66 protein-coding genes and 1 pseudogene are annotated in these 83,864 nt (G+C 71.8%); 46 read left to right on the forward strand and 21 right to left on the reverse strand.

All coding sequences use genetic code 11. The features are described from left to right. Positions 1-116 precede the first annotated feature (116 nt). A complete protein-coding gene (locus AB0411_RS07110; RefSeq protein ID WP_366416220.1) occupies positions 117-878 on the reverse strand; it encodes a class I SAM-dependent methyltransferase in 762 nt (253 codons plus the stop codon). Positions 879-1,069: 191 nt separating this feature from the next. Here AB0411_RS07110 and AB0411_RS07115 point away from each other — a divergent pair, with 191 nt between their 5' ends. After that, a complete protein-coding gene (locus AB0411_RS07115; RefSeq protein WP_366416221.1) occupies positions 1,070-1,570 on the forward strand; it encodes a hypothetical protein in 501 nt (166 codons plus the stop codon). 150 nt (positions 1,571-1,720) lie between these two features. Here AB0411_RS07115 and AB0411_RS07120 read toward each other — a convergent pair whose 3' ends face one another. Further along, entirely contained in the window at positions 1,721-2,080 is a 360-nt protein-coding gene (locus AB0411_RS07120) for a PRC-barrel domain containing protein (RefSeq protein WP_366416222.1), read from the reverse strand. A 570-nt stretch (positions 2,081-2,650) separates the two neighbouring features. Here AB0411_RS07120 and AB0411_RS07125 point away from each other — a divergent pair. Then, positions 2,651-3,049, forward strand: coding sequence for a DUF6303 family protein (locus AB0411_RS07125; protein ID WP_366416223.1), 399 nt, complete (start codon positions 2,651-2,653; stop codon positions 3,047-3,049). Positions 3,050-3,181: 132 nt separating this feature from the next. After that, positions 3,182-4,069 carry a DUF2268 domain-containing protein gene (locus AB0411_RS07130; RefSeq protein ID WP_366416224.1) on the forward strand — a complete coding sequence of 296 codons (888 nt, stop codon included), beginning with the start codon at positions 3,182-3,184 and terminating at the stop codon, positions 4,067-4,069. A gap of 1 nt (position 4,070) precedes the next feature. Here AB0411_RS07130 and AB0411_RS07135 read toward each other — a convergent pair whose 3' ends face one another. Both AB0411_RS07135 and AB0411_RS07140 read right to left on the reverse strand, forming a co-directional pair. Further along, positions 4,071-4,952, reverse strand: coding sequence for a hypothetical protein (locus AB0411_RS07135; RefSeq protein ID WP_366416225.1), 882 nt, complete (start codon positions 4,950-4,952; stop codon positions 4,071-4,073). Positions 4,953-5,128: 176 nt separating this feature from the next. Further along, positions 5,129-5,404, reverse strand: a complete 276-nt coding sequence (locus AB0411_RS07140) for an alpha/beta fold hydrolase (protein ID WP_403146704.1) — start codon at positions 5,402-5,404, stop codon at positions 5,129-5,131. 301 nt (positions 5,405-5,705) lie between these two features. Here AB0411_RS07140 and AB0411_RS07145 point away from each other — a divergent pair, with 301 nt between their 5' ends. The 12 genes from AB0411_RS07145 (at position 5,706) to AB0411_RS07200 (ending at position 18,068) form a co-directional block, all read left to right on the forward strand. Next, positions 5,706-6,905, forward strand: coding sequence for a CaiB/BaiF CoA transferase family protein (locus tag AB0411_RS07145; RefSeq protein ID WP_366416226.1), 1,200 nt, complete (start codon positions 5,706-5,708; stop codon positions 6,903-6,905). A 74-nt stretch (positions 6,906-6,979) separates the two neighbouring features. Further along, positions 6,980-8,146 (forward strand): acyl-CoA dehydrogenase family protein, encoded by a 1,167-nt coding sequence (locus AB0411_RS07150; protein ID WP_366416227.1) that lies wholly within the window; start codon positions 6,980-6,982, stop codon positions 8,144-8,146. Positions 8,147-8,370: 224 nt separating this feature from the next. After that, positions 8,371-10,002 (forward strand): amidase, encoded by a 1,632-nt coding sequence (locus AB0411_RS07155; RefSeq protein ID WP_366416228.1) that lies wholly within the window; start codon positions 8,371-8,373, stop codon positions 10,000-10,002. 163 nt (positions 10,003-10,165) lie between these two features. Next, positions 10,166-10,786, forward strand: a complete 621-nt coding sequence (locus AB0411_RS07160; RefSeq protein WP_366416229.1) for a LysE family translocator — start codon at positions 10,166-10,168, stop codon at positions 10,784-10,786. Between the two features lie 244 nt (positions 10,787-11,030). Next, on the forward strand, positions 11,031-11,240 hold the full coding sequence (locus AB0411_RS07165; RefSeq protein WP_366416230.1) for a hypothetical protein: 210 nt from the start codon (positions 11,031-11,033) through the stop codon (positions 11,238-11,240). 137 nt (positions 11,241-11,377) lie between these two features. Next, positions 11,378-11,914: a hypothetical protein gene (locus tag AB0411_RS07170; RefSeq protein WP_366416231.1), complete on the forward strand. Its 537-nt coding sequence runs from the start codon at positions 11,378-11,380 to the stop codon at positions 11,912-11,914. Positions 11,915-12,457: 543 nt separating this feature from the next. Continuing rightward, complete coding sequence (melC1, locus tag AB0411_RS07175) at positions 12,458-12,970, forward strand: apotyrosinase chaperone MelC1 (RefSeq protein ID WP_366416232.1); 513 nt, start codon at positions 12,458-12,460, stop codon at positions 12,968-12,970. A gap of 41 nt (positions 12,971-13,011) precedes the next feature. After that, on the forward strand, positions 13,012-13,830 hold the full coding sequence (gene melC2, locus AB0411_RS07180) for a tyrosinase MelC2 (protein WP_366416233.1): 819 nt from the start codon (positions 13,012-13,014) through the stop codon (positions 13,828-13,830). Between the two features lie 398 nt (positions 13,831-14,228). After that, complete coding sequence (locus AB0411_RS07185; RefSeq protein WP_366416234.1) at positions 14,229-15,227, forward strand: DUF1259 domain-containing protein; 999 nt, start codon at positions 14,229-14,231, stop codon at positions 15,225-15,227. A 319-nt stretch (positions 15,228-15,546) separates the two neighbouring features. After that, positions 15,547-16,005: an SRPBCC family protein gene (locus AB0411_RS07190; RefSeq protein ID WP_366416235.1), complete on the forward strand. Its 459-nt coding sequence runs from the start codon at positions 15,547-15,549 to the stop codon at positions 16,003-16,005. 189 nt (positions 16,006-16,194) lie between these two features. Then, positions 16,195-16,755 (forward strand): barstar family protein, encoded by a 561-nt coding sequence (locus tag AB0411_RS07195; RefSeq protein WP_366416236.1) that lies wholly within the window; start codon positions 16,195-16,197, stop codon positions 16,753-16,755. Between the two features lie 188 nt (positions 16,756-16,943). Further along, the gene (locus AB0411_RS07200; RefSeq protein WP_366416237.1) at positions 16,944-18,068 is read left to right on the forward strand and encodes a M20/M25/M40 family metallo-hydrolase; all 1,125 of its coding nucleotides are present in this window, start codon (positions 16,944-16,946) and stop codon (positions 18,066-18,068) included. A 181-nt stretch (positions 18,069-18,249) separates the two neighbouring features. Here AB0411_RS07200 and AB0411_RS07205 read toward each other — a convergent pair whose 3' ends face one another. Together AB0411_RS07205 and AB0411_RS07210 are read right to left on the reverse strand one after the other, a co-directional pair. After that, positions 18,250-18,522 carry a hypothetical protein gene (locus AB0411_RS07205; RefSeq protein ID WP_366416238.1) on the reverse strand — a complete coding sequence of 91 codons (273 nt, stop codon included), beginning with the start codon at positions 18,520-18,522 and terminating at the stop codon, positions 18,250-18,252. A 354-nt stretch (positions 18,523-18,876) separates the two neighbouring features. Continuing rightward, entirely contained in the window at positions 18,877-19,497 is a 621-nt protein-coding gene (locus AB0411_RS07210) for a TetR/AcrR family transcriptional regulator (RefSeq protein WP_366416239.1), read from the reverse strand. A gap of 36 nt (positions 19,498-19,533) precedes the next feature. Between AB0411_RS07210 and AB0411_RS07215 the strand changes: the two genes are divergently transcribed. Both AB0411_RS07215 and AB0411_RS07220 read left to right on the forward strand, forming a co-directional pair. Next, positions 19,534-20,334, forward strand: a complete 801-nt coding sequence (locus AB0411_RS07215) for an alpha/beta fold hydrolase (protein WP_366416240.1) — start codon at positions 19,534-19,536, stop codon at positions 20,332-20,334. Positions 20,335-20,595: 261 nt separating this feature from the next. Next, complete coding sequence (locus tag AB0411_RS07220; RefSeq protein WP_366416241.1) at positions 20,596-20,889, forward strand: DUF1330 domain-containing protein; 294 nt, start codon at positions 20,596-20,598, stop codon at positions 20,887-20,889. A gap of 288 nt (positions 20,890-21,177) precedes the next feature. On the opposite strand, the gene AB0411_RS07225 is transcribed toward AB0411_RS07220, so the two are convergent. Then, positions 21,178-21,921: a VC0807 family protein gene (locus AB0411_RS07225; protein ID WP_366416242.1), complete on the reverse strand. Its 744-nt coding sequence runs from the start codon at positions 21,919-21,921 to the stop codon at positions 21,178-21,180. A gap of 223 nt (positions 21,922-22,144) precedes the next feature. Between AB0411_RS07225 and AB0411_RS07230 the strand changes: the two genes are divergently transcribed. Further along, complete coding sequence (locus AB0411_RS07230) at positions 22,145-22,729, forward strand: TetR/AcrR family transcriptional regulator (RefSeq protein WP_366416243.1); 585 nt, start codon at positions 22,145-22,147, stop codon at positions 22,727-22,729. Next, a complete protein-coding gene (locus AB0411_RS07235; RefSeq protein WP_366416244.1) occupies positions 22,726-24,357 on the forward strand; it encodes an MFS transporter in 1,632 nt (543 codons plus the stop codon). Before AB0411_RS07230 ends, AB0411_RS07235 begins: the two co-directional genes overlap by 4 nt. A gap of 187 nt (positions 24,358-24,544) precedes the next feature. On the opposite strand, the gene AB0411_RS07240 is transcribed toward AB0411_RS07235, so the two are convergent. Further along, on the reverse strand, positions 24,545-25,285 hold the full coding sequence (locus AB0411_RS07240; protein ID WP_366416245.1) for an SDR family oxidoreductase: 741 nt from the start codon (positions 25,283-25,285) through the stop codon (positions 24,545-24,547). A 456-nt stretch (positions 25,286-25,741) separates the two neighbouring features. Here AB0411_RS07240 and AB0411_RS07245 point away from each other — a divergent pair, with 456 nt between their 5' ends. The 5 genes from AB0411_RS07245 to helR all read left to right on the forward strand — a co-directional run bounded on the left by AB0411_RS07245 (position 25,742) and on the right by helR (position 32,546). Then, entirely contained in the window at positions 25,742-26,341 is a 600-nt protein-coding gene (locus AB0411_RS07245; RefSeq protein WP_366416246.1) for a toxin, read from the forward strand. A 51-nt stretch (positions 26,342-26,392) separates the two neighbouring features. Further along, positions 26,393-27,592 (forward strand): MAB_1171c family putative transporter, encoded by a 1,200-nt coding sequence (locus tag AB0411_RS07250; RefSeq protein ID WP_366416247.1) that lies wholly within the window; start codon positions 26,393-26,395, stop codon positions 27,590-27,592. Continuing rightward, positions 27,589-28,590: an aldo/keto reductase gene (locus AB0411_RS07255; protein ID WP_366416248.1), complete on the forward strand. Its 1,002-nt coding sequence runs from the start codon at positions 27,589-27,591 to the stop codon at positions 28,588-28,590. The genes AB0411_RS07250 and AB0411_RS07255 overlap by 4 nt, the downstream gene beginning before the upstream one ends. A 362-nt stretch (positions 28,591-28,952) precedes the next feature. Beyond that, complete coding sequence (locus AB0411_RS07260) at positions 28,953-29,960, forward strand: trypsin-like serine peptidase (RefSeq protein ID WP_366416249.1); 1,008 nt, start codon at positions 28,953-28,955, stop codon at positions 29,958-29,960. A gap of 432 nt (positions 29,961-30,392) precedes the next feature. Continuing rightward, on the forward strand, positions 30,393-32,546 hold the full coding sequence (helR, locus tag AB0411_RS07265; protein ID WP_366416250.1) for an RNA polymerase recycling motor ATPase HelR: 2,154 nt from the start codon (positions 30,393-30,395) through the stop codon (positions 32,544-32,546). A gap of 122 nt (positions 32,547-32,668) precedes the next feature. Here the strand turns inward: helR and AB0411_RS07270 are convergent, their stop codons facing one another. Genes AB0411_RS07270 through AB0411_RS07280 form a run of 3 tightly spaced genes read right to left on the reverse strand, consistent with a single transcriptional unit; the run spans position 32,669 to position 36,515 of the window. Then, complete coding sequence (locus AB0411_RS07270; RefSeq protein ID WP_366416252.1) at positions 32,669-34,897, reverse strand: xanthine dehydrogenase family protein molybdopterin-binding subunit; 2,229 nt, start codon at positions 34,895-34,897, stop codon at positions 32,669-32,671. Between the two features lie 8 nt (positions 34,898-34,905). Further along, complete coding sequence (locus AB0411_RS07275) at positions 34,906-35,889, reverse strand: FAD binding domain-containing protein (protein WP_366416253.1); 984 nt, start codon at positions 35,887-35,889, stop codon at positions 34,906-34,908. Then, entirely contained in the window at positions 35,886-36,515 is a 630-nt protein-coding gene (locus AB0411_RS07280) for a 2Fe-2S iron-sulfur cluster-binding protein (RefSeq protein WP_366416254.1), read from the reverse strand. The genes AB0411_RS07275 and AB0411_RS07280 overlap by 4 nt, the downstream gene beginning before the upstream one ends. A 427-nt stretch (positions 36,516-36,942) precedes the next feature. Here AB0411_RS07280 and AB0411_RS07285 point away from each other — a divergent pair, with 427 nt between their 5' ends. The 6 genes and pseudogenes from AB0411_RS07285 to AB0411_RS07310 all read left to right on the forward strand — a co-directional run bounded on the left by AB0411_RS07285 (position 36,943) and on the right by AB0411_RS07310 (position 41,265). Continuing rightward, positions 36,943-37,722 carry a vWA domain-containing protein gene (locus AB0411_RS07285; protein ID WP_366416255.1) on the forward strand — a complete coding sequence of 260 codons (780 nt, stop codon included), beginning with the start codon at positions 36,943-36,945 and terminating at the stop codon, positions 37,720-37,722. A 405-nt stretch (positions 37,723-38,127) separates the two neighbouring features. Further along, complete coding sequence (locus tag AB0411_RS07290; RefSeq protein WP_366416256.1) at positions 38,128-38,523, forward strand: peptidase inhibitor family I36 protein; 396 nt, start codon at positions 38,128-38,130, stop codon at positions 38,521-38,523. 43 nt (positions 38,524-38,566) lie between these two features. Beyond that, a pseudogene (locus AB0411_RS07295) lies at positions 38,567-38,746 on the forward strand (VOC family protein); the annotation flags it as partial. Positions 38,747-38,942: 196 nt separating this feature from the next. Further along, positions 38,943-39,185, forward strand: coding sequence for a hypothetical protein (locus AB0411_RS07300; RefSeq protein WP_366416258.1), 243 nt, complete (start codon positions 38,943-38,945; stop codon positions 39,183-39,185). Between the two features lie 729 nt (positions 39,186-39,914). Then, entirely contained in the window at positions 39,915-40,088 is a 174-nt protein-coding gene (locus tag AB0411_RS07305) for a CsbD family protein (protein ID WP_366416259.1), read from the forward strand. Positions 40,089-40,458: 370 nt separating this feature from the next. Next, entirely contained in the window at positions 40,459-41,265 is an 807-nt protein-coding gene (locus AB0411_RS07310) for a glutamate racemase (RefSeq protein ID WP_366416324.1), read from the forward strand. A gap of 51 nt (positions 41,266-41,316) precedes the next feature. Here AB0411_RS07310 and AB0411_RS07315 read toward each other — a convergent pair whose 3' ends face one another. Beyond that, positions 41,317-41,841 carry a GNAT family N-acetyltransferase gene (locus AB0411_RS07315; protein ID WP_366416260.1) on the reverse strand — a complete coding sequence of 175 codons (525 nt, stop codon included), beginning with the start codon at positions 41,839-41,841 and terminating at the stop codon, positions 41,317-41,319. Positions 41,842-42,242: 401 nt separating this feature from the next. Here AB0411_RS07315 and AB0411_RS07320 point away from each other — a divergent pair, with 401 nt between their 5' ends. Further along, entirely contained in the window at positions 42,243-42,647 is a 405-nt protein-coding gene (locus tag AB0411_RS07320) for a hypothetical protein (RefSeq protein WP_366416261.1), read from the forward strand. 3 nt (positions 42,648-42,650) lie between these two features. Further along, positions 42,651-43,685, forward strand: a complete 1,035-nt coding sequence (locus AB0411_RS07325; RefSeq protein ID WP_366416262.1) for a hypothetical protein — start codon at positions 42,651-42,653, stop codon at positions 43,683-43,685. Between the two features lie 626 nt (positions 43,686-44,311). On the opposite strand, the gene AB0411_RS07330 is transcribed toward AB0411_RS07325, so the two are convergent. Continuing rightward, positions 44,312-45,445, reverse strand: coding sequence for a LuxR C-terminal-related transcriptional regulator (locus AB0411_RS07330; RefSeq protein ID WP_366416263.1), 1,134 nt, complete (start codon positions 45,443-45,445; stop codon positions 44,312-44,314). A 139-nt stretch (positions 45,446-45,584) separates the two neighbouring features. Between AB0411_RS07330 and AB0411_RS07335 the strand changes: the two genes are divergently transcribed. The 3 genes from AB0411_RS07335 (at position 45,585) to AB0411_RS07345 (ending at position 48,460) form a co-directional block, all read left to right on the forward strand. Further along, positions 45,585-45,977: a hypothetical protein gene (locus tag AB0411_RS07335; RefSeq protein WP_366416265.1), complete on the forward strand. Its 393-nt coding sequence runs from the start codon at positions 45,585-45,587 to the stop codon at positions 45,975-45,977. A gap of 114 nt (positions 45,978-46,091) precedes the next feature. Then, positions 46,092-46,289, forward strand: coding sequence for a hypothetical protein (locus AB0411_RS07340; protein WP_366416266.1), 198 nt, complete (start codon positions 46,092-46,094; stop codon positions 46,287-46,289). 110 nt (positions 46,290-46,399) lie between these two features. Further along, positions 46,400-48,460: a BTAD domain-containing putative transcriptional regulator gene (locus tag AB0411_RS07345; RefSeq protein ID WP_366416267.1), complete on the forward strand. Its 2,061-nt coding sequence runs from the start codon at positions 46,400-46,402 to the stop codon at positions 48,458-48,460. A 149-nt stretch (positions 48,461-48,609) separates the two neighbouring features. On the opposite strand, the gene AB0411_RS07350 is transcribed toward AB0411_RS07345, so the two are convergent. Both AB0411_RS07350 and AB0411_RS07355 read right to left on the reverse strand, forming a co-directional pair. Continuing rightward, on the reverse strand, positions 48,610-49,659 hold the full coding sequence (locus tag AB0411_RS07350; protein ID WP_366416268.1) for an LLM class F420-dependent oxidoreductase: 1,050 nt from the start codon (positions 49,657-49,659) through the stop codon (positions 48,610-48,612). Continuing rightward, entirely contained in the window at positions 49,656-51,311 is a 1,656-nt protein-coding gene (locus AB0411_RS07355) for a class I adenylate-forming enzyme family protein (protein ID WP_366416269.1), read from the reverse strand. The genes AB0411_RS07350 and AB0411_RS07355 overlap by 4 nt, the downstream gene beginning before the upstream one ends. A gap of 166 nt (positions 51,312-51,477) precedes the next feature. Between AB0411_RS07355 and AB0411_RS07360 the strand changes: the two genes are divergently transcribed. Further along, positions 51,478-52,623, forward strand: coding sequence for a CaiB/BaiF CoA transferase family protein (locus AB0411_RS07360; protein WP_366416270.1), 1,146 nt, complete (start codon positions 51,478-51,480; stop codon positions 52,621-52,623). Between the two features lie 72 nt (positions 52,624-52,695). Here AB0411_RS07360 and AB0411_RS07365 read toward each other — a convergent pair whose 3' ends face one another. The 5 genes from AB0411_RS07365 to AB0411_RS07385 form a co-directional block, all read right to left on the reverse strand. Beyond that, positions 52,696-53,718, reverse strand: a complete 1,023-nt coding sequence (locus tag AB0411_RS07365) for an ornithine cyclodeaminase (protein WP_366416271.1) — start codon at positions 53,716-53,718, stop codon at positions 52,696-52,698. Beyond that, entirely contained in the window at positions 53,715-54,764 is a 1,050-nt protein-coding gene (locus tag AB0411_RS07370) for a cysteine synthase family protein (RefSeq protein ID WP_366416272.1), read from the reverse strand. Before AB0411_RS07370 ends, AB0411_RS07365 begins: the two co-directional genes overlap by 4 nt. 7 nt (positions 54,765-54,771) lie before the next feature. Continuing rightward, a complete protein-coding gene (locus tag AB0411_RS07375) occupies positions 54,772-55,551 on the reverse strand; it encodes an oxygenase MpaB family protein (RefSeq protein WP_366416273.1) in 780 nt (259 codons plus the stop codon). Positions 55,552-55,716: 165 nt separating this feature from the next. Continuing rightward, positions 55,717-56,739, reverse strand: coding sequence for a terpene synthase family protein (locus tag AB0411_RS07380; protein ID WP_366416274.1), 1,023 nt, complete (start codon positions 56,737-56,739; stop codon positions 55,717-55,719). A 107-nt stretch (positions 56,740-56,846) separates the two neighbouring features. Beyond that, a complete protein-coding gene (locus tag AB0411_RS07385) occupies positions 56,847-58,271 on the reverse strand; it encodes an aldehyde dehydrogenase family protein (RefSeq protein WP_366416275.1) in 1,425 nt (474 codons plus the stop codon). Between the two features lie 209 nt (positions 58,272-58,480). Here AB0411_RS07385 and AB0411_RS07390 point away from each other — a divergent pair, with 209 nt between their 5' ends. Genes AB0411_RS07390 through AB0411_RS07425 form a run of 8 tightly spaced genes read left to right on the forward strand, consistent with a single transcriptional unit; the run spans position 58,481 to position 66,284 of the window. Beyond that, positions 58,481-59,257 carry a thioesterase II family protein gene (locus tag AB0411_RS07390; RefSeq protein WP_366416276.1) on the forward strand — a complete coding sequence of 259 codons (777 nt, stop codon included), beginning with the start codon at positions 58,481-58,483 and terminating at the stop codon, positions 59,255-59,257. After that, on the forward strand, positions 59,254-59,538 hold the full coding sequence (locus tag AB0411_RS07395; protein ID WP_366416277.1) for a phosphopantetheine-binding protein: 285 nt from the start codon (positions 59,254-59,256) through the stop codon (positions 59,536-59,538). The genes AB0411_RS07390 and AB0411_RS07395 overlap by 4 nt, the downstream gene beginning before the upstream one ends. Further along, positions 59,535-60,917 (forward strand): TrpB-like pyridoxal phosphate-dependent enzyme, encoded by a 1,383-nt coding sequence (locus AB0411_RS07400; protein ID WP_366416278.1) that lies wholly within the window; start codon positions 59,535-59,537, stop codon positions 60,915-60,917. Before AB0411_RS07395 ends, AB0411_RS07400 begins: the two co-directional genes overlap by 4 nt. Further along, the gene (locus AB0411_RS07405; protein ID WP_366416279.1) at positions 60,914-62,122 is read left to right on the forward strand and encodes an acyl-CoA dehydrogenase family protein; all 1,209 of its coding nucleotides are present in this window, start codon (positions 60,914-60,916) and stop codon (positions 62,120-62,122) included. Before AB0411_RS07400 ends, AB0411_RS07405 begins: the two co-directional genes overlap by 4 nt. Continuing rightward, the gene (locus AB0411_RS07410; RefSeq protein WP_366416280.1) at positions 62,106-63,701 is read left to right on the forward strand and encodes an amino acid adenylation domain-containing protein; all 1,596 of its coding nucleotides are present in this window, start codon (positions 62,106-62,108) and stop codon (positions 63,699-63,701) included. Before AB0411_RS07405 ends, AB0411_RS07410 begins: the two co-directional genes overlap by 17 nt. Next, on the forward strand, positions 63,683-64,480 hold the full coding sequence (locus tag AB0411_RS07415; RefSeq protein ID WP_366416281.1) for an alpha/beta hydrolase: 798 nt from the start codon (positions 63,683-63,685) through the stop codon (positions 64,478-64,480). The genes AB0411_RS07410 and AB0411_RS07415 overlap by 19 nt, the downstream gene beginning before the upstream one ends. A gap of 17 nt (positions 64,481-64,497) precedes the next feature. Next, the gene (locus AB0411_RS07420; protein WP_366416282.1) at positions 64,498-65,352 is read left to right on the forward strand and encodes an enoyl-CoA hydratase/isomerase family protein; all 855 of its coding nucleotides are present in this window, start codon (positions 64,498-64,500) and stop codon (positions 65,350-65,352) included. Further along, positions 65,349-66,284 carry a TauD/TfdA family dioxygenase gene (locus AB0411_RS07425; RefSeq protein ID WP_366416283.1) on the forward strand — a complete coding sequence of 312 codons (936 nt, stop codon included), beginning with the start codon at positions 65,349-65,351 and terminating at the stop codon, positions 66,282-66,284. The genes AB0411_RS07420 and AB0411_RS07425 overlap by 4 nt, the downstream gene beginning before the upstream one ends. Positions 66,285-66,405: 121 nt before the next feature. Here the strand turns inward: AB0411_RS07425 and AB0411_RS07430 are convergent, their stop codons facing one another. Then, on the reverse strand, positions 66,406-67,470 hold the full coding sequence (locus AB0411_RS07430; RefSeq protein ID WP_366416284.1) for a polyprenyl synthetase family protein: 1,065 nt from the start codon (positions 67,468-67,470) through the stop codon (positions 66,406-66,408). 310 nt (positions 67,471-67,780) lie between these two features. On the opposite strand from AB0411_RS07430, the gene AB0411_RS07435 reads away from it, so the two are divergent. Both AB0411_RS07435 and AB0411_RS07440 read left to right on the forward strand, forming a co-directional pair. Next, entirely contained in the window at positions 67,781-81,958 is a 14,178-nt protein-coding gene (locus tag AB0411_RS07435; RefSeq protein ID WP_366416285.1) for an amino acid adenylation domain-containing protein, read from the forward strand. 19 nt (positions 81,959-81,977) lie between these two features. Then, positions 81,978-83,864: condensation domain-containing protein (locus AB0411_RS07440; protein WP_366416286.1), on the forward strand; the 1,887-nt coding region annotated here is incomplete at its 3' end.

Below are 83,864 nucleotides of genomic sequence, written 5' to 3' on the forward strand. Positions count from 1 at the left end.
GGGGCGTCGCTTCCCCCCCCCCCCGGGCGCGCCCCCCCCCCCCCCCCCCGGGGCCGGGGGGGGGGGGGCCCCCCCCCCCCGCCCCCCCCGGGCCGGTGATCCCCGTCCGGTGGCCCCTATGGAGACGCGGCGCTGTCCGCGCGGCTGTCCGCGCGCTCGTAAACGCTGATGTGGCGCCAGCTTGCGGCGGTGTACGGCTCGCCGTTCCACCCGCCCCAGCGCTCCCGGAGCCGGAGCCCCGCGAGGCGGGCCATCAGGTCGAACTCGGGAGGGTGGGCCAGACGCAGTCTGATGGGGGAGAGCCTGATGCCCCCGCTGCTGATGCGGATGTGGTTCAGGTCGAGGACCTGGGTCAGCGGGTCGTAGCGGCCGGCGTCGAGGTCGACGTGATCGAGACCGACGTGCTCGGTGTCCAGGTACTGGTGCCCGGGGCGTGAGGGCGCGGTGGGGATACGGCACTCGACGACGAACACGCCGTCCGCGGTCAGATGGCCGGCGGCGTTCCGGAAGCATCGGACCTGATCGTCTTGGGTGAGCAGGTTACCGATCGTGTTGAAGACCAGGTAGGCGAGCCCGTAGGTACGGCCGGTGCCGACGCGGGACATGTCGCCCATGGTCACGTCGATGCGATCGCCACCCGGCTTCGCACGCATCCGGTCGACCATGTCCTGCGACAACTCGATGCCGCCCACCCGCACCCCCGCCCGCATGAGGGGCAATGCGATCCGGCCGGTACCCACCGCGAACTCCAGAGCATCCTGTTGCCCTGCGAGCCCGGCCAGAAACGCGACGGTCTCCGCCTCGTCACCGCGCGGCTCGTCGTCGTACCGCTGAGCCACCTCGTACCCGAAACTGGTCCTGGGATCGAACCCCTCCACGGAACGCTCCTCTCACGATCAGCCACCTCGGCCGAGCCCGACGAGGCTCGCGCGCCGGCGGGGGCGGACCCTATCGCCGAAGTCGCCTGCATCGCCACGTATGTGACGGCCGTTTCCGACCCGAAAGTTGAATCCGTAACGGATTGGTCACTCCGGTCCGCCTGTGCGTGGTCTGCTGGGATGCTCCGGCAATGACCGACATCTCCCGTCTTCCTGCCCTCTGTGTCCTTGCCGGCGCACTGTTGCTGACCGGCTGCGGCAAAGAGCCAACGCCCGCGTCCAAGCCGACCCCATCGCCCACCGCTTCGGCATCCGCGACGTTGAGCCCCGCGGAAGAGTTCAAGGAGTGGGCCGACGCCGGTGGCTCCGAGATCGTCGACACGGTGGGCAAAGACCTTGGCGCCGTCGACAAGGATTCGCACCCTGCGGATCTGGAGGCGCTCAAGGAAAGCTGTGCCCAGCTCACAGCGGATCTTGAGGTCGCCCAGGGTGGGGACACGATGCCGGACACGGCCATGGCCGGCCGATGGGCGTTGGCGCTGCAGCACTTGAAGGCGTCGGCGGCAGCCTGTACAGAAGGTGCGAACGCCGAGGACCAGGCGTCGTTCGACAGGATGGCTGCGGAGATGTCGATCGGTACGAAGCACTTGACCGCGGTGGTGAAGCGCTTGGGTGAGGTCACCGGCAGCTAGCGGCCGACGGTTTGGTCGGCAGGGCGGGAGCTGCGTGTGTCAGCGGTCGGTGTGCCACGACAAGGGCCGGGTGCTGTGCACACGGGGTTCACCGTGTGCACAGCACCCGGCCCGGGGTGTCTCAGGGCCTGGTGGCGCCGGCCGTGGGCCTCACAGGGCGGCGGGCTGGCCGAGCCCGGCGTAGTACGTGTCGACCTCGGTGAGGTAGGCGGCTTCGGTGGTCTGGCTGTCGAAGCTGAAGCGGGGTGCGGCCTTGATCTCGTCCCTGGTATGGGTGACCGTGACCGTCCTGGAGGCCGTGTCGATGGCGCGCACGATGCCGGCGGGGACCAGGAGGCTCTTGCCGAAGACCCACACGCTGGTGTCGACGATGAGGTGCTGCCGGCCCGGCTCGTTCATCTGACGTTCCACTTGCCCCAACGTCCCGTCGGGGGTCTCCACGGTGAACCCCGTCAACGGCTCGTGCCCCTGGTAGCCCACGTCTGCCGGGTACGTCCAGATGTTCTTCATGACGGTCGGTTCCTTTCTCTCAGCACTATCGGGCCGGGGCGGCTCCGCGAGGTTGACCGCCGCCGCGACGCCACCCCGGCTCGTTACCGTGCCCTACCCAGGTAACAGAACGTCACACGCGTCAGCACCTAGAGAGAGGCCGAATCAGGGACGGAAACGGCTTGGTCTCCCTGCGGCGGCCGAACCTGTTCCAGGGCTGCCACCTGCACTTTCGTGTGTGTTCGCAGGCGGTCGGAGGTGGGGACCGCGCGGAACCGTCGGGGTGAATCCCTTTCGTGTCCGATGCGCTGGGTAAGCGCAGGGAGGAAGGCGACGCAGACAACAACGCACGAGGCCACGGCCACACGGAGGGGGTGAAGCCCATGCCGCAGCGGGACGCGATCGGGGAGTGAGAAATGGGGGAGCGGAACGCGGCCCGATCGGGTGGTTCGGGGATTCGGAGCTCGCGCGGCGGGCACGCTTCCCGGCCACAACACCGGTGCGCGGGCCGGGGCCGCTCGGGTGGCCGGCGCTGCCCGTCGTGACCGATGTTGGCCGTCGTGACTGTGCCATCTGAAGTGAGGAGAGCTCGTGACCGCCGAATTTCCCGTACCTCAGACCGATCCTCTTGGCCCGGAGACCGAGGTCACCGAACCACAGGCCGAACTTCCCGGCCCGCAACCGGATCCCACGGCTCACGGTCACCTCACCCGTGCACAACTGACCTGGTTGGCCGACGACGGACGCTGGGAGGTCGCCGTGGTCCTCTACGGCGTCCCCGCCGACGAGTGGCCCGCCACGCAACTGCCCGGACCACAGGTGCCGACTCTCACCGCACGCGGCAAGGCGCTCGCACGCTTGGGCTACGTCCAGAACGGCCCTCGTTCCCATTACTGGGAGTGGGCCGAATGCCAGGACGGCGATCATGCGCCCGTACAGCTGATGGCGCACACCGAAGTTCACCCCACCAGCCCGGCGGGGACCCAGTGAGGGGAAGGCAGGAGAAGGGACCGTGGCTGAGGAGAGGGAACGGCCGCCGTCGGCCTCGTACTCCATACTCCTGGCCCGGCCCCGCCAACGCGGTTGACTCTTACGCCACGTAAAGACCTACGGTCCCGAGTCATGAAGATCGTTGTTCACGACACGGCGTCCGCCATGCTCGATCTCCTGCGGCGACCGCGGGGAGAACGGCCCGACGCCCTGCGAGAGATATTCCGCCCGCTCCAGAGCGTGATGTCCGTGGCGGGTGATCTGGATCTGGTCCGGATGCACCAGTCGGGCTGCGGTTTCGCCGTCGACCGCGAGGACCCGCGGTACGTGCCCGCGCTGCGCCGGATGCAGGACGCGGGGGTGTGGACTCGGATCGAGGCTGCTCTCGCCGCGGCGTGGGAGCGACTCCACGGTGCCGTGCCCGGCATCCGGCACGCCGGGACCGTGCATGTCGTGCTGGTGCTCGGCGATCCCGACGACGAACAGCTCGTCGGCCGCAGTGCCGGCTATCTCGGCATGGGGGGTATCCCCGGTGCGATCCACCTGACGATGTGGCCCACGGACACCAGCCTCCAGAAGATCGGCCATGCCGCGGCGCACGAGCTTCACCACAATGTGCGGTATGCGAACGTGGCCTGGAACCCGGCCACCGTCACGGTGGGGGAACAGGTGGTCGCCGAGGGATTGGCGGAGGCCTTCGTACGGGAGCTGGCCGGCGAGGAGGCCATGGGGCCGTGGTCGAAGGGCCTGACCGGCAACGCCCTGGACTGCGCCTACGAGAAGATCACGTCCGCGATCGACGTGGCCGGGATGCGGAACCTGCCCGCGTACGTCTTCGGCGACGCCACCGCGCGACAGATGGGTCAACGGCCCGTGGGATTGCCGGACTTCGCCGGGTACGGGGTCGGACTGCGCATCGTGGACGCCCACTTGGCCGCTTCGGGCATGACCGCCGCGCAGAGCACCGCACTGCCCCTGCGCGAGATCCTCGTCAACGCCGGTGTGCCGACCCGTGTGTGAGTCAGGCGAACGTGACCTCCGCCGTGGCGTGCCGGGGTTCCCGGTGTGTGGCGATGTGCAGCTCGGTGTGCCCGTCGGAGGGCTTGCCGCAAGCCACCAGGTGTTCGCCGGCGAACAAGGGGCGTCGCAGCCGGTAGCGCAACGTGCATACCTGCCGTGCGGGGGCGTTGCGGCGGACGAGTTCGAGCATGAGCAGGGCCAGCAGGGGGCCGTGAACGACGAGGCCCGGGTAACCCTCCTCGTTCCGGGCGTACGGCGCGTCGTAGTGGATGCGGTGGGCGTTCGCGGTGAGTGCGCTGAAACGGAACAGCAGGGTCGGATCCGGGTGCAGCGGGAGCTGCCATGGGCCATCGGGTTCCGGCATGGTGGAGCCGTCCACGGCAGCGGTGACGGCTTCTCGCTGTCCGAGGGTGGGCGGTGCTGAGCGGTAGACGATGTCCTGTTCCTCGACGAGACAGGTGCGGCCGCGCTGCCGGAACGCGCGGCGCTCCGTGACGAACAGCAGCTCACCGGTGCTGCCGTGCTTGGCCGTCACACTGCTCAGACTGGTGAGGCGCTCGGCCGGCTCGCCGAGGCGGAGCGGCTCGGTGATGTCGCAGCGGCCGCCGGCGATCATTCGCCGACGGTGGGGAAGGGGCGGCAGGAAGTGCCCCTGTTGCGGATGTCCGTCGGCTCCCAAGTCCCGTTGGGCCGGCCAGTGCAGGAAGTAGAGCCAGTGCCACAGCGGCGGCAGCCGATCGCCGGTCGTCGCGGCGGCTTGTGGCAGGTCCAGGAGCGTCGACATGGCGGCGACCGGACCGGCGGGCAAGGAGTCCTCGTCCGTGACCGGCTGCGGATCCCATGACTCCAGGTGTGAGGTGAGCGGGGGCGGGGTGGAGTGCATCGTGAGCTGTCCTTGTGTGCGGCGCGGCGGGGGAGTGTCGTGGCCCGGTGGCCCGGATCGAAATCATCGTGCGCGCAGTGAGGGATGAGGCGGAAGGAGAGAAACGTGGCGAGCTACTCGCCCTCGCCGAGGAACGACGCCACCAGCGGACCGGCCTCTTGGCGGCACTCTTCGAACTAGGCGTGCCGGGCGCCGGGGAAGAGGTGTGACCTGGTGTGCGGGAGACGAGCCGTGAGCAGTGGGACGTTGTCCGGTGGCGTGAGTCGGTCCTGGTCGCCGTGCAGGATCAGCGTGGGCGCACTGACCCCGGGGAGCGCTTCCCGGGCGTCGTGCTCGTTGCTGGCCACCAGGTGTCCGCGGCGGGCGTGCGGCGGCATGCCGGGGTCGCCGAGGGTCCGGTACGGGCCGGGGTGCTCCTGGCGCCAGTCCGCCCATGGAGGTGCCGTAGACATCGGCGCGCGCCACCCCCCAGGTGGTCGAGGACCGCGATCATCCTCTGCATCAGGCATGGCGCCCTCACCATGGGGCATCAGCAGGTGCTATTTCGCTCACGCGGCCATGCGCTTTCATGATGCTACTGCCGTACATGCGCGCCACGTACGGCCCAAGAACCCGGCCCGACCGGGACACTGCAGAGGAGCCGAACCGCGCAGTGCACCGAAGCCGAAGCCGAAGCCGAAGCCGAAGCCTGAAGCCCCGAAGCCTGAAGCCGACGCCGCCCCCGCCCCGCCCTTCCAGCCTGGAGGTCACCGCATGAGCGGACCCACCGAAGAACTGCCGCTTTCCGGCATCACCGTCGTCAGTGTCGAGCAGGCGGTGGCGGCCCCGTTCGCCACGCGCCAGTTGGCCGATCTCGGCGCGCGGGTCATCAAGGTGGAGCGTCCCGGGGAGGGTGACTTCGCCCGGCGGTACGACACCACGGTGAAGGGCGAGTCGAGCTACTTCGTGTGGCTCAACCGGTCGAAGGAGTCCCTCACGCTCGACCTCAAGTCGGACCGGGGGCGGGACGTCCTGGAACGCCTGCTCGCCCAGGCGGACGTCTTCGTGCAGAACCTGGCGCCGGGCGCGGCCGCCAGGATGGGCCTGGACGCCGAGGCCCTGGCGGAGCGCTTCCCGACGTTGATCCCCTGCTCGATCTCCGGCTACGGATCCACCGGGCCCTGGGCCGACCGCAAGGCGTACGACCTGCTCGTGCAGTGCCAGACGGGCCTGGTGTCGCTGACCGGGAGCGCGCAGGAGCCGGCCCGGGTGGGTGTGTCGGTGGCCGACATCGCCGCCGGTATGTACGCCTACTCGGGCATCCTCACCGCGCTGTTCACGCGTGCGACCAGGGGTGTGGCGCGCGCCGTGGAGGTCTCGCTGTTCGAGGCGCTGGCCGAGTGGATGAGCCAGCCCGCCTACTACACCTCGTACGGCGGAACCCAGCCCCCGCGGATCGGCACCCAGCACGCCACCATCGCTCCGTACGGCGCCTACACCGCGGCCGACGGCAAGGACGTCCTGTTCTCCATCCAGAACGAGCGCGAATGGGCCGCACTGTGCGAGCAGTTCCTGGAGCGCCCCGACCTCGTCGCGGACCCCCGCTTCGCCACCGGCTCCGACCGCGTGGCCCACCGCGACGAGCTGAACGCGATCGTGGCCGAGCGGTTCCGGAGGTCGGACAGCAAGGAGGCGATGACGCTGCTGGACCGGGCGCGCATCGCCAACGCCGGGGTCAACGACGTCGGGGAGTTCCTGGCGCACCCGGTGCTCAGCGGCCGGGACCGCTGGCGGGACGTACGGCTGCCGGCCGGAGACATGGTGTCGGCGCTGCTGCCGCCGGCGGATCTCGCCGGTACCACGTCGCGCATGGGCGCCGTCCCCGCAGTCGGCGAGCACACCGAGGAGATCCTCACCGAACTGGGCTACCGCACCACCGAGATCGACGGCATGCGGGCCGACCACGTCGTGTGAGGGCCCGCCCCCGCGGCATCGGACGCGGGGAGGGAGCCCCCAACCCCTGCCGGCCCCCAGCAAGGAGCTACAGCATGAGCACTCTCGACATCCTCTCCGAGGACGAGCAGTTCATCGTGAGTACGGTGCACGACTTCGTCGACCAGGACGTCAAACCGGTCGTCCGGAAGCTCGAACACGCCGACACCTATCCCGAGGCCCAGATCGAGAGGATGAAGCAGCTCGGCGTCTTCGGGCTCGCCGTTCCGGAGGAGTACGGCGGCACCCCGGTCTCCACTCCCTGCTACGTCCTGATCACCGAGGAACTCGCCCGCGGCTGGATGAGTCTGGCCGGAGCGATGGGCGGGCACACCGTGGTCGCCAAGCTGTTGCTGCACTACGGCACCGACGAGCAGAAGCGCCGCTACCTCCCGCGGATGGCCACCGGTGAGATCCGGGCGACCATGGCCCTCACCGAGCCGGGCGGCGGGTCCGACCTCCAGGCCATGCGCACCGTCGCACGCCGGGACGGGGACGGCTACATGGTCGACGGCGCGAAGACCTGGATCACGAACTCCCGGCGCTCCCAGCTGATCGCCCTGCTGTGCAAGACGGACCCGCACGCCACGCCCGCGCACCAGGGCATGTCGGTCCTCCTCGTCGAGCACGGCCCCGGACTCACGGTCTCCCGTGACCTGCCGAAGCTCGGCTACAAGGGCGTCGAGAGCTGCGAGCTGTCCTTCGAGGGCTACCGGGCTCCCGCCGATGCCGTACTGGGCGGCGTCGTGGGCAAGGGATTCGCGCAGATGATGAAGGGCCTGGAGACCGGGCGGCTCCAGGTCGCCGCCCGTGCGCTCGGGGTGGGCCGTGCGGCCCTGGAGGATTCCTTGGCGTACGCACAGGAGCGGGAGTCGTTCGGCAAGCCCATCTGGCAGCACCAGTCCGTCGGCAACTACCTGGCGGACATGGCCACGTCGCTCTCCGCGGCACGGCACCTCACCCTGCACGCCGCGCGCGAGGCCGACGCCGGCCGCCGGGTCGACATGGAAGCGGGCATGGCCAAGCTCTTCGCCTCGGAGACCGCCATGCAGATCGCCCTCAACGCCGTCCGAATCCACGGCGGTTACGGATACTCCACCGAGTTCGACGTCGAACGGTACTTCCGCGACGCCCCGCTGATGATCGTCGGCGAGGGCACCAACGAGATCCAGCGGAATGTGATCGCGAGCCAGCTCGTGAAGCGCGGGGGGCTCGACGGCTGACGGTGGGCGGGGTGCACGGGGCTACGGGTTTACCGGTCTACGGGCCTACGGGGTGACGCCACGCGATGGCGCGCACCGTGGCACGGCCCGCATACCGCCGCCTGACACCCCCGGCCCGCCACTTGACACCCCCGGCCCGCCTGCGGGACACCCGGCACCGTCCGCGTGCCGGGTGTCCGGGTGGCGCTCTTGTGCCGGGTGCCGGTATGTAGTCGGCTACCCCCATGGGGAAGAAGAGCATGGCCACACTGATCGCCGCGCTGGCGGCGGGGTCCCTTTTCACCGGCACGAGCACGAGCACGGGCGCACCGAACCCGCAGGCGGGAGCGGCCGGTCCCGGCGCCCGTGGTCCATCGCCGTCGGCCGGCGCGTCCCCGCTGCCGGGAGTCGACCTCGACACGGTGACGATCCCGGAACTCCAGGCCCGTATGGCCGACGGTTCGCTGACCCCGTCGGCCCTGACCCACGCCTATCTGCGGCGGATCACGGACATCAACCCCAAGATCCACGCGGTGCTGCGCACCGATCCGACAGCGCTGCGCCAGGCGGCCGCCAGCGACGCCAGGCACCGGCACGGAGCCACCCGGGGCCCGCTCGACGGCATCCCCGTCCTGCTCAAGGACAACGTCAACACCCACGACATGCCGACGACGGCCGGGTCGCTGGCGCTCGCCGGGGCCCCGCCGGACACCGATGCCGTCCTGGTCACCCGCCTGCGGGACGCGGGGGCGGTGATCCTCGGCAAGACCAACCTGTCGGAGTGGGCGAACTTCCGTGCGGAGAAGCCGACCTCAGGATGGTCGGCAGTGGGCGGACAGACCTCCAACCCCTATGTCCTGGACCGGAACCCGTGCGGGTCCTCCGCCGGTTCGGGTGCCGCGCTCGCCGCGTCGTTGTCACAGGTGGCGATCGGGACCGAGACGGACGGCTCCATCGTCTGCCCGGCCGGGATGAACGGTGTGGTCGGCCACAAGCCCAGCCTCGGACTGGTCAGCCGAGCCGGGGTGGTGCCCATCTCCGCCGAGCAGGACACCGCGGGGCCGATGGCCCGCAACGTGACCGATGCCGCGCTCACCCTTTCCGTGCTCGCGGGCGGCGACGCCTCGCGCGCGGGCGGATCCCCGGGCTCCCTGAACGGGCTGACGCACCCCGGCAGTCTGCGCGGCAAGCGGATCGGCCTGTGGCGGCTGCCCTCCCTCGGGCCGGAGGTGGACGCCGTGATGACCCGTACGGCGGAGAAACTCCGTGCTGCGGGAGCCGAGGTCGTCGAGGTCACGCCCCCGCATCAGGCACGGCTCGCGGAACTCGAATTCCCGGCGCTGCTCAGCGAGTTCCGCCGGGACCTCGACGCCTACCTCGCCACGCGCCACGGGCCGCGGAACCTCACCGAACTGATCGAGTTCAACCGCACCCACCCGGCGGAGCGCACCTGCTTCGCCGGCCAGGAGCTCTTCGAAAAGGCACTCGCCGCGCCTCCCACCACCGACCCCGCCTACCGGGCGATGCGCGCCGAGCTGCGGCGCCTCTCCCGGAGCTCCATCGACGAGACCCTGCGCACCCACCACCTGGACGCCATCGCCTCGCCGACGAACCCTCCCGCCTGGACCACCGACTGCGCCCGCGGCGACAACGACGTGATCCCGTCCTCGACCCCCGCGGCCGTGGCCGGCTACCCGTCGCTGTCGGTACCCGCCGGCTTCGTGGACCAGCTCCCCGTCGGCCTGCTCCTGATGGCCGGCGACCACCACGACGCCGAGCTGCTGTCGCTGGGCGCCTCGGTGGAACACCGACTGGACGCCTGGCGGGCACCGGGCTACCTGCCGTCCGTGGGGCCCGACGGCTCCCGGTCCCGCTGAGAGGGGTACGGATGCGGCCCCTGGTCCGGCCGCAGAGCCGGAGCAGGGGGCCGTGCGGCAGGGGAGCCCTTGAGACCTGGAGCGGCGGAGCCGGTGAACGAGGAGCGGTGGATCCGGGGTACCACCGCCGCAGGCGGCAGTTCACGGATGCGACACTGCACCCATGCTCCTCCAGTTCCTCGCCGCCGCGGGTGTGCTCGCCGTGCTGACCATGGTGCCCGGCCCGGACATGGCCGTGACCACCAAGCAGGCCCTCACCTCCGGCTGGCAGGACGGCCTGCGGACCGTCGGCGGCATCACGGCAGGGCTGCTGCTGTGGGGCGTACTCACGGTGGTGGGCCTGGCCGCCGTCCTGGCCGCGTCCGCCACGGCCTACACCCTCGTCAAGCTGGCCGGAGCGGTCTACCTGGCCTTCCTCGGCGTCCAGGCACTGTGGCACAGCCGTCGCGGCCGCTCGGGCGCCCCGGCACCCGACGCGCCGGCCCCGGCAGGCAACCCGTGGCGGACCGGTCTGGTGAGCAACGTCTTCAACCCGAAGATCGCCGTCTTCTACACCGGACTCCTGCCCACCCTCGCCCCGTCCGGCCTCTCCTCGCAGACCGGGATGGCTCTGCTGGTCCTCCTGCACGCGCTCCTCACCCTCGTCTGGCTCAGCGGCTATGTGATGCTGCTGGCCAGGGCCCGCGCGTTCTTCGACAGGCCCGCCGTCCGCAGGGCCATGGACCGGGTCACCGGAATCGTCCTGATCGGTTTCGGCATCAAGGTCGCCACCACCCAGCCCTGACCCCATCGGACGGCGCCCGGCCACCGGCGGGCCACGATCCACCGCCCCCCCGACGAGCCACCGATCCACCGGCAGGCGGCCGTCGGACGCGGTGCCCGCCGCCCTCGTCCCAGACGACCTCGCACGCAACACGACGAAAGCGCGCGACCGGCCTGGGTTCCGCGCCGATGCGCATTACCGATCGCCCTGGCCGGGCATCACTCCCCAACAGATACGTCTGACAGGAGCGGACCAGGGGGCGTGCATGATCGCGTGGCTGGTGCTCGGAGTGTTCTTCTGCGTCGTCATCGCGCTGATCGTCCGGATGACCGTGAAGCCGCCCAACCTCCATCCCCGCCGGACAGGGCGCAGGAGGTCCGGTGCGGGCTTCACGGGGCAGGCCTGGACGGCCGGTGAGGACAACGACACCGGTACCGGGGGCGGAGCCTCTTGCGGGGGCGGCGCGGGATTCTGACAGCGCGGTCGAGACGGGGCTCGGCCGGGTCGTCGCCGTGAGCGAAATCCGCCCTCATGACGCGCGCGCCGGACTTCTCGGGGCGGGCGGGAACGCCCTCAGAATTCGCCGCCGAGTCCGCGGGATACCGTGCGGCCATGTCCGGATTCCTGCAGCAACTCCCCGCGCTGATAGGCGTACTCGTCGGTGCCCTCGGATCGTATCTGGCGACCACGCGCGGCGATCAGGCGCGCTTCCGCCGCGAACAGGCGGCCCGCTGGGACGAGCGGCGACTGGCGGCCTACACGGACTTCGCACGATCGCTGAAGAAGTCCGTCACCCTCACGTACCGCATCGCCTCCCACCTCGGCAACGACCCTCATCCGCACCCCCTGTCACCCGAAGAGGCAGCGCCGCACGTGGCCGAAGCCAGCGACGCCAGGGATCCGGCCGGCGAGGCGCTGCTGATGCTCGGTGCCCCGGATGTCGTGGCCATGGCCCGCGAATGGGTCGTCACGGTCATGGACATGGAGCAGTTCCTGCGTGACCGGACACAAAGCCCGGAGACCTGGTCGACCCTCCTGGAGAAGCAGCGCACCGCACGCGAGCGCTACTACGCGGCCGTCCGGCGCGACCTGGCCCTGCCACCCGGCCATTCGGGAAACTGGCAGCTCCCACCTCCCCAGTCCCCGTGATGCCGACTTTCGCGGCAGCCTGAAGGCCGGGTGCCGGGTGCGTGCCGGGTGCAGGGGGCGGGCCGGCGCGGATCACCGACTCGCCCCCGCCCGCGCCGCACCCATTCCGCGCCCGATCAGGGGCTTCTCTCAGGCACTCCGCGCGCCACGATGTGGAAGCCCGGTCCCAGCCTCATCTCCGGCCTCAGGTCCAAACACCGCCCACCTCGAGCCCCCTGTATTCGCGCCGAGTTCCGGCCGTGGGGCGTCTCATGGTTTGGGCTCTCGGGGAGAAGGAACTGCGGCCGAGAGCGCTCCACATCGCGGAATATCCGGTTCCGTGCGCGGGGGCGGCGGGGCACAAGCACGATCCCCGCCGTTGAACTCTGCACCTTCGCCCAGGTGTTGTCTCGTTCGTTGCTTGCTGTGCCGGGCCAACTTGATGATCCGTTCGTCCCTGCCAGCATGTGGCGGCGCGGGCCGACCGTCGGCCCGTCGGCGTGAAGAACCCCTTGTCCGCGTTCCGTCGCGGAGGGGTAGCCGAGACGAACACAGGAGTGGATCATGTCGCGTCCCACCCGACGCCAGGTGCTGCACGGTAGCGCCGCGGCCCTGGCCGGAGCGGCGCTCGCCGCACCGGTCGCCCTTGCCGACACCGCCACCGCTCGCCCCACCGCCGGCCACGGGCACTCGGAAGGCCACCAGGCCCCCGCGGGCCACGAGATGCCGGAGCCCTTCGACGAGATGTACCAGGGCCGCCACATCGAGGGCTGGCCGGCGGACGAGGGCTCACCGGAGCACGGAAACCACGCACGCCATGGGAGCCGCTCAAGCCACGGAAGCGGCGCCGGCCACGCAGGCCGAGCGCACTCCCGCAGCGGCCAGGCCGGTCCGCACGACGGCATGGACTTCGTCGTGCGCATCGACAACGACGACCTCCATGTGATGCGCAACGCGGACGGCACCTGGATCAGTCTGGTGAACCACTACGAGACGTTCACCACGCCACAGGCCCTGGCGCGCGCCGCGGTCCGTGAACTCCAGGGCGCCGATCTGGTGCCCGTCGTCACCGGCTGAGGCCTGCCCCCTGACCGTCCCCCCACCGAGGAGTCCTCGACATGGCAGTCCGGAAGAATCAGGCGGACCTCACCGCCACCGAGAAGCGGAACTTCGTCGATGCGGTGCTGGAGCTCAAGCGCAGCGGCCGTTGCGACGAGTTCATCAGCACCCACAACGCCTTCATCATCGGTGACACCGACGAGGGGGAGCGGACCGGTCACCGGTCCCCGTCGTTCCTCCCGTGGCACCGCAGGTTCCTGCTGCAGTTCGAAGCAGCCCTGCAGAGTGTCACCCCGTCGGTCACCCTGCCCTACTGGGACTGGACCGTCGACCGTTCCCCCCGCAGCTCCCTGTGGGCCGACGACTTCCTCGGCGGCGACGGGCGCAGCGGTGACGGCCGCGTGCCCTCGGGGCCGTTCGCCTTCAGCAACGGCAAGTGGCCGATGAACATACGCGTCGACGGCCGGACCTTCCTGCGCCGCTCGCTCGGCGCCGGCGTCCGTGAACTGCCGACCCGGGCCGAGGTCGACCGGGTGCTCGCCCTGACCGTCTACGACGCCGCCCCGTGGAACAGCTCCTCCGACGGCTTCCGCAACAACATCGAGGGCTGGCGCGGCCCGAATCTGCACAACCGGGTACATGTCTGGGTCGGCGGGCAGATGACCACCGGCGCCTCGCCCAACGACCCCGTCTTCTGGCTGCACCACTGTTTCATCGACAAGCTCTGGGCCGACTGGCAGCGCCTGCACCCCAAGTCGGGGTACCTCCCGACCGGCAACACTCCCAATGTCGTCGACCTCAACGACACGATGAAGCCGTGGAACGACGTCACGCCGGCGGACATGCTGGACCACACCAAGTTCTACACGTATGGATGACAGGTGCATGACATTCCACCTTTCTCCATGGCTGGTCCCGCACCGCCTCGGTGACGGAACTGCGCGTGCCTGAAGGGGAGTTCGCGGCGCCGGGACGGATCCTCGCCCGACGCCGCGGGCTTTCCTGAACATGCCGAGGGGCGGCGCGGGCGTGGAGCTGAGCGTCCCCGTGCCCGTAGTGCGCGGGGACGCCGCGTCCGGCATCCAGCCACCGCCAGGATGCCGGGCGGGCGCCCACGACACCCTCGTACGGGCCGCGGACGGCGGCACCGAGCTCCCGTACCCGGACGACTCACCTGCCGCGGCGACTGCTTAGGCCAGCTGGCCGCAACCGACGACAGGGTTCACGGAGTCACGAGTCCGCCGTGCTTCCATCGCGTCATGGAGGTACTCACGTGATGGCTGGAGACCGACAGCAGGACACCCACCCGCATGCGGGAGCGCCCCGGCGACGTGTGCTGGCCGCGGCCGCCCTGGCGCCGATGCTGGCGGGGGCGCCGACTCCCGCTCGTGCCCTGTCCGACGGGGGGACGGAGCCGGGAAAGAACGGGCTGCTCAAGCCGGTGAACACCGCACTGCCGGACTGGACTAGCGTGTCCGAGAAGCTCGGCGGAACCGGCGACATGAAGCGAAAGGTGATGTTCCATACGGGACTGCCGCGCCGGGACCTCCGGGTGCGCTCCCGGAAGATCGACGTCCATCCGGCACTCGCGCTGGGCTCGCACGTGTCCTTCGTCCGCTACGGCGACGGCAGCACACTGGCGATGGGCGACGTGGTGGTCACCGAGGACGAACTGCAGCAGTTCATCGATGTCCTGCACAAGCACCGGATCGAGCAGACCGCGATCCACAAGCATCTGCTCTCCCAGGCCCCCGATCTCTGGTGGGTCCACGTCCACGCACACGGCCACGACCCGGGAGCCATTGCCCACGGCCTGCGCGCGGCGTTCGACCGCACCGGCACCCCGCGGCCTCGACCGACCGCCGCACCGGGGCGCGTCGACCTCGACACCGCCGGCATCGATGCCGCCCTGGGCGCCAAGGGTTCCGTCGACGACGGCATCTACAAGTGCATCTTCGTGCGCCGCGAGACCATCACCGACGGGCGCCTGGTGCTGCCGCCCGGACTGGGGTCGACCAGCGCGTTCAACTTCCAGCCGCTGGGCCGCGGCCGGGCCGCCATCAGCGGCGACTGCGCCATGATCGCCGGGGAGGTCCAGGACGTCCTGGTGGCCCTGCGGCGTGCCGGAGCCGAGCTCGTCGAGCTGCACAACCACGGCTTGCGGGACGAACCCCGCCTGTTCTTCACCCACTTCTGGGCCGTCGGCGACGGCGTCAGACTCGCCCGGGCCCTGCGCCCGGCGGTGGAGGCCACCAACGTCGTACCGGCCGGCTGACCAGCGGGGCGGGCAGCGTGCCCGCCCCGCCAACCGGTGCGCCTGACCCGCCTCGTCTGCTGTCTGCTCCGCCTCGCGCCGCGCGGGGATCCACTGCCGCGGAGCGGGCGAACAGGCCGGCCAACCTCCCCCACGCTCGACCGGAGCCGGAGCCCGGACCAGCCGGAACCAGAGCCGGTACTGGGACCGGATCCGACCGTCGTCGGAAAAAGTCGTGGGGGTGCTGACTGATCGGCCTCCCATCGGGCACGCGCTGAACCACGCGAGATGCGCGTGCGGGTTCCGAGCCCGCGGAAGTCACCACTGAGGAGGCGTAGTCATGAGCACGGTGAAGGAGACGGTGGACGTCGAGGTCCCGGTCCACACCGCCTACAACCAGTGGACGCAGTTCGAGGAGTTCCCGAAGTTCATGGAGGGCGTCGAGCGGATCACCCAGCTCGATGACCGGCGCAACCGCTGGACGACCAAGATCGGCGGCGTACGGCGCGAGTTCGACACCGAAATCGTCGACCAGCTTCCGGACGGCCGGATCGCCTGGCGTACCACCAGCGGCGACACCCATCAGAAGGGTCTGGTCAGCTTCCAACGGCTGGACGAGACGCACACCCGGGTCGAGCTCGTGATGGATGTCGACCCCAGCGGCCCGGCGGAGAAGACCGCCGACATGACGGGAACCATCTCCCGACGCGTCAAGGGCGACATGCGGCGCTTCAAGGACTACATCGAGCACCGCGGCGCCGAAACCGGAGCCTGGCGCGGCCGCATCACACCCGGCTGACCCGCCGACTGCCCGTCCGGGCGGCTGCCACGAACACCGGCAGCCGCCCAGCGGTCTGCACGGCCAACGGCCGTTTCAGCAGGAGCCGTTGTGCCGGCGACTCAGCGCTCCGTCTCTGCCGATGCCCACTGACGTCCCGCACCGGCCCCGTACCGTGAGCACGAGATCGTTTGCGTGTACGGGGGAGAGATGCGGGTCGCGGATCAGGCCGCCTGGGACCGGGACTTCCCGGTCAGACACCTGCTGGTCCGGGAGGACGAGGACGGCGAGACGGAGTGCTGGGGGCGGTGCGCAGGCGTCGAGGGCCTGTTCCTGGACAAGGTGCCGCCGCCGCGCGAGGTGCTGACGCTGCACGGGTGCACTCCCACAGATGCGTTGCGCGACGCCCTGTCCCCTGCCGGGGAGAGAACGGGCCTGCTCGGCGACGTCTGTGTCGAGGTGTGGGACGAGCAGCAGCCGCTCCAGTGGTGGACGCTGATCGACACCGTCGTCCTCGCCTGCCGGCCGAACCGCGGCGATCCGGCCCTGGTGGGACCCGGCGGCTACTTCGGCCGGGAGTGGAACGCGTTCAAGGACTGCCTGGGCGGTGGTTTCGGAGTGGCCCCGCCCTTCACCGTGATCTGGCACGACGCCGAGGTGGCGCGCCGGGCCCTGGCCGGCACCCTCTCGGACCCCGACGGGAAGCTCAGTTGTTTCGAGGACATCGTCCGACTGCTGGAACGATGTGGCGTCACGGCCGTTCTGCAGTAGCGAGTAGCGAGTAGCGAGTAGCGAGTAGCGAGTAGCGAAGTCGTGCTGCGGCGCCGAAGGCGCACGGGCGGACCGACGAGGAGAGTCCCTCTGTCGTGCCGGACCAGGCTGCCTGGTCGGCGGCCATGGTGGGCGGGCCCTGTGTCATGAGTTGTGACGCCATGGCCTCGGGCGTCTACCGTTCTCGCATGACGATGCACAGGACCGTCCCGGTGAGTGTCGACGCGATGATCGAGGATCTCAGGACACTCGTCGAGATCGAGTCTCCCTCGCGTGATCTCGCTGCCTTGACGGAGTCGGCCAAGGTGGTCGCGGAGGTGATCGAGAGCCGTCTCGGTGGACAGGCGGTCCTCGTGGAGAGCGAAGCCGGGCCGCACGTCCACTGGTCGGGTGGCGGCGAACCCGCAGTACTGATCCTCGGTCACCATGACACGGTGTTTCCGCTCGGCACCCTGCAACGCCGCCCGTTCATGGTCCACGACGGGCACGCCACCGGTCCCGGCGTCTTCGACATGCTGGGCGGTCTCGTACAGGCCATCCACGGTCTGGCGACGCTCGACGACCGGTCGGGCGTCGAGCTCCTGGTGACCGCCGACGAAGAGGTGGGCTCCCGCTCCTCCCGCGCTCTCATCGAGGCACGGGCACTGGCGTGCGGCGCCGTGCTCGTGGTCGAAGGTGCCGCGGAGGGCGGAGCCCTGAAGACCGGCCGCAAGGGCTGCGGCACGTTCCAGGTCTCGGTCACGGGCCGGGCGTCGCACGCGGGCCTTGAGCCCGCCGCCGGGGTCAACGCCCTGATCGAGGCCTCGCACCAGGTACTGGACATCGCGGCGCTCGGCCGACCCGACAGCGGCACGACGGTCACCCCGACCGTCGCGTCCGCAGGAACCCTGGACAACGTCGTACCGGCGGCGGCGACCGTCGTCGTCGACGTCCGGGTCGAGTCGGCCGACGAGAAGGAACGCATCGAATCCGCCTTTGCCGGGCTGGCTCCGCATCTCGACGAAGCTCGGATCGAGGTCACGGGAGCCGTCAGCCGGCCCCCGATGCCCGAGTCGGCGTCGGCCGAGCTCTTCGCGGTGGCCGAGAAGCTGCTCCCTGGCATCGCCGGCACGGCCGTCGGGGGCGGGAGCGACGGCAACTTCACGGCCGCACTGGGGGTGCCCACCCTCGACGGCCTGGGGGCGGTCGGTGGCGGCGCCCACGCCGACCACGAGTACCTGGTGGTCGACGCCATGGCCGAGCGGGCGGACCTCGTTGCGGGCCTGGTGAGGGCGCGGCAGGGCGGTCGGCGAAACGCGAACGAGAAGGAGTGAGAGGTGTGGGGCAGACGCTGCGGCCTGCGACGGTCCGCCACGGCAGCACAGAACTCGCTGTGTCGCCCCTGCCACTGAACGTGCCGCCGCTGGTGGCGACACTCCTGGCGGCATGAGGGATGCCCGGGACGGGGATCCCGGGCATCCATCAGCAGGCTTGAGCCGTCATGGGGTGACGGGCTCAGTAGTAGCCGGGGAAGCCGCCCAAGCCGTAGTAGCCGCCGTAGCCGCCCACGGGCACGAGGACGACGAGGCCGTAGTAGTCGCCGTACCCACGGTCATGGTCGTGGTGGCCCCAGCCGTAGCCGCCGTCGTCGTGAGCGGAGTAGCTGGTCGGTGCGTGAGTCGGCTCGGCGGCGGTCGCCGTGCCGGCCGTGGCGACGGCGGCACCACCGGCCAGCAGGAGTCCTCCTGCGGTCAGAGCGATGGCTCGTGTCAAGCGATTGGTGGACATAGGTCCACACCTTCTTCGTCCTAGGGATCTGGCGGCTCGCCACCCGATGCGGAGTCCCCTGACGAGACCCCGCAGTGGGCGGGGACGGGAGACTCGGGTGCTGCCCCGGGGTGAACCGCCTCCTGGTGGTCGCCTCACAGGCAGACAGGTCGGATATGCCGCATATGTTCCTCTTATTTGGAGCTTACACCCGCGCCGATCCCGCCTTGAATGGCGCATAAGCGGCAGTCACATCATTTTGCGAGAAATTGCAGAAAGCGCCGCTCGTCGCACCAAACCGTGCCGCCTCCGGTCGGCGGCCGTCCGAGCCCCCGGCCGGTGAGGCCCTCGGTCGGGGCGTCGTGGCGTCGTGGGTCAGGGCGTTGGAGGCGTGAGCTGTCGGCAGATCAGCTCGTGGGCGAGCTGTGCCGTCGCCAGCAGATCCTCGTGCGCCGTACCGAGGTTGGCTTGCACGGACAGTCCGTGTACGACGGATTGGACGAGTCCGGTGAGGGTTGCCGCGTCGGTCCCGGTGACGAGTTCCCCGTCCCGGACCGCGCGCTCGATGCGTGCGAGGAGGGCCCGCTCGTTCCATGCGTGCAGTTCGGCGTAGTGGGCGCTGGTGTCGAGCGTGCTGGTGCTGTCGGTCATCGCGGCGCTGCTGAGAAGGCAGCCTGGATGGGCGTCACTTGGCCGGGTGAACTCGTGGACCGAGCCGACGAGGATCCGGTCGATGACGGTCCGGAGGTCCTTTTCGGTGACGGCCTGCCGGTAGATCTCCCGGTAGGGCTCGGCGTAGGTCCGCACCGCTTCCTCGAACAGCCCGGCCTTGCTGCCGAAGGCGGCGTAGAGGCTGGAGGTCGAGAGTCCGAGGGCCGCGGTGAGGTCGCGGGTCGACGTCCCGGAGTAGCCGCGGCGCCAGAAGAGGCGGGCGGCATCGAGGATCGCTCGGTCGCGGTCGAAGGCTCGTGGTCGTCCACGGGTGGGTCGGGGCACTCTTGAATTGTAGAGCGTTTGCTTCATAATGAATTTATGGAGCAAACGATTCAGAAAAGACTGACGGTCGGCGGAGGCAGTTGGGTCACGGTCGATGTGTACGGGGAGCCGGATGCTCCGGGTCTCGTCGTCGTCCCGGGCGCGATGAGCGACGCTCGCGGGTGGCGTCACGTCGCGACCGCCCTCGATGCCTGGCCGTCGGTGACGGTCGTCAACCGCCGGGGCCGTACTCCCTCGGGGCCGTTGACCAGCACCTACTCGCTGCAGGTGGAGGTCGAGGACCTCGGCGTGGTCCTCGACGAGTGCAAAGGTGCGCGGGCGCTCTTCGGCTGGAGCTACGGCGGCTTGATCGCGTTGCTGGCCGCCAACGAGCGTCCACTGCGCCAGGTGATGGCCTACGAGCCGGTGATGCGGCCGTTCGGCCGTCATGTGCTGACGGATCTGCGGGCCGCTGAAGAGACGGCGGACTGGGACGCCACCGTCGAGATCGTGAACCGGCGGATCGCCGGCCTCGACACGTCGCATGTCGAGGCGCTACGGGCCGACCGGCAAGGGTGGGCGGCCTTGCGGGACTTGAGCAGGCCGGCGCACGCCGAGCTCGCCGCGCTCAACTCGGCGCCGTCGGAAGAGGAGTTGGCACGACGGGCGGCCCGTGTCGACCTGATCGTCGGCCAGCGCAACCACGGAACGGGCCCCTACGGAACGTCGTTCGACGACGTCCGGCAGCGCGTCACCCGTGCCGACGTCCACGTGCTCCCCGGTCAGGGGCACATGGCCCACATCGAGGCGCCGGCAGAGCTCGGTCACCTGATCAACGGCCTGGCCGTTGTCCGATGACCAACCACGTCTCAACAGGATCCCCCGGTGCTGCCCGAGCACGTCGAAGTCGCCCGATGGAAGCTCGAACGACAGCAGCCCCAGCGCTGAACCGATCGGCGCTCAGGATGCCGACCGCAAGTTCGTCAGCGGCGACCGCCGGGCCCGAACCGGGGCTGACCGGCGCGTGCCCTGCATCACCCCGGTGACCAGTCGTTGGGTACGATCAATCTGAATTGTGAATTCGACGTCAGATGTGCTCTTCCGAAGACTGGAGATTCCGTGGCCAAGGGCTACTGGGTCAGTGTCTACCGCACCATTTCAGACCCTGAGAAGCTGGCTGCCTACAACAAGCTGGCCGGTCCGGCCGTCCGGGCCGGGGGCGGGCGGCTCCTCGCCCGTGACGGTCGGGTCGTCGCACACGACGCTGGAATCGCCGAGCGCACCGTCCTGATCGAGTTCGACAGCTTTGAACAGGCCCTCGCGGCACGCGAGAGTGAGGCCTACCAGGAGGCGCTGGTCGCTCTCTCCGACGGCGTCGAGCGCGACTTCCGCATCATCGAAGGCATCGACTGACCCGGGGGCCCAGTCGGTGACCTGCCCGGCGTCCAGCAGGAACGACGGCCGCTGCGCGCCCGTGACCCGTGCCTGGCGCTCGATCTCCCGGTGCTGCAGAAGACGGCGTGCCGGACTCCTGATGCGACCGGGAGTGCGCCGTCGGCCGTAGTCCGCGGCGCTGGGGCTTCTCCGGTGTCCGTGTCTGCGAGGTCGGTGGCTCTGGGGTGGGTGTCTCCAGGGCCGGGGCCGGTGTCGCCGGGACCTGCGGTGTTGGTGCCCGTCACCGGCGCCGCGGCGCACCGCTGGTCAGGCCGCTGCGGCTGCCGCGGCGCGCGCTTCGCCCTTGCGTCGCGCCCGCTTTCCGTACGTGGCCGTCCACACGGCGAGGGCACCGAGGACGGCGTAGACCAGGACCGGGCTCAGGACCACCATGGTGTCCGTGCTCAGGGCGGACGTCAGCGCGACCCGGGCCAGGGCCTCCAGGCAGTAGGCCGCGCCCCAGACCGCCGTCATGGTGCGCAGCGTGGTGCGGAATCCCTCGAACTGCCACAGACCGTTCCACCAGGCGGTGCTCTCCGCGGTGCCGTCGGTCGCGAACTTGCGGCCGAAGTAGAACATCAGCGGGCGCGGCGCCAGCAGCGTCGCCAGGCACAGCAGCCCGAACAGCCCGGTGACGGCCGAGTCCTTGAGCAGCAGAGCGCGGGCCGAGTGCGCGCCCACGAGCGACACCACGGCCGTGAGCACCAGGAACGCCAGGGTGACCACGGCGAATTCGTCGATCCGGCGGCGCCACACGAGGTGGACGACGCTCTCCAGTACGGGCCAGGCGCTGCCCCCCAGAAGCGCGGCGGACTCGCTCCAGCCGTGATCGCGGAGCACGTTGTAGGTGATGATCGGCGCAACGATGTTGAGGCCGATGGTGAGCAGCCAGCCGAGGGCGGCCGCGCCCTTGGACCGGGCCGGTGGCGCCGGGCGGTCGAGGGCCGGAGCTGTGTGCGTCTCCGGGGTGGCCGGAGCGTTCTGCAGGTGTGTGGTGTTCCGAGCGGGCACGGTTCCCCCTGAAGTGCCTGGTGAAGTGCGGTAAGGCGAACGTAGAGCAGGCCCGGGGCGGGAAACAGGGGCCGCACGCCAAATGATCACCAAATCTGGCCGGAGCGATTGATTCCGATGATTTCGAGTGTGGTGCGCGTGGCGGAGGGCGGCTGCTGTCTGGGGACATCGAGATGACAGGCACGCCGTAGACACTGTCTACTCTCTCTGGTAGACAGTGTCTATGCATGATCAAGATGCGGGCCTGCGGGAGCGATTGGTCCAGGTAGGTGTTGATCTGGTGGCCCAGGAAGGGACCCAGGCGCTGTCGCTGCGGGAGATCGCCCGCCGGGCCGGGGTCTCGCACGGGGCTCCGCGGCGCTACTTCCCGACCCATCTGGCGTTGCTGTCCGCCATCGCGGGGGAGGGGTTCGCCGACCTGGCGCGCAAGATCGCCGAGGAGGCCGGCGACCACCGGGCCGGCCCTCGTGACCGGCTGATGGTGCTCGGCCGCAGCTACCTCGACTTCGCGCGGAACCACCGCGGCATGTTCGAGCTGATGTTCCGTCACGACCTGTTGGAGAGCAACCAGCTCGGGCTGCGGGAGACCAGCCTGCCGCTCTTCCGCTTTCTCGTCGATCTTGTTGCCAGGGCGCTGCCCGAGCCCGGCGCCGAGCCGGCGGTCGTCGCGGGCGCCCTGTGGGCGAATCTGCACGGCATCGCCCAGTTGTGGGGCTGGGGCAGCCTCCAACTCGCCACCGGGGTCGACGATGTCGAGCCACTGCTCCGGGCCGCGCTGGCCGCCCACCTCGGGCCGGTGGACCGGTGAGCGTACGACTCCGCCGGCTCCTCACCCTCGCCGGCAGCATCACCGGGGCCGTCCTTGTCGCCCTGGACGGCACCGTGCTGACCGTGGCTCAGCCCACCCTCCAACGGGATCTGCACGCCTCGTTCGTCCAGGTCCAATGGACCAGCACCGGCTACCTCATCGCCGTGGCCGGCCTGCTCGTCTTCGCCGGCCGCCTCGGCGACCGGTACGGCCACCAACGGCTCTTCGCCCTCGGCATCCTGGGCTTCGCCCTCACCTCGGCGGGGATCGGCCTGGCGCCCGGCATCGGCTGGGCCATCGGCCTGCGGGTGGCCCAGGGTGTCTGCGGCGCGCTCCTGCAACCGGCCACCTTGGGGATGCTGCGCGCCACCTATCCCCGCGACCAACTCGGCATGCCGATCGCCCTGCGCACCAGCGCCATCGGACTGTCGGCCGCCGCCGGCCCCGTCATCGGCGGGGCGCTGGTCGCCCACCTGGGCTGGCGAGCCGTCTTCTTCCTCACGGTGCTGCCCGCGTTCGTGACCGGCGTAGTGGCGCTGGCCGTACGGGTGCCGGTGGGTACTTCGGACGCCATGGGCGCCCCGGATGCCCGGGACGGCTCGGACGGCCCGGGCGCCTCGGATTCCTCCGACTCCTCGGGTGTCCCGGGCTCCTCGGTGACCCCGGCGCCCCCGCGGTCCCTCCCGGCCGGTACGACGGGCACCTCCCTCGCCGCCCGCCTCGACCTCCCCGGCGCCGGGCTGCTCGCGGTGACGCTGCTGAGTCTGGTGCACACCCTCGTCACCTTGCCGGATACGGGTTGGACCGTGGTCACGGTGACGGGCGCCGTCATCGCCGCGGCCGCCTGCGCCGCGTTCCTCCGGCAGGAACGCCGTACCGCGCATCCCCTGGTGCCGCTCGGTTTCCTGGGCTCGCCGCCCGTTGCCGCGGCCCTGGCCGTCCTGCTCTCCGCGTCGGCCGCCATGTTCGGCGCACTGTTCGTCGGCACCTACTTCCTGCAGGACGTCCTCGCGTTGGATCCGCTGCAGAGCGCTCTTCGGGCCCTGCCGCTGGCCGTGATGATGGTGCTGGGCGCGCCGGTCGCTGCGGTGCTCCAGCGCCGGCACGGTGCCCGCCGGACGACCATGGTGGCCATGACCCTCGTCGTCGTGGGCATCCTGGTGCTGTCCTCACTCGACCGGGCGGCTTCGGCACCGGTCATCTGCGGTGGATTCCTCCTGCTCGGCGCCGGGTTCGGCACCGTGATGGTCACCGCGACGGCCGTCATCGTGCGTCAGGCGCCGGTGGAACACGCGGGGGTGGCCGGCGGCCTCCAGCAGACCGCGATGAACATCGGTCCGATGCTGGGTGTCGCCCTGGCAACCATGCTGATGACCCTCACGGCGCCGGCCTCGACCGGCACGGAGCCGGCCGTGGGCGGACCGCACCGGACCCCCGAGGCCTTCACCTCGGCCATGGGCACCACCCTGCCGGCCCTCGCGTCCCTCGCCGTGCTCGGAGCCCTGGCCGCCGCCGCACTGCCGCGCCGTTCGCGGCGTGCCGGTGCATCCCCGCCATCGACGCGCACGGCCCGGGACGGCCGGGAACGGACCGGCACAACCACCCGGACGGCGGGTGCGGGTGAGTGAAGGTCGCTGCCGTGCCGGGGCACAACCCGCCGGGCTCGCGCGCCCGGTGGCGGCAGGACCCCGGCGGTCAACCAACGGGGGCCCGGAAACCCGGCCACCCCCGCGACCCGGCCACCCGGTCCTCAGCCACCCGGCCACCCCGGCTTCGACCACTCGGGCACCAGGCCACCCGGTCCTCGACCACCCGTCATCCAGCCTTCTGAACCCAGTCCTGGTAGTGCGTGGATGCCAGGTGTGCGTGCGGTCCCGGGAGGAGTGCGTCGCCGGTGATGGCCCCGAACAAGCCGGCCTGTGCGTCGGTGACGACGGTCCGGGCGTCCTTCTGCGCCGCCAGGGTGACCCTCCCGAGTTCGTCGAGAGGGAAGACGTCCGGGCCGGCCACCTCGTGGATGCCCTGGAGCGGAGCGCCGGTCGCGACCTCGACGACCGCGTCGACCACATCCGCGGAGGCGATCGGCTGGATGGGGGTGGCGGGCAGACGGACCGTGTCGTCGTCGGAGGTCCACGACAACACGGCGTCCATGAACTCGAAGAACTGGGTGGCGCGCACGATGGAGTACGGCGTGGGCCCCTGCCGGAGCAGGTCCTCCTGCAGGGTCTTGGCCCGGTAGTAGTCCAGTTGGGGCACCTGGTCCACGCCGACGATCGAGAGGATGACCTGATGCCGGACGCCGGCGCGCTGGCCGGCGGCGAGCAGGTTGTGCATGGAGGCGCGGAAGAACTCCAGGGACGCCTCGTCGAAGGTCGGCGAGTTGGCCAGATTGATCACGCCCTCGGCGCCGTCCAGGGCCTGCTCCAGGCCCTCGCCCGTGATGAGGTCGACGCCGGTGGACGGCGCCGCGGGGGCGGCCTGATGGCCGGCCGTGGTCAGCTTCTGGACCACCTGCGAGCCGATCAGCCCGGTACCGCCGATCACTGTGAACTTCATGGCGGAAACCTTTCTCGGCGTGCACGGGGCAGGCCAGGGGGTCATGGAGGAGACGTGCCCTCCGCTCGGAGACGTATTGTCCGAGGGGGCCCGCTTGGTCCGGTACGCGACACCCCGAGGGGCGGCCCGGCCACCAGGAGCGGTCAGCGTGACCGTGAGAGGGCGACGAACCCCGTCGTCCGTGCCGGTCTGAGCCATCATCAGCTCACGCGGAGCAGCGCCGTCCGCGCTGCTCCGCCGACCTCGCCCGACCGGAATGGCACCGGCGGCGTACCGTGGGGAAGGGGCGTCGGCGGCAGCAGCCGGGGAGGCGGGCGGCTAGCATCGGCAGGTCGGCGCGCAAGGGAACAGCGGCGTCAAGGGGAGGGGCATGTCGCAGAGTTCACCGCTCCCGCGGGAGCGGATCTGCCCGGGCGGGACGACCCGTCCGGGGTGGGGGAGGGGCAGGCGTCGGCCGTGGGTCTGACCTCCAGGGCTCACGAGCGGCCCCGCGCGGCCGGGCCTCACCGGCAGCCACGCAAGAAGGACCTCAAGCACCTGCGACGGGTGTCGGATGCGGCACTGGCCCGTCTGGACCTGCCCGACGGATGCGGTATCGCCACGCTGATGGAGCACCTCAGCGCGGACCGGGGCCGCCCGATCCGACTCGTACCGCTGTCCCTGGGAGTGAAAACGCCCTGCGGTATGTGGCTGGCGACGGACACCTTCGACGTCATCATCGTCGAGGCCGAGACCAGCCGACTGCACCAGGACCACATCATCGCCCATGAACTCGCGCACATGCTGTGCCGCCACCGCGACTCCGCGGGGTTCGACACGGCGACGATGCGCGAGCTGATGCCACATCTGGACCCGGGCCGAGTACGGGAGATGATGGGGCGCACCAGCTACTCCACCACGGAGGAGCAGGAGGCGGAGATCGTCGCCTCCCTGATTCTCGAACGGGTCACCCGGCCACCGGTGGAGTCGGTGTGGCGCGTTCCGTCCGCCGACGCCGAGACGGTCGCGCGCATCGAGAACTCGCTCAACCCGAACGCGGGGCCCCATGCCCAGTAGCTGCTCAGCGGACCGTCGCCCCACGGGCCGACGGGCGGCCTCCACGCCGACGTGAAGTCCGTCGTCTTCCCCGCCTGCGCCGTGCTCTGCGCACTCGCGCTGCTCTACCGACTGCGCGACCTGCGCCGGCAGAGGAACGACCCCACGGTGCGCGCGCTGCTCCTCGCGTTCTTCTGCAAGGGGATCTCCTTCACGCTCTCCACGCCGTCCGTCTCCGAGGCCGTGGACGCGCGCCTGGGGGTGGCCGATCTCGGGGCGCTCGGCATCCATCTCCTGGGCGGCGTCGCGTCCAGTGCCGCCTTCCTCGCGGCGATCGTCTACTGGGTGTATCCGCCCGAGACCGCCCGCCGGCACGCCGCCGTCCGGCTGCTGGTCGCCGCCGTCTGTGCGGTCGCCATGCTCACTCTGTGGGCGGCGGCGGGTACCGGCGCACAACAGCGCAGCGCGCACTATCTGCTGCAGAACGCGCACCGCCCGCTGGTCGCCGCCTATCTGCTGCTCTACGTCGGCGCATTCGGCGCCGGGATGATCGAGATCATCCGGCTGTGCCGGCGCTATGGGCGGGTGGCCGGCCGGCAGTGGCTGCGAAGGGGCCTGTACTGCACGGCGATCGGCGCGAGCGCGTGCCTCGTCTACTGCCTCAACCGACTGCTCTCGCTGGTCGCGGTGCAGTGCGGACTGGACCCGCTGGAATGGGAACTGCTGACACCGGTGGCCAACGGGACCGGCATTCTCTTCCTGGTCGCCGGGCTCACCATGCCCTCCTGGGGACCGACCGTCTCCGAGTGGCGGCGCCTGGTCCGCAACTACGTCACCTACCAGCGACTGCACCCCCTGTGGCGCGACCTGTACGCGGCCGTACCGGACATCGCGCTCAACCCGCACCACGCCGGTCGCCTCGCCCGCTTCCTGCCCGGCGACATCAGCTACCGCCTCTACCGCAGGGTCATCGAGATCCAAGACGGTCTGCTCGCACTCCGCCGGTACACGGACCCAGCGGTGGCTGCCGACACCCGGCAGCCGGCCGAGGAGGCATCGCCGTCGGGCGACCGGCCGTACGCCATGGCGCAGGCCAGATCGCTGGCCTCGGCGCTGCGCGCGAAGCGGGACGACCGTCCACCGGTGCCGACCCCGGCGGCGCTCGGCCCGGAGGCCGCCAAGGGCGGGGGCTATACCGAAGAAGTCGCGTGGCTGGTGCACCTCGCCCGCGCCTACACCGCTGTCCGGTCCACTGAGAGGGAGACTCGATGAAGTACCGCAAGCTGGGCGACAACGGCCCCGAGGTGTCCGCGATCGGCCTGGGCTGCATGGGCATGTCGATCGCCTACGGCGTCCCGGACGAGGAGGAGTCCCAGCACACGCTGGATCGCGCCCACGAGATGGGCCTCACCTTCCTGGACACCGCCGACGCCTACGGGCAGGGCGCCAACGAGGAGTTGCTCGGCCGCTGGCTGCACCGGCACGCCCGCGAGCGGGACCGGATGGTCGTGGCGACCAAGTTCGGGCTCCGCCACGACGCGTCGACGGGCCGGGTCGGCGACGTCGACACCTCCGCCGACTACGTTCCCCTCGCCTGCCGGGCGTCCCTGCGCCGCTTGGGAGTTGAGCACATCGACCTCTACTACGCACATCGCAGAGACCCCGCCACGCCCGTCGAGGAGACGGTCGGCGCCATGTCCCGGTTGGTGGAGGCCGGACTGGTACGCCACATCGGACTGAGCGAGGTCAGCGCCGCGACACTGCGCAAGGCCCATGCCGTCCACCCGATCAGCGCGGTCCAGGTGGAGTACTCCCTCTTCACCCGCAGCGTGGTGGAGGGCGAACTCCTCGCCACCTGCCGCGACTTGGGCATCGCCGTCGTCGCCTACTCCCCGCTCGGGCGCGGGATGCTCACCGGGGCCGTCTCCTCCCGCGGCGACCTGGGCCCGGAGGACAACCGGCGGCGCTGGCCCCGGTTCGCCGACGAGAACATCCAGCGCAACCTGGCGCTCGTCCAGGCGGTACGGGAGGTCGCCGAACGGATCGGCTGCTCGCCCGCCCAGGCCGCGCTGGCCTGGCTGCTGGCCCAGGGCGACGACATCGTCCCCATCCCCGGTACCAAGCGCCGCCGTTACCTGGAGGAGAACGCCGCCGCCGTGGCACTGCTCCTCACCGAGGCCGACCGCGACCTGCTGCGCGGAGCGGTACCCGAGGAGGCGGTGGCCGGCGAGCGCTACCCGGAGACGGCCCTGAAGCGGCTGGGGCACTGAGGGGGCGGAATGCCCTGGCTCGCGGGCGCAGGCTCGTGGGCGGCGGTCCGTGGGGGGCGGTCCGTGAGCGGCGGTCCGTGGGGGCGGTCCGTGAGCGATCGGTTCCCGAGCGGTCGGTTCGTGAGCGGTCGGTGGGCGCGGAGAGCCTGGGCGTGACGGTGGGCCGAATCGAGCTGGGGCCGGGGTTGGACTGGGGGTTGGACCGGGGCGAGGGGAGCGGTGCGGGCGGGGCGGAGCGTGGGGCCGGCGCCGGACATCCGGTACGTGTCAGGTGAAACCCGGCGGGGTGAAAGGCCGTCATGCCCTGTGTACGGACAGTGTCCACCGGCCGGCCAGCGCCCACCGCCTCTCAGGAGCCCCGCATGCCCACCACCGCGACCGCACCCGCCACCGCGACCACCCGCGCCACCGCCCGCTCCTCCAACACCCGGGCCTCCGCAGGGATATCCACCCCGACCGCCCGCTCCACGCCCTCGTCCGTGATGCCCCGCCGCCGCCATCGGATCACCGTGGCCGCCGCCGGCACCCTGCTCGCGGCCGTCACCCCGATCCCCGCGACGGCCGCGCCCAAAGCCCCGGCCGACAAGGTGTCCACCGTCACCTACACCGCCGCCGAGCGTCGAGAGGCCCTCGCCTACTGGACGCCCGCCCGCATCAAGGCCGTGGGAAAATCCGTGGACCTCGGCCCGACCGGCCCGAAGTCCCAGCCGTGGCGGGGCGCCACCATGAAGACCGTCGGCCGGCTCTTCTTCGTCAACGCCGACGGTGCCGACAGCTGGTGCACGGCCACCGCCGTGCGGAGCGCCAACCGTTCCGTGGTGATGACCGCCGGACACTGCGTACGCCGCCCGGCCTCGCCCTTCAACACCCATGTCGACCTCGTCTTCGTCCCCGGCTACCACAAGGGCGCTCAGCCGTACGGCGCCTTCCCGGTGCGCGCCGCGCTGGCCCCGCGCACCTGGGCGGAGGACGGCGTCAATGATGTGGCCGCGTTGGCGGTCGACGCCGACGCCAAGGGCCGCAGGCTCACCGACGTGGTCGGCGGCCAGGCCGTCGCCTTCCGCCGCCCCGTCGGCGGGCGGACCGTGGCCTTCGGGTACCCCGCCACCCGCCCGCAGCGCGGCGAGGAGCTGCTGCAGTGCACCGGTACGACCGTGCGGGCCCCCGGCGACGAGCAGTCCGTGCCGTGCGACCTGGGTGGCGGCGCCAGCGGCGGCCCCTGGCTGACCGACCTCGACGCCGCGACCGGCCAGGGCGTGCTGGTCTCCGTCAACAGCCACGGCAACGGGCTGTCGGACAGCACGCACATGTACGGCCCGATGCTCGGGGACGTCGCCGAGCAGGTCTACAAGCGCGCGGAGCGCGGCTGACCGGCGGGCCGGAGGCGTAGGCGGGGCGGGCCGCCGGGGTCGGGGCCGGGGTGTGTTCTCCGGCCCTGCGGCCGAGCCGCGGACGGGCCGAGCCGCGAAGGAGCCGACTCAAGCGCGCGAAGGAGCATCCCCGCACCAGCAACGACAAAGGCAAGGAGCGCTACCCACTCCTTGCCACTCTCAACGTATAGCGCACTGGGGGGCTTGCGGCAAGGCCCCGGTCCTGGGGCAGAATCGCGGGCCGACGTCAGTACCTGCGGAAATGGGGGATTCACGAAGTGCGTATGCGTTTGTCGAGTCATGGGGTATGCGGTGCCGGCGTGTGCGAGCCGGAGGCGGGGCCCGCGCCGCGTGCGCACGGACTCGGCGCCGGGGCGCTGGGGTGCGCGCCGACGGCCGTAGCGGCGGCGACCCCGGACCGGAGCTGATGCCATGAACCCCCTGACCACCAGTGCGTTCGACCTCCCCGACCGCCTCGCCGCCAAGGCCGACCCGGCACTGATCGGCGGCGACGAGAAACACTTCGCGGCCATCTCGGAGAGCCTCGACCAGTCGATCGCCGAACTGGCCGACCGCCTCGACGCCGAACGCAAGGCACCCGGCGGCATCGGCCGGGGAGCGATGGACCGGGACGCGGAGATCCACCGGCTGACCGGCCGCCTGCGCGCCCTGCGCCGCTTCGGCCTGGACCTCTGCCTGGGGCACTTCGTCCGCACGGACCACCCCGAGCCCGTCTACATCGGACGTCTCGGCCTCACCGACAGCGTGGGGCGCCGGCTGCTGTACGACTGGCGCTCCGCCGTTGCCGAGCCGTTCTTCGCGGCGACCCATGCCGACCCGATGGGTCTGGTGAGCCGCCGCAGGTACCGCTGGACCCGCGGCCGGATCAGCGACTACTGGGACGAAGTGTTCACCGCCGACGGGCTCGAGGGGCACGCCGCGCTCGACGACCATTCCGCGTTCATCGCCAGCCTGGGCGGGAACCGGTCGGCTCGGATGCGCGATGTGCTCTCCACCATCCAGGCCGACCAGGACGCCGTCATCCGGGCGGGATCCCGCGGGGCGCTGGTCGTCGACGGCGGTCCGGGGACGGGCAAGACCGTCGTCGCGCTGCACCGTGCCGCCCACCTCCTCTACTCCGACCCGCGCCTGGGCAACCGTCGCGGCGGTGTGCTGTTCGTCGGTCCGCACCAGCCCTACCTGGCCTATGTCGCCGATGTCCTGCCCAGCCTCGGCGAGGAGGGCGTCCGGACCTGCACCCTGCGCGACCTGGTCGTGCAGGGAGCCGGAGCGACGGTCGAGACCGATCCGGGGGTGGCCCTGCTGAAGTCGTCCGCGGAGCTGGTGAAGGCGATCGAACCGGCCGTCGCGCTCTACGAGGAGGCGCCCACCGAGGGGATGACGGTCTCGACCCACTGGTCCGACCTCTGGCTGAGCGCCGACGACTGGGCGGCGGCCTTCGCCGCAGTCGAACCGGGCACTCCGCACAACGAGGCACGCGATCAGATCCAGGAGGAGCTGCTCACGATCCTCATCGACAAGGACGACAGCGATGCCCCGCCCGACCTGCTCCGGAGGTCGCTGCTGCAGGACCGGGAGCTGATCCGGACCCTCCACCGGGCCTGGCCGATGCTCGAGGCGAGCGACCTCGTCGGAGACCTGTGGTCGGTGCCCGCCTACCTGCGCAGGTGCGCTCCCTGGCTCGGCCCCGACGACGTGCGCGCGCTGCAGCGCACGGACGCGCAGGCCTGGACGGTGTCCGACCTGCCGCTCCTGGACGCGGCACGGCAGCGGCTCGGCGACCCGGAGGCGTCCGTTCGCAGGCGTCGGCACGAGGCCTCCGTCGCCGCCGAACGCGCGCGCCGGGCCGACGTCATCGACAGCCTGCTGCAGAACGTCGTCATCGACGAGAGCGAAGGCGCGATGGGGATGCTGCACGGACGGGACCTGCAGGACAGCCTGCTTGACGAGGGCGCACTGCCCGGCACCGACCCGGAACCCCTCACCGGCCCGTTCGCCCACATCATCGTGGACGAGGCCCAGGAACTGACCGACGCCGAGTGGCAGATGCTGCTGCACCGCTGCCCGTCCCGGAGCTTCACCATCGTCGGTGACCGAGCCCAGGCCAGGCACGGTTTCACGGAGTCGTGGCAGGAACGGCTGGCGCGGGTCGGGCTCGACCGGATCACGGTGGCCTCACTGGGCATCAACTACCGGACGCCGGAAGAGGTCATGGCGGAGGCCGAGACGGTCATCCGCGAGGCGCTCCCGGAAGCCAATGTGCCGACGTCCATCCGCAGCAGCGGCATCCCCGTCACCCATGGATCCGTTGCGGACCTGGGCCCGGTCCTCGACACCTGGCTCGCCGCACATGACGACGGAATCGCCTGCGTCATCGGCGATCCCACGTTCCGGGCGAAGCCCCGCGTCCGGTCGCTGACGCCGGAACTGTCGAAGGGGCTGGAGTTCGATCTGGTCGTCCTCATCGACCCGGAGACCTTCGGCGAGGGCATCGAAGGAGCCGTCGACCGCTATGTCGCCATGACCCGCGCGACCCGGCAGCTCGTCATCCTCACCAGCACCTGACGACGGTCGTGCGCAGCCGGCGCACGACCGTCGTCAGACGTGACATGACAGGTTCAGGCGTCCACCGGGTGCGGGCGTCCACCGGCTTGAGATGTCCGCCGGGCTCAGAGATGCCCGCCGGTTCAGGCGTCCATCAACGGCAGACCGGGCAGCACCTTCTCGATCGTGATGGGGAAGTCGCGTACGCGCACCCCGGTGGCGTTGAACACGGCGTTCGCGACGGACGCGCCGGACCCGCAGATGCCCAACTCGCCGACGCCCTTCGCGCCGAGGTCGTTGGCCTTGTCGTCGTATCCGTCGAGGACGACGACCTCGACGGCGGGGATGTCGGCATGGACCGGGACCAGGTACTGCGCGAGGTCGTGGTTGACGAAGGCGCCGGACCGGGGGTCGACGACGGCCTCTTCTTCGAGGGCCGCGCCGGCCCCCCAGATCATGCCGCCCATCAGCTGTGAGCGGGCCGTCTTCGCATTGAGCACGCGGCCCACCGAGAACACGCCCAGCATCCGGCGCAGACGGATCTCGGCCGTGTCCACGTCGACCCCCACTTCGGCGAAGTGGGCACCGTAGGTGTGGATGGAGTAGGCCGAGTAGTTCGGGTCATCGCCCATGAAGAGCGTCCGGCCCTCCGCCTCCCGGCCCTCCGCGGGGAGGCGGGCGGTGATCTCGCTCAGCGCCTCGGAGGCGTCACCGATGCGCACGCTGCCGTCGGCGAACACGGCATCCGCCGGGTTGCGGCCGTGCAGCGGGGAACGGGCGTCGCCGCTCGCCGCGGCCAGCAGCTTCTCGCGCAGGGTCATGCACGCCCGGTGCGCCGCGGTGGTCGAGTTGGCGGCGCCCCACGAGCCGCCGGACCCCCAGCTGGTGGGAAAGTCGGAACGCCCGAGTTCGATCCGCACCCGGTTGGCCGGCAGTCCGAGCCCGTCGGCCGCCACCTGGGTCAGGACGGTGTAGGTGCCCGTGCCGATGTCGGTCATGTCCGTCTGGACGACGGCGGTGCCGTCCGCCGTCAACCGCACCCGCACCGCCGCCGGCCCCTGGAAATGCCCGCGGATGGCGGCGGACATGCCGTAGCCGACCCACCACCGTCCCTCGCGCCGGCTCGCCGGGGCGACGGAGCGGCGGTCCCAGCCGAACCGCCGTGCGCCTTCGCGCAGGCAGTCGACCAGGTGCCGGTCGCTGTACGGCACGTCCCGCTCGGGATCGACGGTGGGCTCGTTGAGGATCCGCAGTTCGACCGGGTCCATTTCCAGCGCATGGGCCAGCTCGTCCATCGCCGACTCCACCGCGAGCATGCCCGGCGCCTCGCCCGGCGCGCGGACGTCCGTCCCGGGCGGCAGATCGAGCGGGGTGAGCCGGTGGCTGGTCAACCGGTGGGGCGCGGCGTAGAGGCTGCGGGTCGTGGCGGCGGTCTGCTCGGCGTACTCCAGGTCGGGGTTGGTGTGCATGGTGACGTCATGGGCGAGTGCCGTCAGCCGCCCGTCGCGCGCGGCTCCCAGCCGGACCCGCTGGCGCGAGGTGGGACGCATGCCGATGAGCTGGAAGATCTGCTGCCGGGTCATGGCGACCTTGACCGGCCGGCGCAGGTCGCGGGCGGCGAGCGCGGCCAGGATCGTTTCGGAGTGGATGCCCAGCTTGGAGCCGAAGCCTCCGCCGACGAAGGGGGTGACGACATGTACCTGCGACGGGTCGATCCGTAGCGTGCCGGCGATCGAGGCCTGTGCCGCGTCGACGATCTGGCAGCTGACATAGACGATCAGGTCGTCGCCGCGCGGCTCCACCAGGCACGCGTGCGGCTCCATCGGCATCGAGAACTCGTACGGCGTCGTGTAGCGCTCATCGACCCGCACGGAGGCGCTGCCGAACCCGGCGTCAAAATCGCCCACCGCGGTGTCGGTGGGGAGGCCGGCATTGGTCTCCTTCGGCGCGTACGCCTCGCCCTCGTGCTCGTCGAAGTCGAAACGCCCGCGCCCGAGGCGGTACTCCACCTCGACGAGATCGGCCGCGGCGCGGGCCTGTTCGAAGGTAGCGGCGACGACGAGGGCCACCGGCTCGCCATAGTGGTGGATGTCCGGGCCGGTCAGCACCGGCTGGGCGCGCCAGTATTCGAGGGGGATGGACTCGTCGCGCGGACCCTGCTCGGGTGCATTGTGATGGGTCATCACCATCAGTACGCCCGGGGCGCGTTCGGCGCTCTCGGTGTCGATGCCGATGATGCGGCCCTTGCCGATGGTCGCGCCGACGATGGAACCGTAGAGCGGTTGGCCGGCCTCCCAGTACTCGTAGGCGTAGGTGGCCCGGCCGGTGACCTTCAACGGGCCGTCCACGCGGTTCACAGCTTGGCCGATCATCTCGCTCCTCAACTCGACCGGGCCGCCTGTGCCAGCGTGCGGCACAGCGTGCGCTTGGCCAGCTCGATCTTGAAGTCGTTGCCGCCCTGTCCCACGGCGTCGCGCAGCGCGGCCTCGGCGGCGTCGCGATAGGTGGCCATCGTGGCGGGACGGCCTGTCAATGCGGCCTCCGCCTCCGGGGACCGCCACGGCTTGTGCGCCACACCGCCGAACGCCACCCGGGCCGCATCGATCGTCCCCTGGCCGACCGAGACCACGGCCGCCACGGATACCAGGGCGAATTCGTAGGAGGCCCGGTCGCGCACCTTGCGGTAGAGCTGCCGGCCGGGCGGCGGCGGGGGCAGGAGCACGGCCGTGATCATCTCGCCGGGCCGCAGCACGGTCTCGAGGTGCGGTGTGTCGCCGGGCAGCCGGTAGAAGTCCGTGATGCCGACCCGGCGTACCGATTCATCGACGTCGAGCAGCTCGATCTCCGCTTCCAGCGCGGTCATCGCGACGGCCATGTCCGAGGGGTGGGTGGCGATGCAGGAGCTGCTGGCGCCGAGGATCGCGTGGATCCGGTTGAACCCGCCGATGGCGGAGCAGCCGGATCCGGGGTCCCTCTTGTTGCAGCCCGCGGCGGTGTCGTAGAAGTACGGGCAGCGCGTGCGCTGCAGCAGATTTCCGCCGGTGGACGCCTTGTTGCGCAACTGGCCCGAGGCACCGGACACCAGCGCCTCCGACAGTACCGGGTAGCGCGTACGGACCCGGGTGTCGGCGGCCACGTCGGAGTTCGCCGCCTGGGCGCCGATGCGCAGCCCGCCGTCCGGGAGCTCTTCGATCTCCCGCAACGGAAGTCGGCTGATGTCGACCAGATGGCTGGGCTTCTCGATGTCGAGCTTCATCAGGTCGAGCAGATTGGTACCGCCGCTGATGAACTTCGCACCGGCTCTGGACACCGCGGCGACGGCGCTCCCCGCGTCCGCCGCCCGCTCGTAGGTGAAGGACCTCATTCCGTGCCTCCCTCCGCGATGCCGCGGATGGCGGCGACGATGTTCGGATAGGCGGCGCACCGGCAGATGTTGCCGCTCATCCGCTCGCGGATCTCCTCATCGGTCAACACGACCTGCGGCGCCGCGACATCGGCCGTGGCGTGACTGGGCCAGCCCGCCTCCGCCTCGGCGAGCATGCCGACCGCCGAGCAGATCTGGCCGGGAGTGCAGTAGCCGCACTGGAAGCCGTCGCAGTCGACGAACGCGCGTTGCATGGGGTGCAGGTCGTCGGGGTCGCCCAGGCCCTCGATCGTCACGATCTCGTCGCCCTCGTGCATCACGGCCAGCGACAGACAGGAGTTGACGCGCCGGCCGTTGACCAGCACCGTGCAGGCGCCGCACTGCCCGTGATCGCACCCCTTCTTCGTCCCGCTCAGCCGCAGATGTTCGCGCAGCGCGTCGAGCAGCGAGGTCCGGGGATCCAGGTCGAGCTGCCGTGCCTGACCGTTGACGTTCAAGGTGACAGAGAGAAGTCCGGCCGTCTCGTCCTGGTCCGGCCGGCCCTGGTTCGTCTGGTGCTGATTCCGCTCGTCCTGGCTCCGCTCGCTCTGGCTCCGCACCGCGGCGCCGGCATCTGCTCTGCTCATCGCAGCCCGCCTTCCTCCCTGGGCGCGGGTGTCACCCTTGAAACATGCGCCCCGGGGGACACCCTGGACCTGCGCCGCCCTCGGCAGGCGCGCTCCTGCGTGTCCCGTCACCGCTGGCGGGCGCGCTCCTGCGTGCCCCGTCACCACCGGCGGCACGCTCCCTCCCAGGGTCTCGCACATGCCTGACCGCCGCACTGCGAGGGGCACTGCCGCAGTATGCGCGCGGGAACGGGACGGGGCGGTGGTGCGTCCGTGCGGGGGGCATGGACCCACGTCTCGTACTCGCTCAAGAAGAGACCGCGGGAGAGGGCTCCATGAGAGTCGGCTCGATGAGAGTCGGTGCCAAGAGAGACGGCTTTCGCCATCGAAGCGCAATTCTTGGCAAAACGGAGACGTGCACTGGTCGGCTCGGCGACAATCCGTGCGCATGGCCATCGATTATCGCAAGCGCCCCAGAATCGACTACCGCAAGCCGGCCAAGATACCGGCCCCGGCCCTCAGCCTGGAGAAGGTTTCCGGCCGTGCACCCGGGCTGGTCGGTCTTTACAAGAGCGCTGCGGTCTCGTTGGCCAAGAATCATGTCGGCGGGCAGCGTGCCGCCGTGTATCTGGTTCTGGACCGTTCCGGGAGTATGCGGCGCTACTACCGCGACGGATCGGTGCAGCACTTGGCGGAGCAGGTACTCGCCCTGGCGGCCAACCTCGACGATGACGGGGTGGTGCCGGTCTTCTTCTTCTCCACGGAGATCGACGGCACAGCCGAGATCAACCTGGACGCCTACCAGGGCAGGATCAATTGGCTGCACGATTCCATGGGCCATATGGGTCGTACCCATTACCACGTCGCGATGCAGGCCGTCATCGATCACTACCAGTCCAGCGGAGCCCGAGATCCGGCCTTCGTCGTCTTTCAGACCGACGGTTCTCCCACCTCCAGGGCCGCCGCGGAACACGTCCTGTGCACGGCCGCGAAGCTTCCGATCTTCTGGCAGTTCATCGGCTTCGGCGACGACGAATTTCGCTTCCTGCACAAGCTCGACGACCTGCCCGTACCGGACCGGCGCGTCGTCGACAACGCAGGGTTCTTTGCCGCCGGACCGGCACCGAAGACACACCCTGACGCCGTCCTCTACGACCAACTGCTGCAGGAGTTCCCGCTGTGGCTGACCGCGGCTCGCGCGGGCGGCATCGTCAAGGGAGCGGAGTGAGCCGTTGCTGTGGAGTGAGCCGTTGTGTGGCGACCGCGCAGGAGCGAAAGCGTCGTGAGATCGGCGCAGCCGGCGCACGCGATCCGGCGCCGCTTCACCACCCGATGCCGCCATGCATGAGACGGAGCGGCCCCGTGGTACCACTGTGCCGCGATATGCCGTCGCCTCCATGACTCCTTCGAACCGGCCAGATTTTCCTGGCAAAGAGTCGCCTCAAGGTTCCGGCGAAGCCGCCCTCATTCGGTAAATTGAGCATCTCCACGCCTGACCTGGTGAATGCTGCACTCTCGGCGGATGCGGAGCAGGGGAGTGGCCTTTCCCGACTCGGAACAGCAGCCGCCGACCGGCTCGCATGCCCTGTTCGCGCAGAGCCCCTTTCCTCACCCAAGGATTCGGAGTAGGCCCATGTCCCGACAGCGTGAAAGATCCCTGACCAGCATCGCCCTCGCACTTGTTCTCGGCGCCCTCGGATTCACCGCCCCCGCACAGGCGGCACCGAGCTGCCCCGCAGAAAGCCTCTGTTCGTACAGCGGGTCCGCCCTGTCGGGTCGCCTCACCGTTGTTCCCGCCTCAAGCATCGAGCGGGCCGGAACCCGTGGTGTCCAGCTGCCTGCTTCGGCACGGTCGTTCTTCAACGGGACGCATTTCACCGTTCGTTACGGCCCCGCCCGGCAGGCGACCTGTGTCCGCTTCCCCTGCTATCAGTACGCCACGCTCGGAAAAGTCACCCCCGGAGCCCAGCTTCGCTCCCTCCCCTATGCCGCGAGCGCCGTCACCGTCGGACGGGACTACGGCAACTGATCAAGGCCGGCCACGACGGGGCCCGGCAGTGACCTCGTTACGCTGGCCCGATCACGCCGCGCCGCAACACATCCACCTCGACTTCGCATTCGACGACCTGGACGAGGCCGAGGCGCTGCTGCTGGGCCTGGGCGCGGTCAAACCGGACCACCAACCGGGCGGCGACCGATGGCGGGTCTTCCTCGACCCGGCCGGGCACCCGTTCTGCCTGACCAGGGGCTGACGCCGACACCACCCCCGTCCCCGCCGGCGCGCCGGAACCGTGCGCTCTCACGTCTTTCCGCAAGGTGACAAGCCGAGAACACCACGCCACACACAAGGCCGGGTGGTGTGTCTCTCAGTCCGTGCCGAGCATGGCGCAGGGCCGCCCGGGTACCGGGTCAGGACACCACATACCGACCGAGGAGGTATCCCGACTGATGTCCCGTCGTGACACGTCCAGCGATGACAGCACCCCGGTGCCCCACGACCTTCCGAGTCACCAGGCCGATGTCACCAGTCCGGTCCCTGATCCATGGGACCCCGAACTGTCGGAACACGAAAGCGAGGGGCCGGACGAGACGGTCCCCGACACCGACCAGGCCGGCACCGGGCGCAGCGGCGTACCCAAGGCGCCGGGGGTGCGTTCCGACCAGCCCGTCCCGCACGAGCCGGTCGACTGACGCCGCCGCCCGGGCCCGCTCCAGACGAACTCCACCTGCACCTGCAACGACAGCCAGGTGCCGCCCGGCCCCGGCGCCCGGTGGCGAGGCGGCCCCGACGCGTCGAGCCGGGCCTCTGTCCGCCTAACGCCCCTCGGGAACATCGGAGGGGGGACGACCCGAAGAAGCGAGGAAGGACTCTTCATCGTCCTGCTCGGAGCCCCCGTACGGCTCGCCACCGGAGTATGCGGGCTCCACGAACACCTTCGTGTAGTCGGGCTTGGCCGGGCGGGGGAAGGACGAGTTCATGTGGTCTCCGGGCTCGTGGCTGTGATCAGCCGATGCTTGGGGTGATGGCACGCCACATCCGTTGCCGTAGAACTCAGCTGTGATCTGAGGCGTACGGGCGCGGGAGCGGCGTTGTGGAGTAGGGAACGTGGTGACGAATCCGGCTTCGACATGAACAGCGGCTGGTTGCCACGGCGTCGGGCAACGGCGCTGACGTGGGAAAACCGTCCGACGTCACGACCTACGGGGAAAGTATCCCCCACGCGCAGGACTTCGTCTTCCGCATTCTCGTGGCCGCGCTGTGACATGAGTTCCGCTCTCGCCCGGCGGCTCCGTGCCCTCGGTATCCGCAGGCGTCCGTGGCCGGCGGCCGATCACTCCGATGCGGGTGTTTGTGCGGCGTCGGCAAGGGCAGGCGATCTTGTGTCAAGGAAACACACCAACGCAAGGAGGAGTGCGACCATGACCGCCACCGACAAGATGACGGCCAAGACCAAGCAGGCCAAGGGCGCCGCCAAGGAGACCCTCGGCCGGGCCGTCGGCAATGAGCGGATGACCGCCGAAGGCCGCGCCGAGCGGGCCACGAGCGATCTGCGCCAGGCCGCGGCAAAGGCCGACGAGGCGCTTCGCCGGTGACGACCCCCCACCGTCCCACGGACAGAGGTGGCCCTCCCTTCAGAGACCCAGGCGGTGGCCCGCAGGCTTTCCTGCGGGCCACCGCCTTGTGTTGACGCTCGGTCTGCAGCCTCTGGAATGGACTGCGTTCACCCCGGCCAAGGCGGCCGCGCGGTGTGCCGGTGATGCGTAGGCCATACCACTCTCCGCGGATTGGTCATGCCTTCGAGGGGCACGGCAGGTGCAAGCTCTCGGCCAGTGGCACTCAGGAACCGGCACACGAGAGGCAACCGGCGTGGACGAGAAGACCAGGGATCGTGACGGGCGCGAGCGGCACGGGCGCCAGGAGAAGGACACGGCAGCCGTACCGGCACCGCCTCGCGGGCGCCGGCTGAAGATCGCGCTCATGGATGTGGGCATCGGGCTGCTGGCGGCGGCCGCCGCGCTACGGCGCCTGCGGCCCGACGCCGATCTCGTGCTCTCCTCGGACCCCGATGGGATGCCCTGGGGACCCCGCACCCCGCAGGACGTCACTGCTCGCGCTCTCACCGTCGCCGAAGCCGCCGCCGCTCAGCACCCCGACGCGCTGATCGTCGCCTGCAACACCGCGTCCGTGCACGCCCTGACCGCCCTGCGTGCCCGTCTCGGGCCGGACCTGCCCGTCATCGGTACCGTTCCTGCGATCAAACCGGCCGCGGCGTGCGGCGGACCGATCGCCGTGTGGGCCACTCCCGCGACCACCGGCAGCCCCTATCAACGCGGTCTCATCGAGGAGTTCGCAGGGGGCGTGAGCGTCACCGAGGTGCCGTGCCCGGGGCTCTCCGACGCCGTCGAGTACGCGGACGATGCCGCCATCGGACGAGCGGTCGCCGCCGCGGCGGCGCGTACCCCGGAGGACGTGCGGGCCGTCGTGCTGGGCTGCACCCACTACGAACTCGTCGGCCCGCGCATCCGTGCGGCCCTGCAGCGCCCAGGCCGGCCACCACTCGCTCTCTACGGTTCGGCCGATGCGGTCGCCGCGCAGGCCCTGCGCCGGACCGGTGAGCGGCCCGCCCCCGAGGGGCCTGCGGAAGGCAGCCTGACGGTGCTCCTCAGCGGAAGGCAGGCGGTGCTCCCGGCGGCGGCGCTGATGTACGACGAGGGGCGTCAGCTGCGGGCGGTTGGCCCCGTGCGTCGCGAAGCCGTCCACGAGAGGTGATACCGCGTCCTCCGGGGGCAGTTGGCGTGCTCGGCCGAAGCCCGGGTGACGTCAGTGCCCGATGCTCCGGCACCAACGGACCTCTCCGTCGTGCCAGTCGTCCGTGGGTGTGAGCCCGCAGGCGGCGGCGACGGCGGCGGAGGCCAGGTGAGCGGGGTGGATGTGGGCGTGGGCGGTGTGGACGTGCTGCCCGCCGAGCCAGGTGACGAGCGCCTGAGCGGCCTCGGTGGCGATGCCGCGTCCTTGCCACGCGGTGCCCACCACCCAGGCGATCTCGGCGATGGTCTCGTGGCCCGAAGTGCTGATGGTCGCCTGGACCGTGCCCGTCGGACATGCTCCGTCGCGAAGCCGGATCACCCAGTTGCGCCAGGCGACGGCGGGGTCGGGCGAGTCGGCGACGAGGCGTCGGTAGCGCGCCCGCAGTTCCTGCGCGGTGTCCGGAGCGCCGCCGGTGAAGGTGTGCAGGGCCGGGTCGGACAGCACCGTGGCCATCCCTTCTGCGTGTTCGACGCGCAGCGGCAGGAGATCGAGCCGACGGGTCCGAATGGTTTCGGTGGGGAAGGGGAGGGAGGTCATATCGGCACCGCCTCGGGGTCTGGTGTGCACCGGCGGGGGACGGCGCCCCACCCGCCGTGGGGTGCGCGTGCCGCTTCGGGCGGCTGTGCCATGCAGTGTCCCAGGTACTCGCCTTCGCGGCCGCGCGGTATCAGGGCGGCTTCGTCCCCCAGTGGGCACGTGAACAACCCAGTGGCGACGGTGGACACATCGGGCTCCCGGTTCGGTGGCGGTACCGACACCCTGGAACTGCCGGCGCTGGAGGGGTGTGGCGGGTTTGGCCCCGTTGGTTCGGTTGCACAACAGCTGCAGGAACGGTGGTCGGCCCCGTCGGGGTACGGAGGGGACTCATGGCATCGAAGGACAGGCGTGGGGACAGGGACAGGCGCGGGGAGGACGAGTCGGAGGTCCGGATCGGGGAGGTGAGCCACGGAGCATTCGCCATCGGCGGTCACCACGCCGTGGTGTCGTCGGTGTCCGGAGCCTCCCTGGACGAGGAGACGCATGCGCTCGTCACGGTCGTCCAAGCGCTCCGTGCCGATCTGGCGAGCATCCGATCGACGGACGAAGTGGCCTCCCTCGCGATGGAGTTGGCTGTCGTCCAATTTGAGATCGAGGGAACCGGCTCGGTCACGCCCCGACGGCTCGCCCGGCTGCGCGAGGCGGTCGCGGAGGCGCATGCGGTGCTCGGGCTCCTCGCGTCCGGTGCCGCACTCGTGCACGTCATGGAGCGGCTCGGTGCGTTGACCCAGCGGCCGCCCACAGGGCACACGCCCCCCGGTCCCAGCACCAGTTCGGACGACGACGAGTGGCCGGAGCCGGAGTAATCCATGGGCGATATCGCCAAAGGCGCTCTCGGCGGAGCCTGGACGCTGCTCGTGGGCTGGATCCTGCCCACTGCACTGAACCTGGCGCTGTTCTTCCTCACCGTCGCGCCCAGCCTCCAGGGCCTGGCACCGCTGAACCGCCTGCGACCGGCGACCGGCGGCGGTACCGCGCTGCTGTTCCTGACCGGCTCGTTGCTGCTCGGGCTCGTCGCCAACGCCGGTCAGAATCCGCTGTACCGCCTGCTGGAGGGCTACCTCCTGTGGCCCGCTGTCGCCTACGAGGCGGGATGCCGGCGCAGTCGCCGGGCGAAGGCCGCGCTGGCCGACCGGCTGTCCCTGCTGCGGCTCGAACGCCGGGAGCGGGAGGCGGGAGAACTCTCGCCTCAGGACATTGAACGGCTGGCCCGTCTCCGCGGGCAGCCCCGCACCGAACGTGCCGCGCGCAGGGACCGGCGGCGCACCGCCGCACAACGTGCCCTGGTGCACGAGCGGCTCGCCCGGTACCCCATCGCGGACGACCAGATCGCCCCCACCAGGCTCGGCAACGCCATCCGGCGCTTCGAGGAGTACGGCTACGACCGGTACCGCCTCGACACCCAGGTCCTCTGGAACGAGCTGACCGGGTGCGTGCCCGACCAGGTACGCCGGCAGGTCGAGATCGCCCGTACCAGCGTCGACTTCTTCGTCGCGCTGCTCTACGGACATGCCGTGGTCTGCTTCCTGGCCGTCCTGACGCTGGCCACGGCGCGCCCGGACACCTCGGTGCTGTGGGGCACGATCGTCGTGCTGGCCCTCCTCATTCCGGTCTGGTACCGGTCCGCGGTCACCAGCACCGACGAGTGGGCCGCGGCGGTACGGGCCATGGTCAACATCGGCCGCAAGCCGCTCGCCGACGCGATGGGGCTGGTGCTGCCGGACCACCTGGAGGGCGAGCGGGAGATGTGGACGATGGTGTCCCGGCTGTCCCGGATTCCGTACCACGAGCGGGCGTCGGCCCTGGACCGCTATCGCGCCACGGGGGAGAGCGGGTCGTCGTGACGATGGCCCGCGGTGGGGCCCCGGTAGGTGCGGTGGTGTCGTGGCTCGGATTTCTTCTCACCCGGGCGGGATGGTGGGGCCTGCGTTGCAGCCGGAGGCCGGTTTCGTCCAGAGGCCGGTTCCGCCAGGGGCCGGAATTCCCGCAGGCCGGTTCCGGCAGCTACCGGCTCGGCGGTGAAGGGTTCGCTCTCCGTTCGCCGGCAAGTTCTCTCCCCCTCCGACCCCCGTCGGGTTCGCCGCATTTCCCCGAACCGGTTCGAATAGGCACGAGGCTCTGGAGCGAAGGATCAAATTGCGTCACGCGAGAAATCGCTAGTCACAGAGGGGTGGCGCACGCAAGGATGGGGCTGCCAAGGTCGCGCAAGGGGTGTGAGGGGAGTTCTCCGAGGGGTCCGGGGTGTGAAAGGGATCCTGTTTCGGCCAGTCCTGACGGTTCGCTTGTCATTGAGGAGTTTTGTCTTCGACAATGTTGTAGAAGATGACAGAGTGACGTCTCGTGGGAAGTGGCGCCCGGCTCGCTCCGGCGAGGGGCGGGGAACCGGAAAAGGGGGCTGCCCTATGGGCCGGCGAGGGCAGGGACAACCGCGCCGGGCCGGGTGGTTGCCCGGGCCCGGTGCGATCGGTGGTCACGAAGAGCAGCGGCACTCAGTGGGTGCGTCGGACGGCGAGACGGTGTGTGGTGTGTGGTGAGTGCGTGTGCCGGAGCTCGACTGCGATCCGCCCCCCGCGTGGGGACCGCAGTCACGGCGTCGGCGCCGGGCCGGTTCGGCCTGCGTCGGAAGCCATTGGCGCTGTACGGCCATGGCGCCGGCCTGGAATCGGCTGCGCGAACCCAGCCGGTCCATCAGGTTGTTGGCGACCCGGCGGGCGGTACGGGCCGAGACGCCCAGCCGCTTCGCTATGGCCTCGTCGGTCAGACCCCGGTAGAGGAGATCCAGCACCTCCCGCTCCTGGGTGGTGAGCCCGTTGGGGTCCTGCGCCGGGGCCGCGCCCAGTACGGTGGCCGACGACCAGACGCTCTCGAACAGCGCGCACAGCGCGGCGAGCGTGCCCTGGCCGCGCAGGACGACCGCCCCGTCCTTGGTGCTCTCCGACTTGGTGGGGATGACGGCGCATTCCTCGTCCATGATGATCATCCGCACCGGCAGCGACGGCGCGGTCCGCACCTCACCGCCTTCGCTCGCGAGCCACTCGGCGTACGCCGTGGTGTGCGGGCTGTTGCGCACGCTGTCCAGATAGACGGTCCGCAACTGGACGCCGCGCGCGAGCAATTGCTGGTCGAGGGGCTTGGCGGCCAGCAGGCTCTCCGGTGAGTGCCCGCCGTTCGGTGCGAAGCACATCACGCTGCGGCGCACCGTGCGGCTCAGCACGGCGAGCTTCTCCCGGATCGCGTCGATGCCGACGAGGTAGGTGCCGCTCGGCTCGGCCGTCGAGGGGTGGAGTTCGGCGTACTGGGCAATGAGCTTCGCGGCGGCGGCGCGCGAGGCTTGCACTCTCGATTGCTGAACCGCCAATTCCGCTTGTTGTCTGGCAAGGAGAAATTCCAGGCCCAACTCCGGTGACACGGCTCTGAAGTGCGTTCCGCTTTCTTCCGGGGCGTGCACCAGGGCCAGCCCGCTGAGAGAATCGAGGGTCTCACACACCTCTTGTTCCAATAGGCCGGTCGCCTCGGCGATCGCAGATATCCCGGAGCCGGGACGGGCGAGCATGCACCTATATACCGCCTCCGCACGGCTGTCCAGACCCAGCAATTCCAGCATTGTGTGCCTCCTGAACTGTGGACTCGGGAAGATCATGGCATAAGGCCCGAACAGCGGGTCGAACAATTATCGGCTGGCCGGAACCGGCCATGGGGGGCGGGCTTGTCGGCACACCTGTCCACTCGGGAGGCTTGACGGTATGCATCTGATCCATGCTCATTGGCGCGCGCAGCCCGAGCAGCAAACCCCCGACAGCCTGAAGGCCTGGATGAAGGCCTCGGCTGTGCCCGCCGACGCCCTTGAGCACGTGAGCGTGCACCCGACCGGTCCCGGTCGGCTCACCCTCGGGCTGTTCCACGCCCTGCCACGGCTGCACGACGCCGAACGGGCCGCGCTGCGCCTCTCCCGGCGGGCGTGTGACGACGGACCCCTGCAGGCCTACACGCTGGTCTCGTGCGGCTCCGTCATGGTGCCCTGCTTCCACAACCTGCTCCTCGCGGAGACCCCCGAGCCGGGCGAGGACGGAACGGGACAGGACCGATTCCGGCCAGGGGCGAACGCTTGGGATCCCTCAGGTCCGCAGCAAGACTGACCCCACACCACACCGCTGGTGAAGAACCTTTGCACCGATGCGCCTTCCGGACGACCAACCGGACCGCCGTGACGGCGGAGTGCATCGGCATCTGTGAGCTTCAGGGGGAGAACTATGTGCCGTCGTACCTACCGCGCCGCATGCACCGCCGCGGCCACCGCCGCCGTCGCGCTGTCCTTCGTGTGCGCCCAGAGCGCCGCTGAGCCGGCCCGGTCCCACGTCCGGGTCACCGCCTCGGTCCCGGCACCCGGATCCGTCGTGTGGGACGCGCCCTCCGCCGGCGGCCCCGACAAGTCCCTGGTGTGGGACTGACCCGGACCGCATCCCAGCCGATCGGGCGTCGGCGGCCGGACTCCGACCGGTCGCCGGCCGCCCCCTGCCGCCTTGTCCGCCGAGAGGATCCACACGTGCTTGGTTCGCAGATGAAGCCGGTTGCGAACAGAGAAGGACACAGAGACATCGGGACGCTCATCCGGGGCGCCCGGGCCCGCACCGGCGTGAGCCAGCGGGTGATCGCCGAACGCTCGGGCATCAGCCTGCGCACCCTGCGGGAGATCGAGCAGGGCCGTGTCAGATCCCCACGGGCCAGTTCGCTCAAGAGGCTCGCCGAAGCCCTCAGCGAACCCGAACTGTTCACCCATGTGCCGGGTACCGCGCCGCAGGGCGAGGCCGGCTACACCGACGACGACCCGCTGGCCCTCCGCGTCCTGGGCCGGCTCGCGGTCTCCAGGGGCCCGGTCGAGCTGACCGCGGGGACACCGAAGCAGCAGAGCCTGCTCGGCCTGCTGGCCCTGCGCGTCCACCAGGTGGTCGACCGGGACGAGATCATCGACGTCCTGTGGGGCGACGACATCCCGGACTCCTTCGGCCAGTTGATCCACACCTACGTCTACCGCATACGCCAGCTGCTGGAGACGCACGCCGGCCCCGATGGCGCACAGCCCCGGCTCGTCCGCCGCGCCACCGGCTACGAACTGCAGATGCCCGATGACGAGCGGCTCGACATGCTGCGGTTCCGCCGGCTCGTCCGCGAGAGCGGCCGGGCGCGAGCGGTGCACGACCCCGAGGCCGAAGTGCGGCTGCTCGATGCGGCGTTGTCGCTGTGGTGGGGGCCGGTGCTGGAAGGCATGGGCGAGAGCCTGCGGGACCATCCGGTCGCCGTCGAGTCCGCGCAGCAGCGGGTGGCGTCGGCGCTGCGGCTGGCCGACCTCGTACTGCCGCGGGGGCAGTACGAGTCGGTCCTGGACCACCTCGGCCCGATCGCCCGCAGCCACCCCCTGCACGAGGGGGTGCACGCCCGGCTCGGCACCGCGCTGGCCGGTTCCGGCCAGCGGGCCGCCGCACTGGAGATGTTCGCTGCCGTCGACCGGCGCCTGCGGCAGGTCAGCGGCATCGGCGCGGGTGAGGAACTGCGCACCGCGCAGCTCGCCATTCTTCGGACGGACGAGGAGCGCGTCCCGGTCCGTGCGGTGCTCCGTGCGCCCGGGGGCGAGCCGGTCCGCCCGTTCCAGCTGCCGCCGGGCATCCGCGACTATGTGGACCGGCCCGAACAGCAGCGGATCCTGCACCACCTGACCGGGCGGGGACCGCAGGTGTCGTTCGGCGCGGCACCGATCGCCGCCCTGTACGGCCCGGCCGGGGTCGGGAAGTCCATCCTCACCGCGCGGGTGGCGACCGCCTCCCGGCCCGCCTTCCGTGACGGCATCCTCCACGGCGAGCTGCGCACCGGTTCCCCGGACGAGGTCCGTGCCCTGCTGGGGCGGTTCCTGATGGCGCTCGGGGTGCCGGCCGAGTCGGTGCCCGACGGCCTGCCGGGGCGCAGCGCCCTGTACCGCGGGCTGCTCACCAAACGTCAGGTGCTGGTCGTCATCGACGACGCGGCGGACGAGCAGGCCGTACGGCCGCTGGTGCCGGGCGGAGTGACCAGCGCCCTGCTCATCAACAGCCGGGTGCCGCTGTCCGGCCTCGAAGGAGCACGGCACTTCCGGGTCTCCCCGTTCGGCGACGATCAGGCCCTCGCGCTGCTCGCACACCTTGCGGGGCAGGCGCGGGTGCGCGGGGAGCGCGGCGCCGCCGTCCGGATCGCCCGGCTGTGCGGACGGCTGCCGCTGGCGGTACGGGTCGCCGGCATGCGGCTGGCGGCCCGGCCGCACTGGACGCTCGCCCGGCTGGCCGACCGTCTCGAGGACGCGGCGCACCGGCTGGACGAGCTGGCGATGGGGGACCTCGACGTACGCGACCGGCTCGGGCGCGGCCGGCCGGTCCTCGAACCGAGGCTCCGCGAGGCGCTGCGCACGCTCGCGGACGCCGAGGAAACCTTCACCATCGCCTCGGCCGCCGAGCTGCTGGGGCACCCGGTCAGGGAGGCCGAGGACGTCCTGGAGGCTCTGGTCGACCAGCAGTTGCTCGAAGGCCCGGCCCGGTCCGGAGGCGAGTACGCCTTCCTTCCCCTCACCCGCATCCACGCCAGGGAGCCGGCCTGACCGGCGCCCGCCGGACACGGACCGGCCGGCCCGGTGCCCGCCCGCGAGGGCCGCACCGGGCCGGCCGTCGTCCTCCCGGCGGCGGGACGCCGGGCCGTGTCCCCGCGCCGCGGTGGCGGGGGACCGGTCCCGGCGGGCGGTGGGCGCGGTCAGCCGCACAGTTCCTTCAGCCGGGCGAGCAGGGCCGCTTCCGTTCCGCCCTCCTCAGGCACCGGCGCGACCTGGAGGTGGGTGACGCCGGCCTCCCGGTAGGCGGCGAGCCGGTCCTTCACATAGCTCTCCGGGCCGCAGATCGTGGTGGCCTCCAGCAGCCCGGCGGGCACCGCCGCCGCGGCTCCCTTCCGGTCGCCCGACCGGAAGAGCCGCTGGATCGCCTCGGCGTCGCGGGCAAAGCCGTAACGGCACACCAGGTCGTAGTAGTAGTTGTGGCCCGGTGCGCCCATCCCCCCGATGAACAGGGCGAGCTGACCACGGGCGCGCTCGCGGTGGCGGGCGGCGTCCGGGCCGATGGCGAGCAGCCCGCCGGCCGAGATGCCCAGCGGTCCGCGACGGGTGTCGCGGGCGGCGGCACCGGCGCGCAGACTCGGTCCCCAGACCTGGTCGCACCACTCGGGGACGAAGAACATCGGCAGCCAACCGTCGGCGGTCTCGGCGGCCATCCGCACGTTCTTCGGGCCCAGGGCCGCCACCCACACCGGCACCTCGGGCCGCACCGGCGCGGTCAGCAGGCGCATGGGGGTCCCGAGTCCGCTGCCGCCGGCGTCGCCCGCGGGCAGCGGAAGCCGCACGGTACGGCCGTCGTACGTCACCGGCGCGTCCCGCCGCCAGAAGCTCCGCATCACCTCGATGGTCTCGCGGGTACGGGCCACGGGGGCGCAGTACGGCACCCCGTGCATCCCTTCGACGACCTGCGGCCCCGAGGTGCCGATGCCCAGATGGGCGCGTCCTCCTGACAGGGCGTCGATCCCGGCCGCGGTCATCGCGAGCAGCGCGGGCGTCCTGGTGAAGACCGACAGGATGCCGGAGCCGATCTCCACCCGGCTGGTGCGGGCGGCGAGGTACCCCATGAAGCTGGGCGCGTCAAAACCGTACGCCTCCGGTACCCAGACGAGGTCGAGCCCGGCGTCTTCGAGGGTGCTCACCTGCCGGGCGGCGGCGACGATGTCGCCGTCGTAGCGCAGCTGCATCGAGATCTTCATATCGCTCCCGGCGAGGAGGTCCGGACGGCGGCGGGCGGTTCGGTGCCGAGCGGGCGGTAGCCGCCCTCGGCGACCGTCTCCCGCACCCGGAACTTCTGGATCTTCCCCGAGGCGGTGAGCGGGAACTGCTCCGCCAGGAACCACCGGGCAGGGATCTTGTGGGGGGACATCCGCTCGCGGCACAGCGCGACCAGCTCCGTGAGGTCGATCCGGGCGCCGGGCGCGGGCCGGAGCACGGCGGCGACGACCTCGCCCCACCGCTCGTCGGGAACGCCGACCACCACCGCCTCCGCGACCGTCCCGGCCGTGCAGAGCACCTCTTCGACGGCGACGGGCGAGATGTTCTCCCCGCCCCGGATGATGATCTCGTTCAGCCGCCCGTCGATGCGCAGGGTGCCGGTCGCGTCCATCGAACCGAGGTCGCCGGTGTGCAGCCAGCCGTCGGCGTCGACCTTGCGGGCGGTGGCCTCCGGGTCACCGTGGTAGGCGAGCATCTGCTGGTAGCCGCGGGCGCAGATCTCGCCCTGGACGCCCAGCGGTTGGACCGCTCCGGAGCGCGGATCGACGATCTTGACCTCGGCGTGCGGCAGTGGCCGGCCCACGGTGCTGGTCTTGGACCGCGCGGAGTCGTCGGGGCGGGTGAGGGTGAGCACCGAGGCGAGCTCGGTCTGCCCGTACAGGTTGAAGACGGTGGTCGAGAAGAGCTCCTCGGTCTCGCCGATGAGCCGCGCACGGACCGGGGCGGCGCCGGTGAGGACCGCGGAGAGCACCGGCCGGTCGGTGTCCTCCCCGGCCACCTCGTTCAGGGCGGCGAGCACCGTGGGCACGCTGGTCAGGACGCTGCCGGGGGTCTCCCGCAGCGTGTCGAGCAGCAGCTTGGGGCTGAACCGCTCCAGCAGGGTGAACGTCCCGCCGCTCCACAGCGGCCCGAGGCAGGAGATGACACAGCCCGCGGTGTGGAACATGGGCAGCGGCGAGACGACGTTCGATCCCTCCCGGACCCCGAGCCCCGCGAAGGTGAAACGGGAGACGTTGACCACGGCGCGGTGCGACAGCAGCACGGCCTTGGGCGCCCCGGTCGTGCCCGAGGTGAACTGCATCTGGGCGGGCACACCGGCCGCGGTGATCTCCTCGTCGGACGGCAGGGGAGCCGTCCCCTTGAGGCTCTCCCACGCACCGAGCGACACCACGTGGCGCAGCTCCGGCAGCGCGGCCGTGACCTCGCGCACCACCGCGGCCATGTCGTAGTCCCGGCTGCGGTCGGCGTGCACCAGCATTTCCGGAGCGGAAACGCGCAGGGCATGCGTGAGTTCCTCGGCGCGGAGCGTCGGATTCAGCGTCACCAGGGTCACCCCGGCCAGTGCCGCGGCGTATTCGAATATCGGCCACTCGGGAATGTTGGGTGCCCAGAGGGCAACCCGGCTTCCCAGTGGGACACGGTCGCGAATTCCGGCCGCCACGCGCTCGGCCTCGGCCAGGAGCGCGGTATAGGTCCACAGGCGCCGGGGGCCGCCGTCCTCCGGGACGCCGGCCAGTGCGAGCGCCTCGCCGTGTGCCGCGACGGTGGCTCGCAGCAGGGCGCCGACCGTGAGGTCGCAGAGCGGGACCGAGCGGTCCGGTGGACGCCACGAGGTGCCGGGTCCGGTGGGCATGCGGGCTCCTTGCGATCAGTGAAATCGGGTTCCGGACGATATTTTGCGGGCGCATCATTCCGGTGCGGGCTATTGCCGGAAAGCGGCAGTAATTAATTCAGTTCCTTGCCAGATCCCCCGTCCGGGGCGCCATTAAGGTGTACCCATTGATTCCTGGGGAGTGCTTATGACGGAGATTCCGGCGGACAGCTGGCCGGGCCTGCGGGACATTCGGGTGCTGGACCTGTCGCGGCTGCTGCCCGGTGGGTTCGCCACGGTCCTGATGGCCGACCTCGGCGCCGATGTCATCAAGGTCGAGAGTCCGGGCGACGGCGACTACGGCAGGCTCGTCGACCCCGAGGCCTTCGCCGCGCTGAACCGCAACAAGCGCTCGCTGGTGCTCGATCTGCGCGAGGACGAGGGGCGCCGGACACTGCTGCGCCTCGTCGAACGCAGCGACGTGGTGGTGGAGAGCTACCGGCCGGGAGTGCTGGCGGGCATGGGCCTGGGCTACGAGCAGCTGCGTGCCGCCAATCCCCGGATCGTGCTCTGCTCCATCAGCGGCTTCGGCCAGACCGGTCCGTACGCCTCCCGCCCCGGGCACGATCTCAACTTCCTGGCGCTGTCCGGTTTCTTCGCGGTGCCGCACCGCACGGAGGGCAGCGTCGACCGGGTGGGGGTGCGGGTCGCGGACCTGGCCGGCGCCATGTACGCCGCGTACACCACGGTCGTCGCCGTCTCCGCGGCGCGCGCGACCGGAACGGGCCGGCACCTCGACGTGTCCCTGCACGAGGCCGCAGCGGCCTGGTGCGGCCCGCTCGCCCTGCCGTTGCTGCAGCGCGCGGACCCCGTCGACAGCCCGCTGGTCACCGGGGACAACGACGTGTTCACCACCGCGGACGGCGGCCGGATCGCGCTGGCCACGTTCGAGGACAAGTTCTGGCGCACGTTCCGTACCGCCCTGTGCGAGGAGTTCCCGGCACTCGCCGACGACGCCTACGACCGCAGGGCCGAGCGCACCCGCGCCAAGAAGAAGATCGGGGCACTGCTCACGGAGGTGTTCGCCCAGCGCGACCTGGCGTGGTGGACGGCCACCCTGTCCGCCCTCGACCTGCCGTGGGCGCCCGTCTACGAGTCGGCCGGGGAGCTGCTGACGGACGCCCACATCCGTGCCCGGGGGCTGGTGGGCACCCTGCCCGGCTCGGCGGCCGAGCGGCCCCGCCGGCAGGTGCGCTTCCCGGTGCTGTGCGGCGACGATGTCGACTCGCTGCGTCGCCCGGCCCCCGCACACGGCGAGCACACCGCCGAGATCCTGGCCGCACTGGACGGCTGACAGACCATTTCCCTCCCCCGAAACCGTAAGGCCCCGTCCAGGACGGGGCCTTACGGCGTTGCGGGCGGCGGGTCAGCGCGGGAGCGCCAGGCCGATGCCCCGTTCCACGGCCGCGGCGTGCACCGCCGCGGCCACCGCGATGTCGTGCACCCCCATGCCGAACGGGTTGATCACCACGCGCTCCTGCGCGCCCACCGGACGGGCCGTCGGATCGGCGAGCAGCGCCGGCAGCTCGGCATCCACCGCACGGCCCTTCTCCGGAGCCTCGCCACCGGGGCCGGTCACCCGGCCCGCGCGGGCCAGCACCCCCAGCAGCCGGTGGTCGTCCGCCGCCACCAGGTCCCAGTTGTCGACGAACAGCCGGTCGCAGCCGAGCAGCAGGCTCTCCGCGGCGTCGTCGAGCGAGACATTGACGAAGGTCGCGCCGGCCGGTACCCAGTCCAGCTCGACATAGGGCTCGGTGGTCGTCGTCACCGCGACCGTGAGCTGGGCTCCCTCGACGGCGTCGCGGGCGTGGCCGGCGACCCGGAACGTCATCTCCGGGTGGGCGCCGCGCCACGACGCGGCACGCTCCTCGGCCCGTTCGCCGTCCCGGTCGTACAGCGTCACCTCGGTCAGGGCGGGACACACCTCGGCCAGCAGTTCCAGGTGGACCTCCGCCTGCCGGCCGCAGCCGAGGAAGGCCGCCCGGGTCAGGCCGCCCGGCGCGCGGAGGGCCCGTACCGCGGCGACCGAGACACCCGCGGTGCGCAGCGCGCTGATCCGGGCGCCCTCCATGAGGCACATCGGACGCGCCGTCTCCGGGTCGTTCAGCACGATCAGGCCGGCGGCACGCGGCAGACCGGAACGGTGGTTGCCCAGCGACGCATTGATGATCTTGCAGCCGTAGCTGCCCGCCGCCCACCCGGGCAGGATGAGGCTGCGCGCGCTGTCACCGCTCGCCGTGGTCCAGCGCAGGGCGGCTTCCGGCGTCAGCCCGGCCTCCTCACGGGCGAACGCCAGCAGGGTGTCGTGGACGATGTCGACGACGGGCAGATCCGCGCAGATCCGCGCCACGTCGGCACTGTCGAGATAGGTGATCGGGGTGGCGGTCATGTGCCTGTACTTCCTCCGGGAGATGAGCTGCCGGGGCGGGAGCGGCCCAGCAGGTCCAGAGCCACGACGGTCTCGTCGTCCGCTCCGTGGGCGAGGGGTGAGCCCGCGTCGAGCCGGGGGTACTTCTCGCCGCTGTCCGGGCAGACGACGGCGATCTCCGTCAGGCCCGGATCGTGCAGGGCCCGCACCAGTGAGGCGAGGACGGCCGCCCCGGCGCTGCCGCCGATCGAGAGACCGGTGCGCGCCTCGACGAGCGCGCAGGCCGCCGCGGCGTCCTGGTCGCGGAGGCGCACGAGGTGGTCCCAGTGGTGCGGTGCGAGGAATCCGGACACCCGTCCGGAGCCGAACCCGGCCAGCTTGAAGGGGCGTTCGGCGACCGGGCCGCCCAGAGCTGCCGAACCGACCGCGTCCACCGCGATGATCCGGGCCGCCGGCAGCGCCTTGCGGAAGTACCGGGCGATGCCGGCGAGGGTCCCGCCGGTGGAGACCGCCACGGCCACCGCGTCGTACGAGCCGCCCGGCGCCGCCGCCACCAGCTCCACCGCGGTCTGCGTCTCGTGGACGCGCGGGTTGGCGGGGCTGCTGTACTGATCCGTCCACACGGCGGTGGGGTCTCGGCGCAGGATCTCCTGCACCGCCGTCAGCCTGGCGTCGAGTGTCCTGCCGCCCGGCACCTCGTCGACCACCACGACGTCCGCGCCGTGGGCGGTCATCCGCTCGACACTGCTGTGCGGGGTGCTGGGCTCCACGACCAGGGTGCAGGCGTAGCCGCGCGCCGCACAGAGGCCGGCCAGTGCCGTTCCCAGGTTGCCCGAGCTGGACTCGACGACCCGGCAGCCGGGTCGCAGCGCGCCGGTCGCCTCCAGGGCGGACAGCAGCGCCTCGGCGGTGCGTGCCTTGATGGAGCCGAACGGGTTGCCGGCCTCCAGCTTCAGCCAGAGCCGCACGGTGCGCTCACCGAGCGGCACGAGGACGGGCTCCAGGGGAGTGCCGCCGGTGCGGACGGCAGCGGCCGCGGGGAGGGGCGGCGAGGCGAAGTGCGTCATTGGTGGGTCACTCCGTGAGGCTCTCGGCGGGGGCACCCTTCGCGTCCGCGTCCGGCCGGGTCGTATGGCGGGGCCCGATGTCGCTGATCCGGTAGCCGTGCGGATAGCCCGGATACGTCCGGGCGGTCGGCCGGGTCATCAGCCGGGCCATCAGCGCCGGTGCGAGACGCTCGGCCCGTGCATGACCGCGCAGTCCGAGGGTGTTGAGGGCGCGTGCCCAGGGCGCGGGCGCGGACATCGCCAGGGCGTGGCGGGCCGGATCGTCGAGCCGGCAGGGCAGCGTGGCCCGCACCACGGCACCGACCGGGCGCGGGTACCAGGACGAGTAGAGGTCCATGATCTGGGTGCCGACACGGTGGTTGCTCGGCACCCGGCGGAACGCCGACCGCTCGAAGTCGCGGTTGAACCGCTCGAACTCGTCGTAGTCGGACGGCAGGTCCCGGATGTTCATCCGGCGTCCCACCTCGACGAAGAAGTAGAAGGCCGCCAGACGTTCCGTCTCGGTGGTCCTGCGCCAGGCCCAGCGGTCGATCCACCGGATCGGTTCGTAGACGAACGTCGACAGCACATAGCGCATGTCGTCGTTGTCGATGGTGAAGCGGCGGTGTGCCTGGTTGATCTGGCGCAGGGCCTGGCGGCCGCGCTCGGAGTCGTATCCGCCGCGGACCATCTCGCCCAGCAGGATCCGGGTGTCGTCGTACCGCTTCTGTGCGTGCCGGGCGAACTCCCCGCTGCCGTCCAGCACCGAGGAGATGCTGGGCACACAGCAGGTACGCCAGATGGCCACTTCTAGGCCTCTGCCGTAGTCCCACGGGAATTCGCGGTCGGAGGATATGCGGTGGATCTGCTCGTGATCCGCTTTCGGATCGAGTGAACGCAGGTGTCTCAGGGTGGCGTACCGGTCTCGCATTCCGTACCTCGATCGCAAGGGGGAGGGGCGCGACGGGCCCCGTCAGAGGGGGGTGGATCCGGTGGCGTTCGAGCCCTCCAGCCGCGACGGATCGAAGCGGTGGGTCTCGAATCGCCACTGCAGCTGGCCGCTGAGCCAGCTGCGCAGGCCCTCGACATGCCGGCGCAGCATGGCGAGTTCGGCGGGGGAGAGCTCCGCTTCCAGGGCCGGGCCCGGGAACGAGCCGCTGAGCTCGGTGAAGCGGTCGAAGCGCTCCTGGACCATCGCGCCGACCGCGTTCGCGGCGGTCTGCAGATCGGTCCCGTGCTCGTGCCGGTGAACCAGGACGAGGTTGTGCGGATCGCTGAGCAGCGCTTCCTTCTCACAGGAGAAGAGGTCGTTGGTCCACAGGTCGGCGTCGGACAGCGCCTGGTTCATCTCGGTGAACTCGGGCAGCCGGTAGACCTCCTCGGGGATCTCGGCGTGCGTAGTCACCTCGATGAGGTCGAGGTAGGGCATCAGCGCACGGCCGCGGTGCTCGATGTACTCCGCCAGACCGGGCACCCGCCCGGTGCGGCGGTTCTCCGCCTCCCAGACGCAGGTGTCGAAGAAGGCGCCGATGTGCCCCGCGAGTCGTGCCCGCCAGGTGTCGGAGGTGTACGGGGCCGTGCGCCGCCACAGGTCGGCGTAGGCCGGACGGAACGCACGGGTGATCGAGGCGTCGACGGACGCGGTGGGACGCTCGTCGACGGTGCCGTCGGCCGGGAGCCAGCCGAGCACCTCGTCGCACACCGCCCGCAACCGCTCGGGCTCCTGGCCGAGCCGGGTCTCGTCGAACTGGTCGTCCAGGACCAGCATGCAGCTGATCCAGTCCGTCACCAGCGCGAGTTCGACCGGGCCGGAGTGCGGATACGCCCGGGACATCAGCGTGCCGAGCAGGGAGCGTTCGTGGTGGCGCCGGGCGGCCTCGTCGGGCACCAGCCCGAAGCGGCGGACGAAGGCCCGGGTGCTCTCCTCCACCTGCGCGGTGAAGGGGCTGATCCGGGGCGGGAACTGGGCGTGCAGCTGGGGTATGTCAAGGGACACGGTGTCACCCGTCGTAGAGGCGTGGGAGTGCGGTCTGCGGTCTGCGAAGTGCGGGGGAGTGCGCATGGGGCGGGGCGGGCGGCGAACGGCGCGGCCCCGGCGCCGGGTCAGGAGGGCAGCTGGAGCGACTTGAGCTCCTGGAACTCCTGGATTCCGTGGCGCCCGAGTTCGCGCCCGACCCCCGACTGCCGGTAGCCGCCGAAAGGCGCGGCGGGGTTGAACGCGGCGTCGTTGATGTCGACCTGCCCGGCCCGCAGCCGGCGGGCCACGGCGGTCGCCCGCGCGGTGTCGGCCGACCACACGGTCGCCGCGAGGCCGTACCGCGTCGCGTTGGCCTGCGCCACGGCGTCGGCGTCGTCGTCGAAGGGGAGGACGGTCAGCACCGGCCCGAAGATCTCCTCCTGGGCCAGCGGGGAATCGGGCGGCACCTGCGTCCACACGCTCGGCGTCACATAGTGGCCGCGGGCCGGCACCCGGTCCCACGGCGGCCCGGCCACCTGCCGCGCGCCGGACCTTCTCGCCGCGTCGAGGTACCCGAGGACGCGGTCCCGCTGGGCGCGGGAGACCAGCGGGCCCAGCCGGCAGGCGGGATCCATCGGGTCTCCGGGCACATACGCGGCGAGCACCGAGCGGACCAGCTCCAGAGCTTCGTCGAGCCGCGCCCGCGGGACGAGCAGCCGGCTGCGGGCCGAACAGGTCTGCCCCGCGTTGTGCAGCGCGCCGTGGGTCGCGTCGGTGACGGCGGTCTCCAGGTCGGCGTCGGGGAGCACCACCGTCGCCGATTTACCGCCCAGTTCCAGGCAGACCTTCTTGACGCCGAGGGCCGCGGCGGAGCCGACCTCCCGGCCGGCCGCGAGCGAGCCGGTGAACGACACCACGTCCACGCCCGGATCGGCGGCGAGGGCCCGTCCGGCATCCGTCCCCCGGCCCGGGACCAGGTTGAACACCCCGGGCGGCAGGCCCAGCGCGTCGATCAGCGTGGTGAGGAAACAGGCGGACAGCGGGGCGAGTTCACTGGGCTTGAGGACGATCGTGCAGCCCGCGGCCAGGGCCGCGCCGACCTTCGCCACCGCCTGGTGCAGCGGATAGTTCCACGGGGTGATCGCGGCGACCACCCCGGCCGCCTCCCTGACCACGAGGGAGTGGCCGATGCGCTCCTCCCCGCTCGCGGCCGCCTCGGCGGCGTAGGCCTCCAGCACCTTGACCGGCAGCCCCACCTGCACCCGCCGGGAGAACGACAGGGGAGAGCCCATCTCACGGGTGATCAGGCCGGCCATCTCCGCCTGGTTCTCGACCAGCAGGTCCCGCAGCGCCGACAGATGTCCGGCACGCACCGGGGCCTCGGTGGCGGACCAGGCGGGGAGGGCGGTCCGAGCGGCGTCGACGGCGCGCCGGACGTCCCGTGCGTCACCGGCGGCGATCCGCCCCACGATCTCCTCCGTGGCGGGATTCTCCACGGCGACGGTCTCGGCCGCGGCGGGTCGGGTCCACCGGCCATCGACGTAAAGGGAGTCAAGCGGCAGGGATTCCATGGCCTGGGTAATTCTCCTCGAGGAGCGAATACAGCGCTTTCGATGTCGGGCAGGCCAAACGATTACGCACGGACGGCTCGGGCGACTGGAGACAACCTGAATGAGGAACTGCCCCTGCACGGCGCCGAAGACCACACACCGGCAATTGCGGTTACCGTACCGATTCGGCATTGGCCGGTCGTGTTTGCTTTTCGATGGAGAGGCCATCCGTGTCCCCAGCTCTCATACGTCCCCCACGATTCGACGGCACCTGGCTCAAGCGGTACCGGCCGGTGACCGCCCCGCGGCTGCGGCTGTTCTGCCTGCCCTACGCCGGCGGCACCGCCGGTGCCTTCCACGGCTGGGCACACGCGCTGCCCGGCGACGTGGAACTGGTCGCGGTGCAGTACCCCGGACGGCAGGACCGCTTCGACGAGCCGTGCGTGGCGGAGATGGCCCTGCTCGCCGACCGCATCACCGAGGCGCTGGCGCCGCTCCTCGACCGGCCGTTCGCCCTCTTCGGGCACAGCATGGGAGCGGCGGTCGCCTATGAGGTCGCGCTGCGCCTGGAGAGCCGCCACCACGCCCGCCCCCGGCACCTGTTCGTGTCCGGCCACTCCTCGCCGCTCCGGCCGCGCCGCCACACCGACGTCCACCTGAAGGACGAGGACGCGATGCTGGAGTGGTTCGGCGCACTCGGCGCGATGGACCCGGCGGTCCTCGCCGACCCCGAACTGCGCCCGCTGGTGGTTCCCTCGCTGCGCGCCGACCTGCGCCTCATCGAGACCTACCGCCCCGCGGCCGCCCGGCCGGTGAACGCCCCGCTGACCGCCTACGTCGGCGACGCCGACCCGGGGGTGCCGCCGGACGACGCCGCCGCATGGAAAGAACTCACCTCGGGGGAGTTCTCCTTCCGTGTTTTCCCCGGAGGGCATTTCTACCTGTCGGACCAGGAAACGGAACTTCTGGCCGACCTCACCGAACGGCTGGGAGGAGCCCCCGTATGAACGGCCACGACGACATGGCAGACCGGGCCCGCAAAATCATGGTGGACGTCCTGGATCTGCGGCTGAGTCCCGAAGAAATCGATGACAGTGCCTCGCTCTACTCGCCGATGATTCAGCTCGATTCCCTCAATCTGCTGCAGCTCCTCCTCGCGGTGGAGGAGGAGTTCGGCGGCCACATCGAGGACGAGGACGTCATGGACGCCGATCTGGAGACCGTCGGCGACCTCATCGGGCTCATCCGGCAGCACGCGCAGGCGACCGAGGCGGCGAGGGCGGTATGAAGGCGACCCGAAACCAGTACCTGCTGGACGAGGACGACGTACCCACGCACTGGTACAACATCCTCGCCGACCTCGAGGTGCCCGACGACGTACGGCGCGCCCGCCCCGCCACGGACGAGGCCCGGCCGGGGAAGTTGGCGCCCAACATCCCGCTGTCCCTCTACCGCGGCAGCGTCGGACGGCAGCGCTTCATCGAGATCCCCGCCGAAGTGCGCGAGCAGTACCGGACCTGGCGCCCCACCCCCCTGATCCGCGCGCACCGGCTGGAACAGGCCCTGGACACGCCCGCCCACCTCTACTACAAGTACGAGGGCGCCAACGCCTCGGGCAGCCACAAGCTCAACTCCGCGCTGGCACAGGCGTATTACTACAAGAAGGCCGGTGTCGAGCACCTGACGACCGGCACCGGCGCCGGGCAGTGGGGCAGCGCCCTGTCCATGGCCTGCCATGCCCTCGGCCTTGACTGCACCGTCTTCATGGTCCGCGTCAGCCACGCCCAGAAGCCCTACCGGCGGGTGCTGATGGAGCTCAACGGCGCCCGGGTCATCCCCAGCCCCAGCGGCACCACCGAGGCCGGCCGGGAACTGCTCGCGAAGTCCCCGGACAGCGCCGGCAGCGTGTCGATCGCCAACGCCGAGGCCCTGGAGCACGCCCAGTCCGTCTCCCGCGGCAGGTTCTGCGTCGGCAGCGGGGAGAACCATGTGCTGCTGCACCAGACCGTCATCGGCGAAGAGGCGCTGGTGCAGATGAAGGCGGCCGGCGAGTTCCCCGATGTCGTCATCGCCTCGATGGGCGCGGGCAGCAACTTCGCCGGACTGGCCTTCCCCTTCCACCGGGAGAAGCTTCGCTCCCGGGCGGCCACCCGGCTGGTCGCTGTCGAACCCGAAGCGTGCCCCAAGCTCACCAAGGGCCGCTACGCCTGGGACTACAACGACATCTCGGGCACCACCCCGATGACGAAGATGTACACCCTGGGGCACACCTTCGTCGCCCCCGGCGTCCACGCCGGCGGCCTGCGCTACCACGGGGCCGCACCGCTGGTGAGCGCCCTGTACGACCAGGGCCTGATGGAAGCGGTGGCCTACCGGCAGAAGCCGGTGTTCGAGGCCGGGGCCTTCTTCGCCCGCACGGAGAACGTCGTGCCCGCCCCGGAGTCGGCACACGCCGTCAAGGCCGCCATCGACGAGGCCGTCAAGGCCCGCGAGGAGCGCACGCCCAAGGTGATCCTCTTCAACGTCAGCGGCCACGGACTGCTGGACCTGTCCGCCTACGACCAGTACCTCGCCGGCGACCTGGAGGACCACGCGGTCTCCGACGAGCACATCGCCGCTTCGCTGGCGGCCCTGCCGGACCCCGGCCCCGTCGGCGTGACGTCATGAACCTGAGCCCCACCGGCGAACAGCGCGCGCTCGCCGAGAAGTTGTGCGCCCTGGGCGCGACCGACCTGGGCGCGGACCTGGCGGAGCGCGAGAAGACCCAGCGGCTCCAGCCCGGCGACTGGCAGCGCTGCGCCGACGCCGGAGTGTTCGCGCTCACGGTGCCCGAGGAGTACGGCGGGCTCGGCCTGGACCCGCTCAGCTGTGCCCTGGCACTGGAGGGACTCGGCCGCGGCTGCCGGGACAACGGTCTGCTGATCTCCGTCGGCGCCCACATCTGGGCCATGCAACTGCCGCTCCTCGCGTTCGGCACCGAGGAGCAGAAGCGCCACTACCTGCCCGCCCTGACCGACGGCCGGGCGGTCGGCGCCCATGCGATCACCGAGGGCGAGGCGGGATCCGACGCCCTGTCGCTGACCACCCGCGCCCGGCGCGACGGCGACCACTACGTGCTCGACGGCACCAAGAGGTTCATCACCAACGCCCCCCTCGCCGACGTCTTCCTCGTCTACGCCACACTCAACCCGGACCTGGGCTTCACCGGCGTCACCGCCTTCCTGGTCGACCGCGACCTGGACGGCGTCACCGTCGAGACCCGCTTCGAGAAGACCGGGCTGCGCACCGCCCCCTGGGGGGAGATCACCCTCACCGGCTGCCGGGTCCCCGCATCCCGCCGCCTGGGCGCCGAGAAGCAGGGCTCCAAGATCCTGTCGACCGCGATGGCCTGGGAGCGCTCACTGATCCTGGCCCCGCTGCTGGGCACCATGCAGCGCCAGATCGACCAGTGCGCCCAATACGCCCGGAGCCGGGAGCAGTTCGGCACGAACATCGGCCGCTTCCAGTCGGTGTCCCACCGCATCGTCGACATGCAGGTCCGGCTGGAGGCGGCCAAGCTGCTCACCTACCGCGCCGCCTGGAGCCTGACCCGGGACGCCGCCTCCTCGGTGTTCCCGGAAGCGGCGCAGCTGAGTACCAGCGAGTCGGCCGTGCAGACCTTCCTCGACGCCCTGCAGGTGTTCGGCGGCCTCGGCTACACCACGGACACCGATGTCGAACGCAACCTCAGGGACGCGCTCGGCACCCGGATCTCCTCGGGCACCTCGGACATGCAGCGCAAGGTCATGGCGGACAAGATGGGCCTCACCGTCAGGGCCCGCCGCCGGTCCCCGGACGGAACAGGAGGCGGCCGCCGTGACGACGCTCGTTGACCCCCTGCTCGACAACGCCGCCCGCCGGCCCGACGCCGAAGCGGTCCGCCACCGCGGCCACGCCCTCACCCACGCGGAGCTGGACCGGGCCAGCAGCGCCCTCGCCGCCACCCTGCAGGAGGCCGGCGTGGTGCCCGGCGACCGGGTCGGCCTGTGGCTCGGCAAGTCCGTCGAGGCGGTGGTGGCCCTGCACGCGGTGCTCAAGTGCGGCGCCGCCTACGTCCCCGTCGACCCCGCGGCCCCGACGGCCCGGGCGGCCTACATCCTCGGCGACTGCGCGGTCAGCGCCCTGGTCACCGACGACAGCCGCCTGGCCCTGCTGGACGAGCGCGGCGACACCGCACGGATCCGCCCCCGCCTCGTCGTGGTGGCCGGTGAGCCGGAGCACCCGCCCGCCCCCGGCCGGACCGGCTGGCAGGCGGCCACCGGGCGGGCGGTGCCCGACGGCTTCGCCCCGGTGGCGGCGGACCCGGACGACCTTGCCTATGTGCTCTACACCTCCGGCTCCACCGGGACGCCCAAGGGCGTCATGCTCTCCCACCGCAACGCCCTGGCCTTCGTCGACTGGGCCGTCACCGCCTTCGGCCTGACCGCCGACGACCGGATGGCCTCCCACGCGCCGTTCCACTTCGACCTGTCGGTCTTCGACCTCTTCGCCGCGGCCCGTGCCGGCGCCTGCCTGGTACTCGTCCCCGAGAACCAGAAGGCCCTCGGCCCCGCCCTCAACCGGCTGGTCGCCGAGGAACGGATCACCGTCTGGTACTCGGTGCCCGGCGCGCTGATCCGGATGCTCGACGCCAAAAACCGGGACCTGCTGGAATCCTCCCGGCTACGGACCGTGCTCTTCGCCGGTGAGCCCTTCGTCCTCAAGCACCTGCGGCGGCTGCGCGCCGCACTTCCCGCGGCGGCCCTGTTCAACCTCTACGGGCCCACCGAGACCAACGTCTGCACCTTCCACCGGGTCACCGACGCCGACCTGGCACCCGGCAACACCGCCCCGCCCCCCATCGGACGCCCCTGCCCGTACGCCGGTGCCCACCTCCTCGACGCGGAGGGCCGCCGTATTGACGACGCACCGGGCGCCGAGGGCGAACTGTGCATCACCGGCGACTCGGTGATGCTCGGCTACTGGGGCGCACTGGCCGGCCGGGAGCCGGGCACCGCGCCCGTCCACCGCACCGGAGACCTCGTCCGGTCCGACGGCCGGCAGGGCTATACCTTCCTCGGCCGCCGCGACCACATGGTCAAGGTGCGCGGCTACCGCATCGAACCGGAGGAGATCGAGGCCCGGCTGCTGGAATGCCCCGAGGTGCACGAGACCGCCTGCATCGCCGTCCCCGACGACCTGGACGGCGCCAGGCTGGAGGCCTACCTGACCCCGGCGGCCGGCAGCGCCCCCGACCCCGCCGCGCTGCGCCGGCACTGCCTGGAGGGGCTGCCCCGCTACATGGTCCCCGCGGCGTTCCACGTCATCGGCGCCTTCCCGCGCACCTCGACGGGCAAGGTCGACCGCCGCGCCCTGGCATCGGGCCGCACGGACGCACCGGACGGGGGAGTTCCGTGCCCGCCCGCGTCCTGACCCCGCGCTGGCCCAGCACGGCACTGGGCCGGGACAAACGCGTCAACGTCCTCCTCCCGGGGCGGTACGAGGAACACGGCCCCGGCCATCCCGTGCTGTACCTGCTGCACGGCTACGGCGGCGGCAAGGACACCTGGCTCGCACACACCGGCCTGACGGCGGCCCTGGAGGACAGCCGGCTGATCGTCGTCCTTCCGGAGAGCGGCCGGCGCTGGTTCGTCAACGACCACGCGGGACTGCGCTACGAGGACTACCTGATCCAGGACCTCCTCCCGGCCGTCGACGCCCGGTACAACACCCTCGCCGGCCGCTCGGGCCGGGCGATCGGCGGATTCTCCATGGGCGGCGCGACCGCGCTGTTCCTGGCGCTGCGCCACCGCCACCTGTTCGCCGCGGTGGCCTCCCATGCGGGCGCCTTCGAGGCCCCCCGCCGGATCGGCGACCCCTACGCCGAGCACCGCTCCGAGCCCGGCTTCGTCATGCCGACCGTCGAGGCCCACGAACGGGTCTGGGGTCCGCCGGGCAGCGCGACCCGGCGCCGCTACGACCCGTACCGGCTGATCGGGGCCGACAGCCCGCTGCCGCCCCCCGCCCTCCACCTGGACATCGGCACCGGCGACCACGACCGCATGATCCGGATGAACCGCAGGGTGCGCGACGCCCTGCACGGGCGTGGCTGGCCGGTGGCGTACCACGAGCGGGAGGGCGGCCACGACTGGGAATTCGTGAACCGTGCCCTGCCCTCGTCGCTGGAATTCGTGAGCCGCCGGCTCGCATGAGGAACCCCGATCGGAGTGTGAACCGCCCCATGCCGTACGCGGCGAGCGAACCCGTCGTCCTGGTGACCCGCCCGCGCCCCGGCGTCGTGCAGGCCGCCCTGAACCGCCCGCACCGAAAGAACGCCCTGACCGAGGAGGTCTTCCGCGCCCTCGGCGACCTGTGCGCCGAACTCCGCGAGGACCGCTCGGCCCGGGTCCTCGTGCTGACGGGAGCGGGGGAGACCTTCTCCTCCGGATACGACATCGACGAGGTGGGCCGGGTCGCCTCGCTGGAGCCGCAGGACCTGATGGCACTGCTGGACCGGCAGGGGCGGGTGGTCTCGGCGCTGTGCGACCTGCCGCAGACGGTCGTCGCCGCGGTGGACGGCGTGGCGGCCGGCGCGGGCCTCTCGCTCGCCCTGGCCGCGGACCTGCGGGTGCTCTCGGCACGGGCCCGGCTGCGCGCCGCGTTCGTCCGCATGGGCCTGTCCGGCGGCGACATGGGTGCCTCCTGGTTGCTGCCCCGGATCGCCGGGCTCGGATTCGCCTCCGACATGCTGCTCACCGGCCGGTTCGTGGACGCCGACGAGGCGCTCCGGCGGGGTGTCGCGAACCGCGTGACCACGGGCGGCGACCTGATGGCGACCGCACTGGATGCCGCGGAGCAGATCGCGGACAACAGCCCCGTGTCGCTGCGGTTGACCAAGCACATCCTGCAGGCCAACACCGACGCCCCCTCGCTGGAGGTCGCCCTGCGGGCGGAGGCGTCGGTCCAGGTGGCCGCCGCCAAGTCCCCGGACGTACAGGAGGCGGTGGCCGCCTTCCGCGAACGCCGCGCCCCCCGCTTCGGCGCCGCGCCGAACGAGACCGACTCCACGGAGGAACAACCATGAACACGGAACCGAGCTGGCGGCCCGCCGTGGTCGAACCCGGCACCGCCGGCGCAGCGGCGGGCCCGCGCGGCCTGCGGGAGTATCTGGACGGCACGGACCTCGGCGCCCTCCTCGTCCGTGAGAAGGCGGTGCTCTTCCGGGGCTTCGCCGGCGCACCCGGCAGCTACGACGAGATCGCCGGCCTGCTGCTGCCCCGCCGGCTGGCCTATGTGCACGGCAACTCGCCCCGGACCAAGGTGGGACAGAACGTCTACACCTCCACGGAGTACCCCGCCGAGTACGAGATCTCCATGCACAACGAGATGTCGTACGCCGCCTCCTGGCCCGCGCGGATCCTCTTCCACTGCGAGGTGGCGGCGGCCACCGGCGGCGCCACTCCCGTCCTCGACGGCCGGCTGTGGCTGGAGTCCCTCGACGCAGAGGTCCGCGACGCCTTCGCCGGCGGGGTCCGGTACACCCAGAACCTGCACGACGGCATCGGGTTCGGCAAGAGCTGGCAGGCGACCTTCGAAACGGAGGACCGCGCGGCGGCCGAGGCCTTCCTCGACGGTACGGGGGCCGACTGGGAGTGGCGGAACGACGGCTCGCTGCGGGTGAGCCTGCTCCGGCAGGCCACCCTCGCGCACCCCGTCACCGGCACCCGGGTGTGGTTCAACCAGGCCGACCAGTTCCACCCCGCGGGACTCGGCGACGACGCGGCCGCCCTGGCCGACGTCCTGTCCGAGGACGAACTGCCGCAGTACGCCGTCTTCGCCGACGGCTCGCCCATCCCGGCGGAGTACATCCACCACATCCAGGAGACCGGGATGCGACTGGCCGTCGACGTGGACTGGCAGGTCGGCGACCTGCTCCTGGTCGACAACGTCGCCGTCGCCCACGGCCGGCGCACCTACACCGGCGAGCGGCGCATCCTGGTGGCCATGTCGGACTGAGACGCCCGGCCGCACCGAGGAGCGACGGGGAAAGCCCGAGGAGCGAGAACGGAAGGGGGAGGCCCGGTGGCCGAGGACCACCGGGCCTCCCCCTTCCGCCTGTTGCGCCGCTGCCGGGCGGCTAGGCTTCGCGGTGCACTGCCTGCCCCGCCATCCGTACCAGTGCGTCCGCCCACTGCGGCGGCACGGACCGCCGGACGGCCTCGCTCGCGGTGCCCAGCCGCTCCGCGATGATCCGCTCGACCTCGTCCCGCACCCCGGTCCGCAGCAGCAGATCGTGGAGCGTGTCCGGATCGGCGGCGGAGAGGTCGTCGCCGACCAGCGCCCGGACCTCCGGCGAGGTGCGCAGCGCGGTCGACATCAGCAGCGTCATCTTGTGCTGCTGGAAGTCCAGCCGGGCGGGCTTCCCGGTGACCGCCGCGCTGCCGAAGGCGTCCAGCAGGTCGTCGCGCAGCTGGAACGCCTCGCCGACCGCGAGCCCGTAGGCGTCGAACGGCTCCAGCAGGTCTTCGGCACCCGCCAGCCTCGCCCCCATCGCCAGCGGACGCTGGACGGTGTAGCGGCCGGACTTGAACAGCGCGATCCAGCTGGACAGTTCGGGATCGGGCACGAACTGCGCGGCCGCCCGGACGTCCAGGAACTGGCCGATCATCAGCTCGGTGCACAGCTCGCCCCAGATCTGCCGGACCGGGTCCGGCAGGCCGGCCAGCAGCCGCTCGGCATAGACCAGGGCCAGGTCGCCGGCGAGCACGGCGACGCTCTCGCCGTAGCGGCGGCCCTCCCCGCGCCAGCCGCGCTCCTGGTGCAGCGCGGCGTGCGTCATATGGGCGGTCGGCCTGCTCCGGCGCAGTGCGGCGTCGTCCATGACGTCGTCGTGCAGCAGCGCGAAACTGTGCAGCAGCTCCAGGGCGGCGGCCACCTCGACGATGCCGCGCCCGTCGGGTGCCCCACCGCCGGCGAGATAGCCGGCGACGCAGAAGGACGGCCGCAGCCGCTTTCCGCCGCTGCCGACCATCTCGGCGACACAGTCGACGAGTTCGACCGCGTCAGGATTGAGCGCCGCCCACGAGCGGCGCTCCTGCGCGAGGAATTCCGCGAGACGTCGTTCGACCCGGGCCAGTATGCGATCGCGTTCCTCCAGGGCGAGAACGGTGAATTCATGGCTCACCGGCAGGGCGGTTGACATAGCAGCTCTCCTGATGCCGGGGCAGCGGTCGGACGGTGGGACCGAGCGGATCGTGCTGCTGCCGCGTGGTTGTCCAGTGGTCCCGCCATTCTTCTCGCACATCCCGCCGTGTCGCGGAAAGAGGCAGCTGTTCGTCCAGCGACTGTCCAGGTGAGGTGTTCCGGGCCCGGATAGTGTCCCGCCGAGCGAGCGGGCCGGCATCGGCACAGAATTCACCTCCCCGAATACACAGGGGACGTGACGGCGATTCAGAAAGGGAAATCCTCCTTTTCCGGGGCCCGCGCATTCTTGGGTGAGTGGGCGAGGAGTCATGGACCGATCTCAGTCTTTCGCTGACGGCGAGCAGATGCTCCCTCTGACCGGTGCGCAGGCGGGAGTCTGGTTCGCCCAGCAGGTGGACCCGGACAGCCCCATCTTCCGGGCCGCCGAATATCTGGAGATCCACGGCGCCGTCGAGCCCGGCCTGTTCGGACAGGCCCTGCGGCAGGTGGTCACCGAGGCGGATGCCCTGCACGTCCGGTTCCTGGAGACCGACGACGGCCCCCGGCAGACGGTCGGGCCGCAGCCGGAGTGGCACCTGGAGGTCATCGACGTCTCCGGCGCCGCCGACCCCCGGCAGGCCGCCGAGGAGTGGATGGGCCGCGACCTGCGCCGGAAGATCGACCTGACCCGCTCCCCGCTGTTCACCTACGCGCTGTTCAAGGCCGCACCGGACCGTTGGTTCTGGTACCACGCCTACCACCACATCCTGCTCGACGGCGTCGGCGCCGCCCTGCTGGTACGCCGGGTCGCGCACGTCTACAGCGCCCTGGCCGCCGGGAGCACCCCCGACCCGGCCTCCTTCGAGTCCGTGCGCACCCTGCTGGACGAGGACTTCGCCTACCGCGACTCGGCATCCTTCGCGCAGGACCGGGCGTTCTGGCAGCAGCAGTACGACGGCCGGCCGGAGCCGGTCACCCTCTCCCCCCGTCCGCTGCGGCCCACCCCCGACTTCATCCGGCGCACCGCCAGACTGCCGCAGGACGTGCAGCACGACCTGACCGCGGCCGCCGAGCGCATCGGCGTCGCCAAGTCCCGTATCGTCATCGCCGCCACCCTCGCCTACCTGCACCGGATGACCGGGCTCACCGACATCGTCGTCGGCCTCCCGCTCACCGCCAGGACCAGCGAGAAGGCCCGCAACGCGCCCGGCATGGCCGCCAATGTGCTGCCGCTGCGGGTGTCCGTGGACTCCGGCACGACCGTGGCCGCACTCCTCGACCGCACCCGCGCCGCCCTGCGCGAGGTGGCTCCGCACCAGCGCTACCGCGGTGAGGACCTGCGCCGCGACCTCGGGCTGCGCCACGACCACCGGCGGTTCTTCGGCCCCCTGCTCAACGTCGTCCCCTTCGACTACGACCGGCGGTTCGCCGGCCACCGCGCCGACGCCCACAACATGTCGCTGCGGCTCATCGAGGACCTGGCCGTCTCGGTGTACGACCGGGCCGACGGCAGCGAGATCCGCGTCGACTTCGACGCGCACCCCGAGCTCTGGACCCCGGCCGAACTCGCGGCCCACCAGGACCGGTTCGTCCGCTTCCTCGGCAGGACGGCACGCGCCCTGGACACACCGGGCACCTTCGTCGGACGCCTCGGACTGCTCGACGACGCGGAGCGGACGGCGCTCACCGGCACCGCTCCCGCGGCCCGCCCGGCCCCCGCCGGACCGACCCTGCCGGCGCTGTTCGAGCAGCAGGTGCTCAGGTCGCCGCAGGCCGTGGCCGTCGAGTTCGAGGGCACCTCCCTCACCTACGCCGCCCTCGACGCGCGCGCCAACCGGCTCGCCCGGCTGCTCGCCGCGCGCGGTGTGGGCCCCGAGGACCGGGTCGCCCTCCTGCTGCCCCGGTCCGCCGAGTTCGTGGTCGCCGTCCTCGCCGTCGCAAAGACCGGTGCGGCCTATCTGCCACTCGACCCGGCCTACCCCGCCGCGCGCCTCGACTATGTGCTCGACGACGCGGCGCCGGCCTGCGTGCTGGTCGACTCCGCCACCAGCGGCCTCGCCCGTGCCGCCGGCCGCCCCCTGCTGGTGCTGGACGACGACGCGGTGCGCGCGGACCTGGCGGACGGCGACGACACCCCGCTCACCGACGCGGAGCGCACCGCGCCCCTCGCCCCGGAGCACCCCGCCTACGTCATCTACACCTCCGGCTCCACCGGCCGCCCCAAGGGGGTGCAGGTCACCCACACCGGCCTCCCCGGTCTCGCGGAGACCTTCATCGGACGGCTGGCCGTGCGCCCCGGCGACCGGGTGCTGCAGTTCGCGTCGACCGGTTTCGACGCGATGGTCCCGGAGCTGTGCATGGGACTGCTCGCCGGCGCCACCTTCGTCCTGGCGCCGGGCGAACGGCTGATGCCGGGCGACCCGCTGGCCGCCTTCACCCGCGAAGCGGGCATCACCCACGCGATCCTGCCGCCGTCCTCCCTGGCCGTGATGGACCCCGACGGCGACCTGCCCGCGGACCTGACCATCCTGGTCGCCGGCGAGGCGAGCTCCGCCGGCCTGGTGTCCCGGTGGTCGGCGGGACGGCGGTTCGTCAACGGGTACGGGCCGACGGAGACCACGGTGTGCGCCACCATGAGCACCCCGCTCTCGCCCGGCGACGAGCCGCTGATCGGCACGCCGATCGGGTCCCTCCGCGGCCATGTCCTCGATGCGGCGCTGCTGCCCGTACCGCAGGGCGTGGTCGGCGAACTGTACGTGGCCGGGCCCGCCGTGGCCCGCGGCTACCTCGGCCGCCCGGCGCTGACCGGCGAACGCTTCGTCGCCCATCCCTTCGGCCACCCGGGCGAGCGCATGTACCGCACCGGCGACCTCGTGCGCCGCCGCCCAAACGACACTCTCGAGTTCATCGGCCGCGCCGACGAGCAGGTCAAGATCCGCGGGTACCGCGTCGAGCCCAAGGAGGCCGAGGCCGCCCTGCTGGAGCTGGACACCGTCGGCCAGGCCGCCGTCACCGTCCACCGCGACGCCACCGGCGCCCCCGCCCTGGCCGGCTATGTCACCGCCGCCCCCGGCCGGACGGTCGAACTCGACGGTCTGCGGGGGCAACTGGCCGGACGGCTGCCCGGCTACCTGGTGCCCGCCACCCTCACCCTCCTCGACGAGATCCCCGTCACCCCCAACGGCAAGACCGACCACAAGGCGCTGCCCGCCCCCGTCGCCGATGCCGCCGACCGGCCCCTCAGCGCGCCGCGCACCCCGCGCGAGGAGAGCCTGTGCGCGCTCTTCGCCCAGATCCTCGGCGTCGCCGCGGTCGGCATCGACGACGACTTCTTCGCTCTCGGCGGGCACTCGCTGCTGGCCGCCCGGCTGGCCCGCCGGGTACGCGCCGAACTGGGCGTCGAATGCGGCGTCGAGGGTGTCTTCGGGGCGCCCACCGTACGGCGGCTGGCCGAGCACCTCACCGGTGCGCGCAGCGCCCGCCCCGCGCTGCTCCCGCTGCCGAAGGACACCGAGCCCCCGCTGTCCTTCGCCCAGCAACGCCTGTGGTTCCTGCACCACCTGGAGGGCCCCAGCGCCGCCTACAGCATCCCGCTGGCGCTCACCCTCGACGGCACCCTCGACCCGGACGCCCTGCGGACGGCGCTCGGCGACCTCCTGGACCGGCACGAGGTGCTGCGCACCGTCTACCGGGACACCGACGGCAACCCCGCCCAGGAGATCCTCGCCCCGGGCACCGCGCAGCGCTCTGCCGGCTTCCTCGACGTGGTGCCCGCCGAGGAGGCCGCACTGACCGGCCTGCTCGCCGACGCGGTGGCGCGCCCCTTCGACCTGACCGCCGAAGTGCCGCTGCGCGCCACGCTGTTCGCGCTCGCCCCGCGGCGTTATGTGCTCCTCCTGCTGGTGCACCACATCGCCGCCGACGCCGAGTCCGTCGCGCCGCTGCTGCGCGACCTCACCGTCGCCTACGAGGCGCGCCGCGCCGGCCGGACGCCGGAGTGGGCACCGCTGCCCGTCCGCTACGGCGACTACGCCGCCTGGCAGCGCACCCTGCTCGGCGACGCGGCCGACCCGGCCGCCACCGCCGCCCGGCAGCTCGACTTCTGGCGGCAGGAGCTGACGGGGCTGCCCGGCCACCTCGACCTGCCGTTCGACCACCCCCATCCGTCGCACACCACGGCCCCGCCCGCGGGCCTGCTCACCCTCGCCCTCCCGCCGGACGTCCACGCCCAGGTGGCGGACCTGGCGCGGTCCAGCGGCACCAGCACGTTCATGGTCGTCCAAGCGGCCCTCGCCGCCCTGCTCAGCCGCCTCGGCGCCGGTGACGACATCGCCCTGGGCGTCCCCGTCGCGGGCCGCGAGGACGACGCGCTGGAGCAGCTGGTCGGCTTCTTCACCAACACGCTGGTGCTGCGCACGGACACCGGTGGCAACCCCGCCTTCCGTGAGCTGCTGGCCCGCGTCCGCCGCGGGAACCTGGCCGCCTACGCCCATCAGGACCTGCCGTTCGAGCAGCTCGTGGAGGCGGTCAACCCTGCGCGCTCGATGTCCCGGCACCCGCTGTTCCAGGTCATGCTCGCGATGGACAGCTCGCACCGCGCCCTGCCGTCCGTCGCCGGACTGGAACTGGGGCTGCGGGAGATCCCCACCGGCACCGCCAAGTTCGACCTCTCGTTCAACGTCCGGGAGCACCTCGGCTCCGGGGGCGGCGCCGAAGGCCTCACGGTGACGCTCGAATACCGTGCCGACGTCTTCGAACGGGCCACCGTCCAGGCCCTGTTGGACCGTTTCGCGCGGCTGTTGACCGCCGTCGTCCGGGACCCCGACCTCAGCCTCGGCGCCGCCCCCGTCCTGAGCGCCGAGGAACTGCACCGCCAACTGGCCGAGTGGAACGCGACCGCCGCCGCCGAGCCGCTGGTGGACGTGGTCGCGCAGGTGCGCGCGGTGGCGGCCGACCGGCCGTCCGCCGTCGCGGTCACCGACGAGGCGGGCGACGTCACCTACGCCGAGCTGATCGGACTGGTGGACGCCGTGGCCCACCGGCTCCGGTCCGCGGGCCTACGGCCGGAGTCGGTGGTGGCGGTGCTGGCCGAGCGCGGGCGGTGGCCCGTCGCCGGATTCCTCGGCATCCTGGCCGCCGGCGGCGCGTACCTGCCGTTGGACACCACGGCACCGGTGGGCCGTTCGGCGGGACTGCTCGCCGATGCGGACGCCCGCTGTGTGCTGGCCGGCCCCGGATACCTGGACTCCGCCGTCCACGCGGCGGCCGGCCGGGCCGAGGTCGTCGCCCTCGACATCCTGGCGGATGCCGCGCAGGAGGCGCAGCCAGTGGCGCCCGCCGCCGAGCAGCTGGCCTACACCCTGTTCACCTCGGGATCGACCGGCCGCCCCAAGGGCGCGATGGTCCACCACCGGGGCATGAACAACCACCTGCTCGCGAAGGTCGAGGACCTGGGCCTGGTGGCCGGGGACGTCGTGGTGCAGAACGCGCCGCTGACCTTCGACGTCTCGGTGTGGCAGATGCTCTCCCCCCTGGTCGTGGGCGGCCGGATGCTCGCGGCCGGCCAGGCGCTCGCCGCGGACGCCGTCGGACTGTTCCGGCTCGTCGGGCACGAGGGAGTCACCATCCTGGAAGTGGTCCCCTCCCTGCTGCGAGCCGTCCTGGACAGCTGGGACGAGGGCGCCGAGGTGCCCGCCCTGCCGGGCCTGCGCCGGCTGGTCGTCACCGGCGAGGAACTGCCGGGCGAGCTGTGCCGACGCTGGTTCGCCCGCTTCCCCGCGGTTCCGGTCGTCAACGCCTACGGCCCGACCGAGTGCTCCGACGACGTGACGCACGCGGTGCTGGAGGAGGCGGCGGATACGGCGTCGACCACCCCCATCGGACGGGCGATCCGCAACACCCGGCTGTACGTGCTCAGCGACGCCCTGCAGCCGGTGCCGGCCGGGGTGCCCGGTGACCTGTACGTGGCGGGCGTCGGCGTGGGCCGCGGCTACCTCGCCGACCCCGGCAAGACGGCCGGCGCGTTCGTCGCCGACCCCTTCGCCGCGGACGGCTCCCGGCTCTACCGCACCGGCGACCGGGTGCGCCACCGTCCCGACGGCCAACTGGAGTTCCTGGGCCGGCGCGACGCCCAGGTGAAGATCCGCGGCCAGCGGATCGAGCTGGGCGAGATCGAGGCACGGCTGCGCACCGCCCCCGGCGTGACCGACGCGGTCGCCGCCGTGCTGCCCGGCCCGGGGGGCGCCCCCCGGCTCGTCGGATACCTCGTCGGCACCGACGACACCCGCACGGTGCGCGAGACCCTGGCGGCGGTGCTGCCGGAACCCATGGTCCCGGTGGCCTGGGTGGTGCTGGACGCGGTGCCGCTCACCGCCAACGGCAAGGTGGACCGCAAGGCCCTGCCGGTACCCGACCTCACCGTCACGACGAGCCGCGCGCCCCGCACCGCGCAGGAAGAGATCCTCTGCGGGCTCTTCGCCGACCTGCTGGGCCGCGACACGGTCGGCATCGACGACGACTTCTTCGGACTGGGCGGGCACTCCCTGCTCGCCACCCGCCTCGTCTCCCGCATCCGGACCGTCCTCGGCGTGGACCTGGCCCTCGCCACCCTGTTCCGGGCCCCCACCGTCGCCGCGCTCGCCGAGCAGCTGCCGTCCGCCGCCCCCGCCCGCCGTGCGCTCGCCCGGCACCCGCGGCCCGACATGCTGCCGCTGTCCTACGCCCAGCGCGGCCTCTGGTTCCTCAACCGGCTCGACCCCGCCGACGGCACCTACAACATTCCGCTCGTCCTGCGGCTCACCGGCACCCTCGACACCACCGCGCTGGAGACGGCACTCGCCTCGGTCGCCGCCCGCCACGAAAGCCTGCGCACCGTCTTCCCCGAGATCGACGGCGTCCCCCGGCAGGTCGTCCGCACTCCCGAAGCGGCCCGCCCCGTCCTGGAGATCGTGCCCGCGGCGGAAGCCGACGAGGCGACGCTGATCGCCGAGGCCGCGGGACGCGGCTTCGACCTGGCCTGCGAGCTGCCGCTGCGCGCCACACTGCTGGTGACCGGGCCGCACGCCCACGTCCTGGTGGTCGTCGTGCACCACATCGCCGGTGACGGCTGGTCGACCGCCCCCCTCACCCGTGACCTGTCCACCGCGTACGCCGCCGCCCTGCGCGGCGAAGCACCCTCCTGGTCACCCCTCCCGGTGCAATACGCCGACCACACCCTCTGGCAGCACGCCGAGCTGGGCGACGAGAACGACCCGGACAGCCTGATCAGCCGCCAACTCGCCCACTGGACCGAGGCGTTGGCGGGCCTGCCCGAAGAGACCACGCTGCCCGCCGACCGCCCGCGCCCCGCCACGCCCAGCCACCGCGGCGGTCTGGTGCCCTTCGAGCTCTCTCCCGCCACCCACGCCGCCCTGATCCGGGTGGCCCGGGCCCACGGCGTGACGTCGTTCATGGTGCTGCACGCGGCACTCGCCGCCCTGCTGACGCGGCTGGGTGCCGGCGAGGACATCGCCATCGGCGGCTCCGCCTTCGGCCGCGACGACGAGGCACTCGACGACGTGGTCGGCTTCTTCATCAACTCCCTGGTGCTGCGCCTCGACACGAGCGGCGACCCCGGCTTCGGCGAGCTGCTGCGGCGCACCCGGCGTGCCGACATCGACGCCTTCGCCCACCAGGACGTGCCTTTCGAGCGGCTCGTCGAGGCGCTCAACCCGGCCCGCTCGACGGCCCGCCACCCGCTGTTCCAGGTCAAGCTGGTGCTGCAGAACCTGGCCCGGCCCCAGGCCGAATTCCCCGGCCTGTCAGCCGAGTTCGTGCGGTTCGACCCGGACATGGCGAAGTTCGACCTGCTCTTCAGCGTGGCCGAGCGGTTCGGCGAGCGGGGCGAACCGGCCGGCATCACCGCGGCCGCCGGCTACGCCGCCGACCTGTTCGACCGGTCCACGGTGGAGACCCTCGCCGCGCGTTTCGTCCGGCTGCTGGAATCCGCCCTCGCCCGGCCCGAACTGCCCCTCGGAGAACTGGAGCTGCTCGGCCGCGACGAGCGCCACGAGCTGATGGTGGCGCGCAACGACACCGCCACCGCACCGCCCGCCGGCACGCTCGCGCAGCTCTTCGAGGCGCGCGTCGCACGGGCCCCGCAGGCGCCCGCCGTGCACGCGGACGCCGTCGAGCTGACGTACGCGCAGCTCGACGCGCGCGCCACCGCGCTCGCCCGGCTGCTGCTGCGGCACGGCGCGGGCCCCGGGGAACTGGTGGCGCTCGCGCTGCCGCGCTCGGCCGACGCCGTCGTGGCGATGCTGGCGGCCGGCAAGGCCGGCACCGCGTATCTGCCCCTCGACCCCGAACAGCCGGGGGACCGGGTCACCCTGCTGCTGGCCGACGCCCGGCCCGCCCTGCTGCTGACCACGCAAGCGGTGCTCGCCGGCGCCCCGCATCTCGCGGACGGCCCCGCCGAGGTCGTCGTCCTGGACGACGACGGCACGACGGCCGAGCTCGCCGCTCTCGGGACCCGCCCGCTCACCACGGCCGACCGCACGGCACCGCTCTCCCTCCAGGACACCGCCTACGTCGTCTACACCTCCGGCTCCACCGGCACGCCCAAGGGCGTGATGGTCGACCAGCGCGCGCTGGCCGACTACGTGACCCGGTGCGTGGACCGCTACCCGGGACTGGCCGGCCGCACTCTGCTCCACTCGCCGCTCTCCTTCGACCTCGGCCTCACCGGCCTCTACGGCACCCTGCTGGCAGGCGGCTGTCTGCACCTCGCCGACCTCGACGAGAACCTGACGGTCCCCGGCGGCCTCACCTTCGCCAAGGTCACCCCGAGCCACCTGCCCCTCCTCGACGGCCTGCCCGCGGCGTGCTCGCCCACCGGCCAACTGGTCATCGGGGGCGAGGCCCTGCATGGCGAGCAGCTCACCGCATGGCGCGCCCGCCACCCCCGGGCCGACGTGATCAACCACTACGGCCCCACCGAGACCACCGTCGGCTGCCTGGACCACCTGGTCCCGGCCGGCACGGAGCTCCCCGACGGCCCGGTCCCGCTCGGCCGTCCCATGAACAACACCCGCGTCTACGTCCTGGACGCCGCACTGCGCCCGGTCCCCGACGGCGTGACCGGCGAACTGTACGTCGCCGGCAGCGGCGTGGCCCAGGGCTACCGCGGCCGCCCCGCCCTCACGTCGGAGCGGTTCGTCGCGGATCCGTTCGGCCCCGCCGGGACCCGGATGTACCGCACCGGCGACCGCGTGCGCTGGACCGCCGCCGGCGTCCTGGAGTACGCAGGGCGCGCCGACCACCAGGTCAAGGTGCGCGGCCACCGCATCGAACCGGGCGAGATCGAGGCCCGGTTGCTCTCCGCCCCCGGCGTCCGCCAGGCCGTGTGCGTCGTCCGCGAGGACCGGCCCGGCGACCGCCGGCTGATCGCCTACGTGGGCGCCGGACGGGACACCGCGCCCGAGACCCTGCGCACCCACGTCGCCGCCGCCCTGCCCGCCTACATGGTGCCGTCGGCGGTCGTGGTCCTCGACCGGCTCCCGCTGACCGCCAACGGCAAGGTCGACCGCCCCGCGCTGCCCGACCCGGAGTTCACCGGGGGACCGCAGGCCCGCGCCCCGCGCACACCGGAGGAGGAGATCCTCTGCGGGCTGTTCGCCGACATCCTCGGCGTGGACCGGGTCGGCGTCGACGACGACTTCTTCGCCCTGGGCGGCCACTCCCTGCTCGCCATGCGGCTGCTCAGCCGCATCGCCACGACCCTCGGAGTCCGGATCGGCATCAAGCCGCTCTTCGACGCGCCCACCGTCGCCGGCCTCGCCGCCAGGCTCGGCTCCGCGGACGACAGCCGGCCGCCCCTGGTTCCGGCCGGCCGCGGCGAGCGGGTTCCGCTCTCCTTCGCCCAGCGCAGACTGTGGTTCCTCAACCGTCTCGAAGGCACCAACGCCGCCTATCACGTTCCGCTGGTCCTGCGCCTGACCGGCGAGCTCGACCGCCCCGCGCTGCGCGCCGCACTACGGGACCTCGCCACCCGCCACGAGACCCTGCGCACGGTGTTCCCGGAGACCGGCGGCGTGCCCTGGCAGCACGTCCTGGGACCGGTCGAGGGCGCGCCGGTACTGGAGGAGACCGAGATCGCCGACGCCGACGAGGTGGCGGCCGCGGTCGACGAGACCGTGCTGCGCGGCTTCGACCTCGTCGCCCAGCCCCCGCTTCGCGCCCGGCTGATCGTCTCCGGCGACAGCACGCTGCTGGTGCTGGTGATGCACCACATCGCCAGCGACGGCTGGTCGCTCACCCCGTTCCTCGACGACCTGGGCAGGGCCTACGCCGCCCGAACCCGCGACACAGCACCGGCCTGGCAGCCGCTGCCCGTCCAGTACGCCGACTACGCGGTCTGGCAACGCGCGATGATGGGCGACGAGCACGATCCGGACAGCCGCCTCTCGAGGCAACTGCGGCACTGGACCACGGTCCTCGACGGGCTGCCGGAGGAACTGGAGCTGCCCACCGACCGCCCCCGCCCGGAGGCCGCCGGCTACCACGGCGCCCATGTGCCGCTCGCCGTCGACGCCGCGACCCACGCCGCACTGACCGACCTTGCCCGGGCGAACGGGGTCAGCGTCTTCATGGTCCTGCAGGCCGGACTCGCGGCGCTGCTGACCCGCCTCGGCGCCGGCACCGACATCCCGCTCGGCACACCCATCGCCGGCCGCACCGACGACGCGCTCGACCAGTTGGTCGGCTTCTTCGTCAACTCCCTGGTGCTGCGCACCGACACCTCGGGCGACCCGGCCTTCGGTGAACTCCTCGCCCGGGTCCGGGAGACGGACCTGGCCGCCTACACCCACCAGGACCTGCCGTTCGAGCGCCTGGTGGAGGAGCTGAACCCGGCCCGTTCGCTCGCCCGTCACCCGCTCTTCCAGATCATGCTGATCCTGCACAACGCGGGCGGCCGGCCCGCGGCCGACCTTGAGGGCCTGCAGGTCACGGTCGAGGGCGCCGAGGCCCCGGTGGCCACGTTCGACCTGTCCTTCAGCCTCTGGGAGCAGTACGCCGCGGACGGCCGGGCCGAGGGCATCCTCGGCCAGATCGAGTACGCCACCGACCTGTTCGACGAGGCCACCGCACGCTCCTTCGCGGAGCGCTTCCAGCGGCTGCTGGCCGCCGCGGTCGCCGACCCGCAGCGGCCGATCGGCGAGCTGCCGCTGCTGGACCCGCGCGAGCGGCACGACCTGCTGGTCACCCGCAACGCCACCACGCACGAGGTGCCCGCGGCGAGCCTGCCGGAGCTGTTCGCCGCCCAGGCGGCCCGCACCCCCGACGCCATCGCCCTGGAGTCCGGATCCCTGCGCCTGACCTACGCGCAGCTCGACGCCCGCGCGGAACTGCTCACCGACGCGCTGCTCGCCCGGGGCGTCCGGCCCGAGGACCCCGTGGCGCTGCTCCTCGGCACCCGCGCCGACCACGTCGTGGCGGCCCTCGCCGTCGCCAAGGCCGGCGGCGTCGCCCTCCCCCTGGACCACCGCAGCCCCCGGACGCGGCTGCGGCACATCCTGGAGAGCACCCGGACGTCCGCGGTCGTCGTGGACCGGACCACCGCGGGACGGATACCCGACGGGGCCGCCGCCCTCGTGCACGCCGACGGGCCGCGTACCCCGAACGCCGCCCCGCGGCCCCGCCCGGCCGTCGCGCCCGACCAGCTCGCCTACGTCATGTACACCTCCGGGTCCACCGGGGAGCCCAAGGGCGTCGCCGTCACCCACCGCAACGTCGCCGGACTGGTCCGCGACCGCTACTGGGGCCACGGCCCCGAGGACCGGGTGCTGTTCCACTCGCCCACCACGTTCGACGCCTCGACCTACGAACTGTGGGGCCCGCTGCTCACCGGTGCCCGCCTCGTCGCCGCGGAGACCGAGGCCACCGACATCGCGGCACTCGCCCGCACGATGACCGAACACGGCATCACCGTCGGCCTGTTCAGCGAGGGCGTGTTCCGGCTGCTCGCCGAGAACCACCCGGAGTGCTTCCGCGGCCTGCGGGACCTCTACGTCGGCGGTGACACCATGTCGGCCACCGCGGTCCGCAAGGTCCGCGAGCACGCGGGCCGGGCCCGGCTCACCAACAGCTACGGGCCCACCGAGTCCACACTGTGCGTCCTGCACCACGCGCTGACCGAAGCCGACCTGGAGCACCACTCCTTCCCCGTCGGCCTGCCGATGGACAACACCCGCGTCTACGTGCTCGACGACCGCCTGCGCCCGGTCCCGACGGGTGTCGCCGGCGAACTGTACGTGGCGGGCGAGGGACTGGCCCGCGGCTACGCCGGACGGTCCGCCCTCACCTCCGAGCGGTTCGTCGCCGACCCCTTCGGCCCGGCCGGGACCCGGATGTACCGCACCGGCGACCGGGTGCGGTGGCGCGCCGACGGCACCCTGGAGTTCGCCGGCCGCACCGACGCCCAGGTGAAGGTCCGCGGCTTCCGCATCGAGCCCGGTGAGGTCGAGTCCGCGGTGGCGTCGTTCCCCGGCACCGCCCAGGCCGTCGTGGCCGTCCGCGAGGACCGCCCCGGCGACAAGCGGCTCGTCGCCTACGTGGTGCCCGCCCCGGGCACCGAGACGGACCCGGCCGCCCTCCGCGCCCACGTCGCCGGGCTGCTGCCCGACTACATGGTGCCCGCGGCGTTCGTGTCCCTGGACGCCGTGCCCCTGACCCGTAACGGGAAGCTCGACCGCGGGGCACTGCCCGCACCCGACTACGCGGGCGGCGGCGGCCGCGGCCCGCGCGACGAGCGGGAACGGGTGCTGTGCGCACTCTTCGCGGAGCTGCTCGGGGCCCGGGACGTCGGCGTCGACGACAACTTCTTCGCCATGGGCGGCGACAGCATCGTCTCCATCCAGCTGGTGAGCCGGGCCCGGCAGGCCGGCCTGGAGCTCGCGCCCCGCGACGTCTTCCAGCACCAGACCGTCGCGGGCCTCGCCCACGCCGCGGCCGAGGCGGAGCGAGCCGGCTCGGCCCCGGCGGCGGAACACGACGACGGCACCGGCTCCGTACCGGCGACCCCCATCATGGAGTGGCTGCGCGAACTGGGCGGCCCGCTCGACGGGTTCAACCAGTCGGTGCTGCTGCGCGTGCCCCCCGCCCTGACCGAGCCGTCGCTCACCGCCGCCGTGGGAGCCCTGCTCGACCGGCACGACATGCTGCGCGCCGGCCTGGACCGCGGGAACGGCGAGCGGTGGACCCTGCGGGTGCCGGCCGCGGTGCCCGACGCGGCGCGGCTCGTCCGCCGGGTCGACGTGTCCGGCCACCCGGACGCCGCACCGGCGGAACTGCTGGCCGAAGCGGCCGAGACGGCCCGGCGGGAGCTCGACCCGGACGCGGGCGACATGCTGCGCGTCGTCTGGTTCGACGCGGGCGGTGCACGCCCCGGCCGGCTCCTGGTGATCGCCCACCACCTGGTGGTGGACGGCGTCTCCTGGCGCGTCCTGGTCCCCGACCTCATGTCCGCCTGGCGCGCCCACGCGAGCGGGCGCGACCTGGCGCTGGAGCCCGTCCGCACCTCGTTCCGCACCTGGGCCGGGCGTCTCGCCGAGCGCGCCCGCACCACCGCCGAGGCCGAACTGCCCCTGTGGGAAGGCATGACGGCCCTCCCCGACCCGCAGCTCAGCACCCGTCCTTCCGATCCCGGCAAGAACACCCGGGGCACCGCCCGGCACCACACCGCGGTGCTGCCGGCCGGGCTCACCGAACCACTGCTGACCACCGTGCCGGCCGCGGTGCACGCCGGGGCCGAGGAGGTGCTGCTGACCGGGTTCGCCCTGGCACTCGCCGAGTGGCGCAGACGCCGCGGCACCGCGGGCGGCAGCGCGGTCCTCATCGACCTGGAGCGCCACGGACGGGACGAGGACGGCCACAGCGATCTGTCCCGGACCGTCGGCTGGTTCACCGCCATGCACCCTCTCCGGCTCGACCCGGGCGTCCGCTGGCACGAGACCACCCAGGCGGGCCCCGGCACCGAAGCCGCGCTCAAGCGGGTCAAGGAACAGCTCCGGGCACTGCCCGGCAAGGGCATCGGCTACGGCCTGCTGCGCTACGCCAACCCGCGCACGGCGCCGCTGCTCGCCGCAGCCGCCGCCCCGCAGATCGCGTTCAACTACCTCGGCCGCGTCCGCGTCGACCGGGCCGCGGACGAGGACTGGGGCGCCGCGCCCGAGAGCGTGCACATCGCGCCCATGGACCCGGACATGCCGTTCGCCCACAGCCTGGAGCTCAACGCCGTCACCCACGACAGCGCCGAGGGCCCGCAGCTGAAGGTCACCTGGTCGTGGCCGGACGCCCTCTTCGACGAGTCCGAGATCCGGGCTCTGACCGACCTCTGGTTCGCCGCCCTGAGCACCCTGGCGACCCACGCCGACGCTCCGGCCGCCGGCGGCCGCACCCCATCCGACCTGCCCCTGGTGGACCTCCTCCAGGACGAGATCGACGAGCTCGAATCCGACTGGAGACTGTGAAGTGACGGAGAACGGCCCTGTGAAGCAGCAGCGTTCCGGTATCGAGGACGTCCTCCCCCTGTCGCCCCTGCAGGAGGGACTGCTGTTCCACTCCCTGTACGACGGCGACGGCGAGGACGTCTACACCGTCCAGCTCATGGTCGACCTGGCGGGCCCCCTGGACGGCGCCCGGCTGCGGGACGCCGTGGACACCGTCGTGCGCCGGCACGCCAACCTGCGGGCCGGCTTCCGGACCGTACGCTCCGGCAAGCCCGTGCAGTTCGTCCCGCGCGAGGTGTCCGTGCCCTGGCAGGACGCCGATCTCAGCGGCCTGCCCGCCGAGGAACACGAGGCGGAACTCACCCGGCTCGCCGACGAGGACCGCGCCCGGCGCTTCGACCTCGCGGCGCCCCCGCTGCTGCGCTGCCTGCTGATCCGCCGCGAGCACGCACTGCACCGTCTCGTCCTGACCAACCACCACATCCTGCTGGACGGCTGGTCCGCCCCCGTGCTGCTGCGCGAGGTGTTCACCGTCTACGAGAAGGGCGAAGCGGCGCTCGCCCCCGCCACCCCCTACCGGCGCTACCTGGAGTGGCTGCATCGCCAGGACCGTGCCACCACCGAGCAGGCCTGGCACCGCGCCCTGGCCGGCGTCACCGAACCGACCCTCCTGGCCCCGGCCGCCCCGGGCCGCGAACCGCGCATGCCGGAGCGGGCGGAGACCCTGCTGCCCGCCGAGGTGACCGACGGCATCGGCCGCCTCGCCGTCGAGCACGCCCTGACCCTCAACACCGCCGTGCAGACGGCCTGGGCGGCCCTCCTCGGCCGGCTCACCGGACGCGACGACGTCCTCTTCGGCACCACCGTCTCCGGCCGCCCCGCCGAGGTGCCGGGGGTGGAGAGCATGGTCGGGCTGTTCATCAACACCGTCCCCGTACGGGTCCGCCTCCGGGACGACGAAACCTGGGCCGAGGCCCTCACCAGGGTCCAGGACGAACAGTCCGCACTCGGCGCCCACCAGCACCTCGGACTGTCCGACATCCAGGCACAGGCCGGCCTCGGTGAACTCTTCGACACCACCGTGCTGGTCGAGAACTACCCCGTCGACCCGGCCACGACCGCCCGCCTGGACTCGGGACTGCGCCTGGTCGGCGCCACGGGCCGCGATGCGACCCACTATCCGCTCACCCTCGTCGTCTCCCGGACCGCGGAGGGACTGCACGCCCGCCTCGACTACCGCTCCGACCTCTTCGACCGTTCATGGGCGGAGGGGTTGTTGGGGCGGTTCGTGGGTGTGTTGCGGGGGATGGTGGCTGATCCGGGTGGGTGTGTGTCCGGGGTCGGTGTGTTGTTGCCGGGTGAGCGGGGGTTGTTGCTTTCGGGTGGGGGTGGTGTGTCGTGTGAGGTGCCGGTGGGGTTGTTGCCGGAGTGGTTCGGGTCTCGGGTTGTGGAGTCTCCGGGTGCTGTGGCGGTGGAGTGCGGTGAGGAGTTCTTGTCGTTCGGGGAGTTGGATGCCCGGGCGAATGGTGTGGCGAATGCGTTGACGGGTCTGGGTGTGGGGCCTGGCTCTGTGGTGGCGTTGTTGGTGCCGCGTTCGGTGGATGCGGTGGTGGCGATGCTGGGTGTGGTGAAGTCGGGTGCGGCGTTTTTGCCGGTGGATGTGGATTTCCCGGCGGAGCGTATTGCTTTTGTATTGGGAGACGCTCGGCCGGCCGCGGTGCTCACCTCGGCCGACGTGATGCCGGAACTTCCCGAGGTGAACGGGCGGCCGGTGATTGTGGTGAATGAGGTGGCGCCCGCGGCCGACCTGTGGGAATGCCCACGGATTTCTCCGGTGCATCCGGCGTATGTGTTGTATACGTCGGGTTCGACGGGGCGGCCGAAGGGTGTGGTGGTGTCGCATGGGTCGTTGCGGAATTTCTTGTGG

This window comes from Streptomyces angustmyceticus (assembly GCF_040701845.1).
GTDB lineage: Bacteria > Actinomycetota > Actinomycetes > Streptomycetales > Streptomycetaceae > Streptomyces > Streptomyces angustmyceticus_A.

Excerpts from the sequence above, each read along its gene's own strand:
- AB0411_RS07115 (WP_366416221.1), top strand. The coding sequence starts at position 1,070 with ATGACCGACATCTCCCGTCTTCCTGCCCTCTGTGTCCTTGCCGGCGCA.
- AB0411_RS07120 (WP_366416222.1), bottom strand. The coding sequence starts at position 2,080 with ATGAAGAACATCTGGACGTACCCGGCAGACGTGGGCTACCAGGGGCAC.
- AB0411_RS07130 (WP_366416224.1), top strand. The coding sequence starts at position 3,182 with ATGAAGATCGTTGTTCACGACACGGCGTCCGCCATGCTCGATCTCCTG.
- AB0411_RS07135 (WP_366416225.1), bottom strand. The coding sequence starts at position 4,952 with ATGCACTCCACCCCGCCCCCGCTCACCTCACACCTGGAGTCATGGGAT.
- AB0411_RS07140 (WP_403146704.1), bottom strand. The coding sequence starts at position 5,404 with ATGTCTACGGCACCTCCATGGGCGGACTGGCGCCAGGAGCACCCCGGC.
- AB0411_RS07145 (WP_366416226.1), top strand. The coding sequence starts at position 5,706 with ATGAGCGGACCCACCGAAGAACTGCCGCTTTCCGGCATCACCGTCGTC.
- AB0411_RS07150 (WP_366416227.1), top strand. The coding sequence starts at position 6,980 with ATGAGCACTCTCGACATCCTCTCCGAGGACGAGCAGTTCATCGTGAGT.
- AB0411_RS07155 (WP_366416228.1), top strand. The coding sequence starts at position 8,371 with ATGGGGAAGAAGAGCATGGCCACACTGATCGCCGCGCTGGCGGCGGGG.
- AB0411_RS07160 (WP_366416229.1), top strand. The coding sequence starts at position 10,166 with ATGCTCCTCCAGTTCCTCGCCGCCGCGGGTGTGCTCGCCGTGCTGACC.
- AB0411_RS07165 (WP_366416230.1), top strand. The coding sequence starts at position 11,031 with ATGATCGCGTGGCTGGTGCTCGGAGTGTTCTTCTGCGTCGTCATCGCG.
- AB0411_RS07170 (WP_366416231.1), top strand. The coding sequence starts at position 11,378 with ATGTCCGGATTCCTGCAGCAACTCCCCGCGCTGATAGGCGTACTCGTC.
- melC1 (WP_366416232.1), top strand. The coding sequence starts at position 12,458 with ATGTCGCGTCCCACCCGACGCCAGGTGCTGCACGGTAGCGCCGCGGCC.
- melC2 (WP_366416233.1), top strand. The coding sequence starts at position 13,012 with ATGGCAGTCCGGAAGAATCAGGCGGACCTCACCGCCACCGAGAAGCGG.
- AB0411_RS07185 (WP_366416234.1), top strand. The coding sequence starts at position 14,229 with ATGGCTGGAGACCGACAGCAGGACACCCACCCGCATGCGGGAGCGCCC.
- AB0411_RS07190 (WP_366416235.1), top strand. The coding sequence starts at position 15,547 with ATGAGCACGGTGAAGGAGACGGTGGACGTCGAGGTCCCGGTCCACACC.
- AB0411_RS07195 (WP_366416236.1), top strand. The coding sequence starts at position 16,195 with ATGCGGGTCGCGGATCAGGCCGCCTGGGACCGGGACTTCCCGGTCAGA.
- AB0411_RS07200 (WP_366416237.1), top strand. The coding sequence starts at position 16,944 with ATGACGATGCACAGGACCGTCCCGGTGAGTGTCGACGCGATGATCGAG.
- AB0411_RS07205 (WP_366416238.1), bottom strand. The coding sequence starts at position 18,522 with ATGTCCACCAATCGCTTGACACGAGCCATCGCTCTGACCGCAGGAGGA.
- AB0411_RS07215 (WP_366416240.1), top strand. The coding sequence starts at position 19,534 with ATGGAGCAAACGATTCAGAAAAGACTGACGGTCGGCGGAGGCAGTTGG.
- AB0411_RS07230 (WP_366416243.1), top strand. The coding sequence starts at position 22,145 with ATGCATGATCAAGATGCGGGCCTGCGGGAGCGATTGGTCCAGGTAGGT.
- AB0411_RS07240 (WP_366416245.1), bottom strand. The coding sequence starts at position 25,285 with ATGAAGTTCACAGTGATCGGCGGTACCGGGCTGATCGGCTCGCAGGTG.
- AB0411_RS07255 (WP_366416248.1), top strand. The coding sequence starts at position 27,589 with ATGAAGTACCGCAAGCTGGGCGACAACGGCCCCGAGGTGTCCGCGATC.
- AB0411_RS07260 (WP_366416249.1), top strand. The coding sequence starts at position 28,953 with ATGCCCACCACCGCGACCGCACCCGCCACCGCGACCACCCGCGCCACC.
- helR (WP_366416250.1), top strand. The coding sequence starts at position 30,393 with ATGAACCCCCTGACCACCAGTGCGTTCGACCTCCCCGACCGCCTCGCC.
- AB0411_RS07270 (WP_366416252.1), bottom strand. The coding sequence starts at position 34,897 with ATGATCGGCCAAGCTGTGAACCGCGTGGACGGCCCGTTGAAGGTCACC.
- AB0411_RS07275 (WP_366416253.1), bottom strand. The coding sequence starts at position 35,889 with ATGAGGTCCTTCACCTACGAGCGGGCGGCGGACGCGGGGAGCGCCGTC.
- AB0411_RS07280 (WP_366416254.1), bottom strand. The coding sequence starts at position 36,515 with ATGAGCAGAGCAGATGCCGGCGCCGCGGTGCGGAGCCAGAGCGAGCGG.
- AB0411_RS07285 (WP_366416255.1), top strand. The coding sequence starts at position 36,943 with ATGGCCATCGATTATCGCAAGCGCCCCAGAATCGACTACCGCAAGCCG.
- AB0411_RS07290 (WP_366416256.1), top strand. The coding sequence starts at position 38,128 with ATGTCCCGACAGCGTGAAAGATCCCTGACCAGCATCGCCCTCGCACTT.
- AB0411_RS07300 (WP_366416258.1), top strand. The coding sequence starts at position 38,943 with ATGTCCCGTCGTGACACGTCCAGCGATGACAGCACCCCGGTGCCCCAC.
- AB0411_RS07305 (WP_366416259.1), top strand. The coding sequence starts at position 39,915 with ATGACCGCCACCGACAAGATGACGGCCAAGACCAAGCAGGCCAAGGGC.
- AB0411_RS07315 (WP_366416260.1), bottom strand. The coding sequence starts at position 41,841 with ATGACCTCCCTCCCCTTCCCCACCGAAACCATTCGGACCCGTCGGCTC.
- AB0411_RS07325 (WP_366416262.1), top strand. The coding sequence starts at position 42,651 with ATGGGCGATATCGCCAAAGGCGCTCTCGGCGGAGCCTGGACGCTGCTC.
- AB0411_RS07330 (WP_366416263.1), bottom strand. The coding sequence starts at position 45,445 with ATGCTGGAATTGCTGGGTCTGGACAGCCGTGCGGAGGCGGTATATAGG.
- AB0411_RS07335 (WP_366416265.1), top strand. The coding sequence starts at position 45,585 with ATGCATCTGATCCATGCTCATTGGCGCGCGCAGCCCGAGCAGCAAACC.
- AB0411_RS07340 (WP_366416266.1), top strand. The coding sequence starts at position 46,092 with ATGTGCCGTCGTACCTACCGCGCCGCATGCACCGCCGCGGCCACCGCC.
- AB0411_RS07345 (WP_366416267.1), top strand. The coding sequence starts at position 46,400 with ATGAAGCCGGTTGCGAACAGAGAAGGACACAGAGACATCGGGACGCTC.
- AB0411_RS07350 (WP_366416268.1), bottom strand. The coding sequence starts at position 49,659 with ATGAAGATCTCGATGCAGCTGCGCTACGACGGCGACATCGTCGCCGCC.
- AB0411_RS07355 (WP_366416269.1), bottom strand. The coding sequence starts at position 51,311 with ATGCCCACCGGACCCGGCACCTCGTGGCGTCCACCGGACCGCTCGGTC.
- AB0411_RS07360 (WP_366416270.1), top strand. The coding sequence starts at position 51,478 with ATGACGGAGATTCCGGCGGACAGCTGGCCGGGCCTGCGGGACATTCGG.
- AB0411_RS07365 (WP_366416271.1), bottom strand. The coding sequence starts at position 53,718 with ATGACCGCCACCCCGATCACCTATCTCGACAGTGCCGACGTGGCGCGG.
- AB0411_RS07370 (WP_366416272.1), bottom strand. The coding sequence starts at position 54,764 with ATGACGCACTTCGCCTCGCCGCCCCTCCCCGCGGCCGCTGCCGTCCGC.
- AB0411_RS07385 (WP_366416275.1), bottom strand. The coding sequence starts at position 58,271 with ATGGAATCCCTGCCGCTTGACTCCCTTTACGTCGATGGCCGGTGGACC.
- AB0411_RS07395 (WP_366416277.1), top strand. The coding sequence starts at position 59,254 with ATGAACGGCCACGACGACATGGCAGACCGGGCCCGCAAAATCATGGTG.
- AB0411_RS07400 (WP_366416278.1), top strand. The coding sequence starts at position 59,535 with ATGAAGGCGACCCGAAACCAGTACCTGCTGGACGAGGACGACGTACCC.
- AB0411_RS07405 (WP_366416279.1), top strand. The coding sequence starts at position 60,914 with ATGAACCTGAGCCCCACCGGCGAACAGCGCGCGCTCGCCGAGAAGTTG.
- AB0411_RS07425 (WP_366416283.1), top strand. The coding sequence starts at position 65,349 with ATGAACACGGAACCGAGCTGGCGGCCCGCCGTGGTCGAACCCGGCACC.
- AB0411_RS07430 (WP_366416284.1), bottom strand. The coding sequence starts at position 67,470 with ATGTCAACCGCCCTGCCGGTGAGCCATGAATTCACCGTTCTCGCCCTG.
- AB0411_RS07435 (WP_366416285.1), top strand. The coding sequence starts at position 67,781 with ATGGACCGATCTCAGTCTTTCGCTGACGGCGAGCAGATGCTCCCTCTG.